The organism is Pseudogulbenkiania subflava DSM 22618 (assembly GCF_900177275.1).
Classification (GTDB): Bacteria; Pseudomonadota; Gammaproteobacteria; order Burkholderiales; family Chromobacteriaceae; genus Pseudogulbenkiania; species Pseudogulbenkiania subflava.
On record NZ_FXAG01000020.1, the window covers coordinates 1 to 91,669 of the forward strand.

Sequence of the window (91,669 nt, forward strand, 5' to 3'; positions counted from 1 at the left end):
GAAGACCTCGACCTCAGCCCGAGCGAAGTCTGGAAAGGCCTGGAGTACTTCGCCGAAGCCGGCGCCACCCACGAACTGGGGCTGCTGGCCGCCGGCCTGGGCCTGGAACGCTTCGTCGACATCCGCATGGACGAAGCCGAAGCGAAAGCCGGCCTCACCGGCGGCACCCCGCGCACCATCGAAGGCCCGCTCTACGTCGCCGGCGCACCGAAGTCGGAAGGCTTCGCCCGCATGGACGACGGCACCGAGGCGGACAAGGGCGAAGTGCTGTTCATGCAGGGCACCGTGTACGACGCCGACGGCAAGCCGCTGCCGGGCGCCCAGGTCGAAGCGTGGCACGCCAACCTGATGGGCAACTACTCCTTCTTCGACAAGAGCCAGTCGCACTTCAACCTGCGCCGCACCATCATCACCGACGCCAACGGCCGCTACCAGTTCCGCAGCATCATGCCGATGGGGTACGGCTGTCCGCCGCAAGGCACCACCCAGCGCCTGCTCGACCTGCTCGGCCGTCATGGCCGCCGTCCGGCGCACATCCACTTCTTCGTGACCGCCGCTGGCCACCGCAAGCTGACCACGCAGATCAACATCGACGGTGACGAGTACCTGTGGGACGACTTCGCCTTCGCCAGCCGCGAGGGCCTGGTGCCGGCCGTGAACCGCATCACCGATGCGGCCGAGATCGACAAGAAGGGCCTGCAGAAGCCGTTCGCCTCGATCGACTTCGACTTCCGCCTCAACGGTGAGTCCGCCGCCGCCCCGACGACCGAAGTCGAACGTCAACGCGCCAGCGCCTGATCGATACCGAGCATAGAGCAATAGGGACGGGCCCTGCCTAGGCAGGGGCCGCCTGTCCCGACTGAGGAGAACGGCAATGATCCCCATCCATCCCGATGCCACCCCCAAGCTGAAAAAGCTGGACGATTACCTGATCGAGAACCCGCAGACCGGCGACTACCGCGTGCACCGCAGCGTCTTCACCGATGAAGCGCTGTTCGAACTCGAAATGAAGCACATCTTCGAAGGCAACTGGATCTACCTCGCGCACGAGAGCCAGATTCCCAACGTCAACGATTACTACACCACCACCATGGGGCGGCAGCCGGTGTTCATCGCGCGCAACCGCCAGGGTGAACTGAACGCATTCGTCAACGCGTGTACCCACCGCGGCGCCACGCTGTGCCGCCACAAGCGCGGCAACAAGGCGACCTACACTTGCCCGTTCCACGGCTGGACCTTCAACAACAGCGGCAAGCTGCTGAAAGTGAAGGACCCGGAAGACGCCGGCTACCCGGATTGCTTCAACAAGGAAGGCTCGCACGACCTGAAAAAGGTGGCGCGCTTCGAGAACTACCGCGGTTTCCTGTTCGGCAGCCTGAACGAGAACGTCAAGCCGCTGACCGAATTCCTCGGCGAGGCCGCCAAGATCATCGACATGATCGTCGACCAGTCGGCCGAAGGGCTGGAAGTGCTGCGCGGCTCGTCGACCTACACCTTCGACGGCAACTGGAAGCTGACCGCCGAAAACGGCGCCGACGGCTACCACGTCTCCGCGGTGCACTGGAACTACGCCGCCACCACCAACCACCGCAAGGAACAGAGCGAGCGCGTCGACACCACGCGCGCCATGGACGCCGGCAAGTGGGGCAAGCAGGGCGGGGGTTTCTACGCCTTCGAACACGGCCACATGCTGTTGTGGACGCAGTGGGCCAACCCGGAGGACCGCCCGAACTTCGCCCGTCGCGACGAATACGCCGAAAAGCTCGGCCCCGAGATGGCCGACTGGATGGTGCGCAACTCGCGCAACCTGTGTCTGTACCCGAACGTGTACCTGATGGACCAGTTCGGCTCGCAGATTCGCGTGGTGCGCCCGCTGTCGGTGAACAAGTCCGAAGTCACCATCTACTGCATCGCGCCCAAGGGCGAGTCCGACGAGGCACGCGCCCGCCGCATCCGCCAGTACGAAGATTTCTTCAACGCCAGCGGCATGGCCACGCCGGACGATCTGGAAGAGTTCCGTGCCTGTCAGCAGGGTTACGCCGGTATCGCGCTGGAATGGAACGACATGTGCCGCGGCTCCACGCACTGGATCGAAGGCGCCGACGAGGCGGCCAGGAAGATCGGCCTCAAGCCGGTACTGAGCGGGGTCAAGACCGAAGACGAGGGCCTGTACACGGTGCAGCACCGCTACTGGCTGGACGTGATGAAGCACGCGGTGCGCGAGGAAGGAGAACAGGCATGAGCAACGTCAACATGGAGCAGATCCGCAGTTTTCTCTACCGTGAAAGCCGCCTGCTGGACGACGAACAGTGGGACGAGTGGCTCGAGTGCTACCACCCGGACGCCGAGTTCTGGATGCCGTCGTGGGACGATGACGACAAGCTGGTCACCGATCCGCAGCGCGAAATCTCGCTGATCTACTACGCCAACCGCCAGGGGCTGGAAGACCGCGTGTTCCGCATCAAGACCGAGCGTTCCAGCGCCACCATGCCGGACACCCGCACCAGCCACAACATCAGCAACGTGGAACTGGAAAAGCAGGACGGCGACCTGGTCACGGTGCGCTTCAACTGGCACACGCTGAGCCACCGCTACAAGACCAACTACAGCCATTTCGGCATGGCGCGTTACGTGATCGATTTTTCCGGCGCGAGCCCGAAGATCCGCAACAAGTATGTGGTGCTGAAGAACGATTACATCCACCAGGTAATCGACGTCTACCACATTTAAGCAAGCATCGAGAGCCGCCGGCACTCCCGGCGCAGCCCGCCCCGCCGTCTTGCATTCGACAGGACGGCGTGGCGGCGCGGGACGGGGAGGGTGCGGCTCGGCACGGCAGGAGTAGGAATCATGAGCTACAACATCGCACTTCAATTCGAGGACGGCGTCACCCGTTTCATCAGCTGCAACGAAAACGAAAAGCTGTCCGACGCGGCGTATCGCCAGAAGGTCAATCTTCCGCTGGATTGCCGCGACGGCGCCTGCGGTACCTGCCGCTGCTTGTGCGAGTCGGGCGAGTACGACCTGCCGGAATCGAGCTACATCGAAGACGCACTGGCCCCGGAGGATGCCGAGCAGGGCTACATCCTGACCTGCCAGACCCGGCCCAAGTCGGACTGTGTGATCAAGATCCCGGCCTCGTCGGTGGCGTGCAAGACCGGCGTGTCCAGCTTCGCCGGCACCATCGCGGCGGTGCAGCCGCTGTCCGATTCCACCATCGGCTTCTCGATCGAACTCGATGATCCGGCGAGCCTTTCCTTCCTGCCGGGCCAGTACGTCAACGTGGGCATTCCCGGCACCGAACTGACCCGCGCGTATTCGTTCAGCTCGGCGCCTGGCGCCAGCAAGGCCGCGTTCGTGGTGCGCAACGTGCCGAACGGGCGCATGAGCCACTTTCTGACCCACGACGCTAAAGTGGGCGAACGCATGACGTTTGCCGGCCCGTACGGTAGCTTCTACCTGCGCGAAGTGGCGCGGCCGGTGCTGTTCCTGGCCGGCGGTACCGGCATTGCGCCGTTCCTGTCGATGCTCGACGTGTTGGCCGAAAGCGGCAGCACGCAGCCGATCCGCATGGTGTTCGGCGTCACCAACGACGTCGACCTGGTGGCGCTGGCGCAATTGGATGCCATCAAGGCCAGGCTGCCGCAGTTCGACTACCGTACCTGTGTCGTGGCGGCCGAGAGCGCCCATCCGCGCAAGGGCTATGTCACGCAACACATCGAGCCGGAATGGCTCAACGCCGGCGACGTCGACGTCTACCTGTGCGGCCCGGTGGCGATGGTGGAGGCGGTGCGCGGCTGGCTGCAGCAGTCGGGCGTGACCCCGACGAGCTTCCTCTACGAAAAATTCTCCGCCAGCAGCGAGGCCTGATCATGCGTGCACGATTTGAAAACAAGGTAGTGGTCGTGACCGGTGCCGCCCAGGGCATCGGCCGCGGGGTGGCGCTGAGTGCCGCCGAGGAAGGCGCCCTCATCGTGCTGGCCGACCGTTCCGAGCTGGTACACGAGGTGGCCGGCGAGATCAAGGCCAAGGGCGGCCAGGCTACGGTGGTGACGGCCGACCTGGAAACCTACAACGGTGCCCAGCTCGTGGTGGAGGCCGCCGAGGAGGCCTACGGCCGCGTCGACGTGCTGATCAACAATGTCGGCGGCACCATCTGGGCCAAGCCGTACCAGGAATACGAGGAGGCGCAGATCGAAGCGGAAATCCGCCGCTCGCTGTTCCCCACGCTGTGGTGCTGCCGTGCCGTGCTGCCGGCGATGATCGAGCGCCAGCAGGGGGTGATCGTCAACGTGTCGTCGATCGCGACGCGCGGTATCTATCGCATCCCGTACTCGGCCGCCAAGGGCGGGGTGAACGCGCTCACCGCCAGCCTGGCCTTCGAGCACGCCGAGGACGGCATTCGCGTCAACGCGGTGGCCACCGGCGGGACCGAGGCGCCGCCACGCAAGGTGCCGCGCAATAGCGCGCCGATGAGCGAGCAGGAAAAAGTCTGGTACCAGGGCATTGTCGACCAGACCCTTTCCAGCAGCCTGATGCACCGTTACGGCAGCATCGACGAGCAGGTTCGCGCGATCCTGTTCCTGGCGTCGGACGAGGCGTCCTATATTACCGGCACGGTGTTGCCGGTCGGCGGCGGCGATCTCGGCTAGGCGCCACCCACGAACCCCCTTGCATCATCGCGTTCGGACCTCTCATCCTGATGGATGAGAGGTCATTTTTTGGTGAGGCATACTCAATGAACCATTCATCCCAAGGCAGTTCTCTTGCGTCCCCGGCACCGCAGGTGCGCGCCTTACTGCGCCAGGACTGGTCGCTCTCCGCCATCACCGCCGGCTTCCTCGCGGTGCTGATTTCCTATTCCGGTCCGCTGGTGATCTTTTTCCAGGCCGCCAAGATGGCCAACATGCCCAACGCGATGATCTCGTCCTGGGTCTGGGCCATTTCGATGGGCGCGGCGGTGTCCGGCATCGTGCTGAGCTGGCGGCTGAAGGTGCCGGTGGTGACCGCCTGGTCCGCCCCGGGCACCGCGCTGCTGGTAACACTGTTCCCCGGCGTCACGCTGAACCAGGCCGTGGGGGCCTATCTCACCGCCGCCGTGGTGCTGTTGCTGATCGGCGTGTCGGGCTCGTTCGACCGCCTCATGCGCCACATTCCCAAGGGCATCGCCGCCGGGATGATGGCGGGCATTCTGTTCCAGTTCGGCGCCAGCGCCTTCAAGTCGGTCGGCTCGATGCCGACGCTGGCCTTCGGCATGGTCGGCGCCTACCTGCTGTTCAAGCGGCTCTTGCCGCGTTACTGCATCGTGCTGGTGCTGGCCTGCGGCGCTGCGTTGGCCGTGCTGCTGGGGCAGACCCACCTGGGCGATGTGCGGCTCAGCCTAGCCACGCCGCAGTTCATCCGCCCGGAGTGGACGCTGGGCACCACGCTGAGCCTGGCGCTGCCGTTGGTGATGGTGAGCCTGACCGGCCAGCATCTGCCCGGCATGGCGGTGCTGCGCGTATCGGGTTACGACACCCCGGCCAAGCCGATCATCACTGTCACCAGCCTGGCCTCGCTCGTGGTGGCGTTCTTTGGCGGCATCACCATTGTCATCGCCGCCATCACCGCCGCGCTGTGCACCGGCAAGGACGCGCACGACGACCCGTCGCGGCGTTACGTGGCGGGTATCGCCAACGGGGCGTTCTACCTGGTCGGCGGGATGTTCGGCAGCACCATCGTGTTGCTGTTCACCGCCTTGCCCAAGGAGTTCGTCGCCGTGCTGGCGGGGCTGGCGCTGATCGGGGCGATTTCGGCCAACGTGCTGGGCGCGGTGGAGGAGGCCGATCACCGCGAGGCGTCGATGATCACCTTCCTCGCCACCGCCTCCGGTATGAGCTTTCTCGGCCTGGGATCGGCGTTCTGGGGCGTGGTAATCGGCTGCATCGCCTACCTGGTGCTGAACAAGCCGCACCAGCGCGAGGCCAAGGGGCGTTAGCGGAGCTCGGGTGCGGACGGCACCTCGTCCCCGAGGCGTCCGCCCCTCCTCCGGAGGAGCAGCGCGGAGGCCTCCTGGCCGTGCAGTCCCGCTCTAATGGCCTGTTTTCGCCGTCTCATCATGGCCGGCGTGCCCGGGCCGCCCTGACTGCCGGTGCTGACCCGGCTGCTCGCCGCGGACGGGTATCGACCACTCTTTCCCAAACGACACCCCAGCGCCGTGGCTTTCGGCCAACGGTGCGTTGTCGTGATGCCCTGGAGGGTTTGTTATGGAACTGCGCCACCTGCGTTACTTCGTTGCCGTTGCCGAAGAAGGCAACATCACGCGTGCGGCCGAGCGCCTGCATATCGCCCAGCCGCCATTGAGTCGCCAGATTCAACAATTGGAAGACGACCTCGGGGTGGTCCTGATCGAGCGTGGCTCACGTCCGCTCAAGCTCACCGAGGCAGGGCAGTTCTTCTATGGCCATGCCCTGCAGTTGCTGTCGCAGACGCGGGAGCTCAAGGCGATGACCCAGCGCATCGGCATCATCGACAGCAAGATGTCGATCGGCTTTGTCGGCTCGACGCTGTACGGCATGTTGCCCAAGATCATTCGTCGCTTCCGCGACGCGCACAAGACCATCGAACTGAGCCTGCATGAAATGACCACGATGGAGCAGATCGGCGCGCTCAAGGAAGGCTGCATCGATGTCGGGTTCGGCCGCATCCGTCACGAAGATCCCAATGTGCGCCGCATCGTGTTGCGCGAGGAACGTCTGATGGCGGCCTTGCCCAGCGAGCATCCGCTGGCGATCAAGCCCGCCCTGTCGCTGCAGGATATTGCCATGGAGACGCTGATCGTGTTCCCGAAATCGCCGCGCCCGAGTTTTGCCGATCAGGTGCTGACGGCCTTTCATGACCGGGCGTTGGAGCCAAGAAACATCTACGAGGCGCGCGAGCTGCAGATTGCGATAGGGCTGGTGGCGGCCGGGGTCGGCATCGCGATCGTTCCCTCCAGCGTGCAGGGCCTGAAGCGCGAGGATGTCTGCTATCGGGAGCTGGATGTACCCAATATGGTGTCGCCGATCATTCTCAGCACCCGTCTGCTCGACGAGTCCAACGATGTCAAACTGCTCATCAAGATGATCATCGACATTTACGAAGCCGAATCGATGGCGCATGCCGTGTCGGCGCAGGACTTGAACGGCGTGCTGCTCAATAGCTGATCGGTGTTGGCCGATGCAGGTCCTTGCGGTAGGCCTGGCTCAGGGCCAGCACTTTTGCCGTCACGCTGAAATAGCCTTTTGCCTGCCGCTGGACGAAGCCCATTTTGCTCAGCGTATACAGGCAGCGATAAACCGCCGAATAGGGAATGCCGGTTTGCGTGCTTACCTCTGTGGCGGAAAGGGTCGGGTTGTCGGCGGAGAATGCCTGCAGCACGGCAAGGCCGCGTTCAAACGGGGTATGGGAGGCATTCATGGTCAATCCCTCGGGAAAATAACCGGTTGACTTAGTGTGCAATCGGCAAGATTAAAGACGAAAAACGAAGCGGTTTGGTGATTGGTGGGAAATAATCGGCGTTGTATTTATAAGAAACGGAATGGTAGGCAATCCGGTGTAGCGCGCCATCCAATCCGTATCGAGTCGGGCTGATATTCAGCCCGACTCGGCCATGCGGTTTTGTCTTTCCCGGTGGTTCAATACGCCGGGTTTATTCCGCCGGTTTCAGCGAGGGCAGGGCACTGGCTGCCGTCGCGTCACGCCCGGTTTTCACCGACAGGGTCCAGAGGGCCAGCATGGCGATGCCAGCGGGGAGGGCGAGCAAGGCCAGTGTCTGGCTGAACGGCAGTTGCATCCCCTGCAATACCCCGCCCAGCAGGGCCCCGGCGATGCCGCCGAAGCGGCCGATACCCAGCATCCAGGCGATGCCCGTGGCACGACCCTGGGTCGGGTAGATCGGCGCGGCCAGCGCCGGCAGGGAGGCCTGGGCGCCCGTCACCATGACCCCGGCGAGGAAGATCAGCACGGCGAACAGTGAAACGTTGTCCATGCTCTGCCCCACCGCCACCAGGAACAGCGCGGCCAGCACGTAGACCAGACTCAGCACGCGGCCGGGGTTGTACTTGTCCATCAACAGCCCGCTCACCAGGGTGCCGATGCCGCCGCCCAGCGGGAACAGCGCGGTCAGCAGGGCCGCCTTTTGCGTGGTGAATCCCGCGTCTTTCATCATCAGCGGCATCCAGTTGGTCAGCAGATAGAAAATCAGCAGGCCCATGAAGTAAGTGACCCACAGCATCAGCGTCGGCACCAGGAACGGCTTGGACAGAATCAGGCTCAGTGCCGATTTCTCCACCTTGCCTTTACCGGCCGCTTCACCGATGACGCAGTGCTTGACGTGGCTCAGGTCCTGATGGCAAATCCGCTCCAGCACCGCTCTGATTTTTTCGATCGGGTACTGTTTGGCGGCCATGTAGGACACCGACTCGGGCAGGTGGCGGATCATGAACGGCAACAAGGCCAGCGGCAGGAGGCCGCCCAGGATGAAGACGCCTTGCCAGCCATAGTGCGGAATCAGCCCGGCCGAGACGAACCCGCCCGCGGCGGCGCCCAGCGGAAAGCCGACGTAGACGGCGTTGACGACGAACGAGCGCCGTTTGGCCGGGGCGAGTTCGGCGATCAGGGTGACCGCGTTGGGCATCGCCGCGCCCAGGCCGAGACCGGTCAGGAAGCGCAGCGCGGACAGGCTCGGGACGCTGCTGGCGTAGGCTGTCAAACCGCTGAAGACGGCAAACACGAGCGTCGAGGCGATCAGTACGTTTTTGCGGCCGAAGCGGTCGGCGCTGGGGCCCGCCGCCATGGCGCCAAAGGCCAGGCCGAACAGGGCGGCGCTTAAGACCGGCGCCAGCGCGGGACGGCTGATGCCCCATTCGGTGACAAGGGCGGGCGCGACGTAGCCGATGGCCGCGGTATCGAACCCGTCCAGTGCCAGGATGGAAAAGCAGAAAAACAGGACCAGCCAGTGGTATTTCGTAAAGTCCTGCTCGTTGATTAATGCCGTCACATCGACGACTTCCTTGTTATATTCTCGACTCATTTTTCCTCCGTAAACTGATCGACTTGCCTGCTGGCGCCGGGTTTTACGACGGCGCTGCATGGTTTTATTTTGTTTGAATGGGAGTGCCGAAATGAAAGCGCCGTTTTAATGAACGGCCCATTCAAGGCAGTCGTATCCTGAGGATAAAGAAATCGACCGTCTAATACTGTTTCAGTATCCGACGATACTCGGCCAGTATTGAGCAAGGCCGAGGCCCATTCCCGCTGGAAAGCGGGCCGGTAAAAAGCACGGGGAGCCGGAAAAAAAGCCCGCCTTTCAACGAAAGGCGGGCTTTGGCCGGTAGGGTCTGATGGGCCAGAACGGCGCGGCGGCGGGCGGGGGCTTTACTCGTTATGCCAGGCAGCGTGCCGTCAGCCAGTTGACGAAGTCGTGGGCCATCTCAGACGTCAGCTGGTGGCCCACCGGGTAGAGGTGCAACTGGTGGGGCACGCCCAACTCACGGAGCCAGTTGTCGGCTTTTTCCGCCCAGCTCAATGGCAGCTTGTCGTCGAATTCACCGTGCGAGACGAAGCCTTCCAGCCGTGCCAACGCGTCGGGTGCGCCGAGGCGCGGGGCGATTTCCGGCAGAATACGCCCTGACAGCAGGCCGAAACCGCCCACCTGCTGCGGTTCGGTCAGGGCCAGGCCGGCGCTCATGATGCCGCCCTGGCTGAAGCCCGCCACCACCGTGTGCGCGGGATCGATGCCGCTGGCCGACTGCAGGCTGGCGGCCAGTTGCTGCAACTGCTGCCGGCTGCGTTCGGCCTGCTCCGGATTGATCGACGGGCCTTGCGGGCCAAAGCTCACCTGGAACCAGCCGAACTGCCCCGGCCCGAACTCCAGCGGGCCGCGCACCAGCGCCACCTGAATGCGGGCGTCGAGCAGCGGCGCCAGTCCGGCGAGCTGCATCTCGTTGCCGCCGATGCCGTGCAGCAGCAACAGCAGGGCCTGAGGCCGGGGTGCCGCTGCCGCGGTTGGCAGGACCAGTGTGCGGTAGGTCAGCCCCGAGGCCGCGTCGTGCTGCGGGGGCGAGAGCTGTGCGCTGGAAAGGGTGAGCGGCTGTGGCGACGTCGTCGGGTCACGGTCTTGCGGCGGGGTCATCGGGTGTCCTTGCAGGAAATGCGGCAACAGGGGAGAGCATGGCACCCATTCTGAGGCGTCCCCAGGAGCCGATAAACCCGGGTCCAGGAAAATGACTGTCTCCCGACAGGAAACAATCATCAGAAGCCTCCGTGGTCATGCTCGGTCGCCCGGCACGCTCAGGTTCAGGGTGCGCGGGTGGCCGATCCACAATGCGCAATCGCAGTGGCCGCGCAGGAGGCATTCCAAATGTGCGGCGTGACACGTCCTAGCCCAGCTTCTTGAGGTAGGCCGCCACCCCGCCCATCAGCATCTCGATCGAAATCGCGGTCAGCACCAGGCCCATCAGCCGCTCCAGCGCTGCGATCACTGGCTCCCCCAGCAGCTTTTGCAGCCGCCCGGAGGCCAGGAACACGGTGGTGCTGACCAGCATGGTGATCGTCAGCGCGCCGGTCCACTCCAGCATGCGTGCCGGTTCGCGCGTCGACAACAGCAGCACGGTGGCCATGGCCGAGGGCCCGGCGATGAGCGGAATCGCAATCGGCACGATGAAAGGCTCGCCCTGGGTTTTGCCGGAAAAGGCGCTTTCCTCGCCGGGAAAGATCATCTTGAGTGCGATCAGGAACAGGATCACGCCGCCCGCGACGCGCAGCGACTCGTCCGAGAGCTGCATCAACTCCAGGAAATGGCGCCCGAAGAACAGGAAGATGAGCAGCACCGCGAACGCGATCAGGCACTCGCGCAACACCACGCGCCGGCGCCGTTCCGGCCTGACCTGTTTGAGTGCGGTGATGAAGAGCGGAATGTTGCCCAGCGGATCGGTGATCAGGATCAAGAGCACGGTGGCCGACCAGAACGACGTTTCCATGTTTCTCCCGGAGTCAGCGCGGCATCAGGCCGCTGGCGGCGGCAAAAAGGCGTCCGCCCATTCTACCCAGTATGCCGCACCGGTCATCCGTGCGCTGCTGTTGCCATCGTCCGGTGCGCGATCCTGACGGCGGCCTGCGTCTAGAAGCAGCTGAACCCGGTTACGAGGGCGAGATGGTCCACACGCGAGGTCGGTCCGAAGATCAGCTCGAGCTCCTTCACCGTCATGGGGAAACCGACGGTTTGGCTACCCGGTGCCGTTCGGAAAATGTCCTTGAAGGCCGAGCCGCACGCGCCCAGGGTCAGGGAGTCCACCTTGCCGTCGGGGTCGATGTCGAAGGAAAAATACTGATGGCGGCCCACCACCGATGCCCACAGCGGCAAGTCGGGGTGCCAGATGGCCTGGGTGAGCGTGCCGTTCTGGTAGGTATGAATGCCGTGTTCGCTCAAGGTCTGACGGGTAATCTTCCTGGAGTCGACCCACGCGCCATCGGGAAAACGAAACTGGAAGGGGGCTGCCTGGTCCAGCTTGATCCAGAGGTCGTCGATCGGGTTCTGCGCGTTGCCGGCGTAGCGGAAACCACGCACCACCGGGCTGCCCTGCCGTTCGATGAAATAGTTCTCGCCGTACTGCGGCCGGGCGCAGCCGGAACACGCCAGCAGCGCCAGCAGCATCGCCACGCTCAGCCACTTGGCCTTCATGGACGCGCTCCCTGGCGTTGTTTCGCCGACAAGGCAGGGCCGAGGACAGCAGGCGATGCCGCCGTGTAGATGCGCCTGCCAACCTTTCGTTTTCATGCCGCTCCGTCCGGTTCCAGATAGCTCATCCGGGGCGCTTCCCCGAGCAGGAAGCCCTGATTGAGCTCGGCGCAGGCGCGCAGGTATTCCGCCGCCAGCGTGATGCGCTTGAGCTTGCGCAGGTCTTCACTGTAGTACATCCAGAATTGCCGTGTGACTTCCGCCCGTTCCGGCATCACCCGCACGAGCCGCGGGTCGTCGCCGACCAGAAAGCAGGGCAGGATCGCCAGGGCGCGGCCTTGCAGCGCGGCCTGATACTGGGCGACCACGCTGGTGCTGCGCAGCTGGCTTCTGGCGCCGGGCAGCACGTCATCCATGTACAGCAGCTTGGGGCTGAAGGCCAGGTCATCGACGTAGGTGATGAAGCGGTGTCCGGCCAGGTCTTCCGGCTGCCGGATCGGCGGGTGGCGTGCCAGGTAGTCCGGGGTGGCGTACAAGAGCAGGCGATAGTCGCACAGCTTGGAGCACACGTAAGGCCCGCGCTCGGGGCGCTCCAGCGTGATGGCGATGTCCGCCTCGCGCCGCGACAGGTTGATGAAGTGCGGCACCGGCAGGATATCGACGGTGATGTCGGGGTAGCGGTCCTGGAAGCGGCTGATCTGCGGGGTGACGAAGCAGGAGCCGAAACCCTCTGTGCAGCCGATGCGCACGTGGCCGGACAAGGCGAAGCCGGTCCCTGATACTTCTTCACAGGCCGCCTGCAAGGCGCTTTCCATCGCCTCGGCATAGCGCAGCAACTGCTGCCCGTCTACGGTGAGGACGAAACCGGCAGAGCGTGACTTCTCGAACAGCAAGGCTCCCAGCGCCTGCTCCAGCGCGCGGATGCGGCGCGACACCGTGGTGTAGTCGACGCCGAGGCGCTTTGCCGCGCTGCTGGCGGTGTGGGTGCGGGCGACCTCGAGAAAGAACTTGATGTCGTCCCAGTTCAGCCGGTCGACCGGTATGGTGTTTTTTTGCATATCGCTCCGGTGTTTTTGTCTATTCCTGGTGGAATTTCTCCTATCTATACTCGTTTTCAACCACCCAGACCAGCGGCTTCGCGGGTTGAAGCACAACAAAAAAACGAACCAGGCCGGCACAGGGCCAGACGTGCCGGCGGTGTTCCATCCAGGAGAGAGACGTCAATGAATGCACGTTGCCAGGCCTTCGTGGCTGCGCGGGATTTTCTGCTGACTCACCGTTCCGACTACGCCACGGCGTATCGTGACTTTCGCTGGCCCGAACTGGGCGAATTCAACTGGGCGCTGGACTACTTCGACGAGCTGGCGCGCGGCAACCAGGCGCCGGCGCTGTGGATCGTCAACGAGGACGGCAGCGAGGAGCGTTACAGCTTCGACGAACTGGCGCGGCGTTCCAACCGCGTCGCCAACCATCTGCGCGCCCGGGGGGTGAAGCGCGGCGAGCGCATCCTGCTGATGCTGGGCAACGAAGTGGCGCTGTGGGAAACCATGCTGGCGGCGATCAAGCTGGGCGCCGTGGTGATTCCGGCCACCGCCTTGCTCACCCCGGAAGACCTGCGCGATCGTCTCGACCGTGGCCGCGTCAGCCACGTGGTGGTCGGCCACGCTCATGTCGACAAGTTCGCCGAGGTGGCTGGTGATTACACCCGCATCGTGGTCGGTCCGGCCACGGCGGGCTGGATCGAACACGCCGCCGCCGCTAGCTGCCCGGATAGCTTCGAGCCGGACGGCACGACGCTGGCGACTGACCCGCTGCTGCTCTATTTCACCTCCGGCACCACCTCCAAGCCCAAGATGGTGCTGCACAGTCACCAGAGCTACCCGGTGGGCCACCTCTCGACGATGTACTGGATCGGCCTGCAGCCGGGCGACGTGCACCTGAACATCTCGTCGCCGGGCTGGGCCAAGCACGCCTGGAGCTGCCTCTTCGCGCCGTGGAACGCCGGCGCCTGCGTGTTCATCCACAACGTGGCCCGCTTCAGCGCCCCGGCCTTGCTCGGCGTGCTGGAACGCTGCCGCATCACCAGTCTGTGCGCGCCGGCCACGGTGTGGCGCATGCTGATCCAGGAAAACCTGGCGGCCTACCGCGGGCGGCTCAACCTGCGCGAGCTGGTGGGCGCCGGCGAGCCGCTCAACCCCGAGATCATCGAGCAGATCCAGGCGGCCTGGGGCCTGACGCTGCGCGACGGCTATGGCCAGTCGGAAACCACCGCACAGATCGGCAATACCCCCGGGCAGCCGCTCAAGGCGGGGTCGATGGGCCGGCCACTGCCGGGCTACCGTGTGGCGCTGATGGGTCCGGACGGCGAACTGGCCGACGAGGGCGAAGTGGTGCTGCCGCTCGAACCGCGCCCGCTCGGGCTGATGCTGGGCTACGCCGACAGCCCGGAGAAGACCGCCGAGGCGATGGCCGACGGCTACTACCGTACCGGCGACACCGCCATGATCGACGGCGAGGGCTACATCACCTTCGTCGGCCGTGCCGACGACGTGTTCAAGGCGTCGGACTACCGCATCAGCCCCTTCGAGCTGGAGAGCGCGCTGATCGAGCATCCGGCGGTGATGGAGGTGGCAGTGGTGCCGAGCCCCGACCCGGTGCGCCTGGCGGTGCCCAAGGCCTTCATCATCCTGGCCCCCGAGCAGGTGGCGGATCGCGAGCTGGCGCAGACCATCTTCCGTTTTGCCCGCGAACGGCTGGCGGCCTACAAGCGCGTGCGCCGCATCGAGTTCGTCAGCGAGATGCCCAAGACCCTGTCGAGCAAGATCCGCCGTGTCGAGCTGCGCAAACTGGAGACGCAGCGCCGCGAGGAGAACACGCGCGGCCCGCAGGAATACTTCGAAGAAGACTTCCCGGCGCTCAAGGGCTGACCGGCACAACGCCTCTCCCATTTTCCCGTTAACGACACTTCCCCTCGGTCCTGGCGCCGGGGGGGCTGGCCCACTTCGTCCATAAGGCAGGCTCATCATGACTCTTTCCACCACCGTTCCCACCATCAAGCTCCTGATCAACGGCGAGTTCGTCGAATCCCAAACCAGCGTCTGGCGCGATGTCGTCAACCCGGCCACGCAGGAGGTGCTGGCGCGCGTGCCGATGGCCACCCAGGCCGAGGTCGACGCCGCCGTGGCCGCCGCCAAGACGGCCTTCAAAAGCTGGAAGAAAACCTCGATCGGCAGCCGCGCGCGCATCTTCCTCAAGTACCAGCAGCTGATCCGCGAACACATGAAGGAACTGGCGGCCATCCTTACCGCCGAGCAGGGCAAGACCCTGGCCGATGCCGAAGGTGACGTGTTCCGCGGCCTGGAAGTGGTGGAGCACGCCGCCAGCATCGGCAACCTGCAACTGGGCGAGTACGCCGAAAACGTGGCCAGCGGCGTCGATACCTACTCGGTGCTGCAGCCCTTGGGCGTGTGCGCCGGCATCACCCCGTTCAACTTCCCGGCGATGATTCCGCTGTGGATGTTCCCGATGGCCATCGCCACCGGCAACACCTTCGTGCTCAAGCCGTCCGAGCAGGACCCGATGGTGACCATGCGCCTGGTGGAGCTGGCGCTGGAGGCCGGCATTCCGGCCGGCGTGCTCAACGTGGTGCACGGCGGCCCGGACGTCGTCAACGCCATCTGCGACCACGCCGACATCAAGGCCATCTCGTTCGTCGGTTCGAGCAAGGTCGGCACCCACGTCTACAACCGGGCGAGCCTCAATGGCAAGCGCGTGCAGTGCATGATGGGTGCCAAGAACCACGCCATCGTGCTGCCGGACGCCAACAAGGAGCAGGCGCTCAACCAGCTGACCGGTGCGGCCTTCGGCGCCGCCGGCCAGCGTTGCATGGCGCTGACGGTGGCGGTGCTGGTGGGCGAGGCGAAGAACTGGATTCCGGAACTGGTGGCCAAGGCCAAGGCGCTGCGCGTCGGCCCCGGTAAGGACAACCCGGACGTGGGGCCGGTGGTGTCGTGCACCGCGCGCGACCGCGTCGAATCGCTGATCGCCCAAGGGGTGGAGCAGGGCGCCAAGCTGGAGCTGGACGGACGCGGCGTCAAGGTGCCGGGCTTTGAGCAGGGCAATTTCGTCGGCCCGACCATCTTCAGCGGCGTGAAGCCCGGCATGGCGATCTACGATCAGGAAATCTTCGGGCCGGTACTGTGTCTCTCGGCGGCCGACACCCTGGACGAAGCCATCGAACTCATCAACGCCAACCCCAACGGCAACGGCACCGCCATCTTCACCCAGAGCGGCGCGGCGGCACGCAAGTTCCAGGAGGAGATCGACGTCGGCCAGGTCGGCATCAACGTGCCGATCCCGGTGCCGGTGCCGCTGTTCTCGTTCACCGGTTCGCGCGCCTCCAAGCTCGGCGATCTCGGCCCGTACGGTAAGCAGGTGGTGCTGTTCTACACCCAGACCAAGACCGTCACCAGCCGCTGGTTCGACGATGCGGCCAGCAGCGGCAAGGTCAATACCACCATTTCGCTGAACTGATTGCCCGTCCCATTAGGCGGCCTGCGCATCTTGAAGTCGGGCGGTGCTCTGCGCGTGCGAATTTCTAATTCGCTCAGCCATGATCCTCATGGACCACATGTCCACTGCGGTTCCTGCGCTCCGTCCTTCCTCAACCTGCTTGGGCTCGCTCGCCTACTGGAACAAGCTTGTTAAAAGGTATGACTATGGATTTCGCACTCAACGAAGAGCAGATCGCCTTCCAGGACAGCGCGCGCGAGTTCGCCCGCCACGAGCTGGCGCCCTACGCCGCGCACTGGGACGAGGAGGAAGTCTTTCCCAAGGACACCCTGCGTCGCGCCGGCGAGATGGGCTTCTGCGGGCTGTACACGCCGCAGCAGTACGGCGGGCTCGGGCTGACGCGGCTCGACGCCGCCATCGTGTTCGAGGAACTGGCCGCCGGCTGCACCTCCACCGCCGCCTACCTCACCATCCACAACATGGTGAGCTGGATGATCGGCAGCTTTGCCCGACCCGAAGTGGCCGAGCAGTGGGGGCCGGCGCTGGCGAGCGGCGCCAAGCTGGGCAGCTATTGTCTCACCGAGCCCGGTGCCGGTTCGGACGCCGCCAACCTGCGTACCCGCGCCGAGCGCGACGGCGACGTCTACCGCCTCAACGGCAGCAAGGCGTTCATTTCCGGCGCCGGCAGCAGCGACGTGCTGGTGGTGATGGCGCGCACCGGCGGCCCCGGCGCCAAGGGCATCTCCGCCTTCGTGGTCCCTGCTGACCTGCCCGGCATCAGCTACGGCAAGAAGGAAAAGAAGATGGGCTGGAATTCGCAGCCCACCCGCACCATCACCTTCGACAACGTGGCCGTGCCTTCGGCCAACCTGTTGGGCGAGGAGGGCCAGGGCTTCACCTTCGCCATGAAGGGGCTGGACGGCGGGCGCATCAACATCGCTACCTGCTCGGTGGGGACCGCTCAGGCCGCGCTGGAAGCCGCCACCCGCTACGTGCAGGAGCGCCAGCAGTTCGGCCAGGCGTTGGCCGAGTTCCAGACCGTGCAGTTCCGCCTGGCCGACATGGCCACCGAACTGGTCGCGGCGCGCCAGATGGTGCGGCTCGCCGCCTGGAAGCTCGACAGCGGCAGCCCGGACGCCACGGCCTATTGCGCCATGGCCAAGCGCTTCGTCACCGATGCCGGCTTCAAGGTGGTGAACGAGGCGCTGCAGCTGTTCGGCGGCTACGGCTACATCAAGGAATACCCGCTCGAGCGCCACCTGCGCGACAGCCGCGTGCACCAGATCCTGGAAGGTACCAACGAAATCATGCGCGTCATCGTCGCACGCCGGCTGCTGCAGGACGGCGCGCTGGAGACGCTGCGCTGATCGCCACAGACAAAAGGCTATTGAGGGACTCCGTCATGCAAGAGATTGTCCTGTTTGAAGAACGCGTCACCGCCAGCGGTCATCGCCTCGGCATCGCCACGTTGAACGCGGAAAAAACGCTCAACGCACTGACGCTGGACATGATCCGTCTGCTCCAGCAGCAGCTGAGCGCCTGGGAGGCCGACCCTGGCCTGGTCGCCGTCGTGTTGCGCGGCGCGGGCGACAAGGCCTTCTGTGCCGGCGGCGACGTGCGCTCGCTGCGCCGTGCGCTGCTGGAAGACAGCCGCACCCCCAACCCCTATGCCGTGGCGTTCTTCAGCGAGGAATACCGGCTGGATTACCACCTCCACCGCTATCGCAAACCCGTGATCGTGTGGGGCGGCGGCATTGTCATGGGGGGCGGGCTCGGGCTGATGGCCGGGGCCAGCCATCGCGTGGCCACGCCCTCCACCCGCATCGCCATGCCGGAAATCACCATCGGCCTCTACCCGGACGTGGCGGGCAGCTGGTTCCTGCAGCGCATGCCGGCCAGACTCGGCCTGTTCCTCGGCCTCACCGGCGCGCCGCTCAACGCGCACGATGCCCTGCTGTGCAACCTGGCCGACTACATGTTGGCCGAAGACGGCCAGGAGGCCCTGCTGCGGGAGCTGGGTCGGGCCGACTGGTCCCGGCCGGCGGCGCGGCACCACGGCATGGTGAGCGCACTGCTGGGGGCGCTGGCAGAGTCCGGCCATGAGGCGATGCCGGACGCAAACTGCGCGCGCAACCTGCTCACGGTGCAGCGCCTGATGAGCCTGGGAAGTCTCGACGCCGTCGCGGCGGCGCTCGCCGGCACCGCGTTCGAAGACCCCTGGCTTGCCGCTGCGGCCAGGAGCTTTGCCCAAGGCTGCCCGACCTCGGCTGCCGTCACCTGGGAAATCTTCCGGCGCGCCCGCCACCTGTCGCTGGCTGACGCGCTGCGCATGGAGCTGGCGTTGTCGGTCAACTTCTGCGCCCGGCCGGATTTCCGCGAAGGAGTGCGCGCCTTGCTGGTCGACAAGGACCGCGCGCCGCACTGGCACTACCCGACCCTGGCCGCCACCCCGGACGGCTGGGTAGAAAGCCACTTCATCAGCCCATGGCCGGCCACCGAGCACCCGCTGGCCGACCTCAAATAACACGCCATCAGAGGAGAAACACCATGCAACACGTCGCATTCATCGGGCTGGGCAATATGGGCGGTCCCATGGCCCTCAATCTGCAGAACAAGGGTTTCGCCGTAAGCGCCTTCGATCTCTCGGCCGAGGCGCTCGCCAGGCTGCAGGCCGCCGGCGCCCGTGCCGCCAGCAGCGCGGCCGATGCCGTGGCGGGGGCCGAGATAGTGATCTCGATGCTGCCCGCCGGCAAGCATGTCGAAGGACTGTACCTGGGCGAGGACGGCCTGTTCGCCCGCCTGCCCAAGGGCACGCTGGTGATCGACTGCAGCACCATCGCCGCCGCCAGCGCGCGCAAGGTGGCCGAGGCGGCCCGTGCCGCCGGCCTCAACATGCTCGATGCCCCGGTCTCCGGCGGCACCGCCGGTGCCACTGCCGGCACACTCACCTTCATCGTCGGCGGCGAGCCGGCCGATCTGGAGCGTGCCCGTCCGCTGCTGGAAGCCATGGGCAAGAACATCTTCCACGCCGGTACCAGCGGCGCGGGGCAGACCGCCAAGATCTGCAACAACATGCTGCTCGGCATCCTGATGACAGGTACCGCCGAGGCGCTGGCCTTGGGCGTCAAGAACGGGCTCGACCCCAAGGTGCTGTCCGACATCATCGCCAAGAGTTCGGGACGTAACTGGGCGCTGGAAGTCTACAACCCCTGGCCCGGTGTCATGGAGAATGCCCCGGCGAGCCGCGGCTACCGCGGCGGCTTCGGCACCGACCTCATGCTCAAGGACCTGGGCCTCGCCAACGAAGCCGCGCGCGAAATCGAGTTGCCGCTGGCGCTGGGCGCGCTGGCCGAGCAGTGCTACCGGCGTTTCAGCGCGGACGGCCACGGCGGGCTCGATTTCTCCGCCATCATCCAGAGTTACGTTGAGGAATTGTCGGTCTGAGCTGCTGCACGAGTTTGACATCGGGGTGATGCGGGGTTACGCAGCAGCTCGGCACCTACCTGTCTATCTGTTCCCCTGTGCGCTCAACACGCTATGTTATCACCAGCAAAGCCGCTTCAATCCATCGGGGCGGCACTATCCAAGTACACCCCCAGAGCGACCCGTGGCTTGTCATGTTCCATTCGTCATGGGTCACTGACTCAGCCATTGCCTTTATGATGCATCCTTCTATTATGTCAACCGTGTGCCCAGCCGCTCATCGACCCTGCCCAGGACAAGCAGGTGGGCGCGCTGGCCGAGATGTAGTCGGGGGTAGGTTTGCCTCATCAAAATAATGTTGAGCCTTCCGCCCGATGGATCTGGGTAATGCGAGGTTGGGTGGCTGAAACCAGCGATGGGCAGGATCCATCATCATCGCACCTTGCCACCCCGTTTACAGAAGATTCCTCGGGCCGCCGAACAGTCATTTTTCCAGGAAATTTCCATGCTTCTACGTATTCCCGATGTCCTGACACGTGAAGAGCTGGCTCTCGCCCGTCGCATGATGGTCAGTGCCCAGTGGCAGGATGGCCGTGTTACCGCCGGCCATCAGGCTATCGAGATGAAGAACAACTTACAGTTGCCACCCACGGGGGACGCCGCGCGCGAACTGGCCCCCCTGGTACAGCGTGCCTTGGCGCGCAATCCGCTCTTTATGTCAGCCGTGCTGCCCAAGGTGGTGATGACGCCGATGTTCAACTGCTATCAGTCCGGTATGACCTATGGCAATCATGTCGACAATGCGGTCCGGAGCGATCCGCTGACTGGCCAGCATGTGCGTACCGATATCTCCTGCACGCTATTTCTTAGCGAACCACAGGAATATGAAGGTGGCGAACTGGTGGTGGAAGATACCTACGGCAGCCACTCGGTAAAGCTTCCGGCCGGCGAGATGATTGTCTACCCATCAGGAAGCTTGCACCGAGTGGAGCCGGTCAGAGCGGGGGCACGCCTGGCCTCGTTCATGTGGGTGCAAAGCCTGGTGCGGGATGCCAGCCGGCGCGCCATCCTGTTCGAGATGGATAGGTCCGTGATGAATTTGCGTCAGAAACTGGATAATTGCCAGGAATTGGTGGACCTGACCGCGTGCTATCACAAGCTGCTGCAGCAGTGGGCGGAAATCTGACGCGCTGCCGGGCTGGGGCAGGTCAACGCCATGTTTGGCGGGCCGCCTTTTCCAGCATGGGCCAGATGGATGCCCAGCAGCATTGATGGTCGGCGCCTGGCACCACCACCACGCTTGGTTGGTGAGTGGCCGGAAAACGCGCCGCGTATGGCTGTACCGCGGCTAGCCCGACCAGAGTGTCGTTTCCACCGACAAAATGCACTTGGGGCACGACCTGTAGCGCCTGCCAGCTGTCGGCCGGATTAAGCGATCCCGATAACGGGGTGAGATGGTTCTGCCTCGTCCAGGCCTGATGATCCAGGTTGGCGGCGACCGTAATGAGGCCGGCCACGTCCTGCCTTCGGGCGGCCAGCAGGGCGGCAATCGCCCCGCCTCCCGAGTAGCCCACCAGAATCAGGCGCTGTGCATGGAACGGCTGCTTAAGCTGGTCGACCGCCTGATTGATCGCTTCAATCACTTCCGGGGCAAAGCGGTGGCTGGTCCAGTATTTCGGTTCGCATTGGGCATTGTCGGCCAGTTCATACTGACATGGGCGTGACAGGTAGACGGCGGGGCCAGGGTCCTGCAGCGCCAGCCTCAGGCCGAGCGGGTTTACCGGGGTTGGGTCAAAAGAGGGTGTGTCGGCAGCAAGCCAGGCCAAGCCGTCACCTTCCAGGTAGACGGTGAGCGTGGCGGCGGACCGGGTGTCTGTCGCTTGGTAACTTCTCAGAGAGAACCGGTCTGTGCTGAGCAGAACAGCATGCCAGCCGTGCGAGTTGGCGAGCTGCGCGGCGAGCTGGCTGCGTTCATCCACCGTCGGTATGTGCATGCAGGCGGTCAATAGCCCCATGAGCAGGCAGCCGAAGGCTGGGCGCATCCATCGCTCGAACCAGAACCGGGTGTTACGTCGCATATCCTTCCCGCATCAGAATGTAAAAAGCCACGGGGCACCCCGTGGCTTGGTGTCGGCAGGGCCGCTTGCTTAGAACATCCAGCGAGCCTTCAGGGAGGCCGTCTGGTTGGTGAAGCCCTCGCGGATTTCGACGTCGTAACGAGCGGACAACTCCACGCCGTTATTCAGCTTGGTGACCAGACCCAGGCCGCCGCGCGCCAGCCAGGGGCTGGGGTCGATGCCTTTCGTCGTGAAGGCGGCCGAGGGCGATCCCGCAAAAGCGGCGGTGATGCTGGACTGCTCGTTCATGAAGTCATAACCGCCACCCAGGCTGGCCAGCAGCGTGGTCCGGTCGGACAGGTTATGCGTCAGCTTGCCCTCCAGAGAGAGTACCAGTTCCTCGGTGCGATTCCCATCGACAATCAGATTGAGCGCATCCGCCCCGGTCTCGGTGTAGCCATCGTCGTGAATCACGGTGTAATCCGCGCGGATGGAGGGGGTCAGCGTGGTCTTGGTCGACAGGGCATAGCTGCGAGCCAGGCCAGTGCCGACATGGGCGCTCCAACTGCTGTAGTCGGATCGGGCGATGCGGTTGATGCCACCAAAGTCGATCTGGCGATCGCCCTGGGTGTCGTGCAGACCGACATCCGCTTGGAAGCTCAGGTCCATGGCATCGCTCAGGCTGTGGCTGCCGTAGGCGACCAGCTGATAGGTGTCGACCGTGGCGCTCTGGCGGGCGACGGTGGACTTGCTGTCCACATCGCTGCGCGAATACGCGAAGGCCAGACCCAGGCGGTTCTGGGCCTTGATCTCGGCATCCGCGCCAAGCACGAAACCGTAGGTGTTGGCGTCATAGCCGCTGGCGCCATTGTGGTTCTCCTGTTCCGCCCAGCTGCCGAACGGCTTGAACCACAGTTTCCTGTCGCTCAGTGCGTCATCCCCGCTGGAGCGGCCAAGCTGGCCTTCCTGGCGCGATTGCACGATACGATTGGAACTGTGCAGCGCGCCGCTGATGGTTTGGCCGACACCCGCCGTCGTCAGAGGGAGCAACTGGGAGACGGCGTTGGAAACCTGTTGCGAGGTTTCCAGTTTGCCAAGCTCGGTGATGACGGTCTGCATGTCGCTGTTGCTGGTGCCGTTATCCACCAGATTGTCGATCACCCCTGCCGCCCCGAGAGCAGGGCTGTTGCTGTTGTCGTTCGCGGCCTGGGTGGCCGTCAGAGCTTTGATCACTTTCAGATCAATGTGGCCGCCCGTGCCTTCGGTGGCTTGGCTCTGGAAGTTGAACATGGCGCTGTTGTCGGTCACCGAGGTGAAATTGCCGCTCAGGTTCCCGGCGGTGACGACGTTGGCCAGTGTGGCACCGACTGCCAGGGTGTTGACCTCAGACACATTGACGTCGATGCGGCCGGCAATCGAGGCATTGCCGGAAACCGCCAGTTGGGAGTAGTTGCCGGTGTTGCTGCCGCTGGCTGCGATGCGCAGCGTGCCGGAGGCAGTCTGGGTGAAATCGCCGCCGATATAACTCTGGAAAGCAGAGTGAGCGTTGGACAGGTCGATCAGGCCGCTGTTGGTGAATTGCAGCGAGCCGCCATTCAAGTTCCATATATTAATGGCACCGTTCATCACGCCGGTGGAGAGGTTTTCGATGGTGCCGGTGGTACCACTCTCGTTGTAGCCGTACAAGGAGTAAGCATGCTGGTCGCTCTCTCCCGAAATGGTGCCGCGGTTGATGAGCGTACCGTTTAGATTGTTAATATATGCACCGATGCCGTACTCAGAGCCACTGCCGCTGAGGGTGCCTTCGTTGTACAAGGTGCCGTTCAAGGTGTGGATTTCGGCGCCGAACCCGAAAGCCGCTTGCCCGCTGATGGTGCCTGTGTTGTGAATCAGGCCGGTCTCGTTGACGGTATCCAGCCGAATACCGCTACCCCAGTAGTCCGCCTGACTACTGATCGTCCCGCTGTTTTCCAGGGTGCCGTTGAGGGTCGTTGCGTAGATACCGGCTGCGTACGAGTACCCGCTGTCGTTGCTGCTGTGCGCTTGTGCCGAAATGGTGCCGCTGTTGTTCAGCACGGCATCGGCGGCGATCTCGTTGCTGATGGAGATGCCGGCCGCGCTGGCCCAATAGTTTTCGGCTTGGGCCGAAGCGGTGATGGTGCCGCTATTGTTCAGCGTGCCCTGCATCGCGCTCGGGCTGCCTTCATAAATACCGGCGGCAACCGCATAGTTGCTGCCGGTGGCGACGTCGCTGGCGGAGATGGTGCCGTTATTGTTCAGCGTGCCCAGGAGTTCGCGGTCGATCTTGATGCCCGCCAGTGTGTCCGGGTTATAGCCGAAGCCATAGCCATAGCCGTAACCGTAGGTGGTGCCGGTACCGGTGGCGGAAATCGTGCCATTGTTGGTAAGCGTTTGGCCGCTGCCCAGATCGCCATTCACCCCGCCTTCGCCGGCCGTGATGGCGTACCACAAAGCCGAACGATTCAGCTCGTTGTTGATGGTTACATCATTGTTGACGGTCAGGCTGACCTCTTTCGAGGCGACGCAATCCGCTTGATTGGAGCTGATCGTCTGGTTGCCGCTGCTGAAGCCATAATCACAGGCCAGGGGGGTAGCCGAGGCAGTCGGGATGTAAGCCAGGCTTGCTATAGCGGCCACCACCGCGCTGTGAAGGGTTTTTTTCTGCCAGCCAGAATGCTTTGACATGAAGTATTTTCCTCTATTTGTAATACGGGTCCATCGTCCTCCAGCTCGGCCTCGGCAGCCGACTGGGGCGTGTAGGTGGGTGGTTTTGCAAAAAAAATGCTATCAGAGGTTTAATGGTATTTGCTTAGAAATTCTGTAAATGTATCTAAATAACAACATCATTGTCATAAGTTGCATGGATTAAAATGCCGAATGCCTGGATCGGGTACTCAATTGGTAATGAGGCAGGGGTTCGCCGTGCACCTGGGCGGTATCTTTTCTGACAGAGTGTTTCGCGTACTGGCAGTACCAGCCCATCCGTGTCCGATTGCTGGCTACCTTCTTTGACCCTATGTTCAGTCATTTCAAGAAACAGTCCTTACTTTCTTGATCGAATGCCTTGAGTGGATTAGTGCATTGATGACATTCTTAGAGGTGGGAGCTGATGGTGGCGGAAAGCACCAAGAATCCGGACGGAACGTCCTGAGATGTCGGGAACACGATCATTCACGCGGCCAAGTTCGAAGTGACGTTCGGCGGTGTACAGGTAGCTCCTAGCGAGGGGAAAGGGGAGTATGGCACCGCTGTGTCGCTATCTGCAGATGAACTCCAGTCCATTGCCTCAATAGCTGTTTTCTTGGCGAAGATCCTCGGAGGTTCGTGGGAGCCCAACCCTTAGAACCTGTTCAAAGTCTTTTGAGCAAGAGGCACAGGAAGGCAAGGTGGACGAATTGTAGGCTGGTATTGAGTAGCCGCTCGCAGTTCTTCCATAGCCGCCTGTTTTTCTCCAGCCAAGCGAAGCTGCGCTCGACGATCCAGCGCTTGGGCATCACCTTGAAGGTATGTAGCTCGCTTCGCTTGGCAATCTGCACCGTCACGGGCTCCGCCAGAATCTCACGCACGCCCTGCGCGAAGGGTTGGCCCACATAGCCGCTGTCAGCCAGCAGACTTTGAACCCGATTCAGCCCGGATTTGCACCGCCTCAGCGTCTGCAGGGCTCCCTTGCGATCCGTCACCTCGGCCGTCGTGACTGCCACCGCGTGGGGCAGGCCCTGCGTGTCTACAGCAACGTGGCGCTTGATGCCCGAGACCTTCTTGCCTGCGTCATAGCCCTTCAGCGCCGCCGTGTCCGTGTTCTTCACGCTCTGCGCGTCCACGATCAAGAGCGTGCTGCAGGCGTTGCGCCCCTGTTTCTCTCGGGCCACGCCAACCTGATTTTTTAAGCGCCTGCTCCAGCAGGCTGCCGCCTTTGCGCGGCTCACTCCAGATGGCGAAGTACGAATGCACGGTGCGCCACTTGGGAAACTCTTCGGGAAGCATGCGCCATTGGCAACCGCTCCTGAGCAGGTACAGCACCGCACAAAACACTTCATACAAGTCCACTCGCCGAGGGCTCGTTTTCTTGCGTGCGCTTTCCAGTAGCGGCTTGATGGCTTCAAATTGTTCGCGGCTGATGTCGCTTGGGTAGCTTTTTCTCACCCCCGGAGTTTCTCACATCCAACAGTGAACAGAGACTTTGAACAGGCTCTTAGAGCTGTTGCCCGGCGAGAGGATGTTTAGCCCCGCGATGCGGTTCGGGCACGGTTTCCGACGTGCAGTCAAACCCGAGGTGTTATTCCCTGGAGGGAGGCAACTATTTCAAACGCCTTTTTCCAGTGCCGCCAGCGACTATCCTATCGATAGATCAAAGGTTAAACCTGGGCAAAACGTGGCTTGGGATAGTGCCGCACCGGGTAACTTGTCAAACGTAGTCTTCACGCGGGGAACCAGCAATGCCACCGCATTGGCCACGCGAAGCGCGGTGCGAATCTACGAGATGCTCCATGAGCTGCACGAACATGGAGGAGAGGACCTGCCGGAACCGCTGATGGGGGTGCTGATCAAGGCATTGCTGATCCATGGTGCAAGACAGCCTGAAAGTGCCAAGGCACAGCTCACGGCGGTGTTAAAGAATGCCCACAATTCACGTAAGTTTAAGGAAGTCATTGCGCGTTATGTTGGCTATGGCGCGGCAGATATAGAGCGCGTGCTAACGTGTACTGCGCAGCGTGCAACCGTACTCGGCTGTGGAGAAATTCGCGAGAACGAAGTGCATGAATATGCATTCCCATTGCCGGTGGGCTTGTCGGCGCAAAAACTCTGGCGGCGCCTGGTGGTTACGCTTGCATGGTTCACACCGATCAACCCAGATCATCGAAATCTCCGCGAAGCCAAGTTGGAGTTGGAGCCTGGCGGTGCCAAATGGGATGCAATTCCGCTGAGGCTGACTCGCCAAGATGGTGATCATAACCAAGTGCTTCGGGGGACTGTGCAACATGAAGTGCTTGAGGGGACGAATATTATCTCGGCTTACCAAGATGGCGAGATGTTGCGTATCCGAGTTACATGCAAAAAAAGTGCAACTGTCAGCCTAGATGACGTGATCCCCTATGGCCTTGCTGTGACACTGGAGGTCAAGGAAGACGTGGGTATTCCGATCTACCAGCAGATTCGTGCCAAACTCAAACCGCAAATTGTAGTTGGTGCTGGTCAGGCATGATCGGTTGGCAAGGCAGAATGTGCTGTCGTTGCCGGACCGTGAAGCGACCTGGATACGTCGACTGTTCGAGCGAGCGAGGGGGGCGGTTTTACGACGCGTGGTATTGAGCCCACGAGGATGGCGGGTGCTGTGCTGCGGCACTATGGGCTGGCAGATCGAGCAGAAGACGACTGGGATCGAAAAGATCCTGCCGACGATGCGAACCGATGTCGTGCTCAAACACCCGTCACCAGATCTATGCTACCTGCGTTCTCAGGTTGGGCGCGGCGATGCGCTTGCTGATCGCGCTAGTGGATTGTTGTTGCATCCAGCGATGGCCAGATGGTCGATGAGACAGTGGTGATCCATGGACATCATGTGCGGTTTGCCGCTGTGGATTTGGCGGCCTCGCCGTCTGACATCAGATCGCAACTATCAAGGCTGTGCGAGACAACGCCACCGGCAAGGTTAGTTTTGTAAAAACGGATGCTGCCAGCTAGAGAAGGATGGGCAAACACTCTAGCCAACGCACCACTTGTTGTGGGATTTTATGTGGGACAAAATCAATAAACAAACGCAAGTTATTGATTTTGTTGATAATTTGGCGGAAGCGGTGAGATTCGAACTCACGGAAGGCTCACACCTTCGGCGGTTTTCAAGACCGCTGCCTTAAACCACTCGGCCACGCTTCCGTATCGGAATGAGCACGGAATATTACCGTCAGTTTGCGTTTTTGGCTAGGGCCTCAGGTGTGGAGCGCGAGCATTTCGGCCGCATGGCGACGGGTGGTGTCGGTAATGTCGACGCCACCCAGCATGCGGGCGATTTCCATGATGCGTTCTTCGGCGTCGAGCGGGCGAATCTGGCTGAGCACCTTGCCCTGGCGCTCGGCCTTGCTGACCTGCCAGTGCGTGGCGGCGCAAGAGGCGACTTGCGGCAGGTGGGTGATGCACAGCACCTGGTAGCGCTCACCCAGCTGGCGCAGCAGTTTGCCGATCACCTCGGCGACGCGGCCGCCGATGCCGACGTCCACTTCGTCGAAGATCAATGTCGGCACGCTGGCGACCTGGCTGATCACCACTTGCATCGCCAGACTGATGCGTGACAGCTCGCCGCCGGAGGCGACCTTGGCCAGCGAACGCAGGCTGGTGCCGGCATTGGCGGCGACCAGGTATTCGACCGATTCCAGGCCGTAGGCCGTGGGGTCGCCCAGTGGTGCGAGTTCGATGGCGAAGCGGGCGCCGCCCATCGCCAGATTCTGCATTTCGCCCGAAATGCGCTCGGACAATTCAGCCGCGGCCTGGCGGCGTTTGCCGGACAAGGCTTCGGCCAGGGTGCGGTAGCGCGCCAGGCAGCTCGCTTCGGCAACGGCGAGCGCCTCGATATCGGTCGACGCCTCCAGCTCGGCCAGCTGGCGCTGCCAGTCGGCCAGCTTTTCCGGCAGGTCCTGCGGCTGCACCCGGTACTTGCGGGCCGCACTCATCAGGGTGTCGATGCGGCGCTCCATGTCGGCGAGCTGGGCCGGGTCTTCGTCGATGCTGGAGGCGTAATCGCGCAGGCCGTACACCACCTCGCGCAGCTCCGCGTCGACCGAGTCGAGCAGCGACAGGCTGTCGGTGAGGCGGGGGTCGAGATGGGACAGCTTGCTCAGCCGGCTCTGCACCTGGGCCAGGATGGACAGGCAGTTGCCGTCCATCTCTGAGAGTGCATCCACCGCCAGCTGGGCGCTTTGCGCCAGTTCGGCCGCGTTGGCGAAGCGGGAGTGGGCCTGATTCAGGCCGGCCCATTCGTCGGGCTGTAGCTGGAGTTCACTCAGCTCGTTGATCTGCCAGGACAGGCGCTCGCGTTCGACTTCGAATTCCCGCGACTTCTTTTCCGCCTCTTCACGGGCACGCCGCGCCTTGTGCAGCGCCTGCCAGGCTTCTTCCACGTCGCGCGCCAAGGCGAGCGAGCCGGCGTAGGCGTCCAGCAGCTGGCGTTGCGTTTCCGGGCGGGTCAGCGACTGGTGGGCGTGCTGGCCGTGGATGTCGACCAGAAAATCGCCTACCTGCTTGAGCTGGGCCAGCGTTGCCGGCTGGCCATTGATGAAGCCCTTGGAGCGGCCGCTGCGGTCGACCAGGCGCCGTAGCAGCAGCTCGTCCTCGTCCGAATCCAGCGCGTTGTCGTGCAGCCAGGCGCGTAGCTCGGGCAGGTAGGTCAGCGCGAACTGGGCGGAGATTTCGGCCCGGTCGGTGCCTTCCCGTACCATGGTGCCATCGGCCCGGTCGCCCAGCAGCAGGCCGAGCGCATCGAGGATGATGGATTTCCCGGCGCCGGTTTCTCCAGTCAGCACGGTGAAGCCGTCGGAAAAGTCCAGCGCCAGCTGGTCGACGATGACGAAATCTTTGACGTTGAGCGTGAGCAGCATAGATAGGCGAGTTTGGTCAGGGTCAGAGCAGGCGTTCGCCCCAGTGCAGCTTGTGCCGGAGCATGTCGTAGTAGTTGTAGCCGACCGGGTGCAGGATGCGCAGGTGGTTGCGGTGACGGCGGATCAGCACGCGGTCCATTTCCATCAGGTCGCAGTGCGACTGGCCGTCGAAATGCACGCGCGCATCCAGCCCGCGCGTCAGCATGAATTCGACCTCGCACGAGTCGTTGACCGCGATCGGCCGGTTGCTCAGCGACTGCGGGCAGATCGGCACCAGTGCGATGGCCTGTAGCGTCGGATGCAGGATCGGGCCGCCGGAGGCCAGCGAATAGGCGGTGGAGCCGGTTGGCGTCGAGACGATCAGGCCGTCCGAGCGCTGGCTGTAGACGAACTGGTTGTCGACGAAAATCTCGAACTCGATCATCGAGCCTACCGCGCCGCGGCTGAAGACCACGTCGTTGAAGGCCAGCGCGTTCATCACCTCGGCGTCTTCGCGCATTACCGTCGCCTGCAGCAGGATGCGGTCTTCCGGGACGAACTGGCCGGCGAGGATGGCGTCCACCGAGCTCAGCATCTCGTGCAGCGGGATGTCGGTCATGAAGCCAAGACGACCCTGATTGATGCCGACCATCGGCACGCGGTAGGGGGCGAGCAGGCGGGCGATGGACAGCATGGTGCCGTCGCCGCCCAATACGATGACGATGTCGGCGAGCTTGCCCAGATCGAGCCGGTCGATCAGGGTATAGGGCCCCGCTTCTGCGGGCGTGACGCTGTCACGGTCGATCAGCACCGATACGCCCGAGGCCGCCAGATGGTCGGCCAGTTGCCGCAGCGAGGCGACAATGGAGGATTTGCTGTGGCGGGCCACCAGGCCCACATTCTTGAAGAGACGATCCATGGCGTTATTTTACCGGGCTATGGCCGGTCGTTCTCGTTTATTCGTGGCTGGAGCGCTTCATGCCGGTGGTTTCCAGCGCCTTGAGATAGAAGCGTATCAGATCGGCCAGCGAATCGACGCCCAGTTTGCTGAACAGGTTGGCGCGATGGGCTTCGACAGTGCGCGGCGAGAGCTCCATGGCGCGGGCGATTTCCTTGCTGGACAGGCCGTCGGCCACCATCTCCAGCACCTCGCGCTCGCGCCCGCTGATGCGTGACAGCCGCTGCATCACTTCCAGCGTCTCGGTTTCCTGCTTGTGCTGCTGAATGCTGAGGCGGATGCCGCGGCGCAGGCTGTCGATCAGGCGGCTGGTGTCGATCGGCTTGGTCAGAAAATCGATGGCGCCGGCGCGGAAGGCGCGGCTGCATTGCTCGATATCGCCATGGCCGGTGATGAAGACGATGGGGATGGTGATCTCGCGCTGGATCAGCAGTTCCTGCAGCGCCATGCCGCTCATCTGCGGCATGCGGATGTCGAGGATCATGCAGCCGATATCGCCTTCGCGGTAGTCGCGGACAAATTCCTGCGCGTTGGCAAAAGTGACCGCGCGCATCCCCTGCGCCATGATCAGCATGGCCAGCGATTCCCTGACGGCGGGATCATCGTCCACGATGAACACGCTGGGGGTCATGGTGTTGGTGCTACTGTCCATTCCGGGCTGTTTCCGATTGTTGTTGTGCCTTGGTCTGGTGTTTTACCACGAATCGGGGCGGATTCGGTTGATTTGCGGTCGGGCCGATGGCGGTCGGCCTGGCGGCTCAGGCCGGATGGTGGTAGTTGATGATGGCCATGACCGAGCTGCCGGACTTGAGGGTGGTTTCGGGCGAGGGGTTGAACTCCACTTCGCCACCGGGGTGCTCCAGGGCGATCACCATCACATTCTGGGGCTGGGTCGGTTCGAATTCGCCCAGTCGCCGGCCATCGCTTTCCGGGCCGACGCTGAACAGTCGGGCGTGAAAGGCCTTGGGGAATCGCTGCTGCAATTGCTCGAACAGGTGCAGTGTTTCCGGCCGGGCCACCATGTTGGCCATGTTGACGCCCCCCAGGTGCGACGGGATCACCACCCGGTCGGCGCCGACGGTGAGCAGTTTGCGCCGCGAGGTTTCGGTTTCGGCCTTGGACACCGCCTTGATCGAGGGGTTGAGGTTTTTCGCCGTCACCACGACAAAGGCGTTTTCGGCGTCGGAAGTCAGGCAGGTGACCAGTGCGCGTGCCTTGGCCACGCCCGCGGCGACCAGGTGTTCGTCCGCCGTGGCGTCGCCGACGATATAGGGCACGTCACGGCTGTCGAGCTGCTGGGCCAGCGTTTCGTTCTTTTCGATGACGACCACGTCGTGGCCGGCGCTGATCAACTCTTCCAGCGTGTAGAGGCCGGTGCGACTGAGGCCGCAAATGATGATGTGCTGATCGAGGCGTGCGATGCGTTTTTCCATTTTGCGGCGCTTGAGCAAGAGGGGCAGGTCACCCTGGAACAGCATCAGGGTGAGCGACGAGATGCCGTAGCCCAGCACCCCGGTGCCGAACACGATCAGGCTGATGGTGAACAACCGGCCGCCGTCAGTGAGCGGGTGGGTTTCGCCATAGCCGATGGTGGCCAGCGTGATGACGGTCATGTAAATGCTGTCGAAGAGCGACCAACCTTCGATCAGCATGTAGCCGGCTGTCCCGGTGCACACGGTCGCCAGGATCAGGCCGGACAGAAACAGCAGTTTACGGGTGAAGCTGGATTCCATGACTACCTGTTGTGGAGGGGGCGGGAGGGCCCGCGGCCCCGATTATACGTCGGGAGTGTGGCGTCGCAGCAGGGCCGGAAACAGGTGCTGCAACTTGGCCAGTTTGGGGGCGATGATCGCCTGGCAATACGGCGCGCTCCGGTTCTGGTCGTAATACTGCTGGTGGTAGGTCTCGGCCGGGTAGAATGTGCCGGCGGCGACCAGTTCGGTGACGATCGGCGCATCGAACACACGCTGCCGTTCCAGGTCGGCGATGAAGGTAGCGGCTTCCTGTCGCTGAGCGTCGTCGTGGTAGAAGATGGCTGAGCGGTATTGCGTGCCGACATCGTACCCCTGGCGGTTCGGCGTCGTGGGGTCGTGGATGGCGAAAAACACGGCCAGCAGGTCACGGTAGGAGAGGGTGGCCGGGTCGAAGGTGATCTCGACCGCTTCGGCGTGACCGGTGTTGCCGTCGCAGACGTCTCGATAGCTGGGGTCGATGGTCTGGCCGCCGATATAGCCGGAAATGGCGGACTGGACGCCTTCGAGTCGGTTGAAGGCCGATTCGATGCACCAGAAACAGCCGCCGGCCAAGGTTGCCTTGTTCATTGCATGTACTCCTGTGTTTCGTCTATCGGCGGGCGAGGGCTGGCCCGGTCGAACCGCCGTACCGCTTCCCTCACCGTGGCGGTCTGGATGGCCACCGTCTCTTCGATGGGCACGGCATAGCCGCCGGCCATGGCAATGGCGACGCCGACCTCGTGCCGCTGGCACGCATCCAGCACCATCTGGTCGCGCCGCAGCAGGCCGTCTGCCGTCAGGCCGAGTTTGCCCAGGCGGTCGCCGCGATAGGGGTCGGCGCCGGCCAGGTAGAACACCAGGTCCGGTCGGGCCAGTCGGAACAGTTCCTCCAGGTTGGCCGAAAGCAAGGCCAGGTAAGTTTCGTCCGACGTGCCGTCCGGCAGCTCGACGTCGCGGTCGCCGGCCACTTTGCGGAACGGGAAGTTGTTCTGGCCGTGCATCGAGAAGGTGAAGACCCGTGCTTCATCGCGGAACAGGGCAGCGGTGCCGTTGCCCTGATGCACGTCGAGATCGATCACCAGGGCTCGCCGGATATGGCCTTCGTCCAGCAGCAGGCGTGCCGCCACGGCCACGTCGTTGAACACGCAAAAGCCGCTGCCCTTGTCGGCCTGGGCGTGGTGGGTGCCGCCGGCCAGATTGACACCGCAGCCCTGCAGCAGCGCGACGCGTGCAGCGGCGATGGTGGCGCCAACCGAATGGCTGGCGCGGGTTGCCAGCTGTGGCGACCATGGCAGGCCGATTTCCCGCTGTGCGCGTTCCTGCAGGCTGCCCTCGAGAAAGGCGTGGACGTAGGCGGCGTCGTGCGCGCGGCACAGTTCCGCCGGCGTCGCCGCCGGTGCCGGCTCAAGCAGATGGGCCGCAAAGCCCGCCACCGCCTCGGCCAGGAGACGGTATTTCTCGGCCGGGAAGCGATGGCCGGGCGGCAAGGGCAAGGCCAGGTGGTCGGTACGAAAAATGCGCATGTACGCTCAGAACGCCTTGACCAGGGCAAAGCGTGGTTGGGGTACGCCGTCGTGGGTGACACTCTCCTCGAACATGGCCACCGGGCGCACCCACAGGCCGTACTCGCCATAGAGTGCGCGGTAGACGACCAGCGGTTCTTCGGTTTCCGAGTGCTGCGCGCAGCCGATGACTTCGTACAGCGGTCCCTTGTAGTGGCGGTAGATGCCGGGGGTGATGCTCATGTCGGGCTCCAGAGTCGGTAGAACAGCGGCAGATAGCGCTCCTCCACATGGATATTCAGCGATTTGACGATACGGAAGCGCTCCTGCGCCGTGTCGATGCGTTCAGCCGGGTGCGATTGGGGGGCGACTCGCGGGGTCGCGGCATTGGCAGTGATGTTGACCACTATCGCCCGATTGCCATCGGCCAGTTCGACGAAGCTGCCTGGCGGGTAGATGCCGATGATCTTTACCAGGTGAGATACCAGCTCCGGGTCGATTTCCCCCATCTTGCCGGCATAGAGCTCACCCAGGGTCTGCTTGGGTTTCATGCGCGCGCGGTAGGTGCGCGGCATCATCTTGGCGGTCACCCGGTCCAGCGTGTGCAGCAAGTGGGCCAGCGGTTCGACATCTTCGCCGGCCAGGTTGAACGGATAGCCGCGGCCGTTCTTCTTTTCGTGGTGCAACAGCACGATGGTGTGCCATAGCTCATCGTCGACCCCGGCTTCGCGCAGCAGGGCGGAGCTTAACAGTGGGTGAGCGTGCAGAGTCTGGCGCTGGGCGGTGGAGGGCTCGGCCTCCTGCGAGGCCATGCTGTCCTGCAAGTTGGCCGAGGAGATGTTCATCGTCAGGGCTGCGCACACCAGTTGTTTGGCATCGGCTGGCGGCAGCCCGTAGCTCTGCCCGACCCGGGCGGCCAAGAGGGCGCAGTTGATGGCGTGATGGGCTGCATAGTGGTGATACGGGCACAGCATGATGGCCGCGATGACGCCGTCGGGCTGGCTGCCGGCCATCTCGATCAGCAGATTGGCCAACTCTACGAGGCGTTCGCGGTAGTCGCTAAAAACCAGCACGCGCTGGTTCAGGGCGCGCAGATAGTCGGCCAGTTTGGGTACTGCCTGCACCGGGCTGATGTTGGTCGGGGGCAGGATAGGGATCGGTCCGGCGGGGTAGTCTTCAATCAGCGATTGCTTGAATTTGTCCGTCAGCCGGAAGTGTTGCTCGGGTTCCTGCCCGCCATGTCTGACGTTGACCTCAACCAGGCGGTTATGGATGTAAAGTGAGTCTGGCAGGCTAAAACGCAATTTGTATGCTCCGTGGCGATTCTTGTACGTTTGCTACGAGTATACCTTGCCGAAGGGAATTGCGGCGTGGCTTCCCCAGCAACGGGTATCCTCGGATTTCAGGCCGGGCCACGGCCTCAGGGAAGCCTGGCCAGGCAGTCCGTCAGCAGCGCGTACACGCCGTCGGCGTCGACCTCGGTGAGGTAGAGGACATTCGCCGACCGGCCGCTCACGCCCCACCAGTCCACCACCGTGGCGCCCAGCGTCAGCGGGCTTGCCGTTTCCACCTCGACATTCACCCGGCGTCCCTTGAACAAGCCCGGCTGCAGCAGATAAGCCACCACGCAGGGGTCGTGCAAGGGGGCGCCGTTGACGCCGAAGCGCTGTACGTCATGTCGCTCATGGCTGATCAAAATGTCGGCCGCGAGGGGGCCGCAGCGATTGCTCAGGGCATGCAGGCGGGCAATACGGGCTGCGCTGGCACCGACCTGGTGGGTAACGTCCAGCGGCAGCATCACGATCGGCACGCCCGAGCCCAGCACGATGGCGGCCGCCTCCGGATCGACGAAAATGTTGAACTCGGCTGCCGGCGAGATGTTGCCGCCGGCAAAATAGCTGCCCCCCATCAAGACGATTTCCTTGATGCGTGGCGCGATGTCCGGCGCTTTGGCCAGAGCAAGGGCGATGTTGGTCAGTGGGCCGACGGGGCTGAGTGTGATGGTGCCGGCTGCCGCCTCGCGCAACGTATCGATGATGAAGTCGACGGCATGCTTGCCCTGCAGCGGCATCTCCGGGTGGTGAAGGGGGACGCCGTCGAGCCCGCTCTTGCCATGGACATGTTCGGAGGTGACCAGCGGGCGCCGCAGTGGGCGTTCGCAGCCGGCGTAAACCGGGACATCGGGGCGTTGTGCCCATTCGCAAACGATACGGGCGTTGCGCGAGGTCAGGTCCACACCCACATTGCCGGCCACCGTGGTCAGCGCGAGCAGATCGATCTGTTTGCCGGCTCCCAACAAGGCGAGGATGGCCACGGCATCGTCCAGGCCGGGGTCGGTATCGAAAATGATGGTAGGACGCGTCATGTCAGGCGCCTATGGAGGAAGTGGAGCCGGCGTCACGCCGTCGAAGTGTGTTCGGAGGAGTCAGGAATACGGGTCTCCCTGAACTCCATTTTAAACATACGTTCTGTTTCCCCATCATGCCAAGTCGCCAGCGTTGTCCAGCCGGGAAGGCTGACGGGCGATGCCAGTTGGCCGAAAGACAGGGTCGGCGGACTTGGCTAGAATACCGCCTCCTGAATCTGAGGTATTCCCCCAATGAAGCTGGTACTCGCCCCGATGGAGGGCTTGGTCGACGACATCATGCGCGATGTGCTGACCCGCATCGGCGGCATCGACTGGTGCGTGACCGAGTTCGTGCGTGTCACCAGCACGCTGCTGCCGCCCAAGATGTTCTACCGACTGGCGCCCGAGTTGCACCGGGCAGCGCGCACGCGCGCCGGGACCAGCGTGCGCGTGCAGCTGCTGGGGTCGGATCCGGTGTGCCTGGCGGAGAATGCGCTGCGAGCGGTCGAATTGGGCGCCCCGGCGGTCGACCTCAACTTCGGTTGCCCGGCCCCCACCGTCAACCGCCATCGCGGCGGGGCGGTGTTGCTCACCGAGCCGGAGCTCTTGTTCCAGATCGTGTCGGCCGTTCGTGCCAGCGTCCCCAAAGCGGTGCCGGTCACGGCCAAGATGCGGCTGGGTTATGAGGACAAGAGCCTGGCGCTGGAGTGCGCGCAGGCGATCGAGCGGGCGGGGGCGGATGAATTGGTGGTGCATGGCCGCACCAAGGTAGAGGGTTATCGGCCTCCCGCCCACTGGGACTGGATTGCCCGCGTCCGCGAGAGTGTCCAGCTGCCGGTGATCGCCAACGGCGAGGTGTGGACGGTGGAGGATTACCACGCCATTCGCCGCGAGAGCGGTTGCGACACCGTGATGATCGGGCGCGGGCTGATTGCCGCACCGGATCTGGCGCGACGCATCAAGGCCGGGCCGGGAGCCGAACCGATGCAGTGGGACGAGATGATGATCTGGCTGCGCGACTTCTTCGAGCAGTGCCGCGAGCGGGCCGAGGAGTCGGCCTACCCGGCATCAAGGCTGAAGCAGTGGCTGGGGCAGCTCAAGCGCAGCTACCCCGAGGCGGGCGAATTGTTCGAACGGATACGGCGCGAGAAGCAGTCGGCGGAAATTGCCCGGATACTTGCCTGACATAGGTAATTGTACGAATAGAGAATGCCATCATTATCGCCTAGAGTGGGATTGCTGCAGGTCGTTTGCCCTAAACGATGGCAGCAGTAGCATCGGTGCCTCTCAGTTCCGGTTGTTACATTCCCCCCAAGCAAATTGATACGCCCTTCATGCGAAGGGCGTCTTCTTTTGGTGAGGTCGGTTCATCGCCGTTGCCGGCAGGGCGGCTGATCCTCGGTGTGGGCGTGGGTTTGGTATAAGGCCTGCGATTGCAATGTGTCGCCAGGTTCTGGGGTGGACTCAGACGAACTCGACCGGCACGAAGTAGCTGCGACCGGTACGCGAGATCAGGACCTGCGGCTGCCCCTGTACGACCGAGCGGAAGGCGCGCGGCAGTCGGCGCCAGTCGAGGAACTTCATCTTGATTTGCTGGTTGTTGCTCATGGTGCATTCTCCTCAATCGACCTTGTGAATCACGTTGGTGACCACGCCCCAGATGAAGAACGAGGCCTCTTCCGGCACCTCTATCGGGGCAAAATCCGGATTTTCCGGCAGCAGGCGCAGGCCCGTCGCCGTTTTCTCCAGCCGTTTTACCGTCAGCTCGCCATTGATCACCGCTACCACCACTTTGCCGTGACGAGCTTCCAGCGATTTATCGACTACCAGCATGTCTCCGTCGTGGATGCCGGCATTGATCATCGAGTCGCCCTTGACCGTGACCAGGAAACTGGAGGCGGGGCGTCTGACCAGGTGGGTGTTCAGGTCGACATCGGCCTCTTTCAGGTCGTCGGCAGCGACGGGGGCGCCGGCAGGAACACGGCTGGCAAACAGGGGCAACGACACGTCGGACAACTCGCTGGTGAGCGAGCGGAATTCGTCCACGTGCAGTTCACGCACCGCCCGTATGGCGCGATACTCTTGCAGCCAGGCTTCCAGCACCGGCTTGAGCGGTTCCGGTACGCGCATGGCGACCGTCTTGTCCCCGCCAAAGGCGGACTTCCTGCCGGCGCCTTGGCGCTTGCCTCCCTGGGTCATGCTGCGTGCTCTGTGTCCTGACGATGATTTGATTCTGTACAAAATCAAACGAACTGGCAACCTGAATTTGCCGTCGAGCATGGAAGCGATGGCGGCAATACAACAGGAGGGACGAGTCTGTACCCGGCTCAGGTGTTGGACGGAATGAGGGGCGGTGCCGGAAATGAATTTCTCGCCAAGGTTGGCCGAAGCGGTCGTTCCAGGTTTGTCAGTCTGTTGTGCCAGCGTTTGCCAGCGGCTTGCGCGCTGGCATCGATGCTGCATGCCGCTGGTCGGCGACGGCGTAGCCTGATAGACTGTCCGCCTTTTGCTAACGCGCCAAGTCATTGTGAACAAAACGGATTTTTCCTCGCTTCCCCTGTCGCCCGCCCTGGTCGACAACCTGGCCAGCCTCGGCTACAGCCGCATGACCCCGATCCAGGCACAGAGCCTCCCTGTCATCCTCAACCGCCAGGACCTGATCGCCCAAGCCAAGACCGGTAGCGGCAAGACGGCGGCCTTCGGCTTGGGATTGCTCGACAAGATCAATCCGCGCTGGTTTGCCGTGCAGGCGCTGGTGTTGTGCCCGACGCGCGAGCTGGCCGATCAGGTGGCCAAGGAAATCCGCCGGCTGGCCCGTTGTATCGATAACATCAAGGTGGTGACGCTGTGCGGCGGCACGCCGATGGGGCCGCAGATCGGCTCGCTGGAGCACGGCGCGCACGTGGTGGTGGGGACGCCGGGCCGGCTGCATGATCACCTGAGCCGCAACACGCTGGATCTGTCCACCGTCGAAACCTTGGTGCTGGACGAGGCCGACCGCATGGTGGACATGGGCTTCTACGAGGAGATTGTCGGCATCGTCGCCGCTTGTCCGCGCAAGCGCCAGACGCTGCTGTTCTCCGCCACTTATCCGGACAATATTCGCAAGCAGAGCGCCCGTTTCCTGAAGAACCCGGTCGAGGTCAAGGTGGAGTCGCTGCACGATGCGGGCCACATCGAGCAGCACTTTTACAAGATTCAGCCGGAACGGCGCGTGGCGACGGTGGCGGCGTTGCTCGACCATTTCCGCCCGGTCTCGACCATCGCCTTCTGCAATACCAAGCAGCAGGTGCGTGAGTTGGCGAATGAGTTGCAGCAGCAGGGCTTCTCGGCGCTGGCGTTGTACGGCGAGCTGGAGCAGCGCGAGCGCGACGAAATCCTGGTGCAGTTTGCCAACCGCAGCTGTTCGGTGCTCGTAGCCACCGATGTGGCGGCGCGCGGCCTCGACATCAGCACGTTGGAAGCAGTCATCAACGTCGACCTGTCGCACGATCCGGAAATCCACATTCACCGCATCGGCCGTACTGGGCGTGGTGGCGAGAAGGGGCTGGCGCTGAGTCTGGTCGGCCCGAACGACAGTAAGCGACTGGCGCTGATCGAGGACTACCAGCAGGCCAAGCCGAACTGGGCCGATCCGGCCGAGCTGACGAGCAGTGGTGGCCCGCTGGTACCGCCGATGGTGACGCTGTGCATTGCGGCTGGCCGCAAGGACAAGGTGCGCCCGGGCGACATCCTTGGTGCGCTCACCGGTGAGGCAGGCATTGCCGGTCAGCAGGTGGGCAAGATATCGGTGTTCGAATTTGCCAGCTACGTGGCGCTGGATCGCCATATCGCTCAGCAGGCCTTCAGCCGCCTGGCCGAGGGGCGGATCAAGGGGCGCAGCTTCAAGATGCGCTTCGTCGGTGCTTAAGCTCGGACCAACCCTGGCGCATGAAAACCAAAGCGGCCCTCGACGGGCCGCTCAGGCTGCTGACAACGTGCCTTATTTAGATGCTGCCGGACCCGGCAAAGCCGGGCCGCTCCTGATAAGAGATTGAATCCGCAGCCTTCCTGTTTACACGACAAGCCCCTTCCGCTTCGCAAAAGGGGCTTGTCAATAATCCCAGCGGCCCTCGACGGGCCGCTTTTTTGCGTCATCAGCGATGCCCTCAGTGGGCATGGGTATGATCGTGGCGGTGTTTCCAGTTGTCGAACAGCCAGGATATCCCCTGGATCACCCCGACCACGGCGAGCGCCGCCAAGAGGGCCAATGGAATCCACGGTGCGGAAACGAACAGCACTACAGCCATAATGATGCTGATCATCATTAGGCCGGTGTACCAGCCGCCCTGTTTGCCTTGCGATTTCATCTCGGTACTCCCCACCTCCAACCAGCACGTGCCTGTCACATTCAGTTTAGTTCATGGCGTCGGTGATGGCAGGGGAGGGTGGGTTGTCGAGGCGCGGCAGGGCTTGGTGGGGTCAGGGATCGGGCTGCCAGTTGGCGTAGCGTTGTTCGATCTTGGCGGTGGTGCCGTCGCTGATCATGCTGGCCAAGGCCTGGCGCAAGCTGGTGATGGTGGCGTCCGGTGTCGCCAGGCTGCAGGCCAGGCCGCCGGTAACGCGGAAGAAGGTGTGTACCGGCACCACTTGCTTGGTCAGGCCGGCCTTGCGCAGAAGATCCGCGGCGACCAGGCGGTTGGCGGCCCACAGGTCGATACGCTGGGCGACCAGCTTGCGCGGATTGGCGCTTTCCTCGATGGCGGTATCGACGATAAAGCCGCGTTCTTTCAGATAGCTGTCACGGATGTCGCCGTTGTAGGTGCCGATGACGTAGCGTCGTGCGTCTTCGAGGTTGTCGATGTCGAATTTCCGGCTGGCCAGGCCAAATAGCGTCCAGTCGGCGTAGGTTGTCGGTTCGACCCACTTGAATAGCTTGTCGCGGTCCGGCGTGTGAGCCGTATTGAACACGCAGTAATTGGCCTGGGTCTGCGCCAACGAGTAGGCCCGCAGCCAGGGAAGCACCACGATGCGATAGTCGATATGGGTGCGGGCCATCATTTCGCGCACCTTGTCGGTAACGACTCCGGCGAGCTGCCCGTTGACCATCATCTGATTTGGCGGATACGACTCGGTGGTCAGCGTCAGGGGCGGTAGCGCTTCAGCCCTCAGCATGGGCGATAAAAGAAGTGAGGCCGCCAGTGCGATGGCTGCTCCCCAGCGCCCGACATGGCCGGCAGGGCCAATCCATTTGCCTATTGTCAGCCGTTGAGTCATGTTTTCGTCATTGTGGTTGTGTGCTTCAGTCCGCAAAGGGTAAACAGGCTTGTCCCCGCACGCAACCCGATTCCTGCATTTCCATGCTAAGGAGAGGGGCTTTAGGGCGCGGCGCCTGCACGGCTTCGGTGCGGGTATCGATCTTCCTAGTGAGTGATGTTCCGTTTCGGGCATCGTTTCCTGGGCGTATTTGGGGCGGGCCTGGATGGTAGCCGTGCCGGGATGGCAGGCCGGCGGTGGCGGCGTTGAGGGCATCGCGTGCGCCGCCTTCGGGGGAGACTTTGCCCCTGTCATTTTTTGATGGGGAAAACTATCATCAAATCAACATGATGCCGGGCGAACCAAGGGTGCCCTTTCTACAGAATTCGCCGCTTGGCAGAAAGCATATGAACGCCATGAATAGCCGTCCTTTTGCCTTCGTGCGCACGCCGCTCCCTCCCGAGCAGCTCAAATTGCAGGTCGAGGCCATGCGCTGGCTGCTGGATTTGCCTGCCCCGGTACGCCCATTGAAGCTGTCGCGGCAGTATGCCCGTATCGTCAATCGACTAACCCAGCTGTGGCCCGAGGAGAGTTCATGCCGCCGCTATCTGGACAGCTTGATGCTGGATGAGCGTGGCGGACGACAGGGGTTTCCGCTGGAAATCGTCATGGAACTGGGCAACCTGCTCAATTATTACGATGAACTGCATCCGGTGAGGTCGGCTCCAGTTTGGGAGTGGGGCGGCAATACGCTCGGCTATTGAGGCCTTTGTCTTTGGCCGCATGTCATGATTCGTTGCCGGCGACTGGCAGGCAGCGGCTCAGCGTTGCAGTACGTAGCTGCCGGGGGCGTTGCCCAGTGGTGGGTAGCCTTGCTCGGCGGCGCCCATCGGGGGCGGCTCCCTGAGGCCGTCGGAGTGGCTTCGCAGCCACTCCGACCAGGCCGGCCACCATGAGCCTTCGTGAGGGGTGGTGGAGGCAAACCAGGTTTCCGGGTCGATGTAGGGGTGGTCGCTGGTGCGGTGAGAGAGCCGGTAATGCCTGCCGTCGTGGCCGGGTTCGCTGACAATGCCGGCGTTGTGGCCGCCGCTGGTGAGCAGGAAGCTGACTTCGGTATCGGCGATGAGGTGAATTTTATATACCGACCGCCAGGGCGCGACGTGGTCGGTTTCCGTGGCCACGACGAACATCGGCACGCGGATGTCGCTCAGCACCACGGGGTGGCCGCCGATGCGGTAGCGGCCTTCGGCCAGGTCGTTGTTGAGGAAGAAACGGCGCAGGTACTCGCTGTGCATGCGGTAGGGCATGCGCGTGGCGTCGGCATTCCAGGCCATCATGTCGTTCAACGGCTCGCGCCGTCCCATCAGATACTCATGCACCAGACGCGACCAGATCAGGTCGTTGGAACGCAATAGCTGAAAGGCGCCCGACATCTGCTTGGTGTCGAGGTAACCCTGGTCCCACATGATGTCTTCGAGGTAGCTCAACTGGCTGTGGTCGATGAACAGCATCAGTTCGCCGGCTTCGGTAAAGTCGGTCTGCGCCGCCAGCAGGGTGACCGAGGCCAGGATCGGATCGGCTTCGCGTGCCAGATAGGCCGCCGCGATCGACAGCAAGGTGCCGCCCAGGCAATAGCCGACGCTGTGGACCGGGGCGTTGGGGATGATGGCGCGGATGGCGTCGAGCGCATCCAGGACGCCCAGCCGCAGGTAGTCTTCCAGGCCGATGTCGCGGTCGTCGCTGTGCGGGTTGTGCCAGGAGATCATGAACACGGTGTGGCCCTGTCCGACCAGGTAGTTGACCAGCGAGTTACCGGGGGAGAGGTCGAGAATGTAGTACTTCATGATCCAGGCCGGCACGATCAGGACCGGCTCGGCATGGACCTGCCCGGTTTGCGGGGTGTACTGGATCAGTTCGATCAGCCGGTTTCGGTAGACCACCTGGCCGGGCGTGATGGCGACTTCATGCCCCGGGCGGTAGGCTTCGGCCCCCAGAGGGGGCTTGCCACCGATGGCGCGCTCCCAGTCGGCCTGGAAGTGGCGCAGGCCGCGTAGCAGGTTCTGTCCCTGTTCCTGCAGGGTGGATTGCAGTACCTCTGGGTTGGTGGCGACGAAATTGATCGGCGACATCATGTCGAGCAACTGGCGTGCGGTGAAGGACACGACCTGCTCATGGTGACGCGAGACGCCGCTAATGCCGGTGGTGGCGTTGTGCCACCATTGCTGGTTGAGCAGGAAGGCCTGAGAAATCAGGTTGAACGGCCAGTTGTGCCAGGCGGGGCTGCTGAAGCGGCGGTCCTGCGGCAGCGGTTGGATGCAGGCCGGGCAGCCGGCATTGGCGTGCGCCCTGACGGCGTAATTGCCGAGCCGGATCGACTTGCGTACGCCCTTTTCCACGAGCTGCTGCCACTTGCCCGGCGAGACGGCAAGGTGCACCGCCCAGTCGAAATAAGCCAGGGCCAGGCTGGCCGGCGATATGCCGAGGGTGGCTCGGCCCAGGTTGGCGCGCAGCAGCCGGTCGAGGCTGGTGGGGCCGTCGTCGGCGTCACTGGAGCCGGGTTCGGATACGGACGGGGGTGTGGGCGGTTCGCCATCGAACAGGCCGGAGAGTCGAGCCCAGTGGCCGCTCCACTGGCGCAGTCCCTCGTACCAGCCGAGCACCGGCCAGGTGTTCAGCGGTGCGGTCGGGAAAGTGGGGGTAGTGGAGTGTGTCTGCGGGTCGGTTGCCTTGTTCACTGTCGATCACCTTTGCCGTTTCTTGTCATGATAACGGTTTGTGCCCGGCGCAGCAGGGAAGACGAAACGGCTATCCCTGGCGGTATGGGGTTCACTGTGCCATGCGGGGCGACCCCAGACCTTGATGAAGGTTAAATCCGGATGTGTGGCGTGGTCTTTCCCCGGCGGCGTGCGAACGGGGCGGTCATTGTGCAAATCGCCGCGATGCCCTAGTCTCGCTGCCATTTGGGAGAAACGGCTTATGTTGATGCTGCTGGCGGCGAGAATCGACCGCAACAATCAGATTCTGATCAATGCCCGGCTGGATGGTTACCCGGCGCATTTTCACGTGGAGCCGGAGGCTGTCGACGCCTGGCTCCAGCTGCCGCCATTGGGGGTGGAGAATTCGTTGACTCTGCTGCAGGGCAACTGGAGCCGCTTTGCGGTGCCGCTGGAAAGGCTGGTGCGGCGCCACGGTAACGATTTTGTGGTGACGGCAGAGATGCTCAAGCCGTGAGCGAGGGCTGAATTACACCGTCCCGTCCGGGTTTTTTCGGGTCTCCGGCGGCGGGGTGTCGTCCGGGTGGGACGGGAGGGTCCGTTGTTGGCGCTTGAGCTGGTCGAGGTCCGACAGGATCTGCCAGGTCAGATGGTCGATGCGCTTGTGCAGGCCGTCGATCGATGCTTCGGACTTGAGGTTGACCTCGAAGTCGCGAATCATCGTCATGCGGTCGCGTGCGGCCTGACGGTTCTGCGACATCATGATGATTGGCGCCTGGATTGCGGCCAACATCGACAGGATCAGGTTGAGAAACACGTAGGGGTAGGGGTCGAAGGCCCGGGTGCCCAGAATGTCGGTGTTAAGGACGGTCCAGCCGACGAGCACGGCGGTGAAAATGCCGATGAAAGTCCAGGAACCGCCGAATTCGGCGACACGGTCTGCCAGCCGCTCGCCGAGTGTGACGCCGTCGTCAGGCAGGCTGGTGTCGGTACGCGTGGCCTGCAGCCGTTTGGAAATGCGCATCAGGGCGTGGCGCTCGCGTTCGCCGAGGCCGCCTACGCCGGTGTGCAGCAAGTGTTCTGCCAGGTAGCGGATGTCGCGGTTGTCCTGTTGCATGATGGAGTCCCCCGAGTTGATGGTGGGTGGGTTGGGACCGAGTGTGGTCGCACCCCTTTTATTGTGACGGCGCGATTGTGCCACAAGGTGACGGTGGAGCGTGTAAGCATTCGTAATAGGGCTTCGGCCAACCTTTGAGAACGGCCGCCCTGCGGGGGAGTGTTCTCCTGTGACCGTGCGGGTTACACTTTTGCCCTTTCACCAGAACAAATAAGGACAGAGCATGGAACAGTTCGATAACGTCAGCGTGGTCAAGAAGGCCAATGTTTACTTCGACGGTAAATGCGTCAGCCACAACATCGTCCTGGCCGATGGCACCAAGAAATCGGTGGGCGTCATTCTGCCGGCCAAGCTGACGTTCAACACGGGCGCACCGGAAATCATGGAAGTGCTGGCCGGCGAGTGCCGCGTCACCCTGAGTGGCGAGACCGAGTCGCGGACCTACAAGGGGGGCGAGTCGTTCAAGGTGCCCGGCAACAGCGCTTTCGATATCGAAGTGGTCGATACCCTGCACTACGTTTGCCATTTCGGCTAATTTCGATAGCGGTACCCCAGCAAAAGGCGACTTCGGTCGCCTTTTGCGATTATTGACAAGCCCCTTTTGCGCAGCGGAAGGGGCTTGTCGTGTAAACAGGAAGGCTGCGGATTCAATAACGGATCAGGAGAGGCCCGGCTTTGCCGGGTCCGGTAGGGTCTGAACAAGGCACTTTGTCAGCAGCCTGGAAGGCGACTTCGGTCGCCTTTTTTGTTTTTGGGCCGGAGGCGGGGCTGCTGATTTACAAGCGATACGGTTGGCGCGTAGTATTGCTACGTTTTTTCGCGACCAGAGTTCATGGTCGGGCCAGGTAACGGTCTATCGTGGACATGGAAATACGGCGGGTAAACGAGGCTAATGCTTGTTTTGTATTGATATATTGAATGGCGTTGCCTTTTTTTGCCGGTCGATATGTGACGACCTGTCCTGGATGGATAGCGTGCTCTATAACAAAATATCTGTAGCAATGCTACACGTCTGGCGCAACAAACCGCCGGCTTGCCATGCGGACGCTCACTGCATCGGGCCGGCTGACCGTAAACAGCAGAAAATAGTATGGATGGAACGACAGACATGTCCTCTCAGCTTGGTAAGACCAATTACTCGCGCGCCCTGACGGTGCTCACCTCCCTGTTCTTCATGTGGGGGTTGATCACCTCGCTCAACGACATCCTCGTCCCGCATCTGAAGGCGATCTTCACCCTGAGTTACCTGCAGGCGGCACTGATCCAGTTCAGCTTCTTCACCGCCTACTTCGTGATGTCGTTTCCGTCGGGCTACCTAGTGGAAAAGCTCGGCTACAAGCGCGGCATCATGATCGGCCTGGCAACCGCGGGTCTCGGCTGTCTGCTGTTCTACCCGGCGGCCGGTGCCAAGTCCTACCCGTTCTTCCTCGGTGCGCTGTTCATCCTGGCCTCCGGCATCACCCTGTTGCAGGTGGCGGCCAACCCGTACGTTACCTTGTTGGGCAAGCCCGAAACCGCGTCCAGCCGCCTCAACCTGACCCAGGCGTTCAACTCGCTGGGGACGGCCATCGGGCCGTTGGTGGGGTCGGTGCTGATTCTGGCGGTGGCGGTGAAGCCGGCGCAGGAGCTGAGCGGTCTGTCGCCGGAGCAGTTGGCGGCCTACACCGCCGCTGAGGCCGGTTCGGTGCAGACGCCGTACCTGATCCTGACCGCGCTGCTGTTTGCCCTGGCCGTGATCATCGGCCTGTTCAAGCTGCCGCAGGTGAAGGAGGGTGATACCCCGGCCGATGCGCCGCAAGGCAACGCCGAGTACCATGCGCATGCCAGCGTCTGGGGCTACCGCCACCTGGTACTGGGCGCGGTGGGCATCTTTACCTATGTGGGTGCCGAAGTATCGATCGGCAGTTTCCTGGTGAGCCTGATGGGGCAGCCGCAGATCGCCGGTCTGTCCGAGGCGGTGGCCGGCAAGTATCTGGCTCTGTACTGGACCGGTGCCATGGTGGGTCGTTTCATCGGTGGCGTGGTAATGCGCAAGATCAAGCCGGGCCACGTGCTGGCCTTCAACGCGCTGGTCAACGCACTGTTGATCGCGCTGGCGATGAGCGCCGGCGGCAAGGCCGCGATGTGGGGGCTGATCGCGATCGGTCTGTTCAATTCGATCATGTTCCCGACCATCTTCTCGCTGGCCATCGAGGGCCTGGGCAAGTTCACTGGCGAGGGTTCCGGCGTGCTGTGCATGGCGATCGTCGGCGGTGCCATCGTGCCGCTGATCCAGGCGTTCTTCGCCGACCGCATCGGCATCCTGTATTCCTTCGTGGTGCCGCTGGTGTGCTATGCCTACATCGTGTTCTACGGCTTGAAGGGGCACTATGCCGATTTCACCGCGGTGCGCAAGGTGGCGGCAGCGAAGCGCTAAGCGCCATGGCCCGCAGGGGCTGACTGCATGAGCAGCGCCCGGTCCCGCAGCAAGCGCGGGGCCGGGCGTTGTCGTATCAGGGGGGGCTGCCGGGGCGCGAGCTAGCGAAGATCACAAGACCGCCGCCACCGCCGCGCCGACCTCGCTGGTGTCGGCCATTCCCCCCATGTCCGGCGTGCGCGGCCCCTCGACCAGCACGGTTTCGATCGCGCGCATGATCGCGTCGTGCGCGTGTTGGTAGCGCGGATCGCCGTCGCCGAGGAAATCGAGCATCATCGCGCCGGACCAGATCATCGCGATCGGGTTGGCGATGTTCTGGCCGTAGATGTCGGGTGCAGAGCCATGCACCGGCTCGAATAGCGAGGGGAAGGTCCGTTCCGGGTTGAGGTTGGCCGAAGGCGCGATGCCGATGGTGCCGGTGCAGGCCGGCCCGAGGTCAGACAGGATGTCGCCGAACAGATTCGAGGCGACCACTACGTCGAAACGATCCGGCTGCAGCACGAAGCGGGCGGAGAGGATGTCGATGTGCTGCTTGTCCCAGGCGACGTCGGGGTAGGCTTGCGCCATCGCCGCCACGCGCTCGTCCCAGTACGGCATGCTGACTGCGATGCCGTTGGATTTGGTCGCGGCGGTCAGCTTCTTGCGCGGCCGGCGCTGGGCGAGCTCGAAACCATATTTGAGGATGCGATCCACGCCGTGGCGGGTGAACACCGCCTCCTGCAGCACCAGTTCGCGCTCGGTGCCCTCGAACATCTTGCCGCCGACCGACGAGTATTCGCCCTCGGTGTTTTCGCGCACGACGTAGAAGTCGATATCGCCTGTCTTGCGGTTGGCGAGCGGGCAGGGCACGCCGGCAAACAGGCGTACCGGGCGCAGGTTGACGTATTGGTCGAATTCGCGGCGGAACTTGATCAGCGAGCCCCACAGCGAGATGTGGTCGGGCACCTTGTCCGGCCAGCCGACCGCGCCGAAGAAGATGGCGTCGAAACGCTGCAATGTCTCGAACCAGTCGTCCGGCATCATCTTGCCGTGCTGGAGGTAATAATCGCAGCTGGCCCAGTCGAAGTGGGCGAATTCGAGGGTGAGGTCGAACTTGGCCGCGGCGGCTTCCAGCACGCGGATGCCTTCCGGCAGTACCTCTTTGCCGATACCGTCACCGGCAATCGCGGCGATTCTGAATGTCTTGTTCATGCAATGTCTTCCTTGTTGTCCGGCCGTCAGTCGTGGCGCATCGATTGATCCGATATCCCTAGCATGCCGCAAAACATTCGTTTAATAATTGCCTCCTCCGTGCATTCATAAAACACGAATCATGAATAATGAGCCGCAACTGGAAGACCTTCGCGTGTTCTGCCTGGTTGCCCGCAAATCGGGCTTCGCCAGCGCCGCCGAGGAACTGGGGGCATCCCCTGCCTACGTCAGCAAGCGGATACGGCTGCTGGAAGACAGCCTGGGCGTGAAGCTGCTGTACCGCAGCACGCGGCGGGTCGCGGTGACCGAGGACGGCGAACGGGTCTACCGCTGGGCGCAAAAGATTCTCGATGACGTCGACCACATGGTGGACGAGGTGTCGGCAACCAGGCTGGCTCCGCGCGGCCTGATCCGCATCAGCAGCAGCCTGGGCTTCGGCCGAGTCCACGTCGCGCCGGCGCTGGCGGCCTTGGCCGAGCGCTATCCCCAACTCGAAATCCGCTTCGATGTGACGGACCGGCTGGTTGATCTGGAGAGTGAAGGGATCGATCTCGATATTCGGGTCGGCAACGAGATCGCGCCGCAGTTGATCGCCAAGAAGCTGGTCGCCAACCAGCGCATCCTTTGCGCGGCATCGTCCTACCTCGAGCGGCGTGGAACGCCGAAGAGCCTCGGCGAACTGAGCAGCCACGATTGCCTGGCGATCAAGGAGCGCGACCACCCGTTCGGCGTCTGGCGGCTTTCCGGCCCCGGTGGCGAAACGGTGATACGCATCACCGGCCCCTTGTCGGCCAACCACGGCGAGATCGTGCATCAGTGGGCGCTGGCGGGACGCGGCATCATGCTGCGTTCCCTGTGGGACGTACGCGCTGCGCTTGCCGCCGGGAGGCTGGTGCGGGTGTTGCCCGACTACAGCCTCCCGGCCGACATCTGGGCGGTTTCTCCCATGCGCCTATCGAGCTCGGCCAAGCTCAAGGTGTGTGTCGATTTCATCGAACAGTACTTCCGGACGCAGGATGTTGGATGACGACTACGGGCGAGGGGCTTCAGTCGGGCAAGCCAATCGGCCGGCATTTGAGGTATGGCCCTGAAAGAGCTCACCCATTGAGTTGTCCCGGCAACGGAGCGGGCAGTCCGACTTCGCGTGCTAGGCTCCGCCCGGGTTTGCCGGCCGCTGCCGGTCCTGCGTGGGACAGAACCGGCAGGCCGGCTGATACGCTCAGAAGCGCTCGGGGAACTGCTTGGCCAGGGCGCCACCCAAGGCATCGGCGATCACGTTCATGTGCTGTTTCATGGCTTCCCAGGTGTGGGCCTCCTGGCGGTAGTCCTTGTCCTTGAGCTCCTGAATCTGCTGGACGTGATGGCCGCCATGGGCCAGCAGCAGGCCTTGCAGCGTTTCTTTCGGTAAATAGGGGTTGGCGCTGGACAGGAAGGCGGCGATCTCGTCCACGTTGGCGGCCATGGCTTTGTTGGCGCTATCCTGCCCGCTCTTGCTGCCTTTCCCCGTGGCGATCAGGTACTGCTTGACCGCGCCATAATGGCCGGCCAATAGGGTGAACAACTTGTCCGAGGCGGCCTGCCCGTAGAAGGGCTGGATCGACGCGGCAATCTGTTTGGCGTTGGCGACCACCTCTTGCTCGGCGGCGGCGGCGCCGGACTTGTCGTGCGCCAGCGTTTCCAGGGCGACGTTACGCACCCAGAAAATGTGGCCGCTCCAGAGATCGCGCAGGGCCACTTGTGTTTGTGAAATCTTGGGGCTGCTGCTCAGCTCGGCATGGGCGAGCGGGGACAAGAAGGCCGCGATAAGCGACGCCGCCAGGGTTTTTTGCCAGGTTTTCATGAGAAATCTCCTTCGTGCTCAAGCTTCTTTGGAAGCTGTATTGTAGTCTATTTTGTCACTTAAACAATATAAATATGTTTTAACTTATCAAAGTGATTTTTGCGCCATGAAGGATATAATCAAACTGAACGGGCAAATTGAAGGTGTACCGACATGTTGGAAGCAATGGGTGAGCGTCAGCAGCAACTGTTACGGCTGCTGCAACGGCAGTCTGCAGGGCTGACGGTGGAACAACTGGCACAGGAGCTGGCCGTTACCCGTACCGCGGTCAGGCAACATCTGACGGTGCTGGAACGGGATGGTCTGGTGGAACGCGGAATGACGCAACCGACGGGGGGGCGGCCCGAGCAGCTCTTCGTGCTGACCCCGAAGGGGCAGGAGGTGTTTCCCCGCCGCTATTCCTGGTTTGCCGAACTCCTGCTGAAGATGCTGGAAGCCAAGCTTGGCCAGGACGAACTTGCCAAACAATTGGCCGAGATCGGCACCACTCTGGCCGCTACCTTGCCGCCGGCGAAGGCGAACGATCCGGAAGCGCGCATCCGGGCGCTGGCCGACATCATGCTGGAACTCGGCTACGATGCCCGGCCGGAAGATGCCGACAGCGGCCTGCCGCGCATCGTGGCTACCAATTGCATCTTTCATCATCTGGCGGCACGTTTTCCGGAGGTTTGCCAACTGGACCTGGCGCTGATGTCGAGCTATGTGGGAGAGCCCGTGACGCACGAAGAATGCATGGTGCGGGGTGGGGCCTGCTGCCGCTTCCGGTTCACCAAGCCGTGAGCCATGTCCGTGCCGGGCCGAGGCGCTCCGTCATGCCACGCACTGCAGAGGGTGTCCATTTCCATCGGGTGCTTGTGTGGCATCGCCACTAGCCAGGAAAGCGTGGGCCGGGCCGGCCACCCTGCCTGGCTGAAGAGAAGGTTGGCCGAAGAGCCAGAGGACATGCCTTGGGCATTTAAAAGGAATTGGCGGATTGTCATTGCGCTGCCATGTGCCACACTGAAACAAGCGGAAAGGGGGCTCGCTGACGGGTTTCAACTCTTGTTCAGGAGGTGTGAAATGTCAGTTTCCATTGCCAAATACCTTGGTACCGCGCTGTTGGCGTCGTGCCTGGCGGTACAGGCCCCGTTGGCCCGTGCCGGCATGGTTTCGACCGAGCAGGCGGCTGCAGCGCAGCAGGCCCAGCAAGCCCAGGCCGATCGGGAAAAAGTGAGGGCCTTTCTTGATCGGGCAGAAGTCCGTGACAAGCTGCAGGCCCTTGGCGTGCAGGCCGCCTTCGCCAAGGATCGCGTCGATTCAATGACCGATGAAGAAGTCACCACGCTGGCTCAACGCATCGATACGCTCTCGGCCGGTGGCCGGCTCAGCAATTACGACCTGATCGTGATTTTGCTGATCGTGCTGATCATCGCCGTCATCGTGTAGTTTTTCCTGATTTCGTTTGGGGTAACGCCAGCATGGGGCCGCGGCTCAGGCTGCCCGGCTGGTGACGGGAGCCGCTGTGCGCCTGGCAGGCTGGCGGAATACCAGTACGTTGCCGGCCAGTACCAGGATCAGCCCCGCCAAGGCGAGTGGCGTCCAGCGATAACCCTCCAGCCATACCGACACATTCAGCGCCACCACCGGGAACAGGACGGTGCAGTAGGCTGCGCGTTCCGGGCCGAGCCGGCCGACCAGCATCAGGTAGGCGGTGAAGCCGATCACCGAGCCGGGAATGGCGAGGTAGAGCAGGGCGCCCAGGTAGTGTGGCGAGGTGTCGAGGGTGAGCGGCAGGCCGGCGGCGAGGCTGCCCGCGAACAGGATGAGTGCGCCGGTCAGCATGGCCCAGGCGTTGGTCTGCAACGGCGTGTGGCCGAGCGCCTGCAGCCGTGCCGACAGCAGGTTGCCGGCGGAGAAGCACAGGGTGCCCAGGATCGATAGCCCCAACCCGAGCAGGGTGCCGCCGTCGGTGCTGTGGCCGGCCAGTTGCGGCCAGAACAGGGTGGCGATCCCGGCCAGCCCCAGTGCGCCTCCCGCCATCACCTGCGGGGCGATGCGACGCTTGAGGATCAGGCGTGCATTCAGTGCGTTCCACAGCGTGGCGGTGGAGAACACCACGGCCACCAAACCGCTCGGCAGATAGTGGCTGGCGTAGTAAAAGCACAGGAAATTGAAGCAGAACAGCGTCAGCCCCTGCGCAGCGATCAGGCTAAGGGCGGTGCCGCGCGGGCGACGCAGTTGGCCGCGCCAGGCAAGAATGGCGAACAGCGCCGCGGCGGCGAGGAAAAAGCGGTAGGCGATCGAGAGCGGAATCGGAACCGGCCCCAACTGCACCTTGATGGCAATCCAGGTGGTGCCCCAGATCAGCACGGTGGAGAGGTAAAGCAGGGCGTTCATGGCGATGGCTCCGGGGGAGGGACAATGGCGCTAGTTTCACCGAACCCGACGAAACGGGATTGCACATTCCTGCGCTTTTTTGGCGTCGAGCGATGCCGTGGCGGCCGTCAGGCCGTACACTAATGGCCTTGAGGACGCCCCATCATGCCCCGCGCCACCCTACCTGTTTACGACACACTGACCCAGACCCGCGCCGAGCTGGAGCGCAACAGCTCGCTCGGCGACGGCCTGTCGGTCGCGCTGTGGCAGCGCAACCAGCTGGAAGACACCGTCTACAGCCGTCCCGGCCACCATACCTTGTCGCTCTACCTCGAAGGCGGTTTCGACATTCGGCGCCGCGACCAGCCCGGCCTGCGTGGGGCGCCGGACAAACTGTGCATCCTGCCCGCCGAACATGAATCGGATTGGCGCGTCAGCGGCCAGATTCGCTTTCTGCACCTGTATTTTGCGCCCGATCGCTTCGACGCCTTGGCGCTGACCCTGCTCGACCGCGAGGCGCGCGACCAGCAGCTCTATGACCGCACCTACATGGACGATCCGTGGCTCGCCGCGGTGTGCCGTCAACTGGCCGGACTCGATTGGGACGATCCACATGGCCGGCTGGCCGGCAACGCGCTCGGCCATGAGGTGCTGGCCCACCTGATGCTGACGCAGACCGGCCGGCGCCGCTCGGTGACCGTGAAAGGGGGGCTCGCTCCGGCGCAGCGCCGCCGCGTGCAGGAGCTGATCGAAGCCCGGCTCGACAGCGTGTTGACGGTGGGCGAACTGGCGGCCGAGCTGGCGTTGTCGGAGTACCATTTTGCGCGCATGTTCCGCGCCTCGTTCGGCCAACCTCCGCATGCCTGGATCTTGCAGCGTCGCCTGGTACGCGCCCGGGAGGCGCTGGCGGGGGGCGATCAGGCGCTGGCCGATATCGCGGCCAGCTGCGGCTTTGCCAGTGCCAGCCACCTGGCCAACCGTTTCCGTGCCGCGCTCGGCGTGACGCCCGGCGAGTACCGGCGCTGGGCGGGGAGGTAGGCGCCCGCGCCGGCTCTACCGCTCGCCCGGTCTGTTGATCGTCCTGTCGCGCGCTTGGCGATACACACGCGGTGCCACCTCTGATCGCCCTGGCTCCATTGCATCGTGTCGGAGTCTCACCGTCGGCACGAGAAGAAAGATCGCCATGGCCGCGACACCCCTTGTCCGGCCCGTCTTTGTTGACCAGGAGAGAGACATGACCGCTTCCATGAAACGCGCGCTGATCGTCATCGATGTGCAAAACGAATACGTCACGGGCCACTTGAGGATTGAATACCCGGCGGTGGAGTTGTCGCTGAGCCATATCGGCCAGGCCATGGACGCCGCGCGTGCGGCGGGAATACCCATCGTGGTGGTGCAGAACAGCGCGCCGTCTGGTTCGCCGATCTTTGCCCACGGCTCCGAGGGCTGGGCGTTGCACCCGGTGGTGGCCGGCCGTCCTGCCGATCATTACGTGGAGAAAACCCTGCCCAGTGCCTTTGCCGGCACCGATCTGGAAAGCTGGCTGCGCGAGCAGGGCATCGACACGCTGACGGTGGTCGGTTACATGACCCACAACTGCGTCGATTCGACGGTGAAGCAGGCGCTGCACGCCGGGTTTGCCGTCGAGGTGCTGGACGACGCCACCGGCTCGGTTCCGTATTCCAATCGGGCCGGCCTCGTCAGTGCGGAGATGATTCATCGCACCTTCATGGTGGTGTTGCAGTCGCGTTTTGCCAATGTGATGGAGACGGCCACCTGGCTTGCTGCGCTGGCCGGGCAGCCGCTGCCGGAGCGCGAGTCGATCTACGCTTCCAACCAACATGCGCTGCAAATGAGAGCGCGCATGGCTTGATGTCGGGTATCGGGCGCTGCCAAGCGCAAATCCGCTGCCATGCCGGCGATGTGCCAGCATGGCAGCAGAAATCAGTCGACATGCGGCCGTAGCGCGCCGGGAATCCTTTGTTGCGTCATTCCTCCGCTATCCAGCCAGCGGTGCGTGCTCTCTGCCGCGCGCTCGATCAATTCATGAGCGCGCGAGAAATCGTAGGGCGATACCGACAGGGGACACAACGGCGGCACCGTGATCACCTCAACCTGGCCGGCAAGCTGCTCCAGATCACGAACGAGTTGATGGGCGATCAGCAAGTTAAGCGCATGCAGGGCGTTGGCAATGACCGTTGCGGGCGGCGCTGCGAGGGCGCAGGCAAAGCCGGTGGGGAGCACGACCAGCCGGCTGGCCCCCAGCTCGACTGCCGTCATGATGGGCGTGTTGCTGGCGATGGCGCCGTCAATCAGGTACGTTTCCCCGACTCGAACCGGCGCAAAGGCTGCCGGTATCGCACAACTGGCAAGGATCGCCTCGATGGCCGGACCGGAGGACAGCCGCACTGACGCACCGCTCAACAGCTCGGTGGCTGTAATGTGTATGGGAATGGCAGCGTTCTCCAGGTTCCGGTAGGGAAGGTGGCGCTCAACGAGATGACGTAACCCTCCCGAATCGACCAGAGACGGCGACTGGAAAAACAGGCCGACGAGGTGGCGCAAGGTCAGCGGAAATATTTCCTGCCGTTGCAGCCCGCACCAGATGCTTTCCAGACGAGCCACTCCCGCCGCTGTCGGATTCCCTGCGAAATAGGCGCCGTTCAGCGCTCCCACCGATGAGCCCACCACCAGTTCAGGCTGGATGCCGTTCCTCACCAGCTCCCGCAGCATCCCCACCTGGATGGCGCCGAAGCTGCCACCGCCTGCCAGCACGAAAGCGGTTTTTCCTGCGGTGTGGTCTGTCATTCTGGGTTCCCTCCGCAGCGATTTGGGGGAACCCCATCCCGAGCGACGGTGAGAGCGCCTGGGGTGGGGCGGGCATTCGGAATGCTTGTTAGCGGCTCTTAGTACCCGTAGAACTCTTCGGTGCGGATATCATCATCATCGACGCCGGCAAGATTCAATACCCGGTGCATGTCTTCGACCATCGCAGGCGGTCCGGCAAGGTAGCAGATCGGCGCCGGAAGCTCGCTGATGACTCGTTTCAACAGCGTCTCGTCAATCTTGCCCACCTCTCCCGCCCATGGCCGGGTGGATTGCTCCATCTGCGTCATCGTCGCCACCAGACGGAAGTGACGGTTCCGTTGTTCAAGTACTTGCAGTTCGGCGAGAAAGGCGGCGTCCTCCGGCCGGCGATTGGAATAGATCAATACCAAGCGCTGTGGTAACCCATCCTGTGCCGCTTGCCGCAAGATGCTCATGAACGGCGTAATGCCGATGCCCCCCGCAATAAAGACGGCCGGCCGCGCACGATTGTTGTGCAGGGTCAGCGATCCGAACGGCCCTTCGATCCGGATCGGGGCCCCGATTGCCAGCGACTTCAAGGCTCGCTTGAACGCACTGTCGCGCATGCGCGTGGTAATGCTCAGATGCTCTTCGAACGGCGCGCTGACGATAGAGAAGGCATGGCGGGCACTTTGTGGATCGGTGGCCGGTGGGTCGACGAGAACGACATCCATCGCCTGACCGGGCTTGAAACTGAAGCCGGGCGGTTTTTCAAAATGAAACGCCATGGTGCCCTCCACGATCATTTCGTGGCCTTCGATTCTTGTGTCGTAAGCACTCATTTTGTGGCTCCCATTGGTCAACTCGTCTTGCCGTTTGCCCGATAGACGTTGGTTTGCGGTTATTTCAGATTTGGCCACTAAAGCCTGTTTGTCAATCATTATATGATTTAATATTTTGATTGGATTCGTGCTTTCCCTGATTTGTGGAAACGAAGGCTGCGAGATCAGGGGAAACCTCTACTATCTCTTTCCGGAAATTGTCCAGCCAGCCGGTATGCAGCCCTGCCTACCCGGAGCGCCACGGGCTGTTCCCGGACGTCCGCAGCCTGGGGCAGGCGGATTTGTTGGACCTGCACCGGAAGCATTGGCCTTCCGATGCCATTGGCTGGCCTCCGATCACCTGGGACGATTGGTAAAGCGCTGCTGCACCTCCTCCCCCTGGTGCTGACGGCTGTCAGCCGTCTCGGGGGATGGGAGTATCTCCATGGACACCCCACGGCCGCAGCAACCAGACCTGTTCGCACCCATGCAACTCGGCCTCTTCCATGAAAAAAGCCCCCGGAGTCCCGAGGGCTTTACTCTTGACCATCCTACCGGCGCGACCGTAGCCAAGGAGCCAGATCGACCCGCCGACTTCACTGAAGCTCTAGCAGGTATTGCAGCGACGTGATCGGGTGAACCCCCTGCTGGCGCATGCGTTTCAATGCAAGTTGATGTGCGTCTTCGGTGATGTCCCCGCAGGCGTCGGCGATGACGTACACCAAAATACCTCGATCCAGCGCCGACAATGCCGAGTCGGCGATTGAAACGGAGGTGCGCAGGCCGGCCAAGACGATTATTGGCGTCTCGGATGCCGTCACCCACTGGAGAATCCATTCGTTCAGCTGAGGCTTCGTGTTCGAGGGGGCGCTCACCGCATTGTCGGGAAACCTTGGGGTTTGGACGTCGCGTTCCTTGTCCGGCTGGTCGGTTATCGCTGTCACGAGAATCGGCACCTGATAAGCCTTAGCTGCCTTGGTTACCATGAAAACATTGGTGCGGAGCGGGTCCGCATAGGCAGGTTGCGCAGCTACGCCGATTCGGGGCTGGTGGTCGATCAGGATGAGCGAGTGGTTCTCATGATCAAGCAAAGTTTGGTCTTTAGCGACAAGCATGTTCATCCCCCTGATGAAGTGCCGATCAAAAAGAGGGGCCTGCCTGGGGCAGAGTCAGGCAAGCCCATTCCACCTTTTACCAACAGATACAATTGAAACGTAGACACCGTGGCAAGCCACGGCAAAGAGAAATTTTTAATTGGCATTTCGGAGGACAAATGACTACGCCATCAACAAGTTAGGTGAACACGTGCTACGGCTGCGTCGTGGCCATTGATGGCGTCGGCGACTGGGGAGTCCGTCGAGCGGGCGGTGGCGGTGACCGGCTTCATCTTTTGCGCCCTCGGTTGCCTTGCTCGCTGCCTGACCCGGCTTGCCCTGTGAGCCGGTTTTGCCTGCGGAAGGCCTTCGCCCGAGTCCAGTCTTGACGGCCCGCCAGGGGCAAATGGGAGGGATCGATGGTAGAAAGCGCACGGTCACGGTGCTTTCATCAAATCCGACTAGAGTGGATACCTTTGTTCATCGTCAGGTGAGGGGTGACTGTGGCTTATGTCGATTTGTATTGCGAGCGGATCGCGCCGGGCTTGCTCGGCGAACCGATCAACATGCTGAGCAATCTGGCGTTTTTTGCCGCCGCCTGGTGGGTGTGGCGTCACGCTGCGATGGCGGGCGCGGGCGCCAGCCGGGCGCGGTGGCTGGCGGGGTTGCTGGCATTGATCGGCGCCGGCAGCTTCACTTTCCATGCTTTCGCCACCGGCTGGGCGGAGTGGCTCGACGTGCTGCCCATCCTGTTGTTCCAGCTGGTGTTCCTGTGGCGCTATTTCCGAGACATCGCCGGTTGGCGGCGCGTTGCGGCGGGGCTGTTCCTGGTGGGTTTCGCCGCCGCCGGGGTCGAGGCCGGGAATTATCCGCAATGGCTGAACGGGTCGCTGTCCTACCTGCCGGCGCTGCTGGTGTTGTTGGGCATTGCCGTCTGGCATGGCCGGACCGGTCGTGCGGGCTGGGGGTCGTTGGCGGCGGCCGGCGGCACTTTCGTGGTGTCGCTGTTTTTCCGCTCGATCGACAACGCCGTTTGCCCCGCTTTCGCCATCGGCACGCATTTCCTGTGGCACTTTCTCAATGCCGCGGTGCTAGCGCTGGCGGTGCGAGGGTGGATGCTGGGGGTGTCGGGTGCTGCGCTGTCCGGTCGCCTTGGCGGCGTCGCGGGACGCCGTATAGGCGAGCCGTCTTAGAACCCGTTCACGCTCGGTAGCGTGCAGCCCCAGTGATGAATTGGCACGCTGTGCACATGAACTCCGACCGGGGGTGCGCCGCAAGATCGGGAACAGGTTCTTAGTCGCTGGTGATCTGTCCGGCGGCGCGTGGCGCCATCAGCTTGAAGGTTCCCATCGCTTTGGCGACCAGTTCTCCCGTTGCGTTGCGGATTTCCCCTTCGCAGAACACCAGGGAGGAACCGGCGCGCAGCACCCGGCCTTCGCAGTCCAGCATGCCGTTGGCGGGCTCCAGGAAGCTGACGTTCAGGTCCACCGTGGCGACGCCGGTGGCGTGGGGGCGGGTGCCGCGTGCGGCGGCGGCCAGCGTGACGTCGAACAGCGTCATCAGCAGCCCGCCGTGGCCGTTGCCGGCGGCGTTCAACAGGGGTGGGGTCAATTCGACACGCGCCCGTGCGATGCCGGGTTCGCGTTCTACTGCGACGATGCCGCAATGCTCGATGAAGGGGCTGTAGATGCCGAAAAAATCGTTCATGGGCGGTTTCTTTCGCGCTGATCCGTGGGGGTAAAGGTTGGCCGAAGAGGTGTCGCCGTGGAGGCGGAGCGGGCGTCTCCCTGGCGATCCGCGCTTGGCGGACCGTCAGGGCTTGGCGCTGCCGGTCTTGAGCTGCTGGTAGTCGCCCAGAACGACGTCCGCCTGCTGCAGGATTGTGCACAGGGCCTCGGCGGTAGGGAAGCTGGCGAAGCTTAGTGCCGGGTCGAGCGCCAGCAGGGCGCGGCGGGCGCTGGTGCAGACGTCCACCGCCGCATTGAAATCGGCTGGTCCGAGCACCTTGCCGTTGCGAATCTTGCGGTAGTGCACCCGGCACATCTGCAGGTACTGGCGGGCGGTGTCGTGCGCATCCAGCACGCCGGCGTTCTCCAGCTCGGTGAATGCCGCCATCAGGGACTGGCAGGCCTTCTCGGCGCGCGCGAGGCGCTTCTCCGACGCCAGTCTGGCGTCGCGGCTGGGATTGGCCGTGGTGGATTTCTTGGGTTTGGCCGCCATGCGCAGGCTTTCCTGGTTGGGCAGGGCGCTGTCATCGAGAGCGCCCCGCGTGGATTCGAGGGGCGCATTTTAACGCGCATTGTCGTGCCAGGCACCTGCCGGCGCGGGGCTTTTCAGCGCGAAACGGCGCTGTCCGCCACGTTGTTCCAGCCGTTCTCGAATACCAGTTCCTGCAGCGGCTGGCGCCGCGCCCAGTTTTCCTGTTCCAGCATCGGCTTGGCGTAGAACTGATCGACGTGGCCGATGCAGAGGATGGCCACCGCCTTGGCTCCCTCGGGCAAGCCCAGCAGCTGGCCGAGTGCTATCGGGTCGAACAGCGACACCCAGCCGAGGCCGAGGCCTTCGGCGCGCGCCGCCAGCCACATATTCTGGATGGCGCAGGCGACCGAGGCCAGATCCATCTCCGGCAGCGTGCGCCGGCCGAACACGTGGCGTTCGCGCCCGTCCATCAGCGCTGCCACCAGTACCTCGCCGCAATCGAGAATGCCTTCCACCTTGAGCCGCATGAACTCGTCCTCGCGCTCGCCGAGCGCCGCTGCGGTGCGCACCCGTTCCGCCTCGACCAGCGCGTGCATGTCGCGGCGCAGTTGCGGGTTGCTGATGCGGATGAAGCGCCACGGCTGCATGAAGCCGACGCTGGGCGCGAGGTGCGCGGCCTGCAGCAGGCGGGCGAGCAGTTCGGGATCGACCGGGTCGGGGCGGAAGTGACGCATGTCGCGCCGTTCGCGGATGGCGCGGTAGACGGCGGCGATGTCGGTGTCGTTGTATCGATTCATGATATAGGGGGCCTTGAAAACCGTCGCGAGCGGGCCGAGTGCAAGGCGGACGGCGCGCAGCGACCGAGATAGTACAAGTAGTACAGCGAGGGAGTCTGTGGCTGAGCGAGTTGCACACCAACTCGCACGCCAACCGTGCAACGCAGCAATCGGCGCGCGCAGCAGGTTTTAGGGGGGGCCGGTGAACAGGCTGGCAGTGGCGATAGGGTTGGACGGGAAATAGGCGTGCAGATAGCTCGCCACGATGCTGCCGTGGCGGTAGACCGCTTCGCCTGGCGCCGTGCCGCTGGCTCGACGGGCATGGGTTAGCGGGGCAAGCGGGGTTTGCAGGCTGGTGTAATGGAAGGTGTGGCCGCGCAGCGTCTCGCCGTCGAGTTCTACCGCTTGCAGGCCGAGCCCGGCGAGGCGCCGGCCCAGCGTGGCGTGGCCTGGCAAGAGCCCGAGCAGGGCACCGGTTTTGCCGGCCTTGTCGGTGAGCGCGTCGAGCAGGTAGAGCATGCCGCCGCACTCGGCATAGAGCGGTTTGTCGGCGGCAACATGTTCTCGCAAGCCGATCGCGGTCCGAAGGTTGGCCGAAAGCGTGGCGAGGTGCAGCTCCGGGTAGCCACCTGGCAGGTAGACGGCGTCGGCCTCCGGCAGCGCATCGTCGGCGAGCGGCGAGAAGAACGCCAGCTCGGCGCCCAGCGCTTCGAGCAGTTCCAGATTGGCCGGGTAGACGAAGGAGAAGGCCTTGTCGCGGGCGATGGCGATCTTCACACCGGCCAATAGTGTCGGCAGTGGGGCGGCGATGGCGGGCTGGAAAGCGATGGCAGGCGGCAGTTGGGTCAGCCCGGTTCCGGCGATCTGTGCGGCAGCCTGCTGTAGCCGCGCTTCCAGGTCGTCGATTTCCTGCGCCTGCACCAGGCCCAGGTGGCGTTCCGGCAGGGTCATGGCGTCTTCGCGCAGCACGGTGCCGAGGCAGCTCAGCCCTGACGGCAAGGCTTGCAGCAGCATCTCGGCGTGGCGCGCGCTGGCGACGCGGTTGGCCAGCACGCCGTAGAACGGCAGGCCGGGGCGGAAGCTGGCGAGGCCGTGCGCCACGGCGGCGAAGGTCTGCGCCATGCCGGTGGCGTCGATTACCGCCAGCACCGGCACGCCGAAAGTCTGCGCCAGATCGGCGCTCGACGGCGTGCCGTCGAACAGGCCCATGCTGCCTTCGATCAGGATCAGGTCGGCATCCCCGGCTGCGTCGTACAGCCGCTGGCGGCAGTCGGCTTCGCCGGTCATCCACAGGTCGAGCGAGTAGACCGGGTTACCCGATGCCTGTTCGAGGATGTAGGGGTCGAGGAAGTCCGGCCCTGTCTTGAACACGCGCACAGTGCGGCCCTGGGCGCGGTGGTAGCGCGCGAGGCCGGAGGTGAGCGTGGTCTTGCCCTGGTGCGAGGCCGGTGCGGTGAGGAACAGCGCCGGGCAGGAGCGGGCTTTCGGCTTGTTGGGCATGGACTGATCCTAGAACTCGACGCCTTGCTGTGCCTTGATGCCCTGTTCGCGGTAGGGGTGTTTGACCAGCTTCATCTCGGTCACCAAGTCCGCCGCCTCGATCAGCGCTTCGGGTGCATGGCGGCCGGTGACGACCACGTGCAGATCGGGCGAGCGGGCGGCGAACACCGCCAGCACCTCGTCGAGCGGCAGATACTCGTATTTCAGCACCACGTTGAGCTCGTCGAGGATCACCATGTCGTACTCGCCGCTTTCGATCATGCTCCGAGCTTCGTCCCAGCCTTTACGCGCGGTGGCGATGTCGGCGTCGCGGTTCTGGGTGTTCCAGGTATAGCCCTCGCCCATGGTGAGGAAGTCGCAGTTGTCGAAGCTGCCCAGCAAGTCGCGCTCGGCGGTGTGTAGCGCGCCCTTGATGAACTGCACCACACCCAGGCGCATGCCGTGGCCGACCACGCGCAGGCCCATGCCGAAGGCGGCGCTACTCTTGCCCTTGCCGGTGCCGGTGTTGACGATCAGCAGCCCCTTTTCCTTGGTGGCGGCGGCCTTCTTCTTCTCGAAGCCGGCCTTGCGCCGCTCGGTCATGCGCTGGTGGGAAGTCGGGTCGGTTTTCATGATGGATTCCTTGCTAATTCAATCGTGTGCATTAGCGCCAAATGGTGCCGGTCAGCTCACATAACTGCTCGACGATACGCGGCCGGCTCGGGTGGTAGCCGATGAACACCAGTTGCGCCTGTTTCGCCGGCGCTGCTTCGGATTCGTGGCTGAGCTCGATGCGGCTGCGCACGCCTTGGATCAAGAGCCGGCCTGCTCCGTCACGCGGCGGGGCGAAGCCCTTGATGCGCAACAGCGGTTCGCTGCGGGCGATGGCGGCGACGGCGTCGCGCAAGGTGTCGGCGTCTTGCGCTTCCTTGCTGCGGATCATGAACGACTGCCAGCCTGGGTCCTGCTCGTGGAAGTGCTTGTGCGTCGTCAGCCCGTGGCTGTGGGCGCCGAGGCCGCTGTGGCTGTGTCCGTCGAGCAGGCCCTGGTTGGCGAGCGGGCGCATGGTGAGCCCCGGCATGGTCGCCACCGGGCCGTAGTGGCGGTGCGCGGTGTTGGCGGGTTCGTGCAGATGCAGACCTAGCGTCAGCCGCGTGTCGAGCTTGGCCTCGTAGGCGAGCTCGATGAAGCGGATCGACGGCGCCAGCGCGCGCACGCGGGTTTCCGCCGCCAGCAGCGCTTCGTCGTCCAACGCGTCGATCTTGTTGAGCACCACGATGTCGGCGTTGGCGAGCTGCATCTCGAATAGCTCGGCGACCGAGGCGTCGACGGCCTGTTCGGTGTTCGAAGGTTGGCCGAAGCCGCCGTCCAGCAGCAGCGGGGTGTCGACCACGGCCAGCGTGGCGTCGAGTACGAAATAGGGTGCCAGGGCCTCGCTTTGCAGCCGTTCCATCACCGCGCTGGGCAGAGCCAGTCCGGAGGTTTCGATCAACACGTGGTCAATCAGGCTACGGCGCTGCCACAGCGCCAGCATGGTGGGCAGGAAGTCCTCGTCGTCGTCGTAGGCCACCAGGCCGTGCGAGAGGTCATGGATCTCCACCTCGCTGCGTTCGCCGCCTTCGCCGCGCAATAGGGCGCCGTCGATCGACACCTCGCCGAATTCGTTGACCAGGATGGCGAGACGCCGCTGTTTGCTGTCACGAATCAGGTTGGACAGCAGCGTGGTCTTGCCGGCGCCGAGAAAGCCGGTGACGACGGTGACCGGGATGCGTGCTTGGCTCATGCCGGTTGCCCCTCTTGTTGAGCGGGCAGCGCGGCCAGCACGCCGGCAAAGTCGGATGCCATCGCCGGGTAGTCGAGCACGGGGCGGTCCACCACGATCAGCGGGATGCCCAGCGCCGCGGCGGCAGCAGCCTTGGTACCGTAGCCGCCGGCGTCGCCGGATTGCTTGGTCACCACGCAGTCGATGCCCCAGTCGCGCCACAGCGTTTCGTTGGCGGCCTGCGAGAACGGGCCTTGCATGGCGAGGAGGTGCGAGCGTGGAATGCCCAGGTCGATGGCGCGTTGCAAATGCTGCGGGTCCGGGGCGAGGCGCACGAACCACTGGCGCTGGTCGGCACCGTCGGCCTTGACGAAGGCGGCCAGGTCCTTGGAGCCGGTGGCGAGGAAGATACGCTGGCCGCGCTGCATCGCCAGACGCGCGGCGTCGGCCATGGTTGCCACGTGCTCGGCGGGATGATTGTCGGCGGCGCTGGGGCGCTCGTAGCGCAAATAGGGCAGCGCGAGTTCCTGTGCCAGCTCGATCAGCTGCTGCGACATGTCGCTGGCGTAGGGGTGGGTGGCGTCGACGATCACCCGTGCACCGCTGTCGCGCAACAGTTCGCGGCGGCGCTCGATGCCGAGGCGGCCGGAGACCGTGGTGAGGCCGGGGCAGTTCTGCTCCACTAGTTCGGCGCCGTAGTCGGTGGCACTCGACACGATGACTTCACGGCCCGTCGCGGCGATCTCGCGCGCCAGTGCGTTGCCGTCACTGGTGCCGGAGAATACCCACACTGCGCTGTTCGGCAGCACGTCGGCCTTGACGGTGTCGGGCGTGTCGTCCCAGTTGCCGTAGCCGCGCGGTGAGAAGATCCAGTTGCGCTTGCGCTTGGTGAAGCGGTTGCCGATCACGAGCGAGGTCAGCATGTTGAAGCGGCGCGTACGCAGTTCGGCCAGGGTGACGATCTCGACGGTCTGGCCCTCGCGGTAGGCGTTGTGCACGATGCCGCACAGCGTCTCGGGGCGCTTGTGCTCGAGCATGATGTCGAGGACACGGTACACGCCTTCCTGGCGCTGCTTGCTCTGCACGTTGTAGAACACCGCGGCAAGGTCGGCTTCGGCGATGTGGCGTGCGCGCTTCTCGATCCATTCCCACGGACACAGCAGGTCGGACAGGCTCAGCGTGGCGAAGTCGTGCGACAGCGGCGCACCCAAGAGCGACGCGCAGGCGTTGGCCGAGGTGATGCCGGGGATGAGCTGGACGTCGAAGGTGTCGGTTTCCAGCATGTCCTCGTAGGCGAGCGTGGCCATGGCGTAGATGCCGATGTCGCCGCTGGAGATCAGCGCCACGGTCTTGCCGGCGCGCGCCTGTTCCAGCGCCAACTGGGCGCGGTCGCGCTCCTGGGTCAAGGGCAGGGTGCGGATGTCCTTACCGGAAATCCACGGCTGAATCCAGGTGAGGTACAGGTCGTAGGAGACGATCACATCGCTCGCGGCGAGGGCGTCCTTCACCATCGGCGGGATCAGTTCGGCGGTGCCGGGGCCGACGGAGACCAAGTAGAGTTTGCCGGTCATAAATGCTTTCAGTTTCTTTTTTCAACCATGACGGGTGAGCGCCATGCTTCGTGATGCTGTAGGGCGGAAGCCCCTTTCAGGGGCGTTCCGCCAGCTTGTCTTGTTGTCATCGGCGGATCACCCCCTTTGGGGGCATCCGCCCTACGTGGCCCCGACTACCCGGCAGTCTTCGACCACGGCGACGGTGACGCCATCGAACGCGGTCTTGGGCACGATCAGTCGGCCGCGCGGGCTGGCGATCAGCGCGCAGGGTTCGCACACGCCGGCAACGCCGACGTTCTGCTGCACCCAGTCGGAGGGCTGACCCACCCAGGCGCGTGCGGCGACGTCGGATTGGGCGATCACGCGCAGCGGCAGGCCGTGGCGGGCACAGAATGCCAGCAGGCCTTCTTCGTCGGCCTTGAGGTCGATGGTCGCGACCTCGCGCACTTCGGCCAAGGTGCGAGCACCCAGCGCGGCCAACACCGCCCGTTCGATCTCGTCCGCCGACTTGCCGCGCCGGCAGCCGATGCCGAGTGTGAGCGGTTTCAGCGCCTCGGTGGCGGTGGTGACGGCGGGAATCGCACCCGTCAGCCGCGCCACCTCGTAGGCGAGCGCGTTGGCGCCGCCCTCGTGGCCGGAGAGGAGCGGGATGGCGAAGCGCGCCGCCTCGTCCAGCACCACCAGCGCCGGGTCGGTGTACTTGCTCGCGGGCAGGCCGTCGAGATAGCGCACCGCGATGCCGGAGGCCATCACCGCCACCCAGCGCCGGTGCTGGTGGAACACGCGGCGGAACTGTTCGCGCGGGCTGTCGTCTGGGGTGAGCCAGGGCTGGTACAGCGTGGCGCCGAGCGCGTCGGCCAACCTTTGGCCCAGCGGCAAGGCATCACCACGCACCAGCCAGATGGCAGTCTCGCTCACACCGCGTCCTTCGCCGCCTTGCGCTTGCTCGGGCGCGGGGTCTTGCGGTCGGTGCCGTCGCGGAAGATGTGGGTGAAGCCGGCCGCGTACAGGCTCGATTCCACTCCGCCCTCCTGCGACAGCGCGCGGCCGACCAGCAGCAGCGTGGTCAGCAGCCAGTCCTTCTGCTTGACCTCGGACATCAGCTTGGCGAGCGTGCTGCGGTGGATGGCCTGATCCGGCCAGCTGGCGCGCCGCACCAGCGCCACCGGGGTGTCGGCCGGGTAGTGCAGCAAGAGGTCGGCGATGGTCTGCTTCAGGCGCTGGCCGGAGAGGAAGATGCACATGGTCGCCTGGTGTTCGGCGAAGCGGGCGATCGATTCCAGCTCCGGCACCGCCGAGGCGCGACCCGAGACGCGGGTCAGGATGATCGATTGCGACACCGTCGGGCGCGTCAGTTCGCTGCCCAGCGCCGCGGCGGCGGCGGTGAACGAGGACACGCCGGGCACGATCTCGTAGCCGATGCCGAGCGCTTCCAGCCGGCGCATCTGCTCGGCGGTGGCGCCGTAGATCGCCGGGTCGCCGGAGTGCAGCCGCACCACGTCCTTGTCCTCAGCCTGGGCGCGGCGGTACAGCGCTTCCTGCTCGTCGAGCGAGAGTTCGGCGGTGTCGAAGATTTCGGCGTCAGGCCGGCAGTGTTGCAGCATTTCGGCCGGCACCAGCGAGCCGGCGTACAGCACCATGGGCACGTCGCCCAGCAGGCGGCTGCCGCGCAGTGTGATCAGGTCGGCGGCGCCGGGGCCGGCGCCGATGAAATAGACTTTCATGGGTGGCGTTTCTCGCGGGCGTTTTTGCGGATCAGCATGGTGGCGAGGTAGCCACTCGCCGCTGCGGTGAGGGTAGAGACGTCGTCGCACAGCACTTCGCCGGGCAGGCCGATACGGCGTGCGAAGGCGCAGTGGCGGGCGATGTCCATGTCGGAGAGCAGGCCAAGCACGTCCGGCAGGCGCGCACCGATCTTCATCAGCACCACGATGTCGTGGCTCTCGATGTCGGCGCGCAGTTCGGCCATGTCGTCCGGGCAGGGCAGAATCAAAATCCGTTCCTTGCCTTCGCCCAGCGGCCAGGACAGCGCCGAGGCGGTGGCGGCGAAGCTGGTGACGCCGGGGAAGGTGGTGTGGGGCAGCTCCGGCAGCTTGTCACGCAAGGCCGCCAGCAAATAGCCGTAGGTCGAGTAGGTCATCGAGTCGCCAATGGTGAGGTAGGCGACGTGGCGCCCAGCCGACAGCTCGGTGGCGACCGCTTCGGCCAACTCGCCGTAGTGGCTGGACAGCACGCTGCGGTCCGGGTCCATCTGGAACTCGATTTCGCGGAATTTTTCGTCTGGGATGCTGAGGCCTGCCAGGCACTGGCGGGCTACAGAAATTTCACTACCGCGTGCGCGCGGCAGGTAGATCAGGTCGGCCTGTTTGAGGGCGTCCAGCGCCGCCACCGGGATCAGCCCGGCCGGGCCGGGGCCGACGCCGACGCCGGTGAAGTGTCCGAGCGTGCTCATGCCGCTTCTCCCGATGCGTCACCGGCGGCTTCACCGAGTGGCGTGCCGTCCATGCTGAACAGGCGCACCGCGACGCGGTCGACGCTGGGCACTTTGGGCGCCATCAGCGCGGCGACACGCCGCTCGATTTCCATCCAGTAAGCGCGCGCGCCGGCTTCGTTACGCACGATTTGCACTACATTTTCCACGGTATTGGCTTTCTCGATTTGTTCCACGAGTTCGGCGGCGAAGCCGAGCTCGGCGGCCACGGCGGCGACGGAGCCCATCGCCATGCCGCTCTTGCTCGAATGGGTGTCCCACACTCCGTCGAGCAGCTTGGCGATCTTGCCGGGGTGGCCCAGCACCCATAGCGTGCCAAGCCGGGCCTGTTGTTCTTCCAGCGTTTGCTGGGCGTAGTCGAGCGAGACGCCGACGAAGTTGGCGATCTGCACCACTTCCTTCTTTTCCAGCCCCAGCGTGTCGGCGGCGTAGCCGCGCCCGATTTTGCCGGGGGTGAAGGCGATGGCGTCGGGGCAGTGCCCCAGCGCCACGCGGATGTAGACCTCGATCGAGGCCATCCACGCCGCGAGCGACATCGGCTCGACGATGCCGCTGGTGCCGAGAATGGAGATGCCGCCGACGATGCCGAGCATCGGGTTGAAGGTGCGCTTGGCGATCTTGTCGCCGTCGACGCAGCCGATGGCCAGATCGAAGCCGGGGTCGGGCTCGCCCGCCAGCACCTCGTCCACCGCCCAGCGCATCATCTGGCGCGGTACCGGGTTGATCGCCGGCTCGCCGGGCGGGATGCGCAACCCCGGCTGGGTGACGGTGCCGACGCCGGTGGCGGCGATGAAGCGTATCGCCCCCGTGCCGTTTGCCGACACCTCGGCGAAGATGGTCGCGCCGTCGGTATTGTCCGGGTCGTCGCCGCCGTACTTCAGCACCTCGGCGCGGACCGCGCCGCTGTCCAGCCGCTCCACCTTTTCCACCGGCACCACCAGGTAGTAGTCCGGGTCCGGCAGGCTGACCTCGACCTCGCGCACCGCCTCGCCGCGCAACAGCAGCGTCAGCGCCGCCTTGACCGCTGCCGTGGCGCAGCTGCCGGTGGTGCGGCCACGGCGCAGGCCGTTGGGCGCCGGCGTGGCGAGGTCGTAGGGGCGGCGGGCCGATTCGCTCATCGCTGTGCTGCTTGTTCCTGGTTCTGGCGCCCGACGTGCTCGATGGCCGAGATCATCAGCGCGTTGACCACGGTGGCCGCCCACGGCGAGCCGCCGCGCGTGCCGCGGTTGGTGATGCGCGGCACCTGCAGCAGGCGGGCCAGTTCTTCCTTGCACTCGCGCGTGCCGACGAAGCCGACCGGCAGGCCGACCACCAGTTGCGGGCGCCAGCCGTGCTCGCGCACCAGCCGCACCACTTCCATGATCGCGGTCGGCGCATCGCCGATGGCGACGATCACGTCGTTGCCGAACTTCTGCCAGGCGCGTCGGATGCCGGCGGCGGAGCGGGTGATGCCGTGCGTCTTGGCGAGCAGATGCGTTTCCTCGTCGTGCACGCCGCACCAGGTCTCGACGCCCAATTGATCTAGCACCGCGCGCTTGAGGCCGGTCTGTACCATGGTGACGTCGGTTACCACGCGGCGGCAGCGCAAGAGCGCGCGCAGGCCGATATCGGTGGCGCCGGGCGAGAAATACATGTCGTCGACGCTGCTGAAATCGCCGGAGGTGTGCACCAGACGTTGCAGCACGGTGTGCAGCTCGGCCGGGATGGTCGACCAGTCGTAGCCGTCCTGGATGATGCGCATGCTCTCGGCTTCGATCGGGTGCGGCACGTAGGGCGGCCAGTTGTCGAGCGGCGCCGGTGCGGCGTCGGTACGGCCAAGCAGCCCGCGCACCAGGCCGTGGTGGCCCTGCTGCGGCGTGCCGACCTGTTCCTCGAAGCCGACGATCTGCACCCGGTACTTGCACAGCGCGCAGTTCATCGTGGCGCGGCCCTCGACGCCTTCCTGGGCGCGCTCGAGGAACACGTCGGCAACGTGCGGGTGCACGCCGAGGTAATCGGTTTTGAGTACTTCCAGTTCCGGATGGCGCGCGGCCAGGTCGTCGACGGCGCTGTAGATGCGCTTGACCAGCACGCCGTCAAACAGGAAGTAGGGTAGTACCACGATGCGCTTGTGGCCGAGCAGGGCGGCGGCGCGCAGGCCATCGGCCACCAGCGGCTTGGCGGTGCCGGAATAGCAGACGAACGAGGTGCCGAAGCCCATGCCTTCTTCCAGCATGCGTGTCAGCTTGGAAATCTCGGAGTTGGCGTCCGGGTCTGTGGTGCCGCGCCCCACCACTACCAGGCAGGTGTCGGCGCGCGACACGGTCTGACCGGATCGGCCTTCGGCCTCGATGATGCGCTGGCGGCACAGCTCCAACAGCTTCGGGTGCAGGTCCATCGCCGCGCCGAAGTGGAATTCAGTGTCAGGATGCGCGCGCTGCAAGGCCAACAGCTCGCTCGGCATGTCATTCTTGGCGTGGGTGGCGGCGAGCAGCACGCCCGGCACCATCACCACCTTCTTCGCGCCATCGGCGATCACGGTGTCGACCGCCTCGTCGATGGTCGGCGTGGCGAATTCTAGGAAACCGTGCGCGACGGTACGGCCGCCGGCACGCTCGCGCAGCAGCTCGACCAGCGCCATGAATTCGTTGATACCGTCCGGGTCGCGGCTGCCGTGGCCGGCCAGCACGATGGCGTAATCGTTGGTACTCATTTGTGGGTCGGCTCGATCTGGCTGTCCATGGGGGCGAGGGTGCGGATCAGCATGATGCTCATGTCGGAGAAGCGCTGGTCGGCGCATTCGGCCAGGGTGCCGTGCCATTCGGCGTCGCCACGGGTCAGGTTCTCCCACACTTCCACCGGGTGCTCGGGCGGGATGCCGTTTTCCAGCAGGTAGGCGGCGATGTGCCAGGGCATGAAGGAGCGCGCCTCGTCCCAGGGGCAGGGGATGACGATGGCGTTGCGCTGGTCTTCGAGCGCGTGCACCAGATGGCGCTTGAACGGGGTCAGGTCGCCGCGGCGGTGGAAGGTGATGAAGCTGGTCTCGTCGAAGCACACCTTGGCACGCGAGGCCAGGATCTGCGCCGACGAGATGCCGGGGATGGTTTCCACCGGGTGGCCGCAGGCGCGCTCGACGCGTTCCAGGTACTGGAAGCCGCTGAAGTGGATGTCACCCATGAACACCACCACGCATTTCTTGCCGGCGTGATGGCGCTCGGCAACGATGTCGAGCTGGGCGACCTGGTCGCGGTAGCCCATCTGGATCACTTCGGCGGTGTCCGGGATCAGCGGGCGCACCACGTCGACCACGGCGTTGAAGCCGGCGACCACGTCGGCCTCGCGGATCAGTTGCGCGGAGCGTTGCGGCAGGTAGCCGATGTCGCCGGGTCCGGCGCCGATGCAGATAATCATGCAGTTTTCCTCTGTATTGCGTAGGGCGGATGCCCCTTTGGGGCGATCCGCCAGCAGGCGTTACATTAATCTTGTGTAGGGAGGATGCCCGTCAGGGCGATCCGCCGGAATGTCCATAGTGTTGCCAGCTTGGCGTAGCGTCGGTGCTGGCGGATCGCCCTTATTCCTTCGCGACGCTTCGCTTGCCTCGCTCAGTCAGGGCATCCGCCCTACGTTCAGCCGCCCAGCCGCTGCCGTATCGTCAGCGTCAGGCTTTCCGCCGATAGCGTGTCCATTGGCAGGTATTCGCCCTGCAGCGCCGTGGCGAGTTCGCGTGCACGGCCGAGGCGCACGTAGCCTTCCTCGGTGTCGAGCACCAGCGCCGGCGTGCCTTGCCCGGCCAGGGCCTCGGCCAGTGCCAGGGCCTCGCGCCACGGGTCCTGGCGGGTGTCGAGCGCGATGTTGGCGCGGCCGTCGGAGAGCACCACCAAGAGCGGCGTCAGGTTGTCGGCGCGCGCGTGCTGCGCCAGCGTTTCGGCAGTCAGCTGCAAGGCATGCGCCAGTGGCGTGCGCCCGCCGGTGGGCAGCTCGGACAGGGCGCGTTCGGCCTGTTCGATCTGGCGCGTCGGCGGCAGCACCAACTCGGCGGTATTGCCGCGGAAGGCGATCACCGCCACCTGGTCGCGGCGCTGGTAGGCGTCTTGCAGCAGGCCCAGCACGCAGCCCTTGACCGCTTCCATGCGGCGCTTGGCCGCCATCGAGCCGGAGGCGTCGACCACCAGCAGGATCAGGTTGGCCTGCTTGCCGACGCGCACCTTGTCGTGCAGGTCGGCGCGGGTGACGCTGAAATTGTTCGGGTTGCGCAGCAGCGCGCTCTTGAGGGTGGCATCCAGCGCGAGCTGGCTCGGTGCCTCGCTGGGCACGGCACGCAGGGTGTGGCCGTGGCGCGTGCCCTCGCTGCTGCTGCGCCGCCCGCTGGCCTCGGAGGCGTGCAGCGCGGCCACTTCGATGCGGCCGACGTTGCTTGCCGCGCCCATGGCGAACAGTTGCTCGGCAGCGCTGCCCGGCTGGGTGTTGTCGTCGTTTTCACCGTCCGAGGGCTCGGCGTCGTCCGGCTGTGTATCGTCAGTGTCGCTGCCCGCGCTGTCCTGGCCCGGGGGCGGTTGCGGTGCGGGCGGCGGGGGCGGCGGTTCGGTGGCCTGCCGCGTCAGCTCGTCGAGCTTGTCGCGGTCGAGGCCGGATTGTTCGAACGGCTTTTTGCGGCGGCGGTGTGGCAGCACCAGCTCGGCGGCATCGCGCACGTCTTCCGCTGTCACCTCGCGCCGGCCATCGAGTGCGGCGAGCGCGCGCGCGGCCTTGTTGAGCACGATGTCGGCACGCAGGCTGGCCACCTCGAACTCGCAGCACAGCCGGCTGATGAAGTCGAACAGCGAATCGGGCATGGCCACGTCGGCGAGTCCAGCCTGTGCGGCATGCAGGGTCTGGCGCAGCGCAGCAGTGTCCTCGGCCCAGCGCCGGGTGAAGCCGGCCGGATCGGCCTCGAACGCCAAGCGGCGGCGAACTACTTCGGCGCGGGTGGCAGCGTCGCGCGGCGCGCTCACTTCCACCATCATGCCGAAGCGGTCGAGTAACTGCGGACGCAGCTCGCCTTCTTCCTGGTTCATCGTACCCAAGAGCGTGATGCGTGCCGGGTGGCTCACCGACAGGCCTTCGCGCTGCACGGTGTTGACCCCCATGGCGGCGACGTCGAGCAGCACGTCGACCAAGTGGTCAGCGAGCAGGTTGATTTCGTCGATGTAGAGCAGGCCACGATGCGCTGCCGCCAAGAGGCCCGGCTTGAACGCCTGCTGGCCGTGCTTGAGCGCCTTCTCGAAATCCAGGCTGCCCAGCACGCGGTCTTCAGTGGCGCCCAGCGGCAGGTTGATAAAGGGCACGGGCGCGGCTTCGGCCGACGTTTCAGGGCTCTGGCAGGTGGGGCACTCGGCCAGCGGTGCGTCCGGCGCGCAGTTGAAGCCGCAGCCGGCAGTGCGCGCGATCGGCGGCAGTACCTCGGCCAGCCCACGCGCGGCGGTGCTCTTGGCGGTACCCTTGTCGCCGCGGATCAGCACACCGCCCATGCTGGGGTCGACCGCGCACAGCAGGAGCGCGCGCTTGAGCTGTTCCTGGCCAACGATGGCGACGAAGGGGTAGTGATGTTTCATCGTTTCGGGTTCTCCCCGCGTTCTTCCAGCATCGCTTCGCTTTGCAGATGCAGGTCGCGCAGCGCGGCCAGGGTGTCCGGGTTCGGCGCTTCCCACAACCGTCGCTGGGCGGCTTCCAGCAGCCGTTCGGTGATGGCGTTGAGCGCCCACGGGTTGCTCTCGGCGAAGAAGTCCTGCATCTGCGCATCGAGCGCGTAGGTCTCGGCCAGTTGCTCGTAGACCCAGTCGTCCACCACGTGGGCGGTGGCGTCGTAGCCGAACAGGTAATCGACCGTGGCGGTCAGTTCCAGCCCGCCTTTATAACCGTGTTTTTGGATGCTGGCGATCCATTTCGGGTTGGCCACGCGCGAGCGGAACACGCGCAGCACTTCCTCCTTCAGCCCGCGCACCGCCGGATTGTCCGGGTTGTGGCTGTCGCCGAAGTAGTGGCGCGGCTGGCGCCCGGTGAGGCTGCGGATGGTGGCGATCATGCCGCCGTGGTATTGCAGGTAGTCGTCGCTGTCGAAGATGTCGTGTTCGCGGTTGTCCTGGTTGTGCAGGGCGATCTCGACACCGGACAGGCGGTGGCGGAAATCGGCGCGTGCGTCGGTGCCGTTGTCGCGCTGGCCGTAGGCGTAGCCGCCCCAGTTGATGTAGGCGGTGGCGAAATCGGCGTCGGTTTCCCAGTTCTGCTCGTTGATGAGCGGTAGGATGCCGGCGCCGTAGGTGCCGGGCTTGGAGCCGAACACGCGGTAGAGCGCGCGCTGGCTCGCGGTCTCGGACGGCAGGCCCTGGAACAGGTCGTGAGTCAGGTCGGCGAGGTAATGCTTGCGCACGAAGTTCTGCTCGACCGGTTCGTCGAGCCGCGCCACGGAGTGCACCGCCTCGTCGACCAGGTGGATCAGGTGCGGGAAGGCGTCGCGGAAGAAGCCGCTGATGCGGACCGTCACGTCGATGCGCGGCCGGCCGAGTTCGGCGAGCGGAATCACCTCGATGCCGGCCACGCGGCGGCTCTCGGCCTGCCACTTGGGGCGCACGCCGAGCAGCGCCAGAATCTCGGCGATGTCGTCGCCGTGCGTGCGCATGGCGCTGGTGCCCCAGACGCTGATGCTGACCGTCTCCGGCAGGTGCCCGGTTTCTTTGCGATGGCGAGCCAGGACTTCGTTCGCCAGCTCGGTGCCGATGCGCCAAGCGGCCTGGGAGGGCAGGCTGCGCGGGTCGACCGAGTAGAAATTGCGCCCGGTCGGCAGCACGTGCGCCATGCCGCGCGTCGGCGCGCCGCTGGGGCCCGCCGGCACGTAGCCGCCGGCCAGGCCGTGCAGCAGGTTGGCTATCTCTTCCGAGGTGCGGGCGAGGTTGGGCACCAGCTCGCGGCAGACGAAGGTCAGCGTATGGCGCAGGCTTTCGGGGGCGTCGCTGCCCGGCAGCACCTGTGCCAGCGCGCCGTCGATGGCCGCGGCATCGAAGCCGTGCTCGGCCAAGGCAGCGACCAGCGCACGGCCCAGCGCGGCGATGGCGTCGAGCGCGTCGGCACGGGTCACCAGCGGCTTGTCGGCCAGCGCCTGCAAGGCCGGTGGCACGGTGGTGAGCCGCTTGCCCTTGTCGTCCTGCAGTCCATTCCAGTCCACGCCCAGCGCCTCGGCGATGCTCGCCGGCAGGCTTGGGATGGCCAGGTTGGGCAGGCGCACCATCGCGCACACCATGTCCACCAGCGCCGCGTCTTGCGGCACCTTGCCGAGGATGTGCAGACCGTCGCGGATCTGCGCCGCGCCCAGCTCGCACAGGTAGCCGTCGATGTCTTCGATCAGGTGGGCGACATCGACGCCTTCCATCTTGGCCAGCGTCAGCGGCACGCCGTCTTCATTCAGCGTGGCGTCCCACTCGTGTGCATGGTCGTGATCGTGATCGTGCCCATGGTGATGGTCGTGATGATGTCCATGACCGTGATGCTCGTGGTCATGATGGCCATGATCGTGCCCATGTCCATGGCTGTGCGGCTTGGCAGCCATCGGGCGGTACTTGCCCCCGACGCTCGCCGTCGCGCTGACCTGTGTCATGGCGGGCTTGGCCGGCTGCAGACGATACTTGCCGGCCTCGGTTTTGTCCGTGTCGTGGGAATGGCCGTGCTCGCCGTGGTGGTGTCCATGGTCGTGATCGTGGTGCGCGTGGCTGTGGTCGTGATCATGTTCATGGTGATGTTCGTGATCATGATCGTGGCCCAGCATCGCCGCCAGATCGGTATCGAGCTTGGCTTCCTTGATCAGGTCCCAGATCTGCTGCTGCAGCAGCGGCAGCTTGGCCGGGTCGAGCATTTCCACCTGGTAGTACTCGTCCACCAGCTGGGTGAGCTGTGCCAGCGGGCCGTAGGTGTCGGCGGTGGTCATCGGCGGCGTCAGGTGGTCAATGATCACCGAGTGGGCGCGGCGCTTGGCCTGCGAACCTTCGCCCGGGTCGTTCAAGATGAACGGGTAGAACATTGGCAGGTCGCCGAGCAGCGCGTCCGGGAAGCAGTTTTCCGAGACGCCTACACCCTTGCCCGGCAGCCATTCCAGCGTGCCGTGCTTGCCGACGTGGACGATGGCGTCGGCTTTCCAGTCGTCGCGCAGCCAGCAATACAGTGCGTAATAGTGGTGGGTCGGCGGCAGGTCCGGGGTGTGGTAGATCGCGTCCGGGTCCATGCCGTAGCCGCGCGGCGGCTGCAGCGCGACGAAGGCGTTGCCGAACTCCAGCCCGGCGAACATCAGTTTGCCCCCGTGCACGTAGGCGCTGCCGGGTGCCTCGCCCCAGCGTTCCAGCATCTTTTGCTGCAGCAGATCGGGCAACTGGCCGAACCACTCGGCGTAGCGCGCCGCCGGCACGCTGGCGATGGCACGTTCCAACTGGTCTGCAGTCAGGTAATCCTCGTCGTAGGCGCCGCGGTCGATCAGCTCGTGGATCAGCGCGTCGCTCGATTCCGGCAGGTCAGGGAGGTGGTAGCCCTCGGCGCGCATGGCGTGCAGCAGGGTGAACAGCGAGGCCGGTGAATCCAGCCCCACGGCGTTGCCGATCTGCGAAGCCTTGCTGTTGGAGTTGGTGAAGATGAAGGCGATGCGCTTCTTTTCCGCTGGGATGCGGCGCAATGCCACCTGGCGCGCGGCGATGCCGGCGACACGGCGCACCCGGTCGGCCAGCGGCGCGTAGTGGGTCTCGTCCTGTTCGTGCTTGAACGACATCGGCACGCTGACGATACGGCCGTCAAATTCCGGCAGCGCGACGTTCATCGCGGTGTCGAGCGGGTTGAGGCCACGCTCGGAGGCTTCCCACTGTTGCTGCGTCATGCTGCTGGTGATGGCCTGGATCACCGGGATGTCGAGCCGCTCGAACGCTGCCACCGACCAGCCGGCGGCAGTGGGGCCGTCGGCGTTGACGTCGCCCATGGCGAAGGAGGTGGTGTTGATCAGCGCGTCGATCGCGGGAACCCCGACCATCCTGCTGCGCGAGTCGATTGCTGCGTTGCGCGGTGCTCGCTCCCTCGCTGTACCGTTTGTACTATCTCGGTCGCTGTGCTCCGGGCGCCTTGCACTCGGCTCGCTCACGACGGATGGTCGAGGTTCCCGGAAAAACTGCAGCGCGGCCGGCATGCCGGTCTCATCGAGCGTGCGCAGCGACGCGGTGTACACCGGCAGCGCGTTGAGCCGACGCTCGGCCAGCATATCCACCAGCATGTCGATGAAGCGGGTGTTGCCGCTCATCCAGTGCGCGCGGTAGAAGGTGATGCCGACCGTCGGCCAGTCTGGGTTGCGGATTGCCGCCCAGTCGTCGAGCGTGGCGAGCCCCGACAACTCGGGGTGGTAGATGCCGTGTTCGGGCAACGGGGTCAGCGGTTGGTAGCCGAAGCCACTCATCAGCAGCCGGTCGGACAGGCAGCGCAGCAGTTGCGCCATATTGCCGCTGCCGCCCGCCTGCAGGTAGGCGGTGACCTCGTGCTGCAGCGTCGGCGGCACCGAGGACAGCGCCGCAAGCTCAGGGTCCGGTTCGCCGGTGCCGCTCACTACGATTAGCGAGCGGTCGTGGTCCTTGGCATCCTTCAGCAATGCCTCGAAGCCGGGGATGGCGTGGGTGCGGCCCAGTACGCGCACCACCACGATGCGTGCTTCGGCCAAGGTGGTGGCGATCAGCGCGGCCATGCGCTCGGTGCTGTCGACGGTCTGCAGGTTGACGCCGGCCACCGGCGCGAAGCCTTCCGGCAGTTCAGCCTCGGCGCGATGCAAGGCGGTGAGGTCAGTGCCGGCATGGGTCAGCAGCACGATGCCTCCGTGGGACAGGGTACTCATGGCTGCTCTCCTTGTTCGACGTCGCCGATGCCGATCCGGTGAAACACCAGTTCCTCGACTGGGCAGTCACCCGCCAGGTGTTCATGGACGATGCGCTGGATTGCCGCCGTATCGACCTTGCGATACCACACCCCCTCAGGGTAGACGGCGAGGATCGGCCCTTCCTTGCACACGGCGAAGCAATGGGTGCGGGTACGCTTGACGCGCAGGCCCTCGCAGGCATCGATGGTCTGGCCCAGCACCTTGAACATGGCTTCGGCCTCGACCCCGTTTTCGGTGCAGCGCGGACCGGTGCACATCAGCACGTGTTTGTAGTGGGTTCTCATGCCGGCATCCTCGCCAGGAGCGTGGCGGCGGTAGGGAAAACGCGCTGACGGGCAGCGCGGTGGTTCTGAATTCGTGGTAGCGGCGACGCCATGGTAGTGCCCTCGGTAAATACGCATCGCCGCGAGCGAGGGCATGAGCGGCCGCCATCGGGGGCGCTCGCGCGATCCCCCGGTGCACCCCGCCCGGTTTCTGCTTGCGACGACAAAAGGGACGGCCGGTCTCCTGGCTCGCGCGTCATCGCCGTACGCCGCCTTCCCGGAATCTCTCCAGTGGCCTTGGGCGCCGACTCGTCGCTTACAGTTGCGGGGGCAGCCGCGGTATCGCACCACGTTCCCGTCACCGTCACTTATAGGGGCAGGATGATACGTGAGGGCGGCAGGCTTGTGAACAAAAGCGGTGATGCCATTCGGCTATTTGCCGTGCAAAGAGGAGGGGGATGGGCATAGGCCGGGTCTGAACCACAATTCCTTGCGCCCGAGTGGCGTCTGTGGCGGCAAGATAGGGTTGTCGAGTTCGATGACGGTGCGTTTCTCGAGCCTGGCCTGCTCGATGAACCCGGCGTAGTGCCGGCAAAACAGTCGGTCGAAGCTGCCGTCGGCGATGGCACGTTCCAGCCCGCGCTCGATCGTCGTGGCGAGTGCGGTGTCGCGCCGGTTGACGAAGAAATAGAACGCCGTGGGATAGCGGATCACCAAGTGTTGATCGATCACGATGCCGTCGGCGCGATGGCGCTCGGCCTCGGCCCGGATTTCGATGAGGGAACGGGGGAAGTAATCGAACCGCTTCAGCACCAGCATGCGGAACAGATTCTCGTATTGGGGAACGCCGACCACCTTGAGGCCGTTGCCGCGCAGGATGTCGGTGTCGGGCCAATCGTGCCCCTGGCCAGCGATGAAATGGCGCAAATCCTGGACGGTACGCACGCCAGCGAGCAGATTGGCCTGTTCAGCGCGCACCAGCGGCAGGCGCCATCCGATCAGCCCTTTGTTGATGGGGATGCGGATCGGCCGTAGTGCCGCCTCGCGTTCGATCGACGTCATGCTCCAGGCCACGCGCACGGTGTTGCCACGGGCGAGCTCATTCAGTGCGCGGCCCTGCTGCATCCATTCCTCCGACGCGCGTAGCTGATGGTTCGCGCCGGCCTTGGCGAAAGCCAGCCGCAGCAGGATGAGGGGATAGTCGGTGCGCGCATCGCCAACCGCCTCTGGCCGGGGATAGACGATCACCTCGGCCTGCGCGAGTGTGCTGGCGCCGATCAGGCAGAGTGAGGCGAGCACGACAGGCAGGATCATCGACGGGCTCCTGGGCTAGTAATAGTTACAGCTAAGCCGATGAGGTGAGGGCAGGCAAGCGGAGGCCAGCATTCGAGGCCGCTCTCAGGCGGACTTCGCCCGCGTTTCCTGCATGCGCACTACCGCAATTGCACCCGAAAGAAATGTCAGCCCGGCCACCAGCCACAGCGCACTGGCCATGCCGAACAGGTCGGCCACCACTCCGGACAGCAGGGCTCCGATGGCGTAGCCCAGGTCGCGCCACAGACGGTACACCCCCACCGCCGAGGCCCGCCAGCCCGGATGCGCCACGTCGCCGATGGCCGCCAGCAGGGTGGGGTAGACCATCGCCGTGCCGACGCCCAGCAGCACCGCACCGGTGAAAAAACCGGAGAAGTGCAGGCTGCGGGCGGTCACCACGATGCCGGCCGCCTGCAGCCACATGCCGGCCACGATCAGCCCTTTGCGGCCGATGCGATCCGACATGGCCCCGGTCACGAGCTGGCAGCCGCCCCATACGGCCGGGTAGACGGCGGCCAGCCAGCCAATCTGCGTCAGGCTCATGCCGGCGGCGGCGAAAACTAGGGGAAACAAGCCCCAGGCCATGCCGTCGTTGAGGTTGTTGACCAAACCCGCCTGGCAGATGGCAGACAGGTTGCGGTCCTGCCAGCTGGTTTGCCAAAAAACCCAGCGAGGCGATGGCGACTCGGTTATTTCGCCCGCCTGCCGCAGCGAGGCTTCGTGCCGGGCATGCGTCTGTGTCTCGCGTACCGCCAGCAGGGACAGCAGCAGGCCGGCCAGCACAAAGGCCACACCCAGGTAGAACGGCTGCGGCCGCAGCCCGTAGCGGGCGGCAACCCAGCCGGTGGCCAGCGCCGCCGCACCGACGGCGAAATAACCGGCGAATTCGTTGACCCCCATCGCCAGCCCCCGGTTGCGCGGGCCGGCCAGGTCGATCTTCATGATGACCGTGGTGGACCAGGTCAGGCCCTGGCTGATGCCGAGCAACAGGTTGGCCAGCAGCACCCAGTTCCACGACGGCGCCCACATCAGCAGAAACGGTACCGGCGTGGCGATCAGCCAGCCGGCGACGAGGATGCTCTTGCGGCCGTAGACGTCGGCATAACGGCCGGCGAGATAGTTGGTCAGCGCCTTGGAGACGCCGAACACCACGATGAAGGCGAGGATGGCGGTGTGCGCCGCCAGCCGGAACTCCTGCTCGGCGATGGCGGGGAGGATGGAGCGCTCCATGCCGACCATGGCGCCGACGAAGGCATTGACCAGGACCAGCAGGCTGAATTGGGCCAGGTTCGCCCGCAGGCCGAGCCGGATTGGGCGGGGCGGGTTGCCGTTTGCGTCGCGAGTTGTGCTCAAGGTGGGTGTATGCCTCCTATCGAGGTATACACCATGCGCTCAATGCCGCCTCGAGGCGCTGCCAGTCGGCTTCGCCCGCCGGCAGGCCGAAGCGGACGCTGCCGTTCTCCGGAAAATGGCGGATCAGGATGCCGTGGCGGGCCAGGAAATCGTGCAGCGCCGTGGCGGCAGGGTGCGCCAGCCACTGGAACAGCGCACTGCCGCCGTTGGGCGTCAGCCCGTTCACGGCTAACAGCCCGGCGAGGCGGGCGCTGTCGGTTTCCAGCCGCTCGCGCATGTGCGCCTGCCACTCCCGGTCCTGCAAGGCCAGCCGCACTGCCACGCGGGCCGGGCCGCTGAGCGTCCACGGTCCGAGCTCTTCCCGCAGCCGCGCCAGCAATTCGGGCCAGGCGAACACGAAACCGGCGCGCGCGCCGGCCAGACCGAAGAACTTGCCGATCGAGCGCAGCACCACTAGCCCCGGTGTGCCGATGCGGGGCAGCATGCTCTGCTCCGGCGTACAGTCCATGAACGCCTCGTCCACCACCAGCCAGCCGCCACGGGTGGCCAGCCGGGCGCGCCAGGCGTCCAACTGCGTCGGCGACGCCTGCCAGCCGGTCGGGTTGTTGGGGTTGCAGACCAACAGCACGTCGAGTGTGTCGAGCGCCTCGTCGATCCGCTCCTGCGCCAGGCGAACCACCTCGTGGCCATTTCGTGCCCAGGCGTGCGGGTGTTCGGCGTAGGTGGCGGCCAGCATGCCGACCCGGCAAGCCGGGCGCAGCCGCGGCAGCGCCTGGATCGCCGGCTGCGAGCCCGCCACCGGCAGCAGGGCTTCACAGCCGTAATACTCGGCCGCGGCGGCTTCCAGCCCGTCCGCCGTTTCCGGCAAGCGCTGCCAGGCACGCGCCGGAATCTCCGGCACCGGCCAGCCGTGCGGGTTGAGCCCGGTGGACAGATCGAGCCAGTCCTGTGCCGGGATGCCGTAGCGGCGTGCCGCTGCCAGGATGCCGCCGCCGTGATCAAGCATTGAAGCCTCCCGTCACCAGCGCCAGCAGCAGGCCGATGCCGACCCACAGCCACACGCCGCGGTTGACGAGGCGGATGGCGCGGCGAATATCCGTGCTGTCCGGTGCGCGCTCCAGTCCCAGCGCCGGGCGCTCCTTGAGCTGGCCGTGGTAACTGGCCGCACCGCCCAGCGCCACGCCCAGCGCGCCGGCGCCGGCCGCCATCACCGGGCCGGCGTTGGGGCTGTACCAGGTCGGCGCCTGGGCGCGCCAGCACGCCCAGCCGGCATGCCGGTCGCCCAGCGCGATGTAGGTCAATGCGGTCAGCCGTGCCGGGATGAAGTTCAGCGCGTCGTCGAAACGCGCCGCCGCCCAGCCGAAATGCAGGTAGCGCTCGTTCCGGTAGCCCCACATCGCGTCCAGCGTGTTGGCGAGCCGGTACAGCACCGCGCCCGGCGCGCCCAGCAGCAGGAACCAGAACAGCGCGGCGAAGATGGCGTCGCTGCCGTTCTCCAGCACCGATTCGATGGTGGCGCGCGCCACGTCCTGTTCGTTCAGTGCCGAGGTGTCACGGCTGACGATCATGCCGACACGCTGGCGCGCCAGCGGCAGGTCGTGCCGTTCCAGCGCCTCGATCACCGCCTCGGCGTGCTGGGTCAGGCTCTTGGCGCCGATGGCCAGATAAAGCAGCACCACGCTGTAGAACACGCCGATGAAGGGCAGCCAGGCCAGCAGCGCGGCGAGCAGCGTGAAGGGGATCAGCAGCAGGGCGATGCCGATCGCGCCGCGCAAGCGCATGCGCTGCACGGTTTCCTGTTCCGGGGCGGCGGGGTAGAGCCGGCTTTCGAGCCAGCGCACCAGGGTGCCGAAGCCGACCAGCGGGTGCCAGCGGGGCGGCTCGCCGAAGAGTTTGTCGAGGAGAACAGCCAGCAGCAGAAAAACGGGGGAAGTCACAACGTGGGCCTATATAATTACCGGCTTTGCCGGTCGATGACGCCGCTCCGAGGCGGGCTGGGCATCGACTACATCCAATAAGAAAGCCGTCATTCTAGGGCCGCCGTCAAAAAAATGCGCGCCCGGAGTCAAACCATGCCAGCCAAAACCATCATGATCCAGGGCACCACCTCGGACGCCGGCAAGAGCACGCTGGCCACCGGGCTGTGCCGCCTGTTGGCGCGTCGCGGCATCCGTACCGCCCCATTCAAGCCGCAGAACATGGCGCTCAACAGCGCCGTCACCGTCGACGGCGGCGAGATCGGCCGCTCGCAGGCGGTGCAGGCGCAGGCCTGCGGCGTCGAGCCGCACACCGACATGAACCCGATCCTGCTCAAGCCCAACAGCAACGTCGGCTCCCAGGTCATCGTGCAGGGCCGCGCCATCGGCAATATGGAAGCCAGCATCTACCACCGCTACAAGCCCGAGGCGATGAAGGCGGTGCTGCAATCGCACCAAAGGTTGGCCGAACAGTACGACTGCATCGTGGTGGAAGGGGCGGGCAGCCCGGCGGAAATCAACCTGCGCGAGGGCGACATCGCCAATATGGGTTTCGCCGAGGCGGTGGACTGCCCGGTGATCCTGGTGGCCGACATCGACCGCGGCGGCGTGTTCGCGCACCTGGTCGGCACGCTGGCGCTGCTGTCGGAATCGGAGCAGCGCCGCGTGGTCGGTTTCGTCATCAACCGCTTCCGCGGCGACCTCGCGCTGCTGCAGCCGGGGCTCGACTGGCTCGAACAGCACACCGGCAAGCCGGTGCTGGGGGTGCTGCCGTATCTCATAGGGCTGCACATCGAGGCCGAAGACAGCCTCACCCGCCAGAACGCGCCGGGCGGCGCGCGCGACGACCAGCGCCTGCGCGTGGTGGCGCCGGTGTTCCCGCGGCTGAGCAATCACACCGACTTCGACCCGCTGCGGCTGCATCCGCAGGTCGAACTGACCCTGGTCGGAGCAGGGCAGCCGATTCCGCCGGCCGACCTGATCGTGCTGCCGGGCAGCAAGAACACCCGCAACGATCTGGCCTGGCTGCGCGCCAATGGCTGGGAGCCGGCGATCCGCCGCCACCTGCGCCTGGGCGGCAAGCTCATCGGCATCTGCGGCGGCTTCCAGATGCTGGGGCGCGAGCTGCACGACCCGCTCGGGCTGGAGAGCGAGGCCGGCAGGACGCCGGGGCTGGGTCTCTTCGACATGGAAACCACGCTGACCGAGCACAAGCGGCTGGAGCGGGTGGAGGGCCGGCTGAGCGTGGCCGACGCCGCGGTCAGCGGCTATGAGATCCACATGGGGGTGTCGAGCGGCCCGGCGCTGGCCAGGCCCGCGGTAAAACTGGCCGAAGGCAGCGACGGCGCGCTATCGGACGACGGCCAGGTTCTCGGTACCTATCTGCACGGCCTGTTCGACCATGCCGATGCCTGCCAAGCGCTGCTCGCCTGGGCCGGGTTGGCCGAACCCGTGCCGCTCGACTACCGCGCCGAACGCGAGAAGCACATCGACCGTCTGGCCGATTCGCTGGAACAACACCTTCGACTCGATCGCCTGGCCGGTCTGCTGCCGTCGCTGTCGCCATGATCTGCCGCTGAACACGGTTCTTCGGCCAACGTTGGCCGAAGCCGGCAGGCATGGAAAAGCCCGGGAATGCCCCGGGCTTGGGTGTTTGCTCGGTCAACGAGCCATTTCCGACATGTCTCTGTCGGGTTCTTTGCGTTCCAGTTTCAGGTAGGCATCCGCTGCCACAATACCGAATACCAGGTGGGCGATCAGCGTCGTCCAGCTGCGGGCCTCTGCGAACCACGGGAAGAACTGGGTCATGCCGTAGAAATTGACCACGTAAACCACGAAACCGAACACCACCCCTACCGCCGAGGCCATGCCCCAGCTCGAGTCGAAGTGGAACGGTGCCATGATCAGGCCCAGGATCAATCCCATGCCGATAGCCAGCGCAAAGTGCACGATTAGGGCAACCACCACGATGCCGATATTGAACATCGCCGGCGACCCCAGTGCCGAATTGCCCATGACGATGGCGGCGATCATGTGAGTAGGAGCCCATGGGCTGCCACCCGCCATAACCATGGCCAGCATGTCCAGCAGCAGGAAAACCACACCTGCCAGAACCCCTGCCAGCGACGCCGCCCGCCAGTCGGGCAGCCGATGTGTCAGCTGATGCGAATGCATGTGAAGATCCATAGCAAACTCCTTTCAGCACTCAATCGAACGGGGCGCACTCTGCGCCTCTTGTTAGACTGACCAAAAAGGCAAAAGTGCGCGGCACAACAACTGTTAATCAAAAATAGTTCCTTTGTTTTCAGTGGATTGGGATTGTAACGCACGTCACTATATGCGGATGGGACGGGAACCACCCCGGCTCGAAAAATCTCTAATCAAGTGGCGGGTTTTCCCCGCCATGGAAGTTGTAATTAGGGAGGGTGAAACGATGATTGCCCCGAGAGAGCAGTACCGGGTGGGTCATTCCGGCTACGTATCGCCGTTCACCGAGTTCATGGACGGCTTTCTTGCCGAACATCCGGAAGTCGTCGAGGACCAGCATCACGGCTGGTACCTCTTCTGGGATCACAAGGCCGATTTCGAGGAATGGAAAGAAGCCAGGACGGATAGCGTGCCGGTAAAAGGGTACGACTATTTCTGATGCGCATCCCCCGTTTGGATGGTCATGCCAGGATTGCACGCACAGCGGCATGGCCAGTCAATGCGAGCGGGGGGTGCGTCTTTTTTTGCCTCTGCCGGCACGCGTCCCGTTGGCTTGCGGTGGTCGGTCTGGGCCGGCCTCAGAACCTGTTCACGATCTGTCGCGAGCGGCCCTCAGCGGGGTGAAGAGCAGCGCAGGAACCGGAATGTACAAGTAGTACATGAGGATTTCAGATCGCTGAGCCAATCGCCGATTGGCACGCAGTGCACATGAGCCCCGATCAGGGACGCGCAGCAAGATCGTGAACAGGTTCTCAGAAGTGCTCCGTCCAGGGGCGCAGGTCCAGTTCGTGCGTCCAGGCGCTGCGCGGCTGACGGTATAGCTGGTAGTAGGCCTCGGCGATCGCCGCCGGGTCCAGCATATCGTCGGGGTTCGGCGCGGAGCCCATCTGTCCCGGCGACTGCGGCCGGATGTGGCCGTCGAGCACCACGTGGGCGACATGGATGCCCTTGGGCTGCAACTCGCGCGCCATGCTCTGCGCCAGCGCGCGCAGACCGAATTTTCCTACCGCCAGGTTATGGAAGCCCGCGCTGCCGCGCAGGCTGGCCGTCGCCCCGGTGAACAGGATGGTGCCGCCGGCGCCGCCGTTCTCGATGCGCGCCACCATGCCGCGCGCCGCGGCGCGCCCGACCAGAAAGCCCCCCAGACAACCCACCCGCCAGCAGCGCTCGAACTCCTCGCGGCTGGTGTCGAGCAGACCCGCCGGAGCAAAACGCCCGGCGTTGTACACCACCAGGTCCGGTTCTCCCAGGTCGCTACGGATATTCTGGAACAGCACCTCGACCGCCGCCTCGTCGGTGGCGTCGCAGCCGTAGGCCCGGCCGGCGTGGTGCACGCCGGTGCAGTCGGCCGCCAGCCCCTCCAGCTTCTTCACGTCGCGTGCTACCAGTGCCACGTGCATCTCGGCGTGGGCGAAACGCTGCGCCAGTGCGCAGCCCAGACCGGGGCCGACGCCAACGATGACCGCAATCTTGCCTGTATCCATGGTTTACTCCTGCCTGTCGCTGCTTTCATCTTAGAACCCGTTCGCCAACTTGCTGCGGCCCTTTGCAGGGCGTGTTCCCGCGTGAGCGCAGGAGGGGTGGCGGTGCTATTCCCTTGTCGCGCTATTCTTGCCTCGCCCCGTCAACGCCGGGAGCCGTCAATGCACGATTTTGCTGCTTCGCCCACCCCGCGCACCGTATGCTTCGACTCACCGGCCACGTTCTGGACACTCCGGCGCGGCAGAATGAACCCGTTACCAAGTTGATGAGTTTCCGGAATGAGCTCAGCAAAATGCATCGCTTGAGCACACCACCCGGAAGGCAGAGACTGAGCACCGGTTTCGCACGATCACACCCCCACCCGGCGAACGAGAGCAGGTCGCGGCGTACCACGTCGCGTCAGGATTGCGGTTCATGGAAGATTGGAGAGGAATGCCATGCAGGACATCGAGGCACCGCGCAACGGCGGGCGGATTCTGGTCGAATCACTGGTCAAGAACGGGGTGGAGGCAGTGTACTGCGTGCCTGGCGAGAGCTACCTGCCAGTGCTCGACGCCTTGCGCGACGAACAGGGCGTGCGCACCGTCGTCACCCGCCACGAAGGAGCGGCTTCGTACATGGCCGATGCCTACGGCAAACTCACCGGGCGCCCCGGCATCTGCTTCGTCACGCGCGGGCCGGGCGCCACCCATGCCAGCAACGGCGTGCACACCGCCATGCAGGACTCCACCCCGATGATCCTGTTCATCGGCCAGGTCGAGCGCGGCTTTCTCGGGCGCGAGGCGTTCCAGGAGGTCGACTACGTCAGGATGTTCGGTGGCCTGGCCAAGTGGGTGACGCAGATCGACAGCATCGAGCGCATCCCCGAAGTGGTGGCGCGTGCCTTCAGCGTGGCGATGTCGGGCCGGCCAGGGCCGGTGGTGGTGGCGCTGCCGGACGACATCCTGTTCAGCACGGGCGTGGCGGGGCCGTCCGTGTCGGCACGGCCGGTGCAGGCCGCGCCGGCACCGGCCGGCATGAGCGAATTGCACCGGCTCCTGAGTGCCGCCCAGCGCCCCTTGCTGGTGGTCGGCGGCAGCGGATGGAGCGCGGAAGCCTGCCAGGCCTTGCATCGCTTCGCCGCGGCCAACGCGCTGCCGGTGGCCACCGCCTTCCGCCGCCAGGACCTGTTCGATAACGACGACCCGCACTATGTCGGCCATCTCGGTTTCGGCCTGTCCCCACAGTTGGCCGAAAGGGTGCGCGACGCCGACCTCATTCTCGCCATCGGCACCCGGCTGGGCGAAGTCACCAGCAACGGCTACAGCCTGATCGCCAGCCCGCAGCCGGCCCAGACCCTGATCCACGTTCACGCCGACCCCGAAGAACTGGGCCGCGTCTACCACGCCCGCCTGCCGATCAATGCCGGGATGCAGGCCTTTGCCAGGGCGCTTGCCGAACTGCCGCCGCTCGATGGCAATGCCTGGCGGCAATGGACGCACGATGCCCGTGCCGAGTACCTGGCCTTCAGCACCCCGCCCGCAACCTCGCCCGAACACCGCGGCGTCGACATGGGCAAGGTGATGACGCACTTGCGTGAAGTGTTGCCGGCCGACGCCATCGTCAGCAACGGCGCCGGCAACTACGCCGTCTGGGTTCACCGCTTCTACCGCTACCGCCGGCCTGCAACCGAGCTCGCGCCGACCAACGGAGCCATGGGCTACGGCCTGCCGGCGGCGATTGCCGCCAAGCTGCAGCACCCCGAGCGGCAGGTGGTGTGCTTCGCCGGTGACGGCTGCTTCATGATGTACCCGCAGGAACTCGCCACGGCGCGGCAATTCGGCGCGGCGGTAGTGGTCATCGTGGTCAACAACGGCATGTACGGCACCATCCGCATGCACCAGGAGCGCGAATACCCCTCGCGACCCTTCGCCACTGACTTGCAAAACCCGGATTTCGTCGCGCTGGCGCAGGCCTTGGGCGCTCACGCCGAGGCGGTGGGACGCAGTGAGGACTTCCCGGCCGCGTTCGCCCGTGCCACACAGGCCGGTCGTCCCGCGCTGATCGAGCTGAAGGTCGACCCGCGCCAGATCACGCCGCAGGCGCGGCTGGCCTGATCGGATATGGGTTCGCCGCCGGAGAGGGGCTAGCGGCGATGCCGGGCAGCAAGCCGGCATCGCCCCTAACCATCAGCCCTCCAGCCGTTTCGACCAATCCTCCACCGCCCCGGTGTCGAGGCGGCGCCGGAAGGTGCGCTTCCAGTTCTCGGCCAGTGGCGCCAGCTCCGCCGCCGCTGCCCACTCCCTAGCGAGGCCCGGATCGCGCCGGAACAGCAAGCCCATCACCCGGCTCAAGGGCCAGTCCGTCTCGCGTCGGTCGACGAGGACCAACTCATCGCTCCCGGTCACGAAACCGGGCTTCAGCACGCGGTAATACCAGCCGGTCCGGCCCATGTCCTGCATCAACCTGGCCGCTCCTTTGTGCCCAAGGCGAGCGTTCAGCTTCCAGCACGGCTGGCGTCCCTGCGACACCTGCACCACCGCCTGGCCCAGCTCAAAGACATCCCCCACACAGACGGATTCTTCGGTGAGGCCGCGGGTCGAGAGGTTTTCTCCGAAGGCGCCTGGCGCCAGCAGCAGCGGCTGCGCGCCCAGCTGCTCGATCCAGGCGGAGTAGTGGTCGCGTGGGTAATGGTGAACGGCCTTTTCCGGTCCGCCGTGTACCCGCCGGTCCGCTTGCTCGTCACCGTCAAAGCCCTGTTCCGACAACCAGAGCGGCGTCGCAACCAGGCTCTTGTGGATTCCGCTCAGGTGAGAAGTGCCTGCCAGCGGTGCGGAACGGCCCACCAGCAGCGCCTCCACCGCTATTCGCATCGTGTCGTACCCAGTTGCTGCAGCCAGGCGCCCAGCATCGCCGAGCCGGCCTGGGCCGCGTTGTCGGCGTAGCGGTGGCTGGCCGCGCGTAGTTCGGGAACCGACAGCCCGGCATGCTGCAACTCGCCGCTGTGCCCGATCAGCCACGCCTCGATCAGATGGCCGTCGACCTCGGGGTGGAACTGCAATGCAAGCGCGTTGTTGCCGCAGGCAAAAGCCTGGTGCGGGGTCAGCTCGGTCGATGCGAGCAACTGCGCGCCGGCCGGCAGGTCGAACGTATCGCCATGCCAGTGCAGCAGTGGCACCTCTTGCAAGCAAGACAGACTGGAGAAATTGCCGGCGGCAGAGAGCGAGACCGCTCCCCAGCCGATTTCCTTCTCCCGGCCGGGGTAGACCCGGGCCCCGAGCGCCGCGGCCATGATCTGTGCGCCCAGGCAGATGCCCAGCGTCGGCAGACCCTGGGCCAGGCGCCGTGCCACGCCATCGATCTCGCCCCCCAGCCAAGGGTAATCCGTCTGTTCGTAGACGCCGATGGGTCCTCCCAGTACCACCAGCAGGTCGGGGCTGAGCCAGTCGTCAGCCTCCATTCGGTCGATGCCGGCCTGGCGGTACTCGACGGCATAGCCGAACTGTTTCAGCACAGTGCCGAAGACACCCAGGTCTTCAAAGGCAACATGCCGTAATGCCAGGCATTTCATGACGTGATCTCCTTGTGGGAACGCGTGCTGACCACCGGGGCGGTGGACATGGCTGACGGATGGGGGTAGAGCATCATGGTATGCCATGGGGGTGAATGGTTCCAGCCTTGGCAACCCATCACCGCCTGGCGTTCCGGGTCATTGGTCGTCTGGCAGGCTCGGCGACGGGTGTCGACCACGCTATACGGTGCCACGGCTGCACGGTGCATAGGGTTGCAAGGGAGCGCTTGCCGTGTGCACGTTTTTCATTGCGCAAGGGGACAGCGCCCGGATTTGCCGTTGCGGTATACGGCAGGGAGCTTCTGAGAAGTGAAAGCAGGGCGAGTATGGTGGCATGCCGACGCTGAACGTTGACGGTCGGCAAACCGCTGTCATTAGCTGGGTACGCGACAGGGAAAAACAAAAAGCCCGGAACAAATGTCCTAACTATTAGAGATTTGTTGGGATTGGCTCCAGTTCTCTATAGCTTGTCAAAGCTTTATCTGGCTTATGTTTCATAGAAATCCTTCTTTGTTGGGGTTACACTGAAATTGTCGGGGTTACGCCTACAACGTAGCCCCAGAAGTAACCCCGAGGAGGATGCCATGAAAGCCCGGACCAACTCTTTTGTTTTCACCAAGGCGGCGCTCGATGCGCTGGAACCGCCATTAGCCGGTCAGCGACTCACCGTCCACGATATAACTCAGCCCGGCTTGCAGCTTCGAGTTACGTCGAGCGGGGTCAAGACCTTTTGCGTGTTTAAGCGGGTGGCTGGTGGTCAACCTGAGCGGGTGACAATTGGGCGGTATCCCGAACTGACCATCGCGCAGGCGAGGGCGGCGGCGCGGGGCATCATCAATCAGCTTGCCAGTGGCACCAGCCTGAACACCGGCAAGCGCCAAGCCAAGGCGGCGAAGGCGGATACCCCGACGCTGCGCGAAGCTATCGAGGAATACTGTGCAAAAGCCCGGCGCGTCAGTGACGACAAGCCGTTGAAGCCGCGCACGCAGGATGATTACAAGGCGATGGTAAAGAACTCCGTCACCAAACGTACCGGCTACGTCACCAAGGCCGGCGAATTGCTGCCGCTGGCCGACAAGCTGCTAACCGACATCACCGCCGATCAAATTCGGGGGGTCTACGATACTGTGCACGCACACAGCGCGCGCCGCGCCAATTACGCGATGGTCGTTTTGAGGGCCATTTTCAATTATTTCGAGGTGCCCATTCCTGAAAATTTGTTCTCCAAGACCACGGCACGACGCAAACGAATTCATCTCGCACCTGCCGGCGTGGCTGGCGAGTGTATCCACATGGATGATGTCGGGAAATGGTGGCGATTGCTAAAGGAAATGGAAGAAAGCGACGCCGTCAATTATCTGAAGTTCCTGATCATCACCGGCTGTCGGCCATCTGAACCGCTTCAAATCACCATCGAAAACATCGACTTTACTCGGCGCTGGGTCACGCTGGTGGACACCAAGAATCGGTCAAATCACGTGTTGATGCTATCGGACCAAGCGTGGGAAATCGTTCAAAAACAGGCAGCAGGTAAGGCAACAGGCGACCAATTATTCAAAACTTATGATGCATGGAAAACTGTTGCAAAAGTGAAAGAAATCACTGGCGTGCATTTCCACTGCAAAATGCTGCGTGCCACTTTCGCCACTATTGCGGACTCGCTGGTGTCTGGTTCCACCGTTAAAAGACTGATGAATCACAAACAAAAAAACGATATTACCAGCACACATTACATCCAGAAGAATGAACAGCAATTGCGCGAGGGCTGGCAGGCGGTTGCGGATTGGCTCGACGAACAGGCCGCACTTGCCAAGGCCGGGGTGATTACTATGGAAAGTGCCTAGTCGCAAAATCGCAACACCTCTGGTCTTTCATAATAAGTAATCACGCATAACTAAATTTGAGTTCTGTGCCAACCCTATCCAGCAAGTCGGTCACCTTGCTTTTCAATTCGGTGGCACCCCATGTCT

General features: G+C 64.2%; 84 protein-coding genes, 1 tRNA gene, 1 other RNA gene, 1 pseudogene and 1 riboswitch. Of the genes and pseudogenes, 30 read left to right on the forward strand and 57 right to left on the reverse strand.

What is annotated here, in order from left to right:
- The 7 genes from catA to B9N72_RS15910 form a co-directional block, all read left to right on the forward strand.
- Positions 1-798, forward strand: a 798-nt coding sequence (catA, locus tag B9N72_RS15880) for a catechol 1,2-dioxygenase (protein ID WP_085277276.1), incomplete at its 5' end; no start/stop codon positions are given.
- Positions 799-874: 76 nt separating this feature from the next.
- Positions 875-2,242, forward strand: a complete 1,368-nt coding sequence (gene benA / locus B9N72_RS15885; RefSeq protein ID WP_085277277.1) for a benzoate 1,2-dioxygenase large subunit — start codon at positions 875-877, stop codon at positions 2,240-2,242.
- Entirely contained in the window at positions 2,239-2,730 is a 492-nt protein-coding gene (benB, locus tag B9N72_RS15890) for a benzoate 1,2-dioxygenase small subunit (RefSeq protein WP_008953949.1), read from the forward strand. Before benA ends, benB begins: the two co-directional genes overlap by 4 nt.
- 120 nt (positions 2,731-2,850) lie before the next feature.
- Positions 2,851-3,870, forward strand: a complete 1,020-nt coding sequence (gene benC, locus B9N72_RS15895) for a benzoate 1,2-dioxygenase electron transfer component BenC (RefSeq protein WP_085277278.1) — start codon at positions 2,851-2,853, stop codon at positions 3,868-3,870.
- Between the two features lie 2 nt (positions 3,871-3,872).
- On the forward strand, positions 3,873-4,652 hold the full coding sequence (locus tag B9N72_RS15900) for a 1,6-dihydroxycyclohexa-2,4-diene-1-carboxylate dehydrogenase (protein WP_085277279.1): 780 nt from the start codon (positions 3,873-3,875) through the stop codon (positions 4,650-4,652).
- A gap of 86 nt (positions 4,653-4,738) precedes the next feature.
- Complete coding sequence (locus tag B9N72_RS15905) at positions 4,739-5,977, forward strand: benzoate/H(+) symporter BenE family transporter (protein ID WP_085277280.1); 1,239 nt, start codon at positions 4,739-4,741, stop codon at positions 5,975-5,977.
- 268 nt (positions 5,978-6,245) lie between these two features.
- A complete protein-coding gene (locus B9N72_RS15910; RefSeq protein ID WP_085277281.1) occupies positions 6,246-7,184 on the forward strand; it encodes a LysR family transcriptional regulator in 939 nt (312 codons plus the stop codon).
- On the opposite strand, the gene B9N72_RS15915 is transcribed toward B9N72_RS15910, so the two are convergent.
- The 6 genes from B9N72_RS15915 to B9N72_RS15940 form a co-directional block, all read right to left on the reverse strand.
- The gene (locus tag B9N72_RS15915; RefSeq protein ID WP_085277282.1) at positions 7,174-7,437 is read right to left on the reverse strand and encodes a helix-turn-helix domain-containing protein; all 264 of its coding nucleotides are present in this window, start codon (positions 7,435-7,437) and stop codon (positions 7,174-7,176) included. The genes B9N72_RS15910 and B9N72_RS15915 overlap by 11 nt on opposite strands.
- A gap of 232 nt (positions 7,438-7,669) precedes the next feature.
- Positions 7,670-9,052 (reverse strand): MFS transporter, encoded by a 1,383-nt coding sequence (locus B9N72_RS15920; RefSeq protein WP_085277283.1) that lies wholly within the window; start codon positions 9,050-9,052, stop codon positions 7,670-7,672.
- Positions 9,053-9,403: 351 nt separating this feature from the next.
- Positions 9,404-10,153 carry an alpha/beta hydrolase gene (locus tag B9N72_RS15925; protein ID WP_085277284.1) on the reverse strand — a complete coding sequence of 250 codons (750 nt, stop codon included), beginning with the start codon at positions 10,151-10,153 and terminating at the stop codon, positions 9,404-9,406.
- 247 nt (positions 10,154-10,400) lie between these two features.
- The gene (locus B9N72_RS15930) at positions 10,401-11,000 is read right to left on the reverse strand and encodes a MarC family protein (RefSeq protein ID WP_085277285.1); all 600 of its coding nucleotides are present in this window, start codon (positions 10,998-11,000) and stop codon (positions 10,401-10,403) included.
- 140 nt (positions 11,001-11,140) lie between these two features.
- Complete coding sequence (locus B9N72_RS15935; protein WP_085277286.1) at positions 11,141-11,701, reverse strand: frataxin-like domain containing protein; 561 nt, start codon at positions 11,699-11,701, stop codon at positions 11,141-11,143.
- Between the two features lie 92 nt (positions 11,702-11,793).
- Positions 11,794-12,756, reverse strand: coding sequence for a LysR family transcriptional regulator (locus tag B9N72_RS15940; RefSeq protein WP_085277287.1), 963 nt, complete (start codon positions 12,754-12,756; stop codon positions 11,794-11,796).
- Positions 12,757-12,921: 165 nt separating this feature from the next.
- Between B9N72_RS15940 and B9N72_RS15945 the strand changes: the two genes are divergently transcribed.
- The 6 genes from B9N72_RS15945 (at position 12,922) to B9N72_RS15970 (ending at position 20,819) form a co-directional block, all read left to right on the forward strand.
- On the forward strand, positions 12,922-14,625 hold the full coding sequence (locus tag B9N72_RS15945; RefSeq protein ID WP_085277288.1) for an AMP-binding protein: 1,704 nt from the start codon (positions 12,922-12,924) through the stop codon (positions 14,623-14,625).
- A gap of 97 nt (positions 14,626-14,722) precedes the next feature.
- Positions 14,723-16,231: a CoA-acylating methylmalonate-semialdehyde dehydrogenase gene (locus B9N72_RS15950; RefSeq protein WP_085277289.1), complete on the forward strand. Its 1,509-nt coding sequence runs from the start codon at positions 14,723-14,725 to the stop codon at positions 16,229-16,231.
- 185 nt (positions 16,232-16,416) lie between these two features.
- Positions 16,417-17,577 carry an acyl-CoA dehydrogenase family protein gene (locus tag B9N72_RS15955; RefSeq protein WP_085277290.1) on the forward strand — a complete coding sequence of 387 codons (1,161 nt, stop codon included), beginning with the start codon at positions 16,417-16,419 and terminating at the stop codon, positions 17,575-17,577.
- A 35-nt stretch (positions 17,578-17,612) separates the two neighbouring features.
- Positions 17,613-18,734 (forward strand): enoyl-CoA hydratase/isomerase family protein, encoded by a 1,122-nt coding sequence (locus B9N72_RS15960; protein WP_085277291.1) that lies wholly within the window; start codon positions 17,613-17,615, stop codon positions 18,732-18,734.
- A 23-nt stretch (positions 18,735-18,757) separates the two neighbouring features.
- Positions 18,758-19,654 carry a 3-hydroxyisobutyrate dehydrogenase gene (gene mmsB, locus B9N72_RS15965; protein ID WP_085277292.1) on the forward strand — a complete coding sequence of 299 codons (897 nt, stop codon included), beginning with the start codon at positions 18,758-18,760 and terminating at the stop codon, positions 19,652-19,654.
- A gap of 394 nt (positions 19,655-20,048) precedes the next feature.
- Positions 20,049-20,819: a Fe2+-dependent dioxygenase gene (locus B9N72_RS15970; protein WP_327078305.1), complete on the forward strand. Its 771-nt coding sequence runs from the start codon at positions 20,049-20,051 to the stop codon at positions 20,817-20,819.
- A gap of 22 nt (positions 20,820-20,841) precedes the next feature.
- On the opposite strand, the gene B9N72_RS15975 is transcribed toward B9N72_RS15970, so the two are convergent.
- The 4 genes and pseudogenes from B9N72_RS15975 to B9N72_RS21495 all read right to left on the reverse strand — a co-directional run.
- Positions 20,842-21,711 carry an alpha/beta fold hydrolase gene (locus B9N72_RS15975; RefSeq protein ID WP_200811025.1) on the reverse strand — a complete coding sequence of 290 codons (870 nt, stop codon included), beginning with the start codon at positions 21,709-21,711 and terminating at the stop codon, positions 20,842-20,844.
- A gap of 69 nt (positions 21,712-21,780) precedes the next feature.
- Positions 21,781-24,348 (reverse strand): autotransporter outer membrane beta-barrel domain-containing protein, encoded by a 2,568-nt coding sequence (locus tag B9N72_RS15980; protein WP_159453048.1) that lies wholly within the window; start codon positions 24,346-24,348, stop codon positions 21,781-21,783.
- A gap of 713 nt (positions 24,349-25,061) precedes the next feature.
- Complete coding sequence (locus B9N72_RS15985) at positions 25,062-25,748, reverse strand: IS5 family transposase (protein ID WP_234986012.1); 687 nt, start codon at positions 25,746-25,748, stop codon at positions 25,062-25,064.
- A pseudogene (locus B9N72_RS21495) lies at positions 25,693-25,854 on the reverse strand (transposase); the annotation flags it as partial. The pseudogene B9N72_RS21495 and the gene B9N72_RS15985, both read right to left, overlap by 56 nt.
- 388 nt (positions 25,855-26,242) lie before the next feature.
- Between B9N72_RS21495 and B9N72_RS15990 the strand changes: the two are divergent.
- The gene (locus B9N72_RS15990) at positions 26,243-26,914 is read left to right on the forward strand and encodes a hypothetical protein (protein ID WP_143477850.1); all 672 of its coding nucleotides are present in this window, start codon (positions 26,243-26,245) and stop codon (positions 26,912-26,914) included.
- A 581-nt stretch (positions 26,915-27,495) separates the two neighbouring features.
- Here the strand turns inward: B9N72_RS15990 and B9N72_RS16000 are convergent.
- From B9N72_RS16000 to B9N72_RS16045, 10 genes are all read right to left on the reverse strand, one after another.
- Positions 27,496-27,585 (reverse strand) — tRNA-Ser (locus tag B9N72_RS16000).
- A gap of 53 nt (positions 27,586-27,638) precedes the next feature.
- Positions 27,639-29,300, reverse strand: a complete 1,662-nt coding sequence (recN, locus tag B9N72_RS16005) for a DNA repair protein RecN (RefSeq protein ID WP_085277297.1) — start codon at positions 29,298-29,300, stop codon at positions 27,639-27,641.
- A 22-nt stretch (positions 29,301-29,322) separates the two neighbouring features.
- The gene (locus B9N72_RS16010; protein ID WP_085277298.1) at positions 29,323-30,198 is read right to left on the reverse strand and encodes an NAD kinase; all 876 of its coding nucleotides are present in this window, start codon (positions 30,196-30,198) and stop codon (positions 29,323-29,325) included.
- Between the two features lie 37 nt (positions 30,199-30,235).
- Positions 30,236-30,889, reverse strand: coding sequence for a response regulator transcription factor (locus B9N72_RS16015; RefSeq protein WP_085277299.1), 654 nt, complete (start codon positions 30,887-30,889; stop codon positions 30,236-30,238).
- A gap of 106 nt (positions 30,890-30,995) precedes the next feature.
- Positions 30,996-31,970: a potassium channel family protein gene (locus tag B9N72_RS16020; RefSeq protein ID WP_085277300.1), complete on the reverse strand. Its 975-nt coding sequence runs from the start codon at positions 31,968-31,970 to the stop codon at positions 30,996-30,998.
- A 42-nt stretch (positions 31,971-32,012) separates the two neighbouring features.
- On the reverse strand, positions 32,013-32,558 hold the full coding sequence (msrA, locus tag B9N72_RS16025) for a peptide-methionine (S)-S-oxide reductase MsrA (protein WP_085277301.1): 546 nt from the start codon (positions 32,556-32,558) through the stop codon (positions 32,013-32,015).
- Positions 32,555-33,493: a histone deacetylase family protein gene (locus tag B9N72_RS16030; RefSeq protein WP_085277302.1), complete on the reverse strand. Its 939-nt coding sequence runs from the start codon at positions 33,491-33,493 to the stop codon at positions 32,555-32,557. The genes msrA and B9N72_RS16030 overlap by 4 nt, the downstream gene beginning before the upstream one ends.
- A gap of 6 nt (positions 33,494-33,499) precedes the next feature.
- Entirely contained in the window at positions 33,500-33,715 is a 216-nt protein-coding gene (locus B9N72_RS16035; RefSeq protein ID WP_085277303.1) for a DUF1653 domain-containing protein, read from the reverse strand.
- Positions 33,712-34,776 carry an HD-GYP domain-containing protein gene (locus B9N72_RS16040; RefSeq protein ID WP_085277304.1) on the reverse strand — a complete coding sequence of 355 codons (1,065 nt, stop codon included), beginning with the start codon at positions 34,774-34,776 and terminating at the stop codon, positions 33,712-33,714. The genes B9N72_RS16035 and B9N72_RS16040 overlap by 4 nt, the downstream gene beginning before the upstream one ends.
- A gap of 116 nt (positions 34,777-34,892) precedes the next feature.
- The gene (locus tag B9N72_RS16045) at positions 34,893-35,837 is read right to left on the reverse strand and encodes a nucleoside hydrolase (RefSeq protein ID WP_085277305.1); all 945 of its coding nucleotides are present in this window, start codon (positions 35,835-35,837) and stop codon (positions 34,893-34,895) included.
- A 234-nt stretch (positions 35,838-36,071) separates the two neighbouring features.
- On the opposite strand from B9N72_RS16045, the gene B9N72_RS16050 reads away from it, so the two are divergent.
- Positions 36,072-37,004, forward strand: a complete 933-nt coding sequence (locus tag B9N72_RS16050) for a tRNA dihydrouridine synthase (RefSeq protein ID WP_085277306.1) — start codon at positions 36,072-36,074, stop codon at positions 37,002-37,004.
- Positions 37,005-37,283: 279 nt separating this feature from the next.
- Here the strand turns inward: B9N72_RS16050 and B9N72_RS21265 are convergent, their stop codons facing one another.
- On the reverse strand, positions 37,284-37,427 hold the full coding sequence (locus B9N72_RS21265; RefSeq protein ID WP_200811029.1) for a hypothetical protein: 144 nt from the start codon (positions 37,425-37,427) through the stop codon (positions 37,284-37,286).
- A 12-nt stretch (positions 37,428-37,439) separates the two neighbouring features.
- Positions 37,440-38,018, reverse strand: coding sequence for a LexA family protein (locus tag B9N72_RS16055; RefSeq protein ID WP_008954003.1), 579 nt, complete (start codon positions 38,016-38,018; stop codon positions 37,440-37,442).
- 328 nt (positions 38,019-38,346) lie between these two features.
- On the opposite strand from B9N72_RS16055, the gene dbpA reads away from it, so the two are divergent.
- On the forward strand, positions 38,347-39,729 hold the full coding sequence (gene dbpA, locus B9N72_RS16060) for an ATP-dependent RNA helicase DbpA (protein ID WP_085277307.1): 1,383 nt from the start codon (positions 38,347-38,349) through the stop codon (positions 39,727-39,729).
- A 238-nt stretch (positions 39,730-39,967) separates the two neighbouring features.
- On the opposite strand, the gene B9N72_RS16065 is transcribed toward dbpA, so the two are convergent.
- Together B9N72_RS16065 and B9N72_RS16070 are read right to left on the reverse strand one after the other, a co-directional pair.
- Positions 39,968-40,168, reverse strand: a complete 201-nt coding sequence (locus B9N72_RS16065; protein WP_085277308.1) for a hypothetical protein — start codon at positions 40,166-40,168, stop codon at positions 39,968-39,970.
- 112 nt (positions 40,169-40,280) lie between these two features.
- Positions 40,281-40,973 carry a substrate-binding periplasmic protein gene (locus tag B9N72_RS16070; RefSeq protein ID WP_234986013.1) on the reverse strand — a complete coding sequence of 231 codons (693 nt, stop codon included), beginning with the start codon at positions 40,971-40,973 and terminating at the stop codon, positions 40,281-40,283.
- Between the two features lie 497 nt (positions 40,974-41,470).
- On the opposite strand from B9N72_RS16070, the gene B9N72_RS16075 reads away from it, so the two are divergent.
- On the forward strand, positions 41,471-41,818 hold the full coding sequence (locus tag B9N72_RS16075; protein ID WP_234986014.1) for a hypothetical protein: 348 nt from the start codon (positions 41,471-41,473) through the stop codon (positions 41,816-41,818).
- A gap of 57 nt (positions 41,819-41,875) precedes the next feature.
- On the opposite strand, the gene B9N72_RS16080 is transcribed toward B9N72_RS16075, so the two are convergent.
- Positions 41,876-43,789, reverse strand: coding sequence for a PHA/PHB synthase family protein (locus B9N72_RS16080; RefSeq protein WP_200811031.1), 1,914 nt, complete (start codon positions 43,787-43,789; stop codon positions 41,876-41,878).
- A 241-nt stretch (positions 43,790-44,030) separates the two neighbouring features.
- Here B9N72_RS16080 and B9N72_RS16085 point away from each other — a divergent pair, with 241 nt between their 5' ends.
- Positions 44,031-44,285, forward strand: coding sequence for a hypothetical protein (locus tag B9N72_RS16085; protein WP_085277311.1), 255 nt, complete (start codon positions 44,031-44,033; stop codon positions 44,283-44,285).
- 12 nt (positions 44,286-44,297) lie between these two features.
- Here the strand turns inward: B9N72_RS16085 and B9N72_RS16090 are convergent, their stop codons facing one another.
- Complete coding sequence (locus B9N72_RS16090) at positions 44,298-44,885, reverse strand: DUF1003 domain-containing protein (RefSeq protein ID WP_085277312.1); 588 nt, start codon at positions 44,883-44,885, stop codon at positions 44,298-44,300.
- Positions 44,886-45,108: 223 nt separating this feature from the next.
- On the opposite strand from B9N72_RS16090, the gene ppnP reads away from it, so the two are divergent.
- Positions 45,109-45,420, forward strand: a complete 312-nt coding sequence (gene ppnP / locus B9N72_RS16095) for a pyrimidine/purine nucleoside phosphorylase (RefSeq protein WP_085277313.1) — start codon at positions 45,109-45,111, stop codon at positions 45,418-45,420.
- 573 nt (positions 45,421-45,993) lie between these two features.
- Positions 45,994-47,301, forward strand: a complete 1,308-nt coding sequence (gene fucP, locus B9N72_RS16100; RefSeq protein ID WP_085277314.1) for an L-fucose:H+ symporter permease — start codon at positions 45,994-45,996, stop codon at positions 47,299-47,301.
- Between the two features lie 111 nt (positions 47,302-47,412).
- Here fucP and B9N72_RS16105 read toward each other — a convergent pair whose 3' ends face one another.
- Complete coding sequence (locus B9N72_RS16105; RefSeq protein ID WP_085277315.1) at positions 47,413-48,492, reverse strand: tartrate dehydrogenase; 1,080 nt, start codon at positions 48,490-48,492, stop codon at positions 47,413-47,415.
- Between the two features lie 121 nt (positions 48,493-48,613).
- Between B9N72_RS16105 and B9N72_RS16110 the strand changes: the two genes are divergently transcribed.
- Complete coding sequence (locus tag B9N72_RS16110) at positions 48,614-49,519, forward strand: LysR substrate-binding domain-containing protein (RefSeq protein ID WP_085277316.1); 906 nt, start codon at positions 48,614-48,616, stop codon at positions 49,517-49,519.
- A 192-nt stretch (positions 49,520-49,711) separates the two neighbouring features.
- Here B9N72_RS16110 and B9N72_RS16115 read toward each other — a convergent pair whose 3' ends face one another.
- Complete coding sequence (locus B9N72_RS16115; protein ID WP_085277317.1) at positions 49,712-50,332, reverse strand: hypothetical protein; 621 nt, start codon at positions 50,330-50,332, stop codon at positions 49,712-49,714.
- Between the two features lie 153 nt (positions 50,333-50,485).
- Between B9N72_RS16115 and B9N72_RS16120 the strand changes: the two genes are divergently transcribed.
- Positions 50,486-51,112 carry a helix-turn-helix transcriptional regulator gene (locus B9N72_RS16120; protein ID WP_085277318.1) on the forward strand — a complete coding sequence of 209 codons (627 nt, stop codon included), beginning with the start codon at positions 50,486-50,488 and terminating at the stop codon, positions 51,110-51,112.
- Between the two features lie 279 nt (positions 51,113-51,391).
- Positions 51,392-51,757: a PA2779 family protein gene (locus tag B9N72_RS16125; protein WP_085277319.1), complete on the forward strand. Its 366-nt coding sequence runs from the start codon at positions 51,392-51,394 to the stop codon at positions 51,755-51,757.
- A 45-nt stretch (positions 51,758-51,802) separates the two neighbouring features.
- Here the strand turns inward: B9N72_RS16125 and B9N72_RS16130 are convergent, their stop codons facing one another.
- Positions 51,803-52,708, reverse strand: coding sequence for a DMT family transporter (locus B9N72_RS16130; protein WP_085277320.1), 906 nt, complete (start codon positions 52,706-52,708; stop codon positions 51,803-51,805).
- 144 nt (positions 52,709-52,852) lie between these two features.
- Between B9N72_RS16130 and B9N72_RS16135 the strand changes: the two genes are divergently transcribed.
- Together B9N72_RS16135 and B9N72_RS16140 are read left to right on the forward strand one after the other, a co-directional pair.
- Complete coding sequence (locus tag B9N72_RS16135; protein WP_085277321.1) at positions 52,853-53,725, forward strand: AraC family transcriptional regulator; 873 nt, start codon at positions 52,853-52,855, stop codon at positions 53,723-53,725.
- Between the two features lie 196 nt (positions 53,726-53,921).
- A complete protein-coding gene (locus B9N72_RS16140; RefSeq protein WP_085277322.1) occupies positions 53,922-54,560 on the forward strand; it encodes a cysteine hydrolase family protein in 639 nt (212 codons plus the stop codon).
- 71 nt (positions 54,561-54,631) lie between these two features.
- Here B9N72_RS16140 and B9N72_RS16145 read toward each other — a convergent pair whose 3' ends face one another.
- From B9N72_RS16145 to B9N72_RS16160, 3 genes are all read right to left on the reverse strand, one after another.
- Positions 54,632-55,495 (reverse strand): patatin-like phospholipase family protein, encoded by an 864-nt coding sequence (locus B9N72_RS16145; protein ID WP_085277323.1) that lies wholly within the window; start codon positions 55,493-55,495, stop codon positions 54,632-54,634.
- Positions 55,496-55,593: 98 nt separating this feature from the next.
- Positions 55,594-56,316: a ferredoxin--NADP reductase gene (locus tag B9N72_RS16150; protein WP_085277351.1), complete on the reverse strand. Its 723-nt coding sequence runs from the start codon at positions 56,314-56,316 to the stop codon at positions 55,594-55,596.
- 575 nt (positions 56,317-56,891) lie between these two features.
- Positions 56,892-57,410, reverse strand: coding sequence for an isochorismatase family protein (locus B9N72_RS16160; RefSeq protein ID WP_159453049.1), 519 nt, complete (start codon positions 57,408-57,410; stop codon positions 56,892-56,894).
- A gap of 482 nt (positions 57,411-57,892) precedes the next feature.
- Between B9N72_RS16160 and B9N72_RS16165 the strand changes: the two genes are divergently transcribed.
- The gene (locus tag B9N72_RS16165) at positions 57,893-58,582 is read left to right on the forward strand and encodes a ceramidase domain-containing protein (RefSeq protein ID WP_085277325.1); all 690 of its coding nucleotides are present in this window, start codon (positions 57,893-57,895) and stop codon (positions 58,580-58,582) included.
- 100 nt (positions 58,583-58,682) lie between these two features.
- On the opposite strand, the gene B9N72_RS16170 is transcribed toward B9N72_RS16165, so the two are convergent.
- The 20 genes from B9N72_RS16170 to cbiB form a co-directional block, all read right to left on the reverse strand.
- Positions 58,683-59,096 (reverse strand): PaaI family thioesterase, encoded by a 414-nt coding sequence (locus B9N72_RS16170; RefSeq protein WP_085277326.1) that lies wholly within the window; start codon positions 59,094-59,096, stop codon positions 58,683-58,685.
- 105 nt (positions 59,097-59,201) lie between these two features.
- Positions 59,202-59,609 (reverse strand): hypothetical protein, encoded by a 408-nt coding sequence (locus B9N72_RS16175; RefSeq protein ID WP_085277327.1) that lies wholly within the window; start codon positions 59,607-59,609, stop codon positions 59,202-59,204.
- 113 nt (positions 59,610-59,722) lie between these two features.
- Positions 59,723-60,385 (reverse strand): 5,6-dimethylbenzimidazole synthase, encoded by a 663-nt coding sequence (gene bluB, locus B9N72_RS16180; RefSeq protein ID WP_085277328.1) that lies wholly within the window; start codon positions 60,383-60,385, stop codon positions 59,723-59,725.
- A gap of 168 nt (positions 60,386-60,553) precedes the next feature.
- The gene (locus tag B9N72_RS16185) at positions 60,554-61,864 is read right to left on the reverse strand and encodes a cobyrinic acid a,c-diamide synthase CobB (protein WP_085277329.1); all 1,311 of its coding nucleotides are present in this window, start codon (positions 61,862-61,864) and stop codon (positions 60,554-60,556) included.
- Between the two features lie 9 nt (positions 61,865-61,873).
- The gene (gene cobO / locus B9N72_RS16190; protein ID WP_085277330.1) at positions 61,874-62,476 is read right to left on the reverse strand and encodes a cob(I)yrinic acid a,c-diamide adenosyltransferase; all 603 of its coding nucleotides are present in this window, start codon (positions 62,474-62,476) and stop codon (positions 61,874-61,876) included.
- Positions 62,477-62,507: 31 nt separating this feature from the next.
- Positions 62,508-63,626 carry a CobW family GTP-binding protein gene (locus tag B9N72_RS16195; RefSeq protein ID WP_085277331.1) on the reverse strand — a complete coding sequence of 373 codons (1,119 nt, stop codon included), beginning with the start codon at positions 63,624-63,626 and terminating at the stop codon, positions 62,508-62,510.
- Complete coding sequence (gene cobJ / locus B9N72_RS16200) at positions 63,623-65,176, reverse strand: precorrin-3B C(17)-methyltransferase (RefSeq protein WP_085277332.1); 1,554 nt, start codon at positions 65,174-65,176, stop codon at positions 63,623-63,625. Before cobJ ends, B9N72_RS16195 begins: the two co-directional genes overlap by 4 nt.
- A gap of 141 nt (positions 65,177-65,317) precedes the next feature.
- Positions 65,318-66,076, reverse strand: a complete 759-nt coding sequence (locus tag B9N72_RS16205) for a cobalamin biosynthesis protein (protein WP_085277333.1) — start codon at positions 66,074-66,076, stop codon at positions 65,318-65,320.
- Entirely contained in the window at positions 66,073-66,882 is an 810-nt protein-coding gene (gene cobM, locus B9N72_RS16210) for a precorrin-4 C(11)-methyltransferase (RefSeq protein ID WP_085277334.1), read from the reverse strand. Before cobM ends, B9N72_RS16205 begins: the two co-directional genes overlap by 4 nt.
- Positions 66,879-67,610, reverse strand: a complete 732-nt coding sequence (cobI, locus tag B9N72_RS16215) for a precorrin-2 C(20)-methyltransferase (RefSeq protein ID WP_085277335.1) — start codon at positions 67,608-67,610, stop codon at positions 66,879-66,881. Before cobI ends, cobM begins: the two co-directional genes overlap by 4 nt.
- Complete coding sequence (gene cbiD, locus B9N72_RS16220; RefSeq protein WP_085277336.1) at positions 67,607-68,767, reverse strand: cobalt-precorrin-5B (C(1))-methyltransferase CbiD; 1,161 nt, start codon at positions 68,765-68,767, stop codon at positions 67,607-67,609. The genes cobI and cbiD overlap by 4 nt, the downstream gene beginning before the upstream one ends.
- On the reverse strand, positions 68,764-70,341 hold the full coding sequence (locus B9N72_RS16225; protein WP_085277337.1) for a precorrin-8X methylmutase: 1,578 nt from the start codon (positions 70,339-70,341) through the stop codon (positions 68,764-68,766). Before B9N72_RS16225 ends, cbiD begins: the two co-directional genes overlap by 4 nt.
- Complete coding sequence (locus tag B9N72_RS16230) at positions 70,338-71,096, reverse strand: cobalt-precorrin-7 (C(5))-methyltransferase (protein WP_327078307.1); 759 nt, start codon at positions 71,094-71,096, stop codon at positions 70,338-70,340. Before B9N72_RS16230 ends, B9N72_RS16225 begins: the two co-directional genes overlap by 4 nt.
- A 158-nt stretch (positions 71,097-71,254) precedes the next feature.
- The gene (locus B9N72_RS16235) at positions 71,255-73,219 is read right to left on the reverse strand and encodes a putative cobaltochelatase (protein WP_085277339.1); all 1,965 of its coding nucleotides are present in this window, start codon (positions 73,217-73,219) and stop codon (positions 71,255-71,257) included.
- Positions 73,216-77,511, reverse strand: a complete 4,296-nt coding sequence (locus tag B9N72_RS16240; protein WP_143477851.1) for a cobaltochelatase subunit CobN — start codon at positions 77,509-77,511, stop codon at positions 73,216-73,218. The genes B9N72_RS16235 and B9N72_RS16240 overlap by 4 nt, the downstream gene beginning before the upstream one ends.
- A complete protein-coding gene (locus tag B9N72_RS16245) occupies positions 77,508-77,837 on the reverse strand; it encodes a (2Fe-2S) ferredoxin domain-containing protein (protein ID WP_085277340.1) in 330 nt (109 codons plus the stop codon). Before B9N72_RS16245 ends, B9N72_RS16240 begins: the two co-directional genes overlap by 4 nt.
- Positions 77,838-78,033: 196 nt before the next feature.
- A riboswitch (cobalamin riboswitch) is annotated at positions 78,034-78,197 on the reverse strand.
- A gap of 51 nt (positions 78,198-78,248) precedes the next feature.
- Positions 78,249-79,130 (reverse strand): type 2 periplasmic-binding domain-containing protein, encoded by an 882-nt coding sequence (locus B9N72_RS16250; protein ID WP_143477852.1) that lies wholly within the window; start codon positions 79,128-79,130, stop codon positions 78,249-78,251.
- Positions 79,131-79,214: 84 nt separating this feature from the next.
- Positions 79,215-80,483, reverse strand: coding sequence for an MFS transporter (locus tag B9N72_RS16255; protein ID WP_085277341.1), 1,269 nt, complete (start codon positions 80,481-80,483; stop codon positions 79,215-79,217).
- A 16-nt stretch (positions 80,484-80,499) separates the two neighbouring features.
- The gene (gene cobD, locus B9N72_RS16260) at positions 80,500-81,489 is read right to left on the reverse strand and encodes a threonine-phosphate decarboxylase CobD (protein WP_085277342.1); all 990 of its coding nucleotides are present in this window, start codon (positions 81,487-81,489) and stop codon (positions 80,500-80,502) included.
- On the reverse strand, positions 81,482-82,420 hold the full coding sequence (gene cbiB / locus B9N72_RS16265) for an adenosylcobinamide-phosphate synthase CbiB (RefSeq protein ID WP_085277343.1): 939 nt from the start codon (positions 82,418-82,420) through the stop codon (positions 81,482-81,484). The genes cobD and cbiB overlap by 8 nt, the downstream gene beginning before the upstream one ends.
- Before the next feature lie 135 nt (positions 82,421-82,555).
- On the opposite strand from cbiB, the gene B9N72_RS16270 reads away from it, so the two are divergent.
- Positions 82,556-84,028: a cobyric acid synthase gene (locus tag B9N72_RS16270; RefSeq protein ID WP_085277344.1), complete on the forward strand. Its 1,473-nt coding sequence runs from the start codon at positions 82,556-82,558 to the stop codon at positions 84,026-84,028.
- Between the two features lie 93 nt (positions 84,029-84,121).
- On the opposite strand, the gene B9N72_RS16275 is transcribed toward B9N72_RS16270, so the two are convergent.
- Positions 84,122-84,646 (reverse strand): hypothetical protein, encoded by a 525-nt coding sequence (locus B9N72_RS16275; RefSeq protein ID WP_008954045.1) that lies wholly within the window; start codon positions 84,644-84,646, stop codon positions 84,122-84,124.
- Positions 84,647-84,893: 247 nt separating this feature from the next.
- Between B9N72_RS16275 and B9N72_RS16280 the strand changes: the two genes are divergently transcribed.
- On the forward strand, positions 84,894-85,106 hold the full coding sequence (locus tag B9N72_RS16280; RefSeq protein WP_085277354.1) for a DUF3460 family protein: 213 nt from the start codon (positions 84,894-84,896) through the stop codon (positions 85,104-85,106).
- A 147-nt stretch (positions 85,107-85,253) separates the two neighbouring features.
- Here the strand turns inward: B9N72_RS16280 and B9N72_RS16285 are convergent.
- A non-coding RNA gene (locus B9N72_RS16285) (sX9 sRNA) lies at positions 85,254-85,328 on the reverse strand.
- Positions 85,329-85,419: 91 nt separating this feature from the next.
- A complete protein-coding gene (locus B9N72_RS16290) occupies positions 85,420-86,151 on the reverse strand; it encodes an SDR family NAD(P)-dependent oxidoreductase (RefSeq protein ID WP_085277345.1) in 732 nt (243 codons plus the stop codon).
- A gap of 435 nt (positions 86,152-86,586) precedes the next feature.
- Between B9N72_RS16290 and B9N72_RS16295 the strand changes: the two genes are divergently transcribed.
- Positions 86,587-88,245: a thiamine pyrophosphate-binding protein gene (locus tag B9N72_RS16295; RefSeq protein WP_085277346.1), complete on the forward strand. Its 1,659-nt coding sequence runs from the start codon at positions 86,587-86,589 to the stop codon at positions 88,243-88,245.
- 72 nt (positions 88,246-88,317) lie between these two features.
- On the opposite strand, the gene B9N72_RS16300 is transcribed toward B9N72_RS16295, so the two are convergent.
- Together B9N72_RS16300 and B9N72_RS16305 are read right to left on the reverse strand one after the other, a co-directional pair.
- The gene (locus tag B9N72_RS16300) at positions 88,318-88,989 is read right to left on the reverse strand and encodes an MOSC domain-containing protein (protein WP_234986015.1); all 672 of its coding nucleotides are present in this window, start codon (positions 88,987-88,989) and stop codon (positions 88,318-88,320) included.
- Positions 88,990-88,991: 2 nt separating this feature from the next.
- Positions 88,992-89,699 (reverse strand): glutamine amidotransferase, encoded by a 708-nt coding sequence (locus B9N72_RS16305; RefSeq protein WP_085277348.1) that lies wholly within the window; start codon positions 89,697-89,699, stop codon positions 88,992-88,994.
- Positions 89,700-90,283: 584 nt separating this feature from the next.
- Between B9N72_RS16305 and B9N72_RS16310 the strand changes: the two genes are divergently transcribed.
- On the forward strand, positions 90,284-91,543 hold the full coding sequence (locus B9N72_RS16310) for a tyrosine-type recombinase/integrase (protein ID WP_085277349.1): 1,260 nt from the start codon (positions 90,284-90,286) through the stop codon (positions 91,541-91,543).
- Positions 91,544-91,669: the final 126 nt, after the last annotated feature.

Bases quoted from the DNA above. Each gene is read 5' to 3' on its own strand.
- benA (WP_085277277.1), top strand. From the start codon at position 875: ATGATCCCCATCCATCCCGATGCCACCCCCAAGCTGAAAAAGCTGGAC.
- benB (WP_008953949.1), top strand. From the start codon at position 2,239: ATGAGCAACGTCAACATGGAGCAGATCCGCAGTTTTCTCTACCGTGAA.
- benC (WP_085277278.1), top strand. From the start codon at position 2,851: ATGAGCTACAACATCGCACTTCAATTCGAGGACGGCGTCACCCGTTTC.
- B9N72_RS15900 (WP_085277279.1), top strand. From the start codon at position 3,873: ATGCGTGCACGATTTGAAAACAAGGTAGTGGTCGTGACCGGTGCCGCC.
- B9N72_RS15905 (WP_085277280.1), top strand. From the start codon at position 4,739: ATGAACCATTCATCCCAAGGCAGTTCTCTTGCGTCCCCGGCACCGCAG.
- B9N72_RS15910 (WP_085277281.1), top strand. From the start codon at position 6,246: ATGGAACTGCGCCACCTGCGTTACTTCGTTGCCGTTGCCGAAGAAGGC.
- B9N72_RS15915 (WP_085277282.1), bottom strand. From the start codon at position 7,437: ATGAATGCCTCCCATACCCCGTTTGAACGCGGCCTTGCCGTGCTGCAG.
- B9N72_RS15920 (WP_085277283.1), bottom strand. From the start codon at position 9,052: ATGAGTCGAGAATATAACAAGGAAGTCGTCGATGTGACGGCATTAATC.
- B9N72_RS15925 (WP_085277284.1), bottom strand. From the start codon at position 10,153: ATGACCCCGCCGCAAGACCGTGACCCGACGACGTCGCCACAGCCGCTC.
- B9N72_RS15930 (WP_085277285.1), bottom strand. From the start codon at position 11,000: ATGGAAACGTCGTTCTGGTCGGCCACCGTGCTCTTGATCCTGATCACC.
- B9N72_RS15935 (WP_085277286.1), bottom strand. From the start codon at position 11,701: ATGAAGGCCAAGTGGCTGAGCGTGGCGATGCTGCTGGCGCTGCTGGCG.
- B9N72_RS15940 (WP_085277287.1), bottom strand. From the start codon at position 12,756: ATGCAAAAAAACACCATACCGGTCGACCGGCTGAACTGGGACGACATC.
- B9N72_RS15945 (WP_085277288.1), top strand. From the start codon at position 12,922: ATGAATGCACGTTGCCAGGCCTTCGTGGCTGCGCGGGATTTTCTGCTG.
- B9N72_RS15950 (WP_085277289.1), top strand. From the start codon at position 14,723: ATGACTCTTTCCACCACCGTTCCCACCATCAAGCTCCTGATCAACGGC.
- B9N72_RS15955 (WP_085277290.1), top strand. From the start codon at position 16,417: ATGGATTTCGCACTCAACGAAGAGCAGATCGCCTTCCAGGACAGCGCG.
- B9N72_RS15960 (WP_085277291.1), top strand. From the start codon at position 17,613: ATGCAAGAGATTGTCCTGTTTGAAGAACGCGTCACCGCCAGCGGTCAT.
- mmsB (WP_085277292.1), top strand. From the start codon at position 18,758: ATGCAACACGTCGCATTCATCGGGCTGGGCAATATGGGCGGTCCCATG.
- B9N72_RS15970 (WP_327078305.1), top strand. From the start codon at position 20,049: ATGGGCAGGATCCATCATCATCGCACCTTGCCACCCCGTTTACAGAAG.
- B9N72_RS15975 (WP_200811025.1), bottom strand. From the start codon at position 21,711: ATGCGACGTAACACCCGGTTCTGGTTCGAGCGATGGATGCGCCCAGCC.
- B9N72_RS15985 (WP_234986012.1), bottom strand. From the start codon at position 25,748: ATGAAGTGTTTTGTGCGGTGCTGTACCTGCTCAGGAGCGGTTGCCAAT.
- B9N72_RS15990 (WP_143477850.1), top strand. From the start codon at position 26,243: ATGGGGGTGCTGATCAAGGCATTGCTGATCCATGGTGCAAGACAGCCT.
- recN (WP_085277297.1), bottom strand. From the start codon at position 29,300: ATGCTGCTCACGCTCAACGTCAAAGATTTCGTCATCGTCGACCAGCTG.
- B9N72_RS16010 (WP_085277298.1), bottom strand. From the start codon at position 30,198: ATGGATCGTCTCTTCAAGAATGTGGGCCTGGTGGCCCGCCACAGCAAA.
- B9N72_RS16015 (WP_085277299.1), bottom strand. From the start codon at position 30,889: ATGGACAGTAGCACCAACACCATGACCCCCAGCGTGTTCATCGTGGAC.
- B9N72_RS16020 (WP_085277300.1), bottom strand. From the start codon at position 31,970: ATGGAATCCAGCTTCACCCGTAAACTGCTGTTTCTGTCCGGCCTGATC.
- msrA (WP_085277301.1), bottom strand. From the start codon at position 32,558: ATGAACAAGGCAACCTTGGCCGGCGGCTGTTTCTGGTGCATCGAATCG.
- B9N72_RS16030 (WP_085277302.1), bottom strand. From the start codon at position 33,493: ATGCGCATTTTTCGTACCGACCACCTGGCCTTGCCCTTGCCGCCCGGC.
- B9N72_RS16035 (WP_085277303.1), bottom strand. From the start codon at position 33,715: ATGAGCATCACCCCCGGCATCTACCGCCACTACAAGGGACCGCTGTAC.
- B9N72_RS16045 (WP_085277305.1), bottom strand. From the start codon at position 35,837: ATGACGCGTCCTACCATCATTTTCGATACCGACCCCGGCCTGGACGAT.
- B9N72_RS16050 (WP_085277306.1), top strand. From the start codon at position 36,072: ATGAAGCTGGTACTCGCCCCGATGGAGGGCTTGGTCGACGACATCATG.
- B9N72_RS21265 (WP_200811029.1), bottom strand. From the start codon at position 37,427: ATGAGCAACAACCAGCAAATCAAGATGAAGTTCCTCGACTGGCGCCGA.
- B9N72_RS16055 (WP_008954003.1), bottom strand. From the start codon at position 38,018: ATGACCCAGGGAGGCAAGCGCCAAGGCGCCGGCAGGAAGTCCGCCTTT.
- B9N72_RS16065 (WP_085277308.1), bottom strand. From the start codon at position 40,168: ATGAAATCGCAAGGCAAACAGGGCGGCTGGTACACCGGCCTAATGATG.
- B9N72_RS16070 (WP_234986013.1), bottom strand. From the start codon at position 40,973: ATGCTGAGGGCTGAAGCGCTACCGCCCCTGACGCTGACCACCGAGTCG.
- B9N72_RS16075 (WP_234986014.1), top strand. From the start codon at position 41,471: ATGAATAGCCGTCCTTTTGCCTTCGTGCGCACGCCGCTCCCTCCCGAG.
- B9N72_RS16085 (WP_085277311.1), top strand. From the start codon at position 44,031: ATGTTGATGCTGCTGGCGGCGAGAATCGACCGCAACAATCAGATTCTG.
- B9N72_RS16090 (WP_085277312.1), bottom strand. From the start codon at position 44,885: ATGCAACAGGACAACCGCGACATCCGCTACCTGGCAGAACACTTGCTG.
- ppnP (WP_085277313.1), top strand. From the start codon at position 45,109: ATGGAACAGTTCGATAACGTCAGCGTGGTCAAGAAGGCCAATGTTTAC.
- fucP (WP_085277314.1), top strand. From the start codon at position 45,994: ATGTCCTCTCAGCTTGGTAAGACCAATTACTCGCGCGCCCTGACGGTG.
- B9N72_RS16105 (WP_085277315.1), bottom strand. From the start codon at position 48,492: ATGAACAAGACATTCAGAATCGCCGCGATTGCCGGTGACGGTATCGGC.
- B9N72_RS16110 (WP_085277316.1), top strand. From the start codon at position 48,614: ATGAATAATGAGCCGCAACTGGAAGACCTTCGCGTGTTCTGCCTGGTT.
- B9N72_RS16115 (WP_085277317.1), bottom strand. From the start codon at position 50,332: ATGAAAACCTGGCAAAAAACCCTGGCGGCGTCGCTTATCGCGGCCTTC.
- B9N72_RS16120 (WP_085277318.1), top strand. From the start codon at position 50,486: ATGTTGGAAGCAATGGGTGAGCGTCAGCAGCAACTGTTACGGCTGCTG.
- B9N72_RS16125 (WP_085277319.1), top strand. From the start codon at position 51,392: ATGTCAGTTTCCATTGCCAAATACCTTGGTACCGCGCTGTTGGCGTCG.
- B9N72_RS16130 (WP_085277320.1), bottom strand. From the start codon at position 52,708: ATGAACGCCCTGCTTTACCTCTCCACCGTGCTGATCTGGGGCACCACC.
- B9N72_RS16135 (WP_085277321.1), top strand. From the start codon at position 52,853: ATGCCCCGCGCCACCCTACCTGTTTACGACACACTGACCCAGACCCGC.
- B9N72_RS16140 (WP_085277322.1), top strand. From the start codon at position 53,922: ATGACCGCTTCCATGAAACGCGCGCTGATCGTCATCGATGTGCAAAAC.
- B9N72_RS16145 (WP_085277323.1), bottom strand. From the start codon at position 55,495: ATGACAGACCACACCGCAGGAAAAACCGCTTTCGTGCTGGCAGGCGGT.
- B9N72_RS16150 (WP_085277351.1), bottom strand. From the start codon at position 56,316: ATGAGTGCTTACGACACAAGAATCGAAGGCCACGAAATGATCGTGGAG.
- B9N72_RS16160 (WP_159453049.1), bottom strand. From the start codon at position 57,410: ATGCTTGTCGCTAAAGACCAAACTTTGCTTGATCATGAGAACCACTCG.
- B9N72_RS16170 (WP_085277326.1), bottom strand. From the start codon at position 59,096: ATGAACGATTTTTTCGGCATCTACAGCCCCTTCATCGAGCATTGCGGC.
- B9N72_RS16175 (WP_085277327.1), bottom strand. From the start codon at position 59,609: ATGGCGGCCAAACCCAAGAAATCCACCACGGCCAATCCCAGCCGCGAC.
- bluB (WP_085277328.1), bottom strand. From the start codon at position 60,385: ATGAATCGATACAACGACACCGACATCGCCGCCGTCTACCGCGCCATC.
- B9N72_RS16185 (WP_085277329.1), bottom strand. From the start codon at position 61,864: ATGCCCAACAAGCCGAAAGCCCGCTCCTGCCCGGCGCTGTTCCTCACC.
- cobO (WP_085277330.1), bottom strand. From the start codon at position 62,476: ATGAAAACCGACCCGACTTCCCACCAGCGCATGACCGAGCGGCGCAAG.
- B9N72_RS16195 (WP_085277331.1), bottom strand. From the start codon at position 63,626: ATGAGCCAAGCACGCATCCCGGTCACCGTCGTCACCGGCTTTCTCGGC.
- cobJ (WP_085277332.1), bottom strand. From the start codon at position 65,176: ATGACCGGCAAACTCTACTTGGTCTCCGTCGGCCCCGGCACCGCCGAA.
- cobM (WP_085277334.1), bottom strand. From the start codon at position 66,882: ATGAAAGTCTATTTCATCGGCGCCGGCCCCGGCGCCGCCGACCTGATC.
- cobI (WP_085277335.1), bottom strand. From the start codon at position 67,610: ATGAGCACGCTCGGACACTTCACCGGCGTCGGCGTCGGCCCCGGCCCG.
- cbiD (WP_085277336.1), bottom strand. From the start codon at position 68,767: ATGAGCGAATCGGCCCGCCGCCCCTACGACCTCGCCACGCCGGCGCCC.
- B9N72_RS16225 (WP_085277337.1), bottom strand. From the start codon at position 70,341: ATGAGTACCAACGATTACGCCATCGTGCTGGCCGGCCACGGCAGCCGC.
- B9N72_RS16235 (WP_085277339.1), bottom strand. From the start codon at position 73,219: ATGAAACATCACTACCCCTTCGTCGCCATCGTTGGCCAGGAACAGCTC.
- B9N72_RS16240 (WP_143477851.1), bottom strand. From the start codon at position 77,511: ATGAGTACCCTGTCCCACGGAGGCATCGTGCTGCTGACCCATGCCGGC.
- B9N72_RS16245 (WP_085277340.1), bottom strand. From the start codon at position 77,837: ATGAGAACCCACTACAAACACGTGCTGATGTGCACCGGTCCGCGCTGC.
- B9N72_RS16250 (WP_143477852.1), bottom strand. From the start codon at position 79,130: ATGATCCTGCCTGTCGTGCTCGCCTCACTCTGCCTGATCGGCGCCAGC.
- cobD (WP_085277342.1), bottom strand. From the start codon at position 81,489: ATGCTTGATCACGGCGGCGGCATCCTGGCAGCGGCACGCCGCTACGGC.
- B9N72_RS16270 (WP_085277344.1), top strand. From the start codon at position 82,556: ATGCCAGCCAAAACCATCATGATCCAGGGCACCACCTCGGACGCCGGC.
- B9N72_RS16275 (WP_008954045.1), bottom strand. From the start codon at position 84,646: ATGGATCTTCACATGCATTCGCATCAGCTGACACATCGGCTGCCCGAC.
- B9N72_RS16280 (WP_085277354.1), top strand. From the start codon at position 84,894: ATGATTGCCCCGAGAGAGCAGTACCGGGTGGGTCATTCCGGCTACGTA.
- B9N72_RS16290 (WP_085277345.1), bottom strand. From the start codon at position 86,151: ATGGATACAGGCAAGATTGCGGTCATCGTTGGCGTCGGCCCCGGTCTG.
- B9N72_RS16295 (WP_085277346.1), top strand. From the start codon at position 86,587: ATGCAGGACATCGAGGCACCGCGCAACGGCGGGCGGATTCTGGTCGAA.
- B9N72_RS16305 (WP_085277348.1), bottom strand. From the start codon at position 89,699: ATGAAATGCCTGGCATTACGGCATGTTGCCTTTGAAGACCTGGGTGTC.
- B9N72_RS16310 (WP_085277349.1), top strand. From the start codon at position 90,284: ATGAAAGCCCGGACCAACTCTTTTGTTTTCACCAAGGCGGCGCTCGAT.